The sequence below is a fragment of the Streptomyces sp. SDr-06 genome, assembly GCF_003324565.1.
Classification (GTDB): Bacteria; Actinomycetota; Actinomycetes; order Streptomycetales; family Streptomycetaceae; genus Streptomyces.
In genome coordinates, this window is the sequence record NZ_QOLA01000001.1 from 57450 (window position 1) to 172792 (window position 115343).

The 115343-nt window shown below is 72.1% G+C and carries 100 protein-coding genes, 2 pseudogenes and 1 riboswitch (1 of these 103 only partly in view); of the genes and pseudogenes, 47 read left to right on the top strand and 55 right to left on the bottom strand.

All coding sequences use genetic code 11. The features are described 5' to 3' along the window. Positions 1-51: 51 nt before the first annotated feature. The 4 genes from DT019_RS00250 (at position 52) to ispG (ending at position 3776) form a co-directional block, all read left to right on the top strand. Positions 52-753: a DUF6215 domain-containing protein gene (locus DT019_RS00250; RefSeq protein ID WP_114034494.1), complete on the top strand. Its 702-nt coding sequence runs from the start codon at positions 52-54 to the stop codon at positions 751-753. Positions 754-832: 79 nt separating this feature from the next. Then, positions 833-1072, top strand: a complete 240-nt coding sequence (locus DT019_RS00255; protein WP_114034495.1) for a hypothetical protein — start codon at positions 833-835, stop codon at positions 1070-1072. A gap of 10 nt (positions 1073-1082) precedes the next feature. Beyond that, entirely contained in the window at positions 1083-2264 is a 1182-nt protein-coding gene (locus DT019_RS00260) for an epoxide hydrolase family protein (RefSeq protein WP_114034496.1), read from the top strand. A gap of 357 nt (positions 2265-2621) precedes the next feature. Beyond that, positions 2622-3776: a flavodoxin-dependent (E)-4-hydroxy-3-methylbut-2-enyl-diphosphate synthase gene (ispG, locus tag DT019_RS00265; RefSeq protein WP_114034497.1), complete on the top strand. Its 1155-nt coding sequence runs from the start codon at positions 2622-2624 to the stop codon at positions 3774-3776. 129 nt (positions 3777-3905) lie between these two features. Here ispG and DT019_RS00270 read toward each other — a convergent pair whose 3' ends face one another. Continuing rightward, positions 3906-5432: a neocarzinostatin apoprotein domain-containing protein gene (locus tag DT019_RS00270; protein ID WP_189388981.1), complete on the bottom strand. Its 1527-nt coding sequence runs from the start codon at positions 5430-5432 to the stop codon at positions 3906-3908. A 307-nt stretch (positions 5433-5739) separates the two neighbouring features. Between DT019_RS00270 and DT019_RS00275 the strand changes: the two genes are divergently transcribed. Continuing rightward, a complete protein-coding gene (locus DT019_RS00275; RefSeq protein WP_114035241.1) occupies positions 5740-6396 on the top strand; it encodes an ANTAR domain-containing protein in 657 nt (218 codons plus the stop codon). Here DT019_RS00275 and DT019_RS00280 read toward each other — a convergent pair. From DT019_RS00280 to DT019_RS00290, 3 genes are all read right to left on the bottom strand, one after another. Then, positions 6393-6821 (bottom strand): GntR family transcriptional regulator, encoded by a 429-nt coding sequence (locus tag DT019_RS00280; RefSeq protein ID WP_114034498.1) that lies wholly within the window; start codon positions 6819-6821, stop codon positions 6393-6395. The genes DT019_RS00275 and DT019_RS00280 overlap by 4 nt on opposite strands. A 100-nt stretch (positions 6822-6921) precedes the next feature. Further along, entirely contained in the window at positions 6922-7902 is a 981-nt protein-coding gene (locus DT019_RS00285; RefSeq protein WP_114034499.1) for an ABC transporter permease, read from the bottom strand. Next, the gene (locus DT019_RS00290) at positions 7899-8843 is read right to left on the bottom strand and encodes an ABC transporter ATP-binding protein (RefSeq protein WP_114034500.1); all 945 of its coding nucleotides are present in this window, start codon (positions 8841-8843) and stop codon (positions 7899-7901) included. Before DT019_RS00290 ends, DT019_RS00285 begins: the two co-directional genes overlap by 4 nt. 290 nt (positions 8844-9133) lie before the next feature. Between DT019_RS00290 and DT019_RS00295 the strand changes: the two genes are divergently transcribed. After that, positions 9134-10984, top strand: a complete 1851-nt coding sequence (locus tag DT019_RS00295) for a M1 family aminopeptidase (RefSeq protein WP_114034501.1) — start codon at positions 9134-9136, stop codon at positions 10982-10984. Between the two features lie 97 nt (positions 10985-11081). On the opposite strand, the gene DT019_RS00300 is transcribed toward DT019_RS00295, so the two are convergent. Beyond that, positions 11082-11906, bottom strand: a complete 825-nt coding sequence (locus DT019_RS00300) for a dienelactone hydrolase family protein (protein WP_114034502.1) — start codon at positions 11904-11906, stop codon at positions 11082-11084. A gap of 96 nt (positions 11907-12002) precedes the next feature. Here DT019_RS00300 and DT019_RS00305 point away from each other — a divergent pair, with 96 nt between their 5' ends. After that, entirely contained in the window at positions 12003-12992 is a 990-nt protein-coding gene (locus DT019_RS00305; protein WP_114034503.1) for a GlxA family transcriptional regulator, read from the top strand. Positions 12993-13735: 743 nt separating this feature from the next. After that, positions 13736-14695 (top strand): XRE family transcriptional regulator, encoded by a 960-nt coding sequence (locus DT019_RS00310; protein ID WP_223279223.1) that lies wholly within the window; start codon positions 13736-13738, stop codon positions 14693-14695. Here DT019_RS00310 and DT019_RS00315 read toward each other — a convergent pair. After that, complete coding sequence (locus tag DT019_RS00315) at positions 14692-15591, bottom strand: RNA polymerase sigma-70 factor (RefSeq protein ID WP_114034505.1); 900 nt, start codon at positions 15589-15591, stop codon at positions 14692-14694. The two genes, DT019_RS00310 and DT019_RS00315, sit on opposite strands and share 4 nt — an antisense overlap. Before the next feature lie 247 nt (positions 15592-15838). Between DT019_RS00315 and DT019_RS00320 the strand changes: the two genes are divergently transcribed. The 3 genes from DT019_RS00320 (at position 15839) to DT019_RS00330 (ending at position 18925) form a co-directional block, all read left to right on the top strand. Next, a complete protein-coding gene (locus DT019_RS00320; RefSeq protein ID WP_114034506.1) occupies positions 15839-16219 on the top strand; it encodes a helix-turn-helix transcriptional regulator in 381 nt (126 codons plus the stop codon). A gap of 158 nt (positions 16220-16377) precedes the next feature. After that, positions 16378-18468: a SpoIIE family protein phosphatase gene (locus tag DT019_RS00325; protein ID WP_114034507.1), complete on the top strand. Its 2091-nt coding sequence runs from the start codon at positions 16378-16380 to the stop codon at positions 18466-18468. 139 nt (positions 18469-18607) lie between these two features. Beyond that, a complete protein-coding gene (locus DT019_RS00330) occupies positions 18608-18925 on the top strand; it encodes a hypothetical protein (protein ID WP_114034508.1) in 318 nt (105 codons plus the stop codon). Positions 18926-18932: 7 nt separating this feature from the next. On the opposite strand, the gene DT019_RS00335 is transcribed toward DT019_RS00330, so the two are convergent. Next, the gene (locus DT019_RS00335; RefSeq protein ID WP_411292676.1) at positions 18933-19637 is read right to left on the bottom strand and encodes a VanZ family protein; all 705 of its coding nucleotides are present in this window, start codon (positions 19635-19637) and stop codon (positions 18933-18935) included. 86 nt (positions 19638-19723) lie between these two features. Between DT019_RS00335 and DT019_RS00340 the strand changes: the two genes are divergently transcribed. From DT019_RS00340 to DT019_RS00350, 3 genes are all read left to right on the top strand, one after another. Continuing rightward, positions 19724-20554 carry a polysaccharide lyase family 7 protein gene (locus tag DT019_RS00340; RefSeq protein WP_114035243.1) on the top strand — a complete coding sequence of 277 codons (831 nt, stop codon included), beginning with the start codon at positions 19724-19726 and terminating at the stop codon, positions 20552-20554. A gap of 210 nt (positions 20555-20764) precedes the next feature. After that, positions 20765-21031, top strand: coding sequence for a GlsB/YeaQ/YmgE family stress response membrane protein (locus tag DT019_RS00345; RefSeq protein WP_114034509.1), 267 nt, complete (start codon positions 20765-20767; stop codon positions 21029-21031). Between the two features lie 179 nt (positions 21032-21210). Next, positions 21211-22173, top strand: a complete 963-nt coding sequence (locus DT019_RS00350; protein WP_114034510.1) for an SMP-30/gluconolactonase/LRE family protein — start codon at positions 21211-21213, stop codon at positions 22171-22173. Between the two features lie 35 nt (positions 22174-22208). Here the strand turns inward: DT019_RS00350 and DT019_RS00355 are convergent, their stop codons facing one another. Further along, the gene (locus DT019_RS00355) at positions 22209-23444 is read right to left on the bottom strand and encodes a serine hydrolase domain-containing protein (protein ID WP_114034511.1); all 1236 of its coding nucleotides are present in this window, start codon (positions 23442-23444) and stop codon (positions 22209-22211) included. A gap of 327 nt (positions 23445-23771) precedes the next feature. Between DT019_RS00355 and DT019_RS39280 the strand changes: the two genes are divergently transcribed. Beyond that, a complete protein-coding gene (locus DT019_RS39280) occupies positions 23772-23936 on the top strand; it encodes a hypothetical protein (protein WP_189388987.1) in 165 nt (54 codons plus the stop codon). Positions 23937-24041: 105 nt separating this feature from the next. On the opposite strand, the gene DT019_RS00360 is transcribed toward DT019_RS39280, so the two are convergent. Beyond that, positions 24042-26426 carry an ATP-binding cassette domain-containing protein gene (locus tag DT019_RS00360; protein ID WP_114034512.1) on the bottom strand — a complete coding sequence of 795 codons (2385 nt, stop codon included), beginning with the start codon at positions 26424-26426 and terminating at the stop codon, positions 24042-24044. 187 nt (positions 26427-26613) lie between these two features. Next, positions 26614-26973, bottom strand: a complete 360-nt coding sequence (locus tag DT019_RS00365; protein ID WP_114034513.1) for a VOC family protein — start codon at positions 26971-26973, stop codon at positions 26614-26616. A gap of 301 nt (positions 26974-27274) precedes the next feature. Here DT019_RS00365 and DT019_RS00370 point away from each other — a divergent pair, with 301 nt between their 5' ends. Next, entirely contained in the window at positions 27275-27589 is a 315-nt protein-coding gene (locus tag DT019_RS00370) for a hypothetical protein (RefSeq protein WP_114034514.1), read from the top strand. 95 nt (positions 27590-27684) lie between these two features. On the opposite strand, the gene DT019_RS00375 is transcribed toward DT019_RS00370, so the two are convergent. After that, positions 27685-29280 carry an MFS transporter gene (locus tag DT019_RS00375; RefSeq protein WP_114034515.1) on the bottom strand — a complete coding sequence of 532 codons (1596 nt, stop codon included), beginning with the start codon at positions 29278-29280 and terminating at the stop codon, positions 27685-27687. A 148-nt stretch (positions 29281-29428) separates the two neighbouring features. On the opposite strand from DT019_RS00375, the gene DT019_RS00380 reads away from it, so the two are divergent. The 3 genes from DT019_RS00380 (at position 29429) to DT019_RS00390 (ending at position 32404) form a co-directional block, all read left to right on the top strand. After that, entirely contained in the window at positions 29429-30448 is a 1020-nt protein-coding gene (locus DT019_RS00380; protein ID WP_114035244.1) for an Lrp/AsnC family transcriptional regulator, read from the top strand. 116 nt (positions 30449-30564) lie between these two features. Further along, positions 30565-30915, top strand: a complete 351-nt coding sequence (locus tag DT019_RS00385) for a PRC-barrel domain-containing protein (RefSeq protein WP_114034516.1) — start codon at positions 30565-30567, stop codon at positions 30913-30915. Between the two features lie 166 nt (positions 30916-31081). Further along, entirely contained in the window at positions 31082-32404 is a 1323-nt protein-coding gene (locus tag DT019_RS00390; RefSeq protein WP_114034517.1) for an aldehyde dehydrogenase family protein, read from the top strand. A gap of 87 nt (positions 32405-32491) precedes the next feature. Here DT019_RS00390 and DT019_RS00395 read toward each other — a convergent pair whose 3' ends face one another. Next, entirely contained in the window at positions 32492-33379 is an 888-nt protein-coding gene (locus DT019_RS00395) for an aminoglycoside phosphotransferase family protein (RefSeq protein ID WP_114034518.1), read from the bottom strand. 212 nt (positions 33380-33591) lie between these two features. Between DT019_RS00395 and DT019_RS00400 the strand changes: the two genes are divergently transcribed. Next, positions 33592-35517 (top strand): hypothetical protein, encoded by a 1926-nt coding sequence (locus DT019_RS00400; protein WP_114034519.1) that lies wholly within the window; start codon positions 33592-33594, stop codon positions 35515-35517. 61 nt (positions 35518-35578) lie between these two features. Continuing rightward, complete coding sequence (locus tag DT019_RS00405) at positions 35579-36091, top strand: macro domain-containing protein (protein WP_114034520.1); 513 nt, start codon at positions 35579-35581, stop codon at positions 36089-36091. A 72-nt stretch (positions 36092-36163) separates the two neighbouring features. Here DT019_RS00405 and DT019_RS00410 read toward each other — a convergent pair whose 3' ends face one another. Then, positions 36164-36769: a helix-turn-helix domain-containing protein gene (locus DT019_RS00410; protein ID WP_114034521.1), complete on the bottom strand. Its 606-nt coding sequence runs from the start codon at positions 36767-36769 to the stop codon at positions 36164-36166. 143 nt (positions 36770-36912) lie between these two features. On the opposite strand from DT019_RS00410, the gene DT019_RS00415 reads away from it, so the two are divergent. From DT019_RS00415 to proP, 3 genes are all read left to right on the top strand, one after another. Beyond that, positions 36913-37902: an alpha/beta fold hydrolase gene (locus tag DT019_RS00415; protein ID WP_114034522.1), complete on the top strand. Its 990-nt coding sequence runs from the start codon at positions 36913-36915 to the stop codon at positions 37900-37902. Positions 37903-38155: 253 nt separating this feature from the next. Next, complete coding sequence (locus tag DT019_RS00420) at positions 38156-38329, top strand: CsbD family protein (protein ID WP_114034523.1); 174 nt, start codon at positions 38156-38158, stop codon at positions 38327-38329. A gap of 446 nt (positions 38330-38775) precedes the next feature. Further along, a complete protein-coding gene (proP, locus tag DT019_RS00425; RefSeq protein WP_114034524.1) occupies positions 38776-40227 on the top strand; it encodes a glycine betaine/L-proline transporter ProP in 1452 nt (483 codons plus the stop codon). A gap of 173 nt (positions 40228-40400) precedes the next feature. Here the strand turns inward: proP and DT019_RS00430 are convergent, their stop codons facing one another. Beyond that, entirely contained in the window at positions 40401-41807 is a 1407-nt protein-coding gene (locus DT019_RS00430) for a cytochrome P450 (protein WP_114034525.1), read from the bottom strand. 246 nt (positions 41808-42053) lie between these two features. On the opposite strand from DT019_RS00430, the gene DT019_RS00435 reads away from it, so the two are divergent. From DT019_RS00435 to DT019_RS00455, 5 genes are all read left to right on the top strand, one after another. Beyond that, positions 42054-42977: a glutaminase gene (locus tag DT019_RS00435; protein WP_114034526.1), complete on the top strand. Its 924-nt coding sequence runs from the start codon at positions 42054-42056 to the stop codon at positions 42975-42977. A 149-nt stretch (positions 42978-43126) separates the two neighbouring features. Further along, the gene (locus tag DT019_RS00440; protein WP_114034527.1) at positions 43127-43528 is read left to right on the top strand and encodes a tautomerase family protein; all 402 of its coding nucleotides are present in this window, start codon (positions 43127-43129) and stop codon (positions 43526-43528) included. A 170-nt stretch (positions 43529-43698) separates the two neighbouring features. After that, positions 43699-44529: an alpha/beta fold hydrolase gene (locus DT019_RS00445; protein WP_114034528.1), complete on the top strand. Its 831-nt coding sequence runs from the start codon at positions 43699-43701 to the stop codon at positions 44527-44529. Between the two features lie 190 nt (positions 44530-44719). Next, a complete protein-coding gene (locus DT019_RS00450) occupies positions 44720-46120 on the top strand; it encodes an amidase (protein WP_114034529.1) in 1401 nt (466 codons plus the stop codon). Between the two features lie 135 nt (positions 46121-46255). Next, positions 46256-47662, top strand: a complete 1407-nt coding sequence (locus DT019_RS00455; protein ID WP_114034530.1) for a hypothetical protein — start codon at positions 46256-46258, stop codon at positions 47660-47662. A 60-nt stretch (positions 47663-47722) separates the two neighbouring features. Here DT019_RS00455 and DT019_RS00460 read toward each other — a convergent pair whose 3' ends face one another. Both DT019_RS00460 and DT019_RS00465 read right to left on the bottom strand, forming a co-directional pair. Continuing rightward, on the bottom strand, positions 47723-48631 hold the full coding sequence (locus tag DT019_RS00460) for a class I SAM-dependent methyltransferase (protein ID WP_114034531.1): 909 nt from the start codon (positions 48629-48631) through the stop codon (positions 47723-47725). Between the two features lie 97 nt (positions 48632-48728). Then, positions 48729-49088 carry a peptidase inhibitor family I36 protein gene (locus DT019_RS00465; protein ID WP_189388994.1) on the bottom strand — a complete coding sequence of 120 codons (360 nt, stop codon included), beginning with the start codon at positions 49086-49088 and terminating at the stop codon, positions 48729-48731. Between the two features lie 301 nt (positions 49089-49389). Here DT019_RS00465 and DT019_RS00470 point away from each other — a divergent pair, with 301 nt between their 5' ends. After that, positions 49390-50805 carry a pyridoxal-phosphate dependent enzyme gene (locus DT019_RS00470; RefSeq protein ID WP_114034532.1) on the top strand — a complete coding sequence of 472 codons (1416 nt, stop codon included), beginning with the start codon at positions 49390-49392 and terminating at the stop codon, positions 50803-50805. On the opposite strand, the gene DT019_RS00475 is transcribed toward DT019_RS00470, so the two are convergent. From DT019_RS00475 to DT019_RS00525, 11 genes are all read right to left on the bottom strand, one after another. Continuing rightward, on the bottom strand, positions 50762-51091 hold the full coding sequence (locus DT019_RS00475) for a YkvA family protein (protein WP_114034533.1): 330 nt from the start codon (positions 51089-51091) through the stop codon (positions 50762-50764). The two genes, DT019_RS00470 and DT019_RS00475, sit on opposite strands and share 44 nt — an antisense overlap. 33 nt (positions 51092-51124) lie before the next feature. Then, the gene (locus tag DT019_RS00480) at positions 51125-51610 is read right to left on the bottom strand and encodes an Asp23/Gls24 family envelope stress response protein (RefSeq protein WP_114034534.1); all 486 of its coding nucleotides are present in this window, start codon (positions 51608-51610) and stop codon (positions 51125-51127) included. Positions 51611-51723: 113 nt separating this feature from the next. Next, entirely contained in the window at positions 51724-53367 is a 1644-nt protein-coding gene (locus DT019_RS00485) for an ABC transporter substrate-binding protein (protein ID WP_114034535.1), read from the bottom strand. 54 nt (positions 53368-53421) lie between these two features. Then, entirely contained in the window at positions 53422-55503 is a 2082-nt protein-coding gene (locus tag DT019_RS00490; protein WP_189388997.1) for a hypothetical protein, read from the bottom strand. Positions 55504-55706: 203 nt separating this feature from the next. Further along, positions 55707-57311 (bottom strand): APC family permease, encoded by a 1605-nt coding sequence (locus DT019_RS00495; RefSeq protein ID WP_223279287.1) that lies wholly within the window; start codon positions 57309-57311, stop codon positions 55707-55709. Positions 57312-57430: 119 nt separating this feature from the next. Then, positions 57431-58345: a glycoside hydrolase family 25 protein gene (locus DT019_RS00500; protein ID WP_114034537.1), complete on the bottom strand. Its 915-nt coding sequence runs from the start codon at positions 58343-58345 to the stop codon at positions 57431-57433. A 178-nt stretch (positions 58346-58523) separates the two neighbouring features. Next, positions 58524-60419, bottom strand: a complete 1896-nt coding sequence (locus DT019_RS00505) for a phospholipase C (protein WP_114034538.1) — start codon at positions 60417-60419, stop codon at positions 58524-58526. Between the two features lie 187 nt (positions 60420-60606). Then, positions 60607-61839, bottom strand: a complete 1233-nt coding sequence (gene efeB / locus DT019_RS00510) for an iron uptake transporter deferrochelatase/peroxidase subunit (RefSeq protein WP_114034539.1) — start codon at positions 61837-61839, stop codon at positions 60607-60609. Beyond that, the gene (locus tag DT019_RS00515) at positions 61836-63101 is read right to left on the bottom strand and encodes an EfeM/EfeO family lipoprotein (RefSeq protein WP_114034540.1); all 1266 of its coding nucleotides are present in this window, start codon (positions 63099-63101) and stop codon (positions 61836-61838) included. Before DT019_RS00515 ends, efeB begins: the two co-directional genes overlap by 4 nt. A 148-nt stretch (positions 63102-63249) precedes the next feature. Then, complete coding sequence (locus DT019_RS00520; protein WP_114035247.1) at positions 63250-64185, bottom strand: NADP-dependent oxidoreductase; 936 nt, start codon at positions 64183-64185, stop codon at positions 63250-63252. A gap of 203 nt (positions 64186-64388) precedes the next feature. Beyond that, on the bottom strand, positions 64389-67544 hold the full coding sequence (locus DT019_RS00525) for a cytochrome P450 (protein ID WP_114034541.1): 3156 nt from the start codon (positions 67542-67544) through the stop codon (positions 64389-64391). Between the two features lie 118 nt (positions 67545-67662). Here DT019_RS00525 and DT019_RS00530 point away from each other — a divergent pair, with 118 nt between their 5' ends. Beyond that, a complete protein-coding gene (locus tag DT019_RS00530; protein WP_114035248.1) occupies positions 67663-68325 on the top strand; it encodes a helix-turn-helix transcriptional regulator in 663 nt (220 codons plus the stop codon). 9 nt (positions 68326-68334) lie between these two features. Here DT019_RS00530 and DT019_RS00535 read toward each other — a convergent pair whose 3' ends face one another. Then, entirely contained in the window at positions 68335-69219 is an 885-nt protein-coding gene (locus DT019_RS00535; protein WP_114034542.1) for a RimK family alpha-L-glutamate ligase, read from the bottom strand. Positions 69220-69412: 193 nt separating this feature from the next. On the opposite strand from DT019_RS00535, the gene DT019_RS00540 reads away from it, so the two are divergent. Further along, complete coding sequence (locus DT019_RS00540; protein WP_114034543.1) at positions 69413-71518, top strand: glycoside hydrolase; 2106 nt, start codon at positions 69413-69415, stop codon at positions 71516-71518. 156 nt (positions 71519-71674) lie between these two features. Next, positions 71675-73273, top strand: coding sequence for a molybdopterin-dependent oxidoreductase (locus tag DT019_RS00545; RefSeq protein ID WP_223279224.1), 1599 nt, complete (start codon positions 71675-71677; stop codon positions 73271-73273). An 18-nt stretch (positions 73274-73291) separates the two neighbouring features. Here DT019_RS00545 and DT019_RS00550 read toward each other — a convergent pair whose 3' ends face one another. The 4 genes from DT019_RS00550 to DT019_RS00565 all read right to left on the bottom strand — a co-directional run bounded on the left by DT019_RS00550 (position 73292) and on the right by DT019_RS00565 (position 77277). Beyond that, positions 73292-74893 (bottom strand): adenosine deaminase, encoded by a 1602-nt coding sequence (locus DT019_RS00550; RefSeq protein WP_114034544.1) that lies wholly within the window; start codon positions 74891-74893, stop codon positions 73292-73294. 123 nt (positions 74894-75016) lie between these two features. Further along, positions 75017-75595: a ScbR family autoregulator-binding transcription factor gene (locus DT019_RS00555; protein WP_114034545.1), complete on the bottom strand. Its 579-nt coding sequence runs from the start codon at positions 75593-75595 to the stop codon at positions 75017-75019. Positions 75596-75661: 66 nt separating this feature from the next. Continuing rightward, positions 75662-76321, bottom strand: coding sequence for a response regulator (locus tag DT019_RS00560; RefSeq protein ID WP_114034546.1), 660 nt, complete (start codon positions 76319-76321; stop codon positions 75662-75664). Next, positions 76318-77277 (bottom strand): HAMP domain-containing sensor histidine kinase, encoded by a 960-nt coding sequence (locus tag DT019_RS00565; RefSeq protein ID WP_114034547.1) that lies wholly within the window; start codon positions 77275-77277, stop codon positions 76318-76320. Before DT019_RS00565 ends, DT019_RS00560 begins: the two co-directional genes overlap by 4 nt. Positions 77278-77712: 435 nt before the next feature. Here DT019_RS00565 and DT019_RS00570 point away from each other — a divergent pair, with 435 nt between their 5' ends. Both DT019_RS00570 and DT019_RS00575 read left to right on the top strand, forming a co-directional pair. Next, on the top strand, positions 77713-78540 hold the full coding sequence (locus DT019_RS00570; RefSeq protein ID WP_223279225.1) for an ETX/MTX2 family pore-forming toxin: 828 nt from the start codon (positions 77713-77715) through the stop codon (positions 78538-78540). A gap of 104 nt (positions 78541-78644) precedes the next feature. Next, entirely contained in the window at positions 78645-79355 is a 711-nt protein-coding gene (locus DT019_RS00575; protein WP_114034549.1) for an HAD family hydrolase, read from the top strand. A 46-nt stretch (positions 79356-79401) separates the two neighbouring features. On the opposite strand, the gene DT019_RS00580 is transcribed toward DT019_RS00575, so the two are convergent. From DT019_RS00580 to DT019_RS00590, 3 genes are all read right to left on the bottom strand, one after another. Next, entirely contained in the window at positions 79402-79851 is a 450-nt protein-coding gene (locus DT019_RS00580; RefSeq protein ID WP_114034550.1) for a nucleoside deaminase, read from the bottom strand. A 40-nt stretch (positions 79852-79891) separates the two neighbouring features. Further along, positions 79892-80473 carry a dihydrofolate reductase family protein gene (locus DT019_RS00585; protein ID WP_114034551.1) on the bottom strand — a complete coding sequence of 194 codons (582 nt, stop codon included), beginning with the start codon at positions 80471-80473 and terminating at the stop codon, positions 79892-79894. 236 nt (positions 80474-80709) lie between these two features. Continuing rightward, positions 80710-81147, bottom strand: a complete 438-nt coding sequence (locus tag DT019_RS00590; RefSeq protein ID WP_114034552.1) for an anti-sigma factor antagonist — start codon at positions 81145-81147, stop codon at positions 80710-80712. Positions 81148-81453: 306 nt separating this feature from the next. Between DT019_RS00590 and DT019_RS00595 the strand changes: the two genes are divergently transcribed. Further along, complete coding sequence (locus tag DT019_RS00595; RefSeq protein WP_223279226.1) at positions 81454-82095, top strand: class I SAM-dependent methyltransferase; 642 nt, start codon at positions 81454-81456, stop codon at positions 82093-82095. 80 nt (positions 82096-82175) lie between these two features. On the opposite strand, the gene DT019_RS00600 is transcribed toward DT019_RS00595, so the two are convergent. Beyond that, positions 82176-82970, bottom strand: a complete 795-nt coding sequence (locus DT019_RS00600; protein ID WP_114034554.1) for a transglycosylase SLT domain-containing protein — start codon at positions 82968-82970, stop codon at positions 82176-82178. A gap of 5 nt (positions 82971-82975) precedes the next feature. Then, a riboswitch (cyclic di-AMP (ydaO/yuaA leader) is annotated at positions 82976-83157 on the bottom strand. Positions 83158-83596: 439 nt separating this feature from the next. On the opposite strand from DT019_RS00600, the gene DT019_RS00605 reads away from it, so the two are divergent. Continuing rightward, positions 83597-84511: a carbohydrate kinase family protein gene (locus DT019_RS00605; protein WP_223279227.1), complete on the top strand. Its 915-nt coding sequence runs from the start codon at positions 83597-83599 to the stop codon at positions 84509-84511. 108 nt (positions 84512-84619) lie between these two features. Beyond that, positions 84620-85243 (top strand): RraA family protein, encoded by a 624-nt coding sequence (locus tag DT019_RS00610; protein ID WP_114034555.1) that lies wholly within the window; start codon positions 84620-84622, stop codon positions 85241-85243. 85 nt (positions 85244-85328) lie between these two features. Here the strand turns inward: DT019_RS00610 and DT019_RS00615 are convergent, their stop codons facing one another. The 10 genes from DT019_RS00615 to DT019_RS00660 form a co-directional block, all read right to left on the bottom strand. Next, complete coding sequence (locus DT019_RS00615) at positions 85329-86015, bottom strand: hypothetical protein (RefSeq protein WP_147267245.1); 687 nt, start codon at positions 86013-86015, stop codon at positions 85329-85331. Positions 86016-86099: 84 nt separating this feature from the next. Next, positions 86100-86717 (bottom strand): phosphatase PAP2 family protein, encoded by a 618-nt coding sequence (locus DT019_RS00620; RefSeq protein WP_114034557.1) that lies wholly within the window; start codon positions 86715-86717, stop codon positions 86100-86102. Between the two features lie 187 nt (positions 86718-86904). Continuing rightward, positions 86905-87279: a fluoride efflux transporter CrcB gene (crcB, locus tag DT019_RS00625; RefSeq protein ID WP_114034558.1), complete on the bottom strand. Its 375-nt coding sequence runs from the start codon at positions 87277-87279 to the stop codon at positions 86905-86907. Then, complete coding sequence (locus DT019_RS00630; RefSeq protein ID WP_114034559.1) at positions 87276-87623, bottom strand: DUF190 domain-containing protein; 348 nt, start codon at positions 87621-87623, stop codon at positions 87276-87278. Before DT019_RS00630 ends, crcB (DT019_RS00625) begins: the two co-directional genes overlap by 4 nt. After that, positions 87620-88111 carry a fluoride efflux transporter CrcB gene (gene crcB / locus DT019_RS00635; RefSeq protein WP_114034560.1) on the bottom strand — a complete coding sequence of 164 codons (492 nt, stop codon included), beginning with the start codon at positions 88109-88111 and terminating at the stop codon, positions 87620-87622. The genes DT019_RS00630 and crcB (DT019_RS00635) overlap by 4 nt, the downstream gene beginning before the upstream one ends. A gap of 229 nt (positions 88112-88340) precedes the next feature. After that, positions 88341-88835: a universal stress protein gene (locus DT019_RS00640; RefSeq protein ID WP_114034561.1), complete on the bottom strand. Its 495-nt coding sequence runs from the start codon at positions 88833-88835 to the stop codon at positions 88341-88343. A 9-nt stretch (positions 88836-88844) separates the two neighbouring features. Continuing rightward, complete coding sequence (locus tag DT019_RS00645; RefSeq protein WP_114034562.1) at positions 88845-90101, bottom strand: SLC13 family permease; 1257 nt, start codon at positions 90099-90101, stop codon at positions 88845-88847. 170 nt (positions 90102-90271) lie between these two features. Continuing rightward, the gene (locus tag DT019_RS00650; RefSeq protein ID WP_411292677.1) at positions 90272-92167 is read right to left on the bottom strand and encodes a bifunctional metallophosphatase/5'-nucleotidase; all 1896 of its coding nucleotides are present in this window, start codon (positions 92165-92167) and stop codon (positions 90272-90274) included. A gap of 716 nt (positions 92168-92883) precedes the next feature. Then, positions 92884-93729: a class I SAM-dependent methyltransferase gene (locus tag DT019_RS00655; RefSeq protein ID WP_114035251.1), complete on the bottom strand. Its 846-nt coding sequence runs from the start codon at positions 93727-93729 to the stop codon at positions 92884-92886. Positions 93730-93803: 74 nt separating this feature from the next. Further along, positions 93804-95696: a bifunctional metallophosphatase/5'-nucleotidase gene (locus DT019_RS00660; RefSeq protein WP_223279228.1), complete on the bottom strand. Its 1893-nt coding sequence runs from the start codon at positions 95694-95696 to the stop codon at positions 93804-93806. A 350-nt stretch (positions 95697-96046) separates the two neighbouring features. On the opposite strand from DT019_RS00660, the gene DT019_RS00665 reads away from it, so the two are divergent. Then, positions 96047-97204, top strand: coding sequence for a serine hydrolase domain-containing protein (locus DT019_RS00665; protein ID WP_114034565.1), 1158 nt, complete (start codon positions 96047-96049; stop codon positions 97202-97204). Positions 97205-97297: 93 nt separating this feature from the next. Here the strand turns inward: DT019_RS00665 and DT019_RS00670 are convergent, their stop codons facing one another. After that, complete coding sequence (locus DT019_RS00670; protein ID WP_388974716.1) at positions 97298-98554, bottom strand: RNA polymerase sigma factor; 1257 nt, start codon at positions 98552-98554, stop codon at positions 97298-97300. Positions 98555-98628: 74 nt separating this feature from the next. Between DT019_RS00670 and DT019_RS00675 the strand changes: the two genes are divergently transcribed. From DT019_RS00675 to DT019_RS00690, 4 genes and pseudogenes are all read left to right on the top strand, one after another. Continuing rightward, positions 98629-99120, top strand: coding sequence for a GNAT family N-acetyltransferase (locus tag DT019_RS00675; protein WP_114034566.1), 492 nt, complete (start codon positions 98629-98631; stop codon positions 99118-99120). Between the two features lie 103 nt (positions 99121-99223). Then, complete coding sequence (locus tag DT019_RS00680) at positions 99224-99610, top strand: MerR family transcriptional regulator (protein WP_114034567.1); 387 nt, start codon at positions 99224-99226, stop codon at positions 99608-99610. Positions 99611-99727: 117 nt separating this feature from the next. Further along, on the top strand, positions 99728-100921 hold the full coding sequence (locus tag DT019_RS00685) for a glycoside hydrolase family 88 protein (RefSeq protein WP_114034568.1): 1194 nt from the start codon (positions 99728-99730) through the stop codon (positions 100919-100921). Positions 100922-101035: 114 nt separating this feature from the next. Further along, positions 101036-101293, top strand: a pseudogene (locus tag DT019_RS00690) (esterase); the annotation flags it as partial. Between the two features lie 130 nt (positions 101294-101423). Here DT019_RS00690 and DT019_RS00695 read toward each other — a convergent pair. Next, complete coding sequence (locus tag DT019_RS00695) at positions 101424-102293, bottom strand: class I SAM-dependent methyltransferase (RefSeq protein ID WP_114034569.1); 870 nt, start codon at positions 102291-102293, stop codon at positions 101424-101426. Between the two features lie 290 nt (positions 102294-102583). On the opposite strand from DT019_RS00695, the gene DT019_RS00700 reads away from it, so the two are divergent. Further along, positions 102584-103027, top strand: a complete 444-nt coding sequence (locus DT019_RS00700) for an SPW repeat protein (RefSeq protein WP_114034570.1) — start codon at positions 102584-102586, stop codon at positions 103025-103027. A gap of 102 nt (positions 103028-103129) precedes the next feature. Here the strand turns inward: DT019_RS00700 and DT019_RS00705 are convergent. Next, positions 103130-103312 (bottom strand): annotated as a pseudogene (locus DT019_RS00705) (N-acetyltransferase); the annotation flags it as partial. Positions 103313-103614: 302 nt separating this feature from the next. On the opposite strand from DT019_RS00705, the gene DT019_RS00710 reads away from it, so the two are divergent. Continuing rightward, complete coding sequence (locus DT019_RS00710) at positions 103615-104661, top strand: isopenicillin N synthase family dioxygenase (protein ID WP_114034571.1); 1047 nt, start codon at positions 103615-103617, stop codon at positions 104659-104661. A gap of 55 nt (positions 104662-104716) precedes the next feature. Here DT019_RS00710 and DT019_RS00715 read toward each other — a convergent pair whose 3' ends face one another. After that, entirely contained in the window at positions 104717-105961 is a 1245-nt protein-coding gene (locus DT019_RS00715) for a styrene monooxygenase/indole monooxygenase family protein (protein WP_114034572.1), read from the bottom strand. 125 nt (positions 105962-106086) lie between these two features. Continuing rightward, positions 106087-107046, bottom strand: coding sequence for a PIG-L family deacetylase (locus DT019_RS00720; protein ID WP_189389002.1), 960 nt, complete (start codon positions 107044-107046; stop codon positions 106087-106089). Between the two features lie 338 nt (positions 107047-107384). Here DT019_RS00720 and DT019_RS00725 point away from each other — a divergent pair, with 338 nt between their 5' ends. Together DT019_RS00725 and DT019_RS00735 are read left to right on the top strand one after the other, a co-directional pair. Next, on the top strand, positions 107385-108077 hold the full coding sequence (locus DT019_RS00725) for an RraA family protein (RefSeq protein ID WP_114034574.1): 693 nt from the start codon (positions 107385-107387) through the stop codon (positions 108075-108077). Between the two features lie 431 nt (positions 108078-108508). Continuing rightward, positions 108509-111046 (top strand): MDR family MFS transporter, encoded by a 2538-nt coding sequence (locus DT019_RS00735; protein ID WP_114035253.1) that lies wholly within the window; start codon positions 108509-108511, stop codon positions 111044-111046. 45 nt (positions 111047-111091) lie between these two features. Here the strand turns inward: DT019_RS00735 and DT019_RS00740 are convergent, their stop codons facing one another. From DT019_RS00740 to DT019_RS00755, 4 genes are all read right to left on the bottom strand, one after another. Continuing rightward, positions 111092-111727 carry a cysteine hydrolase family protein gene (locus DT019_RS00740; protein ID WP_114034575.1) on the bottom strand — a complete coding sequence of 212 codons (636 nt, stop codon included), beginning with the start codon at positions 111725-111727 and terminating at the stop codon, positions 111092-111094. Positions 111728-111855: 128 nt separating this feature from the next. Further along, positions 111856-112839: a GlxA family transcriptional regulator gene (locus DT019_RS00745; RefSeq protein WP_114034576.1), complete on the bottom strand. Its 984-nt coding sequence runs from the start codon at positions 112837-112839 to the stop codon at positions 111856-111858. Positions 112840-112958: 119 nt separating this feature from the next. Beyond that, positions 112959-113951, bottom strand: a complete 993-nt coding sequence (locus tag DT019_RS00750) for a zinc-binding dehydrogenase (RefSeq protein ID WP_114034577.1) — start codon at positions 113949-113951, stop codon at positions 112959-112961. 198 nt (positions 113952-114149) lie between these two features. Next, positions 114150-115343, bottom strand: the end of a protein-coding gene (locus tag DT019_RS00755) for a GH92 family glycosyl hydrolase (RefSeq protein ID WP_223279229.1). It continues 1986 nt past the right edge of the window; the window shows 1194 of its 3180 coding nt (coding positions 1987-3180); its start codon lies off the right edge, out of view — the gene reads right to left on this strand; it ends in the stop codon at positions 114150-114152.

Sequence of the window (115343 nt, forward strand, 5' to 3'; positions counted from 1 at the left end):
ACAGGTTAGGGTCCGCTGGCACGTATCGGGGGATCATCGCAGGCGGGGGACATGGCAGAAGACTTGGACGCGCCCGCGGAGGGCGGCAGCCCGTGGCTGCAGGCCCTCACGGCGGTGGTGCTCGTGGCGGCGCTCTGCGCCGGGGTGTGGGCGTCCGGGGGGACCTCGCCCTCCAGCAGTGCCGCCAAGCCCGCCACGTGCTCCCACGGGAAACCGGAGAAGACGCCGGGGAAGAGCGGACAGGACCATGTCCCCGGGGCGCGCCTGTGCGAGGCGCTGAACCGTCCCGACCTCGCCCAACTCCTGGGCACGCCAGGGCAGATCGCGAAGAGCGCCAGCGGCGGCGACGGGTCGATGAACCTCCTGGGCAAGGACATCACCACTCCCTCGGCCCGGGTCGAGTTCGAGACCTACACCGTCACGCTGACGGCCACCTACGACCGTCTTCGGGTGTCCGGGTCGGCCGCGCTGCTGGGAGACGGCGCTCAGCAGCGGACGGTGCTGGGCCGCCCCGCGGTGTTCTACGCGGACCACACCATCAGCGTCCGCTTCCGGCTCGACGGCCACGACGCCGACACCGGTCCCGGCGTCCCGGCCCGCACCGTCAGCGTCGCCCAGGACGCGAAGGACAGCGGCGGATCGTTCGAGGTGACCCTGTGGCGCGCGGACGGTGTGGTGCCGGACGACGCGGTGCTGCTCCGGGTCACCGAGCAGGTGCTCCCCACGATCCCGGGGTGGACCGCCACCGCGTGACCCCCTCGGCGTCCCGGGCCCCGTGAAACCCCGGCCACGCGCCGAGTGTCGGACGGCCGGGCCGGTCGTTGGGCAGCGCATGTCCGTGACGCGTACCGCCGCCCTCGCCCTGGTCACCTTCGCCGCCTGCACGGGTCTCGCACTCGCCGGCGCCGCCTACGCCGGGCCCAACACACCGACCGCCGACGACGACTGCGCCGGGCTCGGCGTCCACGTGGGGCTGTGCGGCGTGCTGGCCGAGCATCACGTGCTCAGTGGCAACAGCCAGCAGATCGGCAGCCGTCCCGAGCCCTCCGCCCGCGGGCCCCACGGTGGGTAAGGTGCCTCTCATGCCCCACTCGTCGCCCCGCCCCGAGTCGTTCATCCCGTACACCGCCCCCGCGGCGCTCGAAGACCTCCGTACGCGGCTGCGCGCGACGCGCTGGCCGGACGAACCCGCGGACGCGGGCTGGGAGTTCGGGACCGGACTCGGGTATCTCCGTGAGCTCGTCGCCTACTGGGCCGACGAGTTCGACTGGCCGGCACAGGAGGCGGCGCTCGCCCGACTCCCCCACTTCCGCGTCCCCCTCGGCGGGCTCGGCATCCACTTCGTGCACGCGCGGGCCGTCGCGCCGAGGGGGCCCGTGCTGCCGCTGCTCCTCAGCCACGGCTGGCCGGACTCGTTCTGGCGCTACTCCAAAATCATCCCGATGCTCACCGATCCCGGTGCCCACGGCGCCGATCCGGCCGACGCCTTCGACGTGGTCGTACCCGACATGCCGGGCTACGGGTACTCCGACCGCCCCACCGGACCGCCGCTGGACTCGATCGCCGTCGCCGGTCTGTGGGCCGAGCTGATGAGCGTCCTGGGCTACGAGCGGTTCGGCGCGTCGGGCGGGGACGTGGGCAGCCACGTCAGCCGCTATCTAGCGCTCGACCACCCCGACCGGATCGTGGCGGTCCACCGCACCGACGCCGGCCTGCCCCTCTACTTCGGCGACCCGGCCGACCTGGCGCCCGAGGAGCGCGCGTGGATGGCGGAAGTCGCAGCCTGGGGCGGCACGGAAGGGGCGTACGCCGCCATGCACAGGACGAAGCCGCAGACGGCCGCCGCCGCGCTCAACGACTCACCGGCCGGGCTCGCCGCGTGGATCGTCGAGAAGCTCCGGTCGTGGAGCGACTGCGGCGGCGACATCGAGCGGAGCTTCACCAAGGACGAGATCCTCACGAACGTCACGCTCTACTGGCTCACCGAGACGATCGGCTCGTCGATGCGCATGTACCGGGCGAACTCCGAGATCCCGCCCGCCCAGCTCGCCCGCCGGGTCGAAGTGCCGTCCGGGTTCTCGCTCTTCAAGGGCGATGTCGTCCGCCCGCCGCGGGCCTGGCTCGAACGCACGGCGAACGTCGCCTACGTGACCGAACCGGCCCGCGGTGGCCACTTCGCGGCGTTCGAGGAACCCGAGTCCTACGCGGAAGAGCTGCGCGCCTTCTTCCGCCCCTACCGCTCGGGCCTGCCGGGAGCCGACTGAGCCACCAGGGCCGCGGGCCGGGGCGCACCCGGCCCGCAGGGACGAGGAAGCGGTGGCACCTCCCCCGCACACCACGAACGGCACCCCCGCACCCCGGACCCATCGGCTCCGTCCGCCCCGCACGAGCAGTTCGCGGCGCTGTGGTGCGCACGGCCGGGGCGGCGCGCCCCGGGCCCGACGTGCCTCGCCCCGCTTCCGTACGCCCCGCGCGAAGTGTTCCCGCCCCAGGCCGGAAGCGGTTGACTGATCGTGAACCCTGGCGCGCGAACCCGCCCGGCCTGTCCGGGGCGGGCTCGACCGCCACCACTGTCCCACTCCGCTCCCGCCCCTTCGGCCGCGGCGGAGACGAGGTGCGTCATGTCCCCGACGATCCCTTCCGCGTCCTCCCCGTCACCCGCCCACCCTTCCGACCCTGCGAGCGTCCCGGTGCGCCGGCCGACCCGGCAGGTCAGGGTCGGCGAGGTCCTGGTGGGCGGCGGCGCACCGATCAGCGTGCAGACGATGACCACCACCAACACCGCCGATGTGAACGGGACGTTGCAGCAGATCGCCGCCATCACGGCGGCAGGCTGCGACATCGTACGGGTGGCGGTGCCGTCCCAGGACGACGCCGACGCCCTGCCCGCCATCGTCGCGCGCTCGCGCATACCGGTGATCGCCGACATCCACTTCCAGCCCCGGTACGTGTTCGCCGCACTGGACGCGGGGTGTGCCGGGGTCCGGGTGAACCCCGGGAACATCCGGCGGTTCGACGACCGGGTGGGTGACATCGCGCGTGCCGCGGCTGCGGCCGGGGTGCCGATCCGGATCGGCGTCAACGCCGGGAGCCTGGACGCCAGGATGCTCGCCCAGCACGGCGGCGCCACCGCCGAGGCGCTGGTGGAGTCCGCCCTGTGGGAGTGCTCGCTGTTCGAGGAGCACGGCTTCCGGGATCTCAAGATCGCGGTCAAGCACCACGACCCGCTGGTGGTGGTCGCCGCCAACCGGCTGCTCGCCGCACGCTGCGACTACCCCCTCCACCTCGGCGTCACCGAGGCGGGCCCGGCGCTCCAGGGGTCGATCAAGTCCGCCGTCGCCTTCGCGATCCTCCTCGACGAGGGGATCGGGGACACCATCCGCGTGTCCATCAGCGAGGACCCGGTGGAACAGGTGAAGGCGGGCAGCCACATCCTGGCCTGCCTCGGCCTGCGCCCGCGCAGCCTGGAGATCGTGTCCTGCCCCGGGTGCGGACGGCTCCAGGTCGATCTGCACACGCTCGCGCGGCGGGTGGCGGCGGCCTTCGAGGGCTTCCCGCACCCGCTGCGCGTCGCCGTCATGGGCTGTGTCGTCAACGGGCCCGGGGAGTCCCGGGAGGCCGACATCGGGGTCTCGTGCGGCAACGGGAAGGGACAGATCTTCGTCCGCGGTCAAGTCGTGCGCACCGTAACGGAGTCGAGGATCGTCGACGCGCTCCTGGACGAGGCCGCGCACCTCGCCGAGTCGGCCTCCGCGCCTCCCGGCGTCAGCGGGTGACGGGATCGCTCGCGGAAAGGCACGGTACGCGCGCGATCCAAGCTGCCGGACATGCGGCCGGCCCGGGTTGCACACCCGGGCCGGCGCCTGCCGCCCGCCTGCTCGGCGGCGGTGGTCACATCAGGCTGATCAGCTCCCCGGCGTGGCCGGTGCGAATCCGAGGGCATGGCGGACCGTTTCCGGGCCGCGCACCCTCGTACCGAACACCACCAGCTCGCACGCTCTCGCGGCACGGCAGTCGACCGTGTGGCCGTCGATCGCGGTGAACGTCGCCGACAGGGTGACCGTCTCGTCGACCCGCCCGCTGTCGCTGGTGGCCGGCGGCCTGGAGCGGGGGCGGCAGCCGAACGTGTCGGTGGAACCGGTGGCGCACTCCATGATCAGCACGTGGTACTGCGGTTCGTAGCCCTTGCCGGTCGCCCGCACCGCCTGGCCGTCCACGAGTCCCTGGTCCGGGTCCACGTGCAGGGTGGGCGGGGCCTCCGTGCGCCCGTGCGGGTCGAAGCGCAGCGGGACGGTGGCGAGCAGGGCCCCGCTGTTGTCGGTGAGCGCGAGCGAGCACGGATCGCTGGGCGACACCGTGCGGCAGTCGAACGTGCCCGCCGTCGTGCTCAGTTGGGCGTAGAGCTTCTTCGGCGACAGTTGGTAGGTGCCGTCCGGGTACACCCGGAACTGGCGTCCCGTGGCGTCGTCACAGGTGGTCGTGGACGCCGAGGGGCCGCACTCCTTGACCCAGACGTAGGCCTTGGGCGGGCCCCCCGCGATGGTGAACTTGACGATGTCGCCGTCCCGGAGACCGGTGGTGCGGTCCACGTTCAACTGCGGGCCGGCGGCGACGGCCGGCGCGGCCGCCGCCGGTGCCGCTCCGGCGGCCGTCAGCTGCCACGGGCCCCAGCCGCCCCCGGGAAGGGACTGGTAGATCTCCCAGGTCCGGTTCCGGTTCCACTCACGGGCCGTCAGGTGGAGCCTGCCGTCGGGGAGTTGCTCCACCGTGCTCGGCTGGCTCAGCCCCACGTTGGGATCGGGGACCTGGCCCGTGCTCTGCACCGGGCCCCAGCCGGATGCCGCGTCCTGCTGGTGGCGCACTTCCATGGTGTTGCCGGTGCTCTGCCCGGAGGCGAAGGCGTCGATGCTGCCGTCACGCTCTTTGAACAGCACGACTCCGCCGTGGTACGGGGTCGGGGCGAGTCCGAACGCGTCCGGAGAACTCCAGCCGCCCGCGGCGTCGCTCTCCACTGCGTGGCAGAACGTGCCGTACGTGGAGAACAGCAGTTCCAGGTCGCCCGCCGAGTTCTCCATCGCGGTGATGTAGTAGCTCTTCGGGCCGACGGTCGCCGCGCTCACCCGCTGCCAGGCCCCGTAGGCGCCGCCCGGCGCGTCCTGTTCGCGGTGCCAGACGAAGGGCAGGCCCCTGGTCGCCGTGGTGTCGTAGAAAAGCTGGAACTGCGCGATCCGGCCGTCCGCGCGGTCCACGGACACCAGGCTGCCGGAGACCGGCGAACTCGCCAGCCCCTGGGCGCCCGTATCCGTACCGCACGCGGCCGTGGTCGCGGCGGGTGTCGCCTGTGCCGCCGCGGGCACCCCCGCCACTCCGGCGCAGGCGATCGCCACCGCGACCACGCCCCGCAGCAGCGCGCCCGCCCCGCCGTTCCGCACGCCTCTTCGTCGTAACCTCATCCGCTCCCCGCCCTCTCGATCGCCCCACCGGGCCGGGGAGCATCCTCGCGGCGCGCGGGTTCCACGGCCAGTTCGCAATCGGCCAGCGTGACCCGCGAGAACCAGCCGTAGCACGGAGATCGGACGACGGGGCCGACTCCGAGGCACCGCCCAGGACCGACTTACAGGCCCCACAGTTCGTGTTGGAGAATACGCGAAGGTGTCTTCCGGTATCACTTGACGTGTGTTGCCCGGGAGCGCGAATCTGGGGATGGCGGAACTGCTCTGGCACGCAGGGGAGATGGCCATGCCGCACTGTGAACCGTCCGAGTCCGGACAGGTCGGCACGTGCATCAAACTGGCGGACACGCCGGGCACCCATCGGCTGTCCGGACTGACCGTCTTCAGCCGCCCCGAGGGCGACCGGACCGTCGTCAGCGTGTGCGGCGATCTCGACCTCACCGCGGACCACGCGCTGCGCCGCGCCCTCCGCCCCGGCCCCGCCGGCTCGGACGGCCGGCTCCGGCTCGACGTCAGCGGCGTCGAGTTCTGCGGCTGCTCCGCCGTCAACATCCTGCTGCACATCGGGGAGCAGGCCCTGGCCCAGGCCACCCTCGCCCCGGACCACGGCGACACCGCACCCCCGGCCACGGACCCGGACCCCGACGCGGACCTGCGCCTCGAACTCGGGCAGCTGCGCCAGGCCATGCTGAGCCGGGGCACCATCGACCTGGCCCGGGGCATCCTCATGGCCGCCTTCGCCCTCACCCCGGACGACGCCTGGAGGGTGCTGGTCGCCACCTCGCAGCACACCAACACCAAACTCCGGCGCCTCGCCGAGCAGGTGGTGGACTCCACGACGGGCACGCCCCTGCCCGAATCCGTACGCGAACACCTCGCCGCCGCCGTCACCGAGACCGCCGCCGCGTCCGGGGCGGCGAAAACCGGCGCCACGAGCGACTAGGCCGGACCCGTCACGAGCCGGGGCCGCTCGAAGGGGGCGGACGGCGCGGCGTACGTCAGCGCACGCACCGTCTCGAAGAGGTGGGTGACCTCCTGCTCCGTCAGCCCGGTGGCGACGGCCTCCCGCATCCAGTCGGCGAGCCGGGCCCTCAGCGGTGACTCGGGCTCGTCCTGCGCGGGCGCGAGGGAACGGGTGATGAAGGTGCCCGCCCCCTGGCGCACCTCGACCAGGCCCGCCCGCTCCAGCTCCCGGTAGGCCTTGAGGGTGGTGTTGGGGTTGACCTTCGTGTCGGCAGCGACCTGGGCCGCGGTGGGCAGCCGGTCCCCCTCGCTCAGCGCCCCCATACGCAGCGCCTGCTCCACCTGGTGCACGATCTGGAGGTACGCGGGCACACCGCCGCGTCGTTCGATACGGAACACCACCATCACACCCGCCCCCTTCCCGCCCTTGTCCGGGCACCCGGTCGCGCACACACCGCGCCCGGCCCGTTTCCCGCGTCCTGGATCATACGGAGCGCCGCACCGGCTAGAAGGCCTGGCGCCGGGTGCGCCAGACGACGAGGGCCACCAGGAGGGCGGTCGCGCCGAGCAGGAGGCTCGCCGCGGTCCACTGCAGAGTGGGCATCTGGTCGTAACCGAAGTAGTCCCACACCGAGTTGACGATCCCGAGCCTGGCGCGGCAGGCGTCGGGCGCGGCGTCGCTCACACACGTACCCCACCCGTACACCTTGCCGGTCGCGGTGCCGACCCACTGGTCGACCTCGACCGCGCCGCTGAGCACCGCGGGATGGGCGCCGTCGAACGGGAAGGCGACCCTGCGCGGGGTGGCGAGCCGGTTCCTGAAGTGGTCGGCCACCAGCAGGAAGGCCGCCGAGGAGAAGAACGTGAGGGTCATCGCGGACACGGCGCGTCGCACGAACGCGCCGATCGCGATGCCGAGGGAGGTGGTGAACAGCGCCAGCGCGATCAGCACCGGCAGGGTGTTGTCGAAGACCGCGCCGTTCAGCCAGTCGCTGGACACCACGGGGCGTACGCCGCGCCACCACCAGCCGAACACCGCTCCCAGGACCGCGGTGGTCACCACGGCCAGCCCTAGCGCGAAGCCCAGCTTCCAGAGCAGCCAGCGCATGCGGGACACCGACTGGGTGGAGACGAGCCGCAGCGTGCCCTGCTCGTGGTCGGAGGAGATGAGCGGGGCTCCGACGAACACACCGAACAGCACAGGCAGAAAGCCGAGGTACCGGGCGGCGCCGTGGAAGGAGTTGTCGAGGCGCTGGAGCATGTCGCCGTCGAGGGCGCTCGCGGGGTTCCCGGGCCAGCCCGCGGCGTGCAGGCTGTCCAGCATGGTGCCGCGCTCATGGATCATCCAGGCCGCGCCGATGACGGTCACTGCGGCGCAGGCGATGAGAGCGGCCCGGTGCTGACGCACCATCAGCCACGCCAGCCCGCGCAGCCGTCGACGGGTGGCGGACGAGGGTTGCTGCGGTACGCGGGTCAGGGTGCTCATGCCACGCGCTCCTCTCGGGTGTCGGGGACGGCGGTCGGGGAGAGCAGCGCGGGCGCCTCCGGGTGGCGGAGGTACCCGAGCAGCACCTCCTCCAGGCTGGGTTCGGCGAGCTGCCACGCGGGGTCGAGCGGCACCTCGTGCCGCACGAGGGCGGTGAACTGCCGTCCCGCGGTGCGGACATCGATCACAGTGTGGGACGCGAGGGCGTCGGGCAACGCGCCGTCCGTGGTGAGACCGGTGACCACGGTGTGCAGCGGCACCAGCTCGTCGGCGTCACCGGCCATGCGGATGCGTCCCTCCGCCACTACCAGGAGGTAGTCACACATGTGCTCCAGCTCGGAGAGCATGTGGGACGACATCAATACGGTGGTGCCGCGTTCGGCCACCTCCGACATGAGCAGCGAACCGATCTCGTCGCGGGCGAGCGGGTCCAGGTCGGACATCGGCTCGTCCAGGAGCAGGAGGTCGGGCCGCTTGCCGAAGGCCAGCGCGAACGCCACCCGGGTGCGCTGGCCGCCCGACAGGCTGCCGATCCTGGCCGACAGGGACAGCCGCCCCTCCCGTACGATCCGTTCGGCCGCCGCCTGGTCCCAGCCGGGGTTGAGTTCCTGCCCCATGCGCAGGCACTCGGCCACGGTGAACCTCTTGAACAGCGGCTTGTCCTGGCCGAGGTAGGCGAACCGGGGCATCGCGGAGGGGTCGCCGACCGGTCGCCCGAAGATCCGCAGCTCACCCCGCGTCGGCTCGACGAGCCGCGCCGCCATCCCCAACAGGGTGCTCTTTCCAGCCCCGTTGGGCCCGACCAGGCCGCAGACCCGGCCCGCCGGAATCCGGAAGGACTCCTCCAGCAGCGCCCACGCCCGGCCGTACTTCTTGCCGAGCCCGTACGCCTCCAGGGCCCACCTACCGCCGTTCCCACCAGAAGTGGCCGTGCCGTTCATACATCCCCTCCCGCCCGATTCCACTAGTCAACTAGTGGAATCATGGTCTTCCTGGCGGGAGCCTGTCAATTTCCCCCGACCGCATTCCTCCTTCTCTTGGCATGCCCCGGTCAGACCTGCGAAGCTTCCCCCCAACTGCCGCCCCGCTCCCAGGAGGACAGCGGCAGACGTCTCACCGCAGTGATCGTGTACGTGCCGCACACAGTCCGCGGCCGCCCTCCGGCGCACCCCAGCCGGGCCGGACGGCCACCGAGCAGGCCGCGATCCCGGCCGCTTCAAAGGAGTTCCGTGTGAGATCCACCCCCCACAAGTCCCTCGCGGTGGCCGCGTGTGCCGCCGCCGCGCTGACCGCCCTCTCCCTCCCCACCACCCCGGCGTCGGCCGCGCCCCTCGGCGCCGCCGCCTGCACCCCGACCCAGGTGATCGCCAACGGCGGGTTCGAGAACGGCACTTCACCCTGGAGCCAGTCGTCGACCAGCGTGATCACCAACCGCGCCGGTGAGAGCGCCCACGGCGGCACCCACTTCGCCTGGCTGAACGGTGTGGGCAGCACCCACACCGACACGCTCTCCCAGAGCGTCACCATCCCCTCCGGATGCAGCACCGCCACCCTCACATTCTGGCTGCACATCGACACCGACGAGACGACCACCACGACCGCGTACGACAAGCTGACGGCGAAGATCGGCAGCACGACACTGGCCACGTACTCGAACCTCGACAAGAACACCGGGTACGTACAGAAGTCGTTCGACGTCTCGGGCTTCGCGGGGCAGACCGTCACCGTGGCCTTCACCGGCAAGGAGGACTCCAGCCTCCAGACGAGCTTCGTCGTCGACGACATCGCGCTGGCCACCTCCGACGGCTCCACCCCGCCCGCCGACTCCACCCGCACTCCGTCCGCGCCGACGTACACCGTCGACCTGGCCAGCGACACGAGCGGCACCAGCTGGAGCGGACACGAGAGCACGACCTTCACCAACGCCTCGTCCACCGCGCTGAGCGAGGTGTATCTGAGGCTGTGGGACAACGCCCACGGCAGCTGCTCGGCCATGCCGATCACGGTCAGCAACGTCACCGGCGGCACTGCCGGAGACCTGTCCGTCGACTGCACCGCCCTCAGGATCGACCTGCCCACCCCGCTGGCCCAGGGGCAGAGCGCGACCATCGGCTTCGACCTCGGCATCACGGTGCCCAGCGGAGCCGACCGATTCGGCTACGACGGCGCCTTCAGCAACATCGGCAACGCCCTGCCGGTCCTGGCCATTCGCGACGCCGCGGGCTGGCACCTGGATCCCTACACCAACAACGGCGAGTCCTTCTACTCACTGGCCGCCGACTTCAAGGTGACCCTCGACCACCCCACCGGCCTGCTGGTCCCGGCCACCGGCACCTCGGTCGACACCCCCGGCTCCAGCGGACGCACCCTCACCACCGCCACCGCCTCGAAGGTCCGCGACTTCGCCTGGGCGGCCGGCCCCTTCAACAAGATCTCCGGCACCTCGGCCGCCGGCACCGCGGTCAACATCTACTCCGTCTCGGACATCAGCTCCGCCGACGCCCAGTCGATGCTGGCCACCGCCAAGTCCGCCGTGGACACGCACGCGGCTCGCTTCGGCGCCTACCCGTACGGCGAGCTGGACGCGGTGATCGACAACAACTACTGGTTCGGCGGCATGGAGTACCCGGGATTCGTCCTCGACCTGGTCTCCACCACCGCGCTCACCCACGAGATCGGGCACCAGTGGTGGTACGGCATCGTGGGCGACGACGAGTACAACAGCCCCTGGCTGGACGAGGCGTTCACCGACTACGCCACCGACCTGGCGCAGAACAAGACCGGCACGGGCTGCTGGAACAGCGTCTCGTGGGCCTCGTCGGCCGAGAAGATCACCAACTCGATGGCCTACTGGGACGCGCACTCCTCCCGGTACTCGACCGTCGTCTACGGCTACGGCAAGTGCGCCCTGCACGACCTGCGTCGCGTGCTCGGTGACAGCGTCATGGCCAAGCTGCTCAAGGACTACGCCGCGTCGCACTGGTACGGCGTGTCGACCACGGCCGAGTTCAAGGCCGCCGCCCAGGCGGTCACCAGCACGGACCTGACCTCCCTCTGGACCCAGCACCGCATCGACGGCTGACATCGTCGCGCGCCGCCGCGGAGGGCCCCACCCGTCCTCCGCGGCGGACCACAGACAGCGCCGACCGGCAGGGGGGCGGTCGCCGCTCCCCCGCGGCTCAGCCGCGCGTCCCCAGGCGTTCGGCGAGGAAGGCCAGGATCTCGTCCCTGGCCCGCACGGTGGGGTGCCCCTCCTCGTCGACGAGGTGCGCGGTGACCACGCTGTGGGGGGTCTCGACCACGTCGCGGAAGAACGGGGGCGGGCTCGTGTTCGCGGCGCCGTCGGGCAGCACACGGCCGTCGAAGGCGTCGCCGAGCAGGTCCCGGTAGGCGGCGAAGCGCTGCCCGGTGCACCAGCGGTCGCCCTCGAAGCGGTAGGCGAGGACCTTCAGGCCGTCACGCGTGACGCGGGCCCGGACCGCGCGCGCGTCCTCGTCGTCCAGTTCGAGGCCCGCCGGGTCGTCGAGGGGCAGCGAGGGGTGGCCGAGCACCGGTGCCACGACGGCGGGCTCCAGCGTCATGGTGAGGGCGAAGTTGCCGGTGAAGCACAGTCCGATCGCGCCGACGCCCACACCTCCGCAGGCGGCATGCGCCTGACGGGCGAGCCCCCGCAGCCAGGCCGTCACCGGACTCGTGCCACCCCCGGCGAACGCACGGAACTCGGCACTCACACACGCGCGGCGGACGATCGTCTGCCCTCCCTCGGCCGTGGGCCAGGCGCCGTCCACCCCGAACAGCGAGGGGACGTGCACGGTGAATCCCGCATCGCGCACCCAGCGGGCCAGACGGAGGACGTCGGGGCTGATGCCGGGCATCTCCGGCATCAGCACCACCGCCGGCCCGCGACCGGAGACGTACACCGTCTTCACCACCCCGTCCACGTCGACGCGTTGGCGGGAGAAGTCGGGGATGGGGTCGTCGAGACATCCGTTGTCAGCACTCATGACGGCAGCGTGGCCCCACGCACCCCACCGCGCGATGGGCGAGATCGCCAGAGACAGGGGTAATCTCGCCGGCGGCCCGGCGGCGAGGGGGAGAGCGTGACCGCACTGCGCGTGGGGGTGCTGGCCTATCCGGGCTGCTTCGCCTCCGAAGTCTTCGGCGTGCCCGACCTGTTGACGATGGCAGCGCGGGTCGCGGGCCCGGACCGGGCGGGATACGAGGTCTCCGTGGTCTCGCCCCGCCGTCGCGTGACCGCGTCGGGCGGCGTGGAGCTGGCCGTCTCGCCGCCGCGCGAGGTCGACGTGCTCGTCGTCCCCGGGTTCGAGCTCACCCCGGGGTCCGAGCCCGGGCCGGGTTGGGGTGTGGACGAAAGGCTCGCCCGCCTCGGCCCCGAGGTCGAGGTGATCCGCTCCCACGCGGCCTCGGGCCGGGTCGTGGTGTCGATCTGTGTCGGCGCGTTCCTGCTCGCCGAGGCCGGGCTGCTCGACTCCCGCCGCGCGACGACCGCCTGGATCCTGGCGGACGAACTGGCGCGGCGCTGCCCGGCCGCCGAGATCCGGCCGGAGCACCTCGTCGTCACCGACAGGGGCGTGACGACGACGGCCGCCTTCAGCGCCATGTACGACTTCGCCCTCGGCCTGATCCGCGAGCACAGCGGCGCCCGCGTGGCACGGACCACCGCGCGGGTGGCGCTCCTCGACGACGCCCGGTCCTCCCAGACCCCCTATGTCGACCTCCGCCTCCTGCCCCGGCCGGGGGACGAGTTCTCCCGCCGGGTCATGCGGTGGCTCGACCAGAACCTCGCCGCCCCCTACGATCTCGCCGCGCTGTCCGGAACCTTCCACGTCAGCACGCGGACCCTGCTGCGGCGCTTCGCGGGCGAGACCGGCCACAGCCCGCTGGAGTACCTCCAGACGGCACGCGTGCGCCGTGCCCGCCACCTCCTGGAGACCACGGACCGCACCGTCGCCGCGATCTCCGCGGCGGTCGGGTACCGCGACCCCGGAACCTTCGCCGCGCTCTTCGCCCGGCACACCGGACGGCGCCCGCGGGACTACCGCGCCGCCTTCCGGCGAGACGCCGGATGAGGCAGGAGTGTGGTGATCCACACACGACCCCGCCCGCCGTCGGTGGAACCACCCGGCGCAGTGCGCGCGGGGGCGTATTCCCGGAGGCGGTCACAGGGCCGGGCGCGAACGAATACCGATCGGCTCACCTGGGGCCCCGACGGATCGCGGCCGAGGAATTCCAGGGCACACCGACCGGTCGGGCGGCTGGTTTTCCGGGCACACCGGAGAAACCCAATTCCCGGACCGCGAAGAGCTTCCCCGACGTGCGCCCCGGGTGCGCGCCGACCGCTTCCGTCGGGACGAGCGCCGTGGCCAGGACGCGGCCGGATTCCCCGACCCCCCGCCTCCCAGGGCCGCCCGGCCCTCTCCCCCAAGCTTGAACGGGAGCATGAAGCCAAGCATTTGAGAAGCGTCTCCGTGGAAATTCCACACGAAGGGTGCGGTAGCCACCCATCATGTTCACCCAGCCCAATGGGAGGGAACGGCGCACACGAACCGGGGAAGTGGACCGTGTGGCGCAACGGCGTAAGCGCGTATTTTCATCGGACACGTGGTGAATTCCGGGACGGGTCACCGGCGAGCGGCGACCGCGCCCCGAGCCCGAAGTGCCCCCGCGCGGGGCGCGGCTGGCCCGGCTCACCGGGCGTCCGGAAACCGTTCAAAGGTCCGGTTACTCTGTGGTCCGCGCGACGGCCAGGGAGTTGCCGTACGCCGCGAGTGATGACGGGGGGAAGCACGTGTCGGACCAGACCGATGCACCTGTGGGAGCAGCGCAGGAACAGCTCTTCGTGGAACTGCGCCGCATCAAGCAGGCGTCCGGATTCAGCTACGGGCAACTGGCTGACAGGACCCACTACAGCCGCTCCTCCTGGGAGCGCTTCCTGAACGGGAAGCAGCTCCCTTCCCAGGTGGCCGTCGAGCAGTTCGCCGCCGCCACGGGCGCGGACCCGCGTCCGCTGCTCACCCTGCTCGACGCGGTGGGCCAGTCGCCGCTCCCTCCCGTCCCGGAACCGGCCGCGGACGAGGCGTTGACACCCGAGCCCGCGCCCCGGAGCCCGGCGACGTCCGGGGCGGCCACCGGTGTGACGGAGGGGTCAGAGGCCCCGGCCGAGCCTGCCGCACCCGCACCGGCCGCGTCCCGCGCGCGCAGGTGGCTTCCCCCGCTGTTCGCCCGGCACCGGCCCTGGCGGCGCCGGCTGGCGACCGTGGGCTACATCGCGTCCGGCGCCGTCATGGGCGCGGTCGCCACGGTGGGGGTCATGGGGACCGCGTCCGGCGCGCACGGAGGCGACACGCCCTCCGGCGCCCAGGCACCGAGCACCGGAACGGCCCAGGGAGCCCCGGTGCCCGCGGGCGGCAAGGTGGACGCACGCTGCTCCGGCGACACCTGTCTGCGCCGCGACCCCCAGGCCATGGACTGCCAGTGGGACGCGTCCACGTCCCACGACACCTGGCTGCGCGGCATGCACATCGAGTTGCGCTACAGCCCCGCCTGCCAAGCGGTGTGGGGGCGGATAGAGAACGGCGCCGTCGGCGACGTCGTCACGATCAAGGACCGGACCGGCCTGGAACTCCAGGCCACGATCCGGACCGACCGGGACACCTACACGCAGATGCTCGCGGTCACCGCCGACGCACCGGCGGAGTCCGTGACGATCTGCGGGGCCATCCCGAGCCAGAAGCAGTTGGAGTGCTCACCGAGCCGCAACGTCCAGCCCTAGAGTCCAGCGGCCCCGCGCCCTCCCCTGTCGAGCAGGCGCACCGTGTCGGCGCGGTGCAGCTTGTCCGGGTTGCGCACGGCGTAGAGGCCGGTGATCCGCCCGTCGTGGATCTCGAAGGCCACCAGCCAGTCGAGTGCGCCGTCGGTGAGGAACCGCGCCGCGGGCATGCCGTTGTACGTGGCGTGCTCGATCCGGGTCGCGGGCGTGATGCTGGTGCGGGCCACGCCCAGGATGAACCGGGCGACCTCCTCGCTGCCGATGACCGGACGGCGGGCGGCGGTCACCTTGCCGCCGCCATCGGCGATCTGGACGACGTCGGGGGCCATCAGATCCATCAACGCCTGGATCTCACCGGTGGACGTGGCGAAGAGGAAACGGTCGACGATCTCACGGGTGGCCTGGGAGTCGGGATCGAAGCGGCGGCGCCTGGCATGGACGTGCTGCCGTGCCCGGCGGGCGATTTGACGGACCGTCACCTCCGACTTGCCGATCGAGTCGGCGATCTCGCGGTGGCTGTAGCCGAACACGTCGTGCAGCACGAACACCGCGCGCTCGGTCGGGTTCAGCGTTTCGAGGACCAGCATGAGGGCCATCGACACCGACTCGGCCAGGATCGCGTCATCGCCCACCGCCGGTCCGGTGCGGATCGGCTCGGGCAGCCAGGTGCCGATGTACTCCTCGCGCCGCGCCTTGACGGTGCGCAGATGGTTGAGCGCCTGCCGGGTCACCACTCGCACCAGGTAGGCGCGCGGGTGGTCGATCTCGGCGCGGTCGACCGCACTCCACCGCAGATAGCTCTCCTGCAGCACGTCCTCGGCATCGGCGGCGCTGCCCAGCATCTCGTAGGCGATGGTGAACAGCAGCGCGCGATGCTCGCTGAAGGCGTCCTCAGTCACGCCCCTCCTCCCTCGCGCGTGCGCAGGCCCACCGAGACATCCCACTCACCCCTTCGTCCCCTTCCCTGTCCACACACACCCATCGCGACACACCGCCGGGATGGAGCGTGACCCGCACCTCTGTGATGGCCTCGCCACGGCGACAGAGGGTGACACGAGCCCCCGCACGCGGCCAATAGCGTCTGGCAATACATGAAAATCGTTTCGCCCGATTGTTTGCGTGAATGGGGCGTCCTACCCTGAGGGCATGGGTGCCGTACCTGAACCACACGCGGGTTGGACGTTTCTGACCAACCATGCCCGCGTGCTGGCCGCCATCGCCGACGATCCCTCCACCCGTATCCGCGACATCGCCGCGCACTGCAGACTCACCGAGCGCGCCGTCCAGCGGATCATCTCCGACCTGGAGGAGGCGGGCTACCTCTCCCACACCCGCCAGGGGCGCTCGAACACCTACCGCATCGAACCGAGCATCCCCCTGCGGCACCCCGCCGAGGCCGGCCTGACCGTGGCCACCCTCCTCGCGGTCCTGGCCCAGCACGACGAGCAGCGCGGCAAGGAGCCCCCCGCGCGGGAACGCCCGGCCCCGTCCCGCACGCGCGAGGCGGAAACCGGCCCATCCCGCTGAGCAGGACCCCCGGGCACCACGCGGAACCCGGGGGTCACTCACTGTGCGCCCCGCTTCTCTTCCTCCCCCCTGGTCTGCCGATCGCGCCGGACGGGGAGAAGATGGTGAAGGCGCTGGGACAGGAGTGAGGTACCGGTCAGGCTGACGAAGGGCCGACGATGAACGCATCCGAGGTATTCGAGGAGCGGCTCGGGCCCCAGCGGGTCGCCGCGACCGAGCCCGGCGGCCTGCTCGACGTGCTGGGCGTCGCCGCCATAGTCCTGGACGAGTCCGGGCGGATCGCTCTGTGGAGCCCACCGGCCCAGGAACTGTTCGGCTGGACCGCCCACGAGGCCCTCGGCCGCTCCGCCGCCAAGCTCCTGGTCTCCGAGGAGGACCGCCCGCTGGTCCTCGACCTGTTCGCCCGGGTGATGGGCGGCGGGGGAACCTGGGCGGGCGTCTTCCCGGTCCGGCACAAGGACGGGCGCACGCGGCTGGTCGAGTTCCGCAACATGCGGCTCCAGGACGAGCACGGCGGCCTGTACGCGCTGGGCATCGCGACCGACGAGCCGACGCTGCGTGCCGTGGAGCGGGACCTGGCCCTGTCGGTGCGCCTGGTGTCGCAGTCCCCCATCGGTCTCGCCGTGCTCGACACCGAGCTGCGCTACGTGCTGGTGAATCCCGCCCTGGCCCGCATCAACGGCGTTCCCGCCGCCGACCACATGGGGCGCACCGTCCGTGACGCCCTGCCGTTCCTGGACACCGCGCCCATCGAGTCCGCGATGCGCCGGGTCCTGGAGACCGGCGTGCCGCTGCTCGACCAGACGGCCATCGGCCGCACCCCGGGCGACCCGACGGAGCACGCCTGGAACGTGTCGTACTACCGCCTGGAGGACCCGGCGGGCCGCGTGCTGGGGGTCGCGACGTCCATCGTGGACGTCAGCGAGCAGTACCACGCCGCGAACGAGGCGGCCGAGGCCCGCAGGCGCCTCGACCTCATCGCCCGGGCCTCGGTGCGCATCGGCACCACGCTCGACCTGAACCGCACCGCCCACGAACTGGCCGACCTCGTGGTGACCGACCTCGCCGACATCGCCGCCGTCGACCTCCTGGACTCCGTCCTCGACGGCCGCAGCACCACGGACGAGCCCGCGACCGGGCCGGTCGCCATCCGTGCCCTCGCCGTCGCGGCGGCCTACCCCACCGACGCCCTGCGGGCGGCCGACCCCCCGGGCAACATCGCGAAGTACAACGCGGAACGCCTGGTCACGCGGTGCGTCACGAGCGCCAGACCCGTCCTCGTCAGCCGGGTCGGCCCCGCCGACCTGGCGAACATCGCCCGCGACGAGGAGGCCGAAGCCCTCCTCGCCCGCGCGGGCCTGCACTCCTACCTGGCGGTCCCCCTGATCGCGCGCGGTGAGGTCCTGGGCGCCCTGGACCTCAAGCGGGCCCGCAACCCCCAGCCCTTCACCCACGACGACGCCGTCCTGGCCCTCGAACTCGCCACCCGGGCCGCCGTCTGCATCGACAACGCCCGCTGGTTCCAGCAGCAGCGCAACGCCGCCCTCTCCCTCCAGCGCCACCTCCTGCCCCGCCAGCCGCCCCAGCCCACCGGGCTCGACGTCGCCTATCGCTACCAGCCCGCCGCCGCGATCGGGGAGGCCGGCGGCGACTGGTTCGACGCGATCCCCGTGGCCGGTGACAAGACGGCCCTCGTCGTCGGCGACGTCATGGGCCACGGCATCAACGCCGCGGCGACGATGGGCCAGTTGCGCACCGCCACGCGGACGCTGGCCGGCCTCGACCTCGACCCCGCCGATGTGCTGCGCCACCTCGACCGCATCACCTCCGAGCTCGACGAGACCACCGCCACGTGCGTCTACGCCGTGTACGACCCCCACCGCACGCACTGCCGCATCGCCCTCGCGGGCCACCTGCCGCCCATCTGGGACCGTCCGGGCCGCGCCCCCCGCTTCCTCCAACTCCCCACCGGGGCGCCGTTGGGCGTCGGCGGGGTCCCCTTCCGGGCCACCACGGTCGACTGCGCCCCCGGCGACCGGCTGGTCCTGTACACCGACGGCCTCGTCGAGACCCGCGACCAGCCCATCGACGACCGGCTGCGCGCCCTGCTCGACGCGCTGACCCACCACCGCCTGCCCCTGGAGGCGACCTGCGACCGTCTCCTGGCCGCACTCCCCCCGCCCCAGGGCCACGACGACGTCGCCCTGCTCATCGCCGAGGTCACCGCGGCGCCGCCCGCTGCGGACTGAAGGAGCCCCGCACCGACAGTCCCACACCACCGCGTGCCGGCCCGGCCGCCTCCTGCGGCGCCTCGCCGACCGGGCAACTAACCCCGTTCGCTGCACGGGTGGGTGTACGAAGGGAGCGCTTTGGGCACCCCGTAGCTCTATGACCACCTACGTCGTGACGATCCCCGGAACCCTCCTCGCCGAACGCACCGAGGAGAGGACCCAGACCCTCGAACGCGCTCTGCGCCCCGCCGACCCGCGCGGAACCCGCCTCGGCGAGGCCGAGCACTTGGAGATGCTCACCTTCTACAGCGGCTCGTCGGCCTTCAGCGTCCGCCTGGAGGTGGAGGCCGACGACACCGGCACGGCGGAGCAGGAGGCACGCCGGACGGTCGCCGCCGCTCTGCGCACCGCCGGCTATGCCGAGGACGAGGCGCCGCTGGGCGACGCGGTCATCACCGGCATCACCAAGGAGTGAACGAGCCTCAGGGGGAGGGCGGCGCCGCATCCGGCCCGCCCTCCGCCGATCCGGGCTTGCGCGCCACCCTCAGCATCGCGGGCAGCCGGGGCCCCGCCTTGACGGGAACGGGCTCCTCCGCGTCCTCGACAGGACGGCGCTGCCACCAGTGGTGGCGCCTGGGATGCAGGGCGCGGCCGAGCCTGCGGCCCAGGAGCAGGTAACCGGTGAACGCCCCGAGCGAGTTGAGGATGACGTCGTCGATGTCGAAGGCGCGGCCGGTGACGAGCAGACCCTGGGCCGTCTCCACGGTGAGCATCACGAAGGCCGTCATGAGCACCACGCGCACCAGGCCGCGCGTTCTGGGAAACAGCACCGGCAGCAGCACACCGAACGGCATGCCGAGGACGATGTTGCCGCCGACCTGCTTCACCGTGTCCCGCCAGTCGGGCTGGGCGAAGTAGGCGCGCACCGAGGCGCCCGGGTGAAGGTTGGTGTGGGTCAGCCGGACGGAGGCCGGTGAGGGGACCAGCGTGGCCCGGGCGAGGAGCACCGCGAAGGCCACCATGCAGACGAACCCCACGATCAGCACGATGGCCCGGGCCACCGCCGCCTGCCAAGTACGCCGTTGGAGCCGAGGTCCTGATGCCATGTCATCCCGAGTACCCGGCCGCTGCCCTCGCACGCCTCCCTTGACGCGCCCACGCCAGGGTCCTACGGTTTCCCCGTTCATATCACAGCACATCGTTCATCATCCTGAACGGTGTGGAGTGGTTCCGCGCCCATCCGTCGAGACTCCCCCACGAGAAGGTCCCACTGATGCGCATACGCACCGTGCTCCTCCCCCTCGCGACGACAGCCGCCACCGTCGCGAGCCTCGCCCTCGTAGCCCCCTCCCTCTCAACCGCCGCGCACGACAAGGGGGTTGACGCGCACAGCAGCGTCACCCTCGCCCCCCTCGCGGCGGCGACCACCGCACCCGGAGGCACCTTCGACCTGTCGGTGTGGGAACTCCAGGAGCCCGTGGGATCCCCCGGGTCGCCGACCACCATCCCCTCGTCCCGCCTCCAGGGGGCCAACGGGTTCCAGGACACGTACTTCTACAGCGACCCCCACGACGGCGCGATGACGTTCTGGGCCCCCGAGAAGGGCGTCACCACGCCGAACTCCAACTACGCCCGTTCCGAACTGCGCGAGATGAACCGCGACGGCAGCACCGCGAACTGGCCGCTCGCGGGCGCCCACCGGCTCGACGCGACCCTGCGCGTGGTGTCGGTGACCGACCACGTCTGCGTCGGCCAGATCCACCTCGGCACGGGCGGCTCGTCCACGAAACCGCTGGTGGAGCTCTACTACCGCGCCAACGGCGACATCGTCGTGGGCACCGAGAACTCCCCCTCGGGCGGCCAGACGAGTCACCCCGTGGGCCATGTGCCCCTCGGCACCAAGTGGAGCTACACGATCGGCGTCTCGGGCGGTCACACCCTCGACCTGACGATCAACGGAAGCACGACCCACTATCCGATTCCGTCCTCGTTCGACGGCTACCGGCAGTACTTCAAGGCGGGCTCGTACAACCAGTCGTCCTCCAGCAGCACGACCAAGGGCGCCCGCGTGGCCTTCTACAAGCTCACGGTCGCGCACGGCTGAGCGGACGCGCCTGCGGAGCGGCGAGGTCCGGCCCGCGCGACTGCTCCGCATGCGCTCCCCATGGCCCCCCAATGGCCGATGCGACTGGCATAGCCCTTCCCGACCTGGGCACTCTTCCAGACAAGGCCCCCTCGGCCACCTGGAACAACCCACCATCCGCACCGCGCCACCCACGGCGCGGGCCCACCGACCCCGGGACGGAAACACACCATGAGCATCATCGCCTGGATCCTGATCGGCCTTCTCGCCGGCGCCATCGCCAAAGCCCTCATGCCGGGCCGGGACCCGGGCGGCTGTGTCATCACCATGCTCATCGGCATCGTGGGAGGACTCCTCGGCGGATGGCTCGGGAAGGTCATCTTCCACGTCCACTCCATCCAGGGCTTCTTCCACCTCTCGACGTGGATCGCCGCGATCGTCGGCTCGGTCATCGTGCTCGCCCTGTACCGCCTGCTCATCGGCAACCGCAACCGCTGAGGACCGGGCGCGGCGGCCCGCCCCCCAGGCTTGTGGGCCGCCCCCGCCCTTCGCCCTACCGAGTCGCCATCGACTCGTTCCGGCCCCCGCTCCCGGCGCCCTGTTGACGCGTACCCGGCCGTACCGGAAGATCCGGTAGCCGACGTACTGCCCAACTGCCCGCGCCGGGAAGGGAATTGATGAGGACGACGAACACGCCCCGTGCCACGGCGCGAGGGGCCCGCGGGAGCGCCCTGCTCGCGGTCGCGCTGGCCGCGGCCACGGCCCTGATGGCACCGGCCCCCGCCCACGCGGCCGCCGCCTGCGCAGCCACCGCCACCGCGCCGCCGGTCCAGGTCGCGCGGATACCCGACTGGGCCGAGTCGATCGTCGTCGACAAGAAGGGGCGGATGTTCGTCACCGCCTACTTCACGGGGCGCGTCTACCGCATCGACGCACCGGGCAGCGCCCCGGTCGCCCTCACGGGCGACATCGGTGCCAACGGAGGCGTCGTCGTCCGCGACGACGGCCGGTTGCTCGTCGGCACCGGCAACGACCTCGCCCACTCGCTCACCGGTGACGTCCTGCCGGTCTCGAAGCTCCTCCTGGTGGACCCGGACTCCGGCGAGGTCAGCACCTACGCCTCGGGGCTCGGCGGCATCGACGGTGTCGCCCTGGCACCCGACGGCACCGTGTACACCACCACCGTGGGCGGCCGGAACATCGGCCGCGTCACACCCGACGGCCGGGTCGACCCCGCGTGGGCCCACGTCCTGATGCCGAACGGCATCGCCGTCTCACCCCAGGGCGACGAGGTGTACGTCATCCAGACCACGGTGGCCCCGGCGCTCTACCGCATCCCCGTCGGCGACCCCACCCACCCGCGACGCTGGATCCCCACCGCCCCGGCCGACACCCTCGGCCTGCCCGACGGGCTCACGCTCGACAGCCAGGGCCGCCCCCTGATCGCCACCCACGCCGCGGGTCAGATCTGGCGGGCCGAACAGGGCGCGCTGTGCTCGGTGCAGTCGGGCCTGTACCTCTCGACGCAGATCACGTACGGACATGGCGAACGCGGCTTCTCGGCGGGCAGGCTCTACCGCTCCGGCGTGGACGGCACAATCTACGAAGTCCCCGCCGGAAGCGATCCCACGGGCCGGTAGCGGCGCCAGGACCGGGAGGCGTCCGCACCCGGCGCTCAGACGCGCGGGTCCCCGACGACCGGGATCGCCGGGTGACCGCCCGGGTGGGCGACGCGTGAGCGTGCCGGAGCAGCGCCGCAGAAGGCCGGTTCCAGCGCTTCCATCAGGCCTTCCGTGATCGCCCCGTTGTTGGACGCGTTCGCGAAGACGACGACCGTGCGCTCCCCTCCCGGCGTGGAGAACGCCTGCGACTGGTATCCCTGGACGATTCCGCCGTGACCGAACACCTTCCCGCAGGAGAGGGCGATCTGCCGCACGCCAAGGCCGTAGCCGATGCTCCTCGCGCCGGTGGGGAGCGCTGCCGTCATCTGCCGCAGCGACTCGTCGGAGACCAGCCCTCCGGCACTCCCGGCCAGCAGAGCGGTCAGGAAGCGGTCGAGATCTCGGGCCGAGGAGACGATGCCTCCCGCGCTCCAGATCCAGGACGCGGTCTGCTCGGTCGCATCGAGCAGCGGCCGGTGGCGGTCGTCCGGGGTCAGATAGCCGGTGATGTGACGGCCCGCGATGCTCTGGCGAGGCACGGGGAACGAGGTGTGGCGCAGCTTGAGCGGCTCGAAGATCTGCTCGCGCAGCAGCTCGGCGTAGGGGCGCCCGGTGACGTGTTCGGCGGCCAGGGCCAGCAGCACGAAGCCCGTGTTGGAGTACGCGTAGGAGGTCCCCGGCGTGTACTGCAAGCCGTGCCGCACCGACAGGGCCACCAGATCCCGTGGGGCGTACACGCGGTTGCGGATGCGCTGCTCGAAGGCGGTGGTGGTCTCCTCCCCCTCCTGCTCCAAGAGGTCGTTGACGTGGTCGTACACGCCCGCCCGGTGTTCCAGGACCTCCCGTGCGGTGATCGGCCAGCGCTCCGGGAGCGTCCCGCCCGGCAGGTAGGCGCGCAGCGGCCGGTCCAGGTCGAGGAGGCCCTGTTCCGCGAGGCGCATCACGAGCACCGAGGTGAACATCTTGCTGTTGCTGCCGACCCTGAACCGCGCGTCGACCGTCATGGGGATGCCGCTCAGGTCGGCCTCGCCGACGGGCTGCGACCAGGTGAGTGCCGGGTCCCGGTGATCCCGGATCACGGCGAACGCGCCCGGCGCCCCGGCCCGCAGCACCCGCCCGAGCGCGGCGCGCACCCCGGCCGTGTCCGGAGCGGTCCGCGGCTGCTCGCCGGACGCGCTCACCGCGCTCCCCACCAGCAGCACCACCGTGGCGGCGACGGTGGTCACCGAATGCGCGAGCCTGGTTCTCATCGTGGAGCAGCCCTTCTCTCACCCGCTGGTCCTCGGCGACTCGGGAAGGCGGCCGACTGCCGGACATCCCGTGCGGCCGCGATCGTATAGGTATGCCGGGTTCCTCCCCCGGCTGCCTCGCCCCCCGGCGTTTCGGCCCGCGTCACGGGACCCGAGGCGATCCGCCGCGGCGCCGCAAGGTGCGCGGCCTCGTCGAGGGTCAACTACTGGACATGGAAGGCGGGTTGACGGTTCTGCCCGACTGCCCTCCTCCCTCGACGCGCATGATCCTGTGATACGAGGGCAGGCGCACGATACAGGCCACGGTTCGAAGGGGAGGTTGCTTCCATGTCGGTGCTAGGACGTTTTCCTGCCGGTGGACCGCGCGGGTCATGGCCGGCCGAGGAGTTGGCGGAACAGCTCAGGAAGCGGGGACGGGCGGCCACGGTCGTGATGGATCTCGACAGCGACGCCTTCCTCGTGATCGAGCGGCATCGCGACAAGGCGGCGTAGGCGCCCGGCCCTGCCATCGCAGTCCGGCTCCCCTGACGCCCTTCGCCCCGCACCCGACCTGCTCGTCGGCGGCGGGGCGAGGCGCGTGCGGGGAGCGGCGCGCGATCAGCGGCCCACGTACGCCGCCAGATGCTCTCCCGTGAGGGTGGATCGTGCGGCCACCAGCTCGGCCGGGGTGCCCTCGAAGACGATCCGGCCGCCGTCGTGACCGGCGCCCGGGCCCAGGTCGATGATCCAGTCGGCATGCGCCATGACCGCCTGGTGGTGCTCGACGACGATGACCGACTTTCCGGAATCGACGAGCCGGTCGAGCAGGCCGAGCAGTTGCTCGACGTCGGCGAGGTGGAGGCCCGCCGTCGGCTCGTCAAGGACGTAGACGCCGCCCTTCTCCGCCATGTGCGTGGCCAGCTTGAGCCGCTGCCGCTCGCCGCCGGACAGGGTGGTCAGGGGCTGGCCGAGGCTGAGGTAGCCGAGCCCCACGTCGGCGAGCCGGGTCAGGATGCGATGGGCGGCCGGTGTCGCCGCGTCGCCCTTGGCGAAGAACTCCTCCGCCTCGGTCACCGACATCGCGAGCACCTCGCTGATGTCGCGGCCCGCGAGGTGGTAGTCGAGTACCGACGCCTCGAACCGCTTGCCGTCGCACTCCTCGCAGGTCGTGGCGACCCCGGCCATCATCGCCAGGTCGGTGTAGACGACGCCCGCACCGTTGCATGTGGGGCAGGCGCCCTCGGAGTTGGCGCTGAACAGCGCGGGCTTCACGTCGTTGGCCTTGGCGAACGCCTTGCGGATCGGGTCGAGCAGTCCGGTGTACGTCGCCGGGTTGCTGCGCCGCGAGCCGCGGATCGCCCCCTGGTCGACCGAGATCACGCCCTCGCCCGCCGGGATCGATCCGTGGACGAGGGAGCTCTTGCCGGAGCCGGCCACGCCGGTGATGACCGTCAGCACCCCGAGCGGGATGTCGACGTCGACGTCCTTCAGGTTGTGCGCCTTCGCTCCCCGGATCTCCAGCGTGCCGGTGGGCTCGCGCACGGTGTCCTTGACGGCGGCCCGGTCGTCGAAGTGGCGGCCCGTGATGGTGCCGCTGGTGCGCAGCTGCTCGACGGTGCCCTCGAAGCAGACGGTGCCGCCGCCCGTACCGGCATTGGGGCCGAGGTCGACGACATGGTCCGCGATCGCGATCGTCTCCGGCTTGTGCTCCACGACGAGCACCGTGTTGCCCTTGTCCCGCAGCCGGAGCAGCAGGTCGTTCATCCGCTGGATGTCGTGCGGGTGCAGCCCGATGGTGGGCTCGTCGAAGACGTAGGTGACATCGGTGAGCGAGGACCCGAGGTGGCGGATCATCTTGACGCGCTGCGCCTCGCCGCCGGACAGCGTGCCCGAGGGCCGGTCGAGCGAGAGGTAGCCGAGGCCGATCTCGACGAACGAGTCGAGCGTCTCCAGGAGCGTCGTGAGCAGCGGCGCCACGGAGGGTTCCTTCAGGTCCCGGATCCACTCGGCCAGGTCCCTGATCTCCATCGCGCACAGGTCCGCGATGTTCTTCCGCTTGATCTTCGAGGAGCGCGCGCCCTCGTTCAGCCGGGTGCCCTGGCACTCCGGGCAGGTGGTGAAGGTGACCGCCCGCTCGACGAACGCCCGGACGTGCGGCTGCATCGACTCGGTGTCCTTGGACAGCATCGACTTCGTCACGCGCGGGATCAGGCCCTCGTACGTCATGTTGATGCCCGCGATCTTCATCCGGGTCGGCTCGCGGTGCAGGAGGTCTTGCAGCTCCTTCTTGGTGAACTTGGCGATCGGCTTGTCCGGGTCGAAGAAGCCGGACTCGATGTAGAGCCGTGAGTTCCAGCCGCCGCCGGTGTAGCCGGGGATGGTGAACGCGCCCTCGTTCAGCGACTTTCCGGCGTCGTAGAGCTGGGTCAGGTCGATGTCGCTGACCGCGCCGCGGCCCTCGCAGCGCGGGCACATGCCGCCGGTGATGCTGAAGCTGCGCCGCTCCTTCACCTCCTGGCCGCCGCGCCGCACGGTGACCGCGCCGGCCCCGCTGATCGAGGCGACGTTGAAGGAGAACGCCTTGGGCGAGCCGATGTGCGGCTTGCCGAGCCTGCTGAACAGGATCCGCAGCATCGCGTTGACGTCGGTGGCGGTGCCGACCGTGGAGCGCGGGTCGCCGCCCATCCGCTGCTGGTCGACGGTGATGGCGGTGGTCAGACCGTCGAGCACGTCGACCTCGGGCCGCCCGAGCGTCGGCATGAAACCCTGCACGAAGGCGCTGTACGTCTCGTTGATCAGCCGCTGCGACTCGGCGGCGATGGTGTCGAACACCAGCGAGCTCTTGCCGGAGCCGGAGACACCCGTGAACACCGTCAGGCGGCGCTTGGGGATCTCGATGCTCACGTCCTTGAGATTGTTCACGCGTGCGCCGTGCACACGGATCAGGTCGTGACGGTCGGCGGCGTGCGCTGCGGGCGGCTGCGGGCCCGTCCTCTTGGCCATGCTGATCGTTCTCCATCGTTCGGGCGGGGCCGTGATCGCGCTCCCGCCGGGGGCGCCCGGCTGGATCCGCCCGGCTGCGAGCAGTAGCTACGGTTCTACGTCGTCGGCACCGTGACGGCAACGGTTCGGCGCGTGCCGCGGGACCGGCCGGGGAGCGGTGCCCCTCCGGCCGGAGCGGAGCCGGGCCTCACCGGTCCTGGAGCAGGCCGAGCACGTTGCCGTCGGGGTCGGTGAAGGTGGCCACCAGGCGGCCGCCGCCCACGTCGTGCGCGGGCTCCTTGACCTTGGCGCCCGCGGCGGTGACCTCGGCCAGCTTCGCCTCGATGTCGGGCACGTGCCAGTAGGCCACGGGTCCGGTCATGCCCTGGTCCGCTCCGCCCGGCACCAGGCCGATCTGCTGGCCCTCCGTCGCGTAGCCGACGTAGTACGGCTCGTCCGTCTGCGGCGCGACGCCGAGCAGCGCGGTGTAGACCTCCTTGGCCGCAGCCAGGTCGGTCACGGGGTGCAGCACGGTCTTGATTCCCTGGGTGGAAGAGCCGTTGGTCATGGTCGCTCCTTGGGTCGTGGGTCGCATCGGCCCGGCGCGCTCTGCCCCGCTCGAAGCCGGGCGGAAGCCCGGGTGGCCGATGTGCTGATCACGCTAGCTTCGGCCCCGGTGCCGCGCTTCTCCGATCCTGACCGGTTGGGGGACCCCCTCGTCAGGACCTGCCCCGCCGCGCCCCGACGACGTACGAGGACCCGGGCCGGCAGGGTCGGACCGGGTCCGATGCCCGCGACGCAACGACGGCTGTCCGCGTCCGCCCGGGGTGGTGATCCGTCCCGGTCCCGCGACACGCGATGATGGCTTCATGAGCCTTCCCGACGCCATCACCGCCACCCTCGCCGCCCGCGACAAGGTCGACTTCGAGCAGGACTTCGCGCGCACCCGCCAGATCATGACCTTCGTCCACACCACGGACGGGGCGGAGGCGGTCGAACTCGCCATGTTCGAGGGCCCGTTGCCCATCCCGGCCGTTGGGCAGTCCGTCACCCTGTGGGTCACCGGCCACCCCCTGGTGGTCCGCCGCGTCGAGACCCATTACGGGCTCGGCGGTGCGGACACCCATCCCAAGCGCGAGCAGGTCGCCTCCGTCATCGTGTTCGTGGAACCCCGAACCCCCTGACAAACACGCCCCGTTGACCGCGCACGCCACGCCGCTGCGAGGTGTGCCGCAAGGCCGGGCGGGGCCACCTGCGTGCCCCGCCCGGCGAGCCCGCGTCACACCCCCGACGTCACGGAGTCCTCTCGGCGCGACTGCTCCGGCGTGGCCGTCCTCGAGCCGCCGCCATCCGCCCGCTGAGCCGGGCGACCCGGCGGGCGTACGAGCGCCAGGACGATCAGGCCGCCCAGGGCCGCGGCCGAGGCCGACAGCAGGAAGACGCGATCGAGGCCGGTGGCGAAGGTCTGGTGGACGAGGTGCTGAGCCGCGTCGTGCCGCGCCGCGGGCGCCGCTTCGACGAGATGCTGCGCCTGCCCGGCGGCCAGCCCGGCCGCGCCCTTGTCGGCGTCCGGCACCGCGCCGGAGGCGGCGAACACCTCGGCCGTCCGGCTGGTGAAGACCGCGCCGAGGACAGCGATGGCCAGCGTCATGCCGAGCTGGCGGAAGGTGTTGACCGCGCCGCCCGCCATGCCCGCCCGCTGGGGCGGCACGGTGGAGGTGGCGGCGGAGACCAGGACCGGCGTGGCCAGACCGACCCCGACACCGGTGACCACGAGGCCCCACAGCAGCGACGCCCGCCCCGCCTCGGCCGTCATCCCGACGCGCAGCAGCAGCATGCCCGCCGCCACCAGGAGCAGGCCTCCGCCGATCGGCACGCGGGGGGCCAGCCGCTGGATGTGGCGCCCGGCGAACACGGCCACGACGAAGGAGGCCGCGGCCAGCGGGGTCAGCGCCAGACCCGCGGCGACGGGGCTGAGGCCCAGCACGGACTGGAGCCACAGCGAGACCAGCACCAGGCAGCCGAAGGCGCTGCCCTGCAACAGCAGGGCGCCGCTCATCAGACCGGCGAACGAGGGGCGGCGCAGCAGCGTCAGGTCCAGCATCGGAGCGCCGCCGCGTCGCGCGGTCCGGTGCTCGATCACGACGAACGCCACCAGGGCCAGCGCGGTGACGGCGAAGGTCGCCAGGGTCTCGGCCCCGGTCCAGCCCGCCTCGCCGCCGCGGATGAGCCCATAGGTGAGGGCGCCCGCGGCGAGGGTGAAGGCGGCCGCGCCGGGGACATCTATGCGGGCCGGCGCGCCGTGACCGGGGGCGGTGCGGAGCTGGTCCGGGCGCACCACGCGCAGCGTCATCGCGATGGCGACGGCGGCGATGGGCAGATTGACCCAGAAGATCGTCGGCCAGCTGATGTGCTCGGTGAGCAGGCCGCCGAGCAGCGGACCCGCCGCGGCGGCGGCCCCGTTGGCAGCGCCCCACACACCGAAGGCCGTGCCCCGGTCCCTGCCCTGGTACGAGGTCAGCAGCAGGGCGGGGGCCGTGGCGAACATGGCGGCACCGCCGACGCCCTGCACCACGCGCGCGGCGATCAGCACACCCACGCTGGGGGCCAGCCCGCACACGAGGGAGGCCAGCGCGAACAGCGCCAGGCCGTAGACGTAACAGCGCCGGTGGCCGAACCGGTCCGCCAGGGAGCCGGAGGCCAGGAGCAGGGCGGCGAGGGCCAGGGCGTACCCGTCGATCACCCATTGCAGCGAGGTGAAAGAGGCGTCGAGGTCGTCAGCCATGCTGGGCAGTGCCACGTTCACGATGGTCACGTCCACCAGCAGGATGAAGGCGCCCAGGCAGACCGCCGTCAGGGGCCACCACTTGCGCATGTCAGATTCTCCGATCGGATCGAGCGTGGGTCAGGGGCCGGAAGGCGCGCTTGGCCGCGGCGTGGCCCCTGAAGCGAGTGTTGGACGCGGCAGGCGCTTTCCCTGAGCCAGCACCGGGATTTTGCGCGGATCCGACATCATGGGAACCATGAAGACGTATCTCGACACCTTGGCCCCGGCGGATCACCGGCTGGCGCAGGAGGACCTGGCGCTCGCGCACGCCCTGCAGATCAACGGGCGGGCATCGTTCCGGGAGATCGCCGACGTCCTCGGGGTGTCCGACCAGACGGCCGCCCGCCGCTGGTCGCGCCTGCGCTCCACGGGCAGGCTCCGGGTCCTCGGCCTGACCGATCCGCAGCGTCTGGGCGACTCCCCGTGGGTGGTGCGCGTACGGTGCACACCCGACGCGGCGGCCTCCATCGGGGAGGCGATGGCCCGCCGCACGGACACCAGCTGGGTCAACCTCAGCTCCGGGGGCACCGAGATCTCCTGCTCGGTACGGACCCGGGGCCCGGGGATCGAGGAGTCGCTGCTGCTGCGCAAGCTGCCGCGCACACCCCAGGTGGTGGACGTCTCGGCGCACTGCCTGCTGCACATCTTCTTCGGCCAGGACCTCAGCACGATCAACAAGAGCGGCCCGCTGACAGCCGCACAGGTCGCGGCGCTCACGCCTTCCGTCATCCCCGAGCGGGCCACGGCGGACACGCCTCCGGTGGCCCTGGACGACGGCGACCGGCAGCTGCTCGACCTGCTGGCCCGGGACGGCCGGGCGGCGCCGGGGGAGCTGGCGGCGGCGACCGGCCTGTCCCCCTCGACGGTGCGCCGACGCATCACGGAGCTCAGAACGGCCGGGGTCCTCTACTTCGACGTCGAGTACCACCCGGACGTACTGCGGCGGAACTTCCGGGCCGCCCTGTGGCTGGAGATCGATCCGTCCCGCCTGGCCGAGGCGGGTGAGGCGATCGCCGCGCACCCGCAGGTGTCCTTCGCCGCCGCGGTGACCGGCACGGCCAACCTCTACGCCAGCATCGACGTCCCGACCGCCCAGCTCTTCTACCGCTACCTGACGGAGTCCGTGGCCGCGCTGCCGGGCCTGCGCCACACCGCGACCGTCCCCATCCACCGCACCCTCAAGGGTCCCGGCCCCTACCTGCCGCCCAGGACATAGCCCGCGCACCCGGCCCGGGGGGTGCGCGGGAAGCCCGGTGGCGGCCCCGGCACCGCCGACGTACCGTCACGGCAACCGGCCAACGGCGCGTTCGCGAGAACCGGAGAGGTGAGACGGTGAGCCACGAGATCTGGGACTATCGGCCAACTGCCGGATACCGTGCGGGAGTCGACCTGGTCGGCTACCGGGTGGAGGCCACCGACGGCCACATCGGGAAGATCGACAAACACTCGGAAGCCGTCGGCGCCGCGTATCTCGTGGTCGACACCGGCGCCTGGATCTTCGGCAGGCACGTACTCCTGCCCGTCGGAACCATCGAGCGCGTCGACGCCGCCGAGCGGACGGTCCATGTCGACCGCACCAAGGACCAGGTCAAGGACGCCCCCGAGTACGACGCGGCCAAGCACGCGGGCGAGCCCTCCTATCTGGAGCAGTTCGCGAGGTACTACGGCCAGCCCCGCATGTAGCGCTCCAGGCTCCCCCCACACACCCGTGCCGATCCGCTTACGGAAAGTAGTTCCGGCGCCCGCGGAATTTATTGATGACCTCAATGGTTGGCATGTGCATCGAACCGTTCGGCCCGGCCTGTGAACGCCTCACGGCGATCGGGTCGGCCCTGATCAGCGAGGCATCGTGAACGACCACACCCCCGAGCAGCCCGCCGAGATCGTCGCCCGGCTGCGCGCCACGTTCCGCTCCGGCCGCACCAAGCCCGTCGAGTGGCGCGTCGACCAGCTGCGCCGACTGCGCGAGATGCTCACCGCGCACGGGGCCGACCTGGCGGAAGCCCTCCACGCCGACCTGGGCAAGAGCCCCACCGAAGCCTTCCGCACCGAGATCGACTTCACGGTCCGCGAGATCGACCACACCCTGGATCACCTCGCCGAGTGGCTGCGGCCGGAATCCGCCCCGGTGCCCGGGCACCTCGGCGCGGACGCGACGGCGTGGACGCGGTACGACCCGCTGGGCGTCGTCCTGGTCATCGCGCCCTGGAACTACCCCGTCCAGCTTCTGCTCACCCCGATGCTGGGCGCGCTCGCCTCCGGCAACGCGGTCGTCGTCAAGCCCAGCGAGCTGGCCCCCGCCGCCTCCGCGGCCCTCGCCCGCCTGCTCCCCCAGTACCTCGACACCTCCGCGGTCGCCGTGGTCGAAGGTGCCGTACCCGAGACCACCGCGCTGCTCGCCGAGCGCTTCGACCACATCTTCTACACCGGCAACGGCATGGTCGGCCGCATCGTGATGCGGGCCGCCGCCGAGCACCTCACCCCCGTCACCCTCGAACTCGGCGGCAAGTCACCGGCGTTCGTCGACCGCGGCGCCGACCTGTCCGCCGTCGCCGACCGGCTGGCCCGGGGCAAGTTCCTCAACGCCGGGCAGACCTGTGTCGCGCCCGACTACGTGCTCACCGACCCGGAGACGGCCCGCGCCCTGGAGCCGGAGTTCGCCCGCGCCGTCGAGGCGCTCTTCGGCGCGGATCCGCAGAGCTCGCGCGAGTTCGGGCGCATCGTCAACGAGCGGCACTTCGACCGGCTCAGCGCCCTGCTCGACTCAGGGCGGGCCGTCACGGGCGGCACCACCGACCGGGCCGCCAAGTACATCGCGCCGACCGTTCTGGCCGACGTCGACCCCAAGGCCCCGGTCATGCAGGAGGAGATCTTCGGGCCCATCCTGCCGATCGTCACCGTGGCGGGCCTGGACGAAGCGATCGACTTCATCAACGACCGCGACAAGCCGCTCGCCCTGTACGCCTTCACCGACGCGGACACCACCCGGGAGCGCCTGGCCGCCGAGACCTCGTCCGGCGGCCTCGGGTTCGGGCTGCCGCTCGCCCATCTGACCGTCTCCGACCTGCCGTTCGGCGGAGTCGGCGAGAGCGGCATGGGCAGCTACCACGGCCGGTACTCGATCGAGACGTTCAGCCACCGCAAGGCGGTGCTCGAGAAGCCGCTCGGCTGACGCGACCACGCCTGTGCCCTGGACATAGCCGTCCAGGGCACAGTCACGTACGCCGCCAACTCGCCCGTGCAGCACCCCCGTTGACCCTCACATCCACTCCCTCAGCACCTCGGTGATCACATGCCGGGCGTTGTGGGTCATCGCCGGATTGGTCGCGCGGTAGTAGGGCAGCGCGATCACCGCCTGGGAGAGCGTGCGGGCCCGCCCACGACGCCAGGTCGCGTCGTCCACGCCGAGTTCCTCGCGGAAGACCTCCCGCGCACCGGCCGGAAGCAGGTTCCACGCGGGGAAGAGATCACAGGCCGGGTCGCCCATCCCCAGGCACCCGAAGTCGATCACCGCGGCGAGCCTGCCGCCGTCCACCAGAAGGTTGCCCGGCATGAGATCGGCGTGCAGCCAGACCGGCGGGCCCTCCCAGTCCGGGGCACGCAGCGCCTCGTCCCACACGGCCGCCACCGCGTCGCAGTCGACGCCCTCCTCCGGGATCCGCCGCAGCCGCTCGATCGCGCCGCGGGTCTCCGCGTCGAGCGAGCCAAGTGGGCCCCCTCTATGGGCTGTTGGCGCCCCCGGCAGGGTGATGCCGCGCATCGCGGTCACGAAGGCGGCGAGGTCCTTGGCAAGCAGCAGGGGTTCATCCAGTGCCCCGGCCTCGGGATTCCGCCCGGGCAGCCACCGATACACCGACCAGGGCCAGGGATACCCCTCCCCGGGCTTCCCGACGCCGACCACCTCGGGAATGGCGGCGGGCAACAGGGGCGCGAGGCGGGGCAGCCACTCCCCCTCCAGCAATACGTCCGAGGCCCCGCCGCTCACCAACGGCAGCCGTACGGCCTTGTCGTCGCCGAGCCGGTACATGGCGTTGACCGTGCCGCCCGACGGAAACCGTTCCACCGCGAGCCCCGCCCACTGGGGAAACTGCGCGCCGATCAGCCTCCGTACGAGGTCGCCGTCCAGGGGGTGTTGGCCGTCATGCATCCGATCCGCGCTCATGGCGCGCCATCTCACCGCCGCGCACCGCCGACGTCAAACCCTTTTGCCGCTGACGCTCCCGGGCGCACGCCCGCCGACAGCACTCTCCTGACCAGCGAGGACAACGGTTCGGCGGCATGATCCGGGCGGTTCGACCCGGCCGCACCCAGGGGATAGCCTCAGCGCTCGACAACGGCTGGTTTCAGGGGGAGCAGGGAATGCGGCATCCGGAGTGCGGGGACGAACGGCTGGCAGCGGGAGGCGAGGTGTCGGTGGCTCGTCTCGCGCTCCACGACGACGACCTTCCCCACGCGGCACGGCATCTGGCCGACGCCATGCTGCACGAACCGCAGCTGCCCGAGCTGCACGAGGCCCTGGCCGAACTGTGCGCCAAGGCGGGCGGCGCGGCGGCCGCCCGGGACCTCTTCCCCGTCGAAGGGGAGGTGTATCTGGGCACGCTGGTGTGCCGGGCGCACGTCGAGGCGTCCGCCGGGGACCGCGACGCCGCCGTCGGGCTCATCGCCTCGGCCATCGCCTTCGACCGCACCAAGCCCTGGGCGGACGCCGCCTGGCTCACCGACCCCGAACTGGTGGCGCTGCTCAGTCCGGACGCGCTGGCGCAGTCGGTGACCCGGGTCGCGGGACACCTTCCGGACCCCCTGCCCGAGGAGCAGCGGCCCCCGCTGCAGCCCTTCGAGCAGCTGGTCAGGGCCGTGGCCGCGCGTCATCCGGATCACGCCCTGCTGTCGGCGATGGCCTCCGGACTGGTCCGGCGCTTCGGCGACACCGCCGAGGCCGTCCGGCTCGCCGAGCACGCCCAGCGGACCGCCCCCGGATTCATGCCCGCCGTGATGCTCGGCAACGCCCTGCGCTCGGACGGTCGGCCCGACGAGGCCCTCGCGGTCTGGGAAGCCCAGCTGGCCCACGCGTTCGACGACTACCTGGCGGTGGACCTGGCCGAGTTGTACGGGGCCACCGGGCGTGCGGCCGATGGGCTGCCGTGGCTGGAACGGGTCCTGGCCGCCGAGCCGGACCACCCCAAGGCGGCGCCCGCACTGCACGGGCTGCGCCACCGGATCGACGGCGGCACCACGCATCTGCTCGCCCTCGCCGACCACCACCGCGCCCACCCCGACCACGACTACGCGCACGAGCTGCTGGCCCAACTCTCCTGGCGCAAGCCCTGGTTGGGCATGGTGCACCCGGCCACCGAGGCAACCGTCAACGTCCTCCACCAGTTCCTGAATTCGCCCTCCAGCAACCGCGACAGCGAAATCGCCTGTACCGCCTCCCAGTTGGAGCCGCCCAGCTCGCTGCTTGCGATGCGCCTCGCCTTCCCGCGCGCCACGGTCGAATACCAGTCACTGCCGGAGCCGGACCCCCGCAGGACGCTGCGCGAGGTCGGCACCCGGATATGGGCGTACGACGGACTCGCCGCCCGCCCCGCCGTAGCGGCGCCGTCGGCCGAGGCGGCCGAGCTGATCCGGGCCACTGCCGAGATCTCGTGGCCCACCCTGCCCGCCGCCTACGACCACGCGGTCCGGCTCGCGGATCTCCCGCTCCCCGATCTCCTCGGCGCCCTCGCCCACCCGCCCGCGCCGCGCGAGGACGAGTTGGGGCGCGCGCTGCTGGCCCGCCGGCCCGAGCTCTGGGTCCGTGGCGTGCAGGCCTTCGCCTGCCTCGGCATCGCGCACCACCGCACCGATCAGCCCTGGGCCGAGTCCGACCGCCGCCGAGTGCTGCTCGATCTGCTCCTCGGCTCCGAGGACTGGGTCAACGAGGCGGCGGCCTTCGCCCTGGTCACCATCGCCTGGACACACCCCGAGACCCGGGCCGACATCGCGACCCAGTTGGGGGTCCGGCTCCTGGACGTGGCCACGAGCTCCCAGCAGCGTGATGTGACGACCCTTCAGTCGATCTGCGCGCTGATGCTGTGCTGCCCCTGGGCGGACGGCGGCGCGCTGAGCCTGGCCCGCACCATGGCCGAACTCGACCGCGAGGGCCAGGCGGAACCGAGGCCCGAGGACGAGCAGGCGCGTCGGCAGACGCACGAGCGCCTCGCCGAACTGGCGCGGCAACGACCACCCGCCTCACCCCCACCGGCCCGCGCGGGCCGCCTGAAGCGGTTCTTCGGCCGCGCCTGACCCGCGCCCGAAGCCCGCAGGTCACAGCCCTGTTGTCAGTGGGGCTCCGTACGCTTGCGGCATGACGGGGATCACGTATGTACGAGGGGACGCCACCTCACCACACGGCAAGGGCGTCAAGCTGATCGCGCATGTCTGCAACGACCTCGGGGGCTGGGGCAAGGGCTTCGTGGTCTCCGTGTCCCGGCGCTGGCCGGAACCGGAGGCGGCCTACCGGCGCTGGCACCGTGACCGTGCGGGCCATGACTTCGGCCTGGGCGCGGTGCAGTTCGTGCGGGTCGACCGCCATCTGTGGGTGGCGAACATGGTGGGACAGCGAGGCATCCGCACGGGCAGCAAGGGCGTGCCCGTGCGGTACGAGGCGATCGACACGGCTCTCGGCACACTCGCCGACAAGGCCCGTGAGCTGGGCGCCTCGGTCCACATGCCGAGGATCGGTTGCGGTCTCGCGGGCGGCACCTGGTCCAGGGTGGAACCACTGATCACGGCCCGGCTCGTCGACCGGGGCATACCCGTGACCGTGTACGACTACGACGGGCGGGGCGCCAATCCGCCTGCCGCTGAGGGCAGTTGACATCGGCTGAACGGCGCTGGGCCGGGTTCGCAGGGGCGTATCCGGGAGGTCAGGCCGTTCGTTCGCCGCTTGCTAGCGGGCCCCGGGGCCGGGGGCGGGCAGGGTGCGTGGTCGCAGGCGCTCTCCCTGCGGCCCGAACATGATCAGGTACTCGACCGGGCCGCCGAGGCCGGCGTTCGCGACCCCGTGAGGCTCGCGGGTGTCGAACTCGGCGACGTCCCCGGCGCTCAGGACGAGGTCCTGGTCGCCGAGTGCGAGCCATAGCCGCCCGTACAGGACGCACAGCCATTCCCAGCCGTCGTGGGAGACCTGCCGGGGCCGCGCGGGCGGCTCCTGGACGGCGGGCAGGACGTGTTTGTGGGCGTGCAGGCCCCCGACGTACCGGGTCAGCGGCAGCACCGCCTTGTCGTCGCCGAAACGCTGGAGGGCGGAGGTGCGGGGCCTGGCGGCGGGGGCGGTGCCGGCCAGCTCGTCCAGGGAGACGCCGTACTCCCTCGCCAAACGCAGCACCACTTCCAGGGTGGGCTTGCGTCGGCCGGTCTCGATCCGCGACAGCGTGCTCAGGGAGATGCCGGTCGCGCGGCTGACGCCGGTGAGCGTGGAGCCGCGCTGTTCGCGCGCGGCCCGCAGCCGGGGGCCCATCGCCGCCGACGTTTCGGCCACATCGTCGCCCGCCACCCGCTCTGCCCCCTTCCGGATGGGCCGCTCCCCATCCTGTCCTGCGAGTTTGCCAGATGGGCAAGGATCATCGCGGTGGACGGTCGCTGCGCCGCATGATCGACGCGTACCCGCATCCATCCGCGAGCCGAGGAGAAGTCCCCATGCAGCCCGCCGAGCCGTCCGCCGCACTCCGCCACCGCACCGTCGAGGCCCCGGCCGGGCGCCTTCACCTGGTCGAGCAGGGCAGCGGCCCGCTGGTCCTGCTCGTGCACGGCTTCCCCGAGTCCTGGTACTCCTGGCGTCGCCAGCTCCCGGCCCTCGCCGCGGCCGGCTACCGGGCGGTGGCGATCGACGTGCGCGGCTACGGCCGCTCCTCCAAGCCCGCGGAGACCGACGCCTACCGGATGCTGGACCTGGTGGAGGACAACATCGCCCTCGTCCACGCCCTCGGCGAGGAGAACGCGGTGGTCGTCGGCCACGACTGGGGCTCCACCATCGCCGCCACCTCCGCCCTGCTCCACCCCGAGGTCTTCCGGGCCGTCGCCCTGCTGAGCGTGCCGTACGCGCCACCCGGCGGCCCCCGCCCCACCGACGTCTTCGGCCGGATCGGCGGCCCCGAGCAGGAGTTCTACGTCTCCTACTTCCAGGAGCCCGGCCGCGCCGAGACGGAGATCGAGCCAGATGTGCGGGGGTGGCTCGCGGGCTTCTACGCCGCCCTGTCCGCCGACACCATGCCCGCCCACGGCGAGCCCGACCCGCACTTCGTCGCCCCCGGCGGCCGGCTGCGTGACCGCTTTCCCGTCGGCGTCCTCCCGGCCTGGCTGACCGAGGACGAACTCGACGTCTATGCCGGGGAGTTCGAGCGCACGGGTCTGACCGGCGCCCTCAACCGCTACCGCAGCATGGACCGCGACTGGGAAGACCTCGCCCCGCACCGCGGCGCCCCGATCAAGCAGCCGTCCCTGTTCATCGGCGGCACCCTGGACGCCTCCACCACCTGGATGTCCGACGCCATCGACGCCTTCCCCACCACCCTCCCCGGCCTCACCGCCTCCCACCTCGTGGAGGGCTGCGGCCACTGGATCCAGCAGGAACGCCCCGAGGAGATCAACCGCCTGCTGACCGACTGGCTCAACAGCCTCACGGGCTGAACCGCCGGGCGCGGCCGGGGCTTGCGTACACGGAACAGCGGAACACCGGCCGACATGACGCTTTCGGAACGGGACACAAAGCTCTTTCCCCTGGATGAGTTCGGCATGCAGGCTCTTCGAGCACTGGACGGGGCCACCGGCTGCCGCGTCGCGGCCACATTTTCTTGACACGGTCCACCCGTTTGAAATCCGCCGGAACGGCCAGGTGTGTCGATGTCGGGTGAAGCAATCGACCGCATGTGGAGGTCATTCCATGTCGAGCGAGAAGAAGGCCAAGGCGAAGACCGAACAGGTCAAGGGCAAGGCCAAGGAAGCGGTCGGCCGCGCGGTGGGCAACGAGCGCCTCACGGCGGAAGGCCGCGTCGACCAGGCCAAGGGCGATGCCCGCCAGGCCAAGGAGAAGGCCAAGGACGTATTCAAGCACTGAGCCATCGAGTGAGCGGAGCGAGCGCGGCGCGCAAGTGCCGCGCATGCTCGCTTTTCACGGGCCGGAAACTCGGGGAAATCCGGTGGCGGCATCGCCTTGCGCGCCCAGAATTCCGACGCATTCGACTCGGGCCGCGCCCTCAGGGACGGGGTCACCCGTGGTTCCGGGGGAATACGTAGAGCCACCCCGGCTTCCACGCCCAACCGCGTTCACCGGAATTCCGGGCGGTGCGACCGGCCCGCAAGGGCCGATGCGGACCGCCCCGCCCCCTGCGCCTGGCGCCCTCGAGCGCACGTGTCCCCCTTTGCCGCGGTTCGGGACCAAAGCCCCCGCACCGGCCCGGGGCTTTGGTCCGGCAACAAGGGACCTTCACCGCACAACCGCGGCACCCCGAGGGAGTTCCATGTAGGGCGCACCCTTCTATCGCCGACTGAGAGAGACGTTGCGTGCTGAGTACCGAGGATCATCCGCCCGAGGCAGTCGCCAGGCACCGCTCGCTGTTCCGGGCGGTCCACCGCAGGCGTAACCCCCTGCTGCGCCGCTCGGACATCACCGTCACCGACGAGGCCGCGGTCAAGCGCGCCGTCAAGGCCACCGCACTGGGCAACGCCATGGAGTGGTTCGACTTCGGCGTCTACTCCTACCTCGCCGTGATCATCGGAAAGGTCTTCTTCTCCGGCGCGGGCGACACCATGCAGGTCATCGCGTCGCTTGCGACGTTCGCCGCCGCCTTTTTGGTGCGGCCGCTCGGCGGCATGTTCTTCGGGCCGCTCGGCGACCGGGTGGGCCGGAAGAAGATCCTCGCCCTCACCATGATCATGATGGCCGCCGCGACGCTCTCCATCGGCCTGATCCCGAGCTACGCGACCATCGGCGTGTGGGCCCCCGTCCTGCTGATCCTGTGCCGCATGGTCCAGGGCTTCTCGACCGGCGGCGAGTACGGCGGCGCCGCCACCTTCATCGCGGAGTACGCGCCCGACCGGCGGCGCGGATTCTGGGGGTCCTTCCTGGAGTTCGGCACACTGATCGGCTACACGCTGGCCGCCTCGCTCGTCACCGCCCTCACCCTGCTGCTCAGTGACGACGCGATGCAGCAGTGGGGCTGGCGGGTCCCGTTCCTGGTGGCGGGTCCGCTCGGCCTCGTGGGCCTGTACCTCCGGCTGAAGCTCGACGAGTCGCCCGCCTTCAAGAAGCTGGAGGAGGCGGGCTCGCCCGAGGCCGAGCGCGAGCGGGTGCCGCTCAAGCACATCCTGTTCGGCAATGGACGGGCGATGCTGCTGTGCCTGGCCCTGGTCGCCGCGTTCAACATCACCGACTACATGCTGCTCTCCTACATGCCGACGTACCTCTCGACGCTCGGTTTCAACGAGACCGGCGGGCTGATGTCCATCGTGGTCGTGATGATCGTGCTGATGGCGCTCATCAACTCCGTGGGCCGGCTCTCCGACCGGGTAGGCCGCCGGCCGATGCTCATCGGCGGCTCGCTCGGCTTCATCGTGCTGGCGGTGCCCAGCTTCCTGCTGATCAAGACGGGTGGTCCGGCAGCGGTCTTCGCCGGGCTCCTCGCACTCGGCCTCGCCCTGGTCTGCTACCTCGGCACCATGTCCTCCGCGCTGCCCGCCCTCTTCCCGACGGCGATCCGCTACGGCTCGCTGTCCATCGGGTTCAACATCTCGGTGTCGCTGTTCGGCGGTACGACGCCGCTGGTGGTCCAGGGTCTGATCGGTGCCACCGGCAACGACCTGATGCCCGCGTTCTACACGATGCTGGCCGGTCTCGTCGGCCTGGTGGCCGCGCTCGCCATGAAGGAGACGGCCCGCCAGCCCCTGGAGGGATCCCCGCCCTCGGTGGCCACCGAGGAGGAAGCCGCGGAACTCGTCGCCGCCCAGCGCGCCTGACGCGCCACCCGCGCCCCCTCGGCCGAGCCCAGGGGGCGCGACCGCGCGCCGTGACACGCTGAGCGGATCCAGGAGTGAGCCCGCCGTTCTGTTGCGCCGGTCGAGCACGGCGCGCTTCCCGCCCCGCCTCACCCTCCCGGAGCAGCCGGGCTTCGCCGCACGTGGTCTGTTGGCTATTTGACGCGAGCCGGATCTTCCGCGCTTCTTCTGCGCAGGGTCGCGTGGAGCACGCCGGCGGGCTGCAGGAGCAGACCCGCGTGCGGCGGCACGTCGGTGTCCGGGAGGTCCAGGTGGAAGCGCTGGGCGAGGGTGGCGAGGACCAGAGCGGCCTCCACCAGGGCGAAGCGGGCACCGAGGCAGGTGCGCGGGCCGCCGCCGAAGGGAAACCAGGCGTGGTCGGGCACCACGTCCGGGGCGTCGGCACCCCAGCGTTCCGGACGGAACCGGTCGGGGCACGTGAACCAGCGGGGGTCGCGGTGCGTCGTCCACGTGCTGCACCAGACGATGGTTCCGGCAGGGATGCGGGTACCGCCCAGCGTGGCTCCATCGCGGGCCACCGCGGGAATCAGCCACACCGGCGGATAGAGCCGCGTCGCCTCCTTGACGATCTGCTGGGTCCAGGTGAGGCGCTCGTAGTCGTCGATGGTGGGCGGCCGGCCGCCCAGCACGTCCCGGAGCTCGGCTTCGAGCCGGGCACGTGCCTCGGGCGCGCGGGCGAGCAGATGGACGGCCCACGTCAGAGCGGTCGAGGTGGTCTCGTGGCCCGCGGCCCAGAGGGTGACGGCCTCGTTGCGCACCTCCTGCGTCGAGAGCGGGCGGCCCTGCTCGTCCCGGGCGGCGAGGAGCCGGGTGAGCAGGTCGTCGCGCTCGTCGTCGGGCCTGGGCGCGTCCGGTCGTGCGGCGCGGGCCGTCTCCTGCCGTTCCTTGATGAGCCGGTGCACCTCGGCGTCGATGGTGGCCACCGCCGCGAGCAGCCGCCGCCGGGACGGGGTCCGCACCCACTCGGGCAGGAACAGGCCGATGCCCCGCACCTCGTCCCCCACCGTGGTCCCCGCGACGTCCATCGCTTCGCCCAGGGCCTCGGTCTGCTGCCCGAGGTCGTTACCGAACAGAGTGCGCAGGACGACCCGCTGGGTGATGAGGGCCATCTCCCTGCGGACGTCGATCCGCGCGCCGTCACGCCAGCCGTCGGCCGCGGCCCCGGCACAGTCGACCATCGTCCGGGCATACGAGCGGACCTGGCGCGGCCGCACGGTCGGCTGCACCAGGGAGCGCTTGCGCCGCCAGTCGCTGCCCTTGCTCAGAATGACGCTCCGCCCTGTGATCTGCTTGAACGCCCACCCGATTTCGAGGATCTCGTACGTGTCCTCACGCGCCGCGAGCAGCTCCGCGATGTGGCGGGGCTGGGAGATGAAGAGGCTGCGCCGCGGACCCAGGGACCAGGTCACGGCGTCGCCGAAGTCGTCGCGCAAGCGCGTGAGGAAGGCCAGCGGATCCTTCCCGAAGGCCGGCAGGTTGCCCAGGAGCGGCAGGCCGCGCGGGCCGGGGACGACATGGAGCGGCAAGGTGGATGCGGGCAACGGAACTCCCCGGATGTGCCTGGTGGGGCCCAACGTAACTGCTCCCTACCCACCCCGCGGGCCCGACAGGCGACCCGCTCGGACTCGGTCCCTTTCGGACGATCCCGGTCGCACCGCTCCCCCGGCCTCCGGACGGGTGCGGCAGGCCGCTCCGGCGGCTCAGGCCGCCCCGACACCTGCGCACACGTGTGTGACTCCTGTCGTAGGGTGTTGCAGTCGTGCAGTGCCGCAGGAAGCCGGAGCAAGTTGAGCGTGTCCTCGTCCTTTCAGTCGGTCCTGGACCGCATCGCCACCGAGATCGCGGCAACCCCGGGCCGCGGCCGCCCGGCCGACTACATCCCCGTGCTGGCCTCGGCCGATCCGCAGCGCTTCGGGATGGCCGTCGCCGAACTCGACGGCACGGTGTACGGGGTCGGCGAGTGGCAGCACCCCTTCTCCACCCAGTCGATCACCAAGGTCTTCACGCTCGCGCTCTGCCTGTCCCGCGAAGGCGAGGAGCTCTGGGAGCACGTCGGCCGTGAGCCCTCCGGCAACCCCTTCAACTCCCTGGTGCAGCTGGAGTACGAGGACGGCATTCCGCGCAACCCGTTCATCAACGCGGGCGCCCTGGTCGTCACCGACCGCCTCCAGACCCTGACCGGCGCCGCGGCCGACACGCTGCGCACGTTCCTGCGCGCCGAGTCCGGCAACGCCCAGCTGTCCTTCAACGAGCAGGTCGCCACGTCCGAGGCCGCGCACAGCGACCGCAACGCCGCGCTCGCGCACTTCATGGCGTCGTACGGCAACATCACCAACCCGGTGCCACACCTGCTCGACCAGTACATCCGCCAGTGCTCGATCGACGCGTCCTGCGCCGATCTGGCGCGTGCGTCGGGCTTCCTGGCCCGGCACGGCATACGGGCCGACGGTTCGTCCCTGCTCACCCGCAGCCAGGCCAAGCAGATCAACGCGGTCATGCTGACGTGCGGCACCTACGACGCGGCCGGCGACTTCGCGCACCGCGTGGGGCTGCCCGGCAAGAGCGGTGTCGGCGGCGGCATCATCGCCGTCGTCCCCGGCCGCTGCACCCTGTGCGTCTGGAGCCCGGGCCTCGACGAACGCGGCAACTCGGTGGCAGGGGTCGCCGCACTCGACCGCTTCACCACCCTGACGGGCCTCTCCGTCTTCTGACCCTCCGTCAAGTCGCCTGATCCGCCTTCCGGTTGACCCGCCTTCGCTGGCGGGCGCAGTCGGGTGCCTTACCTTCTCCCTCTTGTACCTACTAGTATGTACAGTCGTCGGCTCGACGGGGCCGACGACCACCGGGAAGGGGACCTGACATGCCGTTCGTCCGCATCGACGCACTGGGGGCCGACAGCGACCGGCTCGACGCGCTGGGCCGGGCCGTGCACGACGCCCTGGTCGAAACCATCGGCGTACCGCCCGACGACCGGTTCCAGGTCCTGGTCGGTCACGACGGCATACGCGGCACGCTGCGCTACGACAACTACCTCGGCGTGCCCCGCGACCACGGCATCGTGTATGTCTCGATCACGCTACGGGCCGGACGGACCCCCGCCCGGAAGCGGGCGCTCTACCGGCGCATCGCCGAACTCGCCCACGCCTACGCGGACACCGAGCCGCGCAACGTGTTCGTCACCCTCACCGAGAACGAGTCGATCGACTGGTCGCTCGGTCACGGGCTCGCCCAGTACGACCCCGAGCCGGACGAGACCGACTGACCTCCGCCCCCGCCCGGAGTCCTACCAAGGCCACCTCGCACCGCGTGGACCCGCACCACGTCAGCCGAACCATTACCTCGGCGGTAATCGCGGGCGCCTCCTGCCGCGGGCCACAGTGGGTGCACGCCGCGCGACGGCGACCGGTCACACCACTCGACGGGGAGAGTCCCATGCCGTACTTCACCACCGCCACCGACGGAACCACGCTCCACTTCATCGACTACGGACCGGCCGACGGACCCACCCTCGTCTTCGTCAACAGCGCGTATTTCAGCACCCAGATGTGGGAGTTCCAGATGCTTCCGCTCGCCGAGGAGGGATTCCGCTGCGTCGGCTTCGACCGCCGGGGCCACGGCAGGTCGCAGGACGTCTGGGGCGGTTTCGACCTCGACACGCTCGCCGACGACCTGGGCTCTTTCCTGGACCACCTCGACCTGCGGGACGTCACCCTGATCGGGCACTCGCTCGGCACGGCCGAGGCGGTGCGCTACCTGACCCGGCACGGCAGCGAGCGTGTGGCCCGGCTCGTGCTGGTGGGAGCCATGGCGCCGGGCATCGTGCACAGTGAGGACAATCCGGCCGGACTTCCCGCCGAGGCGATCAAGGCGGCCAACGAGACGTTCCGCAAGGACCGGGCCGAGTTCTTCTCGAGCGGCGCCGCGGACTACTTCGCGCTCGGCCACCCCGGCAACAACCTCTCGGCCGCCTACGTCCAGAAGGTGGTCCAGGACTGCCACGGCGCCACCCCCCGGGCCGCGACCGCCGCCGTGGCCAACTTCGAGACCCTGGAGATGGCCCCCGAGGCACGCAAGATCGACGTCCCCACCCTCGTGATCCACGGCGACCAGGACGCCTCCGCCCCCATCGACCTCACCGGCCGCCGCTGCGCGGAACTCATCCCCGACAACATGTTCAAGCTGTACGAGAACGGCGGCCACGGCCTGTACGTGACGCACGCCGAGCAACTCAACGCCGATCTACGGGAGTTCGCGAGCCGGTGAGGTAGGGGCGGAGGAGGGCGAGGCCCGCCGCCCCGACCGGCACGCCCCGGCCCGGAGACGAGCGGCACCTCCGCGGTGCCCGGCGACCGGATCCGCCACCACGGAAGATCGCGCCATCGACAGAACGCGTACGGGCATACGACAGTGGCCTCCTCAGCCCGAGAGACCGCACCAGCACCGAGGAGCCACCGTGACCCAGTGGGCAGGCCGGACGGCCGTCGAGATCGCCGACGCGGTGCGCCGCGAGGAGGCCACGCCCCGCGAGGTGGTCGCCGACCATCTGGCCAGGATCGCCGCGGTGGACGGCCGCGTGGGCGCGTTCCGGGTGGTACGCGCCGCCGCCGCGCTGGAGGAGGCCGACGCGGTCGGCGCACGCACGGACCTCGCCCGGCTGCCGCTCGCGGGCGTGCCCGTGGCCGTGAAGGACAACCTGCCGGTCTCCGGCGAGAGCTGCCGCAACGGCTCGGCCGCGACCCCGGCGACACCGGCCGCCGAGGACCATGTCACGGTGGCCCGGCTGCGGGCGGCGGGCGCGGTGGTGGTGGGGCTCACCCACGTACCGGAGTTGTGTGTCTTCGGGACCACGGACGGGGTGCACGGCATCGCGCGCAACCCCTGGGACCCCACCCGTACGGCGGGCGGCTCGTCAGGGGGCAGCGCGGCGGCGGTGGCGGCGGGCCTGGTGCCGGTCGCGCTCGGCAACGACGGCATGGGCTCGTTGCGCATACCCGCGGCGCACTGCGGTCTCGTCGGCCTCAAGCCGGGCACCGGGCGGGTGCCGGTCGAGCTCGGCGGCGGCTGGTTCGGCATGTCGCAGAACGGGCCGCTCGCGACGACGGCGGCGGACGCGCGGCTGATGTTCTCGGTGCTGGCGGGCGAGGTGGCCACGGGCGCCGGGGCCCGGATGGACGGCGACGCGTCAGCCCCCGAGCCCAACCCTCCGCGCGGTCTCGCCCTCGCCTTCTCAACGCGCAGCCCGATCGCGGGAGTTCGTGTCGGCCCGGCGTACGCGGCGCTCGCCCGCCGGGCCGCTCGGGCTCTCGCCGGGGCCGGGCACCAGGTGACGACCGCCCATCCGCCCTATCCGCTGTCCTTCGGCGCGGTCTCCCTCGCCCGGTGGACCGGCGGCACGGCGCAGGACGCCCAGGGGCTGGACCCACGGCTGCTCGCGCCGCGCACCCGGCGGCACGCGCAGATCGGGCGGCTGGCGGGGCGGCTCGGCATGCTGCGCACGGACCACCGGGCGGCGCTCAACGAGCGCCTCGCGCCGTTCTTCGAGAAGTACGACGTGCTGGTCACCCCTTCCCTGGCCCGCCCGGGGCCACCCGCCGACGCCTGGCACGAGCGGGGCTGGCTGGCCAACATGCTGGTGAACACCGCCTGCTCGCCGATGACACCGGCCTGGAACCTCTCGGGGCGGCCCGCTCTCGTAGTGCCGTTCGGCACGCTTCCTTCAGGGCTGCCCGGTTCCGTCCAGCTCGTCGGGCGCGCCGGCTGTGAGCATCAACTGCTGGATCTGGCCGCGCAGTTGGAAGGGCTTCATCCCTGGCGTCGGACGGCCCCCTTGGAGGCATCCCGGCCCCAGTCGTAGATGAAGCTTCAACCGACCTTCTCCGAGGGCGAGTTGAGGGGCGCCGAGATGACCACGGCCGCACACCCATGGCATGATCATCTTCACGTTACCCGTCGGTAACGGCCACCCCCCGAACCTGAAGGTCACATCTACGTGCGCACCCTCACCAGACGCCTCCTGCTCCCCGGCCTGACCGCGCTCGCACTGGCCGGCACGGGCTGCTCCTCGCCCGGCCACCCGGCGGCGGCCGGGCCGGAAGGCGCCTCCTCCCCCGCGGCGACCGTCGACGGCGCCCAGCAGCTCGAAGTGAACGCCGCGCCGCAGGGCTCAGCCGCGCCGACGCCTCTTGCCCGCACCCGTAGCGGCAAGGGGCAGCCGGAGAAGTCATCCCTCAAGGTCGCTTCCTACGACGCGGCGAGCCGGCGCGCCGTCATATCCACCGCCCCGCCCTCCCCCACGGCGAAGCCGAGCCACTCGCCCACGCCCGGCAAGCCCTCCGACAAGCCCGTCGCCGCGGGCGACATCATCGCCAGCGCACCGGCGCCCGGCGCCCCCAACGGGCTGCTCGCCAAGGTCACCGAGGTCGTGGGCACGACCGACCGCGGCACCGAGGTGAAGACCGCCGCCACGACGCTGGCCTCCGTCCTCAAGGACGACAAGGCCGACGGCAAGGTCCCGGTCGACCCGTCATCCGTCACCGTCGTGCCCCTCATGAAGGGCGTCACCTTCTCCTGGGCCAGGAGCCAGGGCGTGCGGTTCGGCCCCCAGGGCGCCAAGCTCCCCCTCGGCAACCTGCGGCTCGACGTGAACGCCGGGGTGGAGACCGCGAAGGACGCCCCCGCCTCCGCGGCCGCGTCGGTCTCGGGCTTCGTCCAGCTCGCCCCGCAGGTGGAGTTCTCCTACGACGGCAGCAAGGACAGCGGGCTCAAGGTGAGTTCCGCGTTCCTCGGCATGAGCGGCGACTGGTCCTCGCAGTGGGCGCTCAAGGGCCGCGCCGCGGCGAGCGCCGGCGCGCCCAAGCGGATCCCGTTCGCCAAGCTGCACAGCGCCCCGGTCATCCAGGTGGGTCCGGTGCCGGTCGTCGTCAACCTCGACCTGACCTGCTATGTGCAGGTGGAGGCCGACGGGCACGTCACGCTCGACGTCCAGCAGGACGTCAAGGGCGACTTCCGGGTGGGCGGCAGCTACGCCGCGGGCAAGGGCTGGGCCCCGGTCAGCACGTCGGCCGTGCACAGCACCCCGGTGAACGCGAGCGTCACCGCCGCGGGCAGCGTCAAGGGAGCCCTCGGCGCCGAGGCCTCCGTCGGGCTGTACGGAGCGGTCGGTGTCACCGCGGACTTCGCCCCGTACCTGCGCGGCGAGGCCGACGCCAAGGCGACCGCGTCCAGCGACGGCAAGACGTCGGCGTCCGCCTCCTGGGCGGCGTACGGCGGCTTCGACCTGAACGGCCGGCTCGACTTCCATCTGTCCCTGTTCGGCACGCCCGTCATCGAGCACCGCATTCCGCTGGGCAGCCTCCACCGCGAGTGGCCGCTCGCGAACGGTCACGTCGGGCGATAGCTTCCCCATCACCGGGATGCGACGGCCCGTTGCGCGCGGACGCCGCATCCCGGGAGCGGGTCATCGCGCCGCGCGTACGCCCGTGTGGACCGTCGTGGCGGACAGGAGGAAGGCGTCCGGCCGGCGCAGAATGCCCTCGGGCGCGCCGGGATCGAGGAGCAGGTCGAGGGTCTTGAGGTCCGCCCCGTCCAGCGACTCGCTCATGGTCTCCCGAAGCCGCGTCAGATGGGCGTGCAGGAACGTACGGGCCGGCTCGCCCAGCGGCGCCGGCAGATCGAGCAGCAGCGTGAAACTGCCGGTGTCGCTGAGCGCGGCCCGGCGGAACATCGCGGGCCAGTCCTCGACGACCGGGGTGCTGCCGGGGAGATCCGCGCGCATGGCCTCGAACCAGTACTCCTGGGCGGCGTCGAGCCGCGCCTGGAGACCCGGCCTTCCCGCGCCGATGTCACGCGGCAGGAAGCGCGGGGGCAGACCTCCCTCCGCCACGGCGAGCATTCCGCCCGGGCTGAGCGTGTCGGCCAGTGCGTCCAACGCGCCCTGCTGATCGCCGAGGTGGTGCACGGCCTTGCTGCTCCACACCAGATCCGCCGCGCCGAGCCCTCCGCCCTCCAGGCCCCCGGGCAACTCGGCGTGCCTCACGGTCACGTTCCCGGCCACGCCGAGCCGCTCGGCCCGGGCGAGGGTGTGGTCGAGCAGCGCGGGCGCGCCGTCCACGGCCACCACCTCGGCCTCCGTGAAGGTCTCGGCGAGTACGCAGGTCATCACGCCCGGCCCGCTGCCGATGTCGAGGACGCGCCGGACCTCCTGCTCGGGGACGAGCAGCTCCGCCAGGCGGGCCGCCGTCCCGCGCAGGACGGGGAGCTGGACTTCACCGCCGTTCTCCAGATGGGCGGCCATGGCCTCCCAGTCGATGTCACTGTGGTCGTGGCCGTGGCCGTGCGTGTGGCCCGATGCGTTGTGTGCGCTCATGCGGAGGAGCGTGCGCCCATCCGGCCGCCCCGGCAACTTGCGTTGCCGTTTCCGGGACAGCGCGGTGCCGTACGGCGATCGCGGCGCGGCGGATCCGTCAGCAGGTCGGGCCCACGCCGTCGATCCGCCCGCCGAAGTCGGAGCCGTAGTCGATCCGGTTGTCGCCGCTGCGCACCACCCGGGTCTCCTTCGGGTCCCAGTTGATGAAGCAGCCGTCGACGCTGGCCACGAAGGACCCGACGTTGTCGTGGAACGCGGCGGGCATGTCGTGGTAGCCGTCCTTGGCGACCCACTCCCAGCTGCGGCCGCCGAAGCGGGAGCCGGTGTAGAAGCAGATCGACCCGTGGGTACAGGAGGGCGCGGCCGGGGCGGCCGGGGCCGCCACCGCGTTCGTGACGGGCATGAGCAGGGCGGTCAGGGACAGAGCCGAGGCCAGGGACCAGGAACGCAGCTTCATGGGGATGCTCCTCGACGGACGGTGCGACCGGTGGCGGCCGTCGCTTCCTCGTGGGCCCGTGCCCCGAGGGCGTCCCGGGTCCGACGTCCGTCCGGCCCGGTGCCCAGGAGTCTTGTCGCCGCGCCGCGGTCTGGTCGACGGGTTTCCCGTCGACCCCGGCAACGGGAAACAGGGACACGCCCGGCCCGCCGCGCGCGCCGGGAGGCAGGGGTGAAAACCACCGCCCGCGCTCCGGGAAGAGACCCAACTCGCCACCCCGGCAAGGCGTTTGTGCCGCAGGGGCATTGGCTAAGGTGCGGTGATGGACGTATATGAGTCTGCGCTCGACCTCGTCGGCGGCACCCCGCTGGTCCGGCTGCGCACGAGGGGCCCCGCCGCCGTCTACGCGAAGCTGGAGTACCTGAGCGTCGGGGGCAGCGCCAAGGACCGGATCGCCCTGCGCATGATCGAGCGGGCGGAGAAGGACGGGCTGCTGCTGCCCGGCGGGACGGTCGTCGAGGCCACCTCCGGCAACACCGGCATCGGCCTCGCCCTCGTGGCGGCCGAGAAGGGCTACCGCACGGTGCTGGTCGTGTCGGACCGCGTCAGCGAGGAGAAGGTCGCCACCCTGCGGGCGTTCGGCGCCGAGGTGGTGATCAGGCCGGGCGCGCTGCCGCGCCAGCATCCCGACCACCCCATGAACCACGCGGCCCACCTCGCCGCGACCACACCGGGAGCGTGGCTGGCCAACCAGTACGACAACCCGGCCAACCCCGAGGCCCACTACCTCACCACCGGGCCGGAGATCTGGCGCCAGACCCGGGGGCGCGTCACCCACCTGGTGTCCTGCATCGGAACCGGCGGCACGATCAGCGGCGCCGGGCGCTACCTCAAGGAAGTCAGCGACCACACCATCCAGGTGATCGGGGCGGACCCGGCCTCCTCCGTGTACGCGGGTGGCGACGGGCGCCCCTACTTCATCGAGGCGGCCGGGCACTTCCTCCACCCGGACACCGCCCACGACGTGTGGCCCACCTCCTACCACCCCGGCGTGGTCGACCGGATCGTACCCGTGGCCGACCGGCACGCCCTGCACACCCTGCGCCAACTCGCCCGGGAGCAAGGCCTGTTGGTGGGCGGGTCCGCCGGGACCGCGCTGGCCGCGGCCCACCAGGTGGCCGCCGAGGCCGGGCCGGACGCCCTCGTGGTGGTGATCCTGCCGGACTCCGGACGGCAGTACCTGTCCAAGTACTTCAACGACACCTGGATGCTGCGGCTCGGCTTCCTCGACGGGGACGCGAGCGCCGCCAGGGTCGACGACGCGGTCTCCGAGGACCGCGACGCCCCCACGTGCCCCTACCTCAACACCCACACCCCGGTCGGTGAGGCGCTGGAGGTGCTCCGCGCGGCCAAGGGGCGCGGCGCGGAGCCCGTCGTGCCGGCCGGCCCCTGCCCGGCGGGCCCCGGCCGCCGCCCCACCGCGCCCGAACTCACCGGATCGGCGACCCTGGCATCGCTGGAGTCAGCCCTCCGCGACGGCCGGGCGACGCCGGCCGACCCGCTGTCCGGGCATCTCGAACCACCCCTCCCCCAGCTCGGCTACGGCGAGTCCGCCCGCGACGCCCTCGACACGCTGGCGGCGCGCGCCCAGGACACCGCGGTCGTCCTTCGGGACGGCTGTGCCCAGGCCCTCGTCACCTCCGCCGAACTCCGCGCCGTCCTGTCTCGACCCCGGTGAGCTCCTGCGGACCGCGCGGCGCGGCGGCCGCCATGTGCAGGGTGCGCAGGGCCAGCAGGAGCACTCCGATGTCGTCGAGGTAGATCGGGTCCGGGAGGAGATCGACGGGGCTGATCACGTAGAGCACGGCGCCCCAGAAGGCGGCCTTGTGCGTCAACGGGACCCCGGCGTCCTTGAGGATCTTGCGGGCGCGGATCAGACGTACCGTCAGGACCACCGTCACCACGGCGCCCGCGAGCAGCGCGAGGGCCGCCAGGACCAGGGCCACTTTCACTTCGGTGCTCATCGGGCCGCCTTCCTTCCCACGGGGACGGCGATGTTACTGAAGCCGGCTTTCGGGGGCCTCGGGCTCGCTCTCGTCGGGCAGGTGGACGTCGCTCACCGCGATGTTCACCTCGACCACCTCCAGCTCCGTCATGCGCTCCACCGCCCCGATGACGTTCAGCCGGATCTCGGCGGCCACGTCGGCGATGCTCACCCCGTACTCCACGACGATCTCCAGGTCGATCGCGGTCTGCCGCTCACCGACCTCGACCTTCACGCCCCGGGTGGCCGAGGCGCGCCCGGGCCGCATCGCTCCCAGCGTACGAGCGAGCCCGCTGCCCAGGGAGTTGACGCCCGGCACCTCGCGGGCCGCCATCCCGGCGATCTTCTCCACGACGCCGCCCGCGATGGTGGTCCTGCCCCGGGTCGCGGGCGGCTCGCCCGCGCCGACCTTCGCGGGCTCCAGCGTCGTGCTGTCGGCGGCCGGGCGGAACGCGTCCGACTCGGGTTTGCGCGGGGTCTGGCTCATCGGCTCCGTCATGCGAAGCCACCTCCTCGGAAAGTGCCCGGGCGGCCCGGCCGGCCGCCTCGTCACTCCCCCAGTACCGTGCCCTGGACGGTTCATGCGGCCGGGGAGCCGTGCGCGTGCGGGTTTCAGCAGCCCGGCGCCCCCTTGCCGCCGCGCTGCGGAAGGCTGAGGTTGGGGGCGCCGTCGGGCCAGGTCAGGGCGACCGTCCTGGCCGAACCGTCGGAACCGAGCTGGACCACCGGGCTGGGCTTGCCCGCCGGAGTGCCGTCGGTGCGGAACGAGAGCCATCCACTGGCCCCGGGAAGCATCTGCGCGCAGTAGAACTGGTGCAGGATGCCGGTCTCCAGGCCCGGGTTCTTGAGCCCCACCGCGTCGTGCCGGCCCGCGCTGATCGCGGCCACCGCCGCGTCGTGCGTGAGCATGGCCTGGCCGCTGGCCAGGTCGGCGGGGTCGAAGGAGAGCGTCGCCACGTCCTTGTCGGCGGTCAGCGGCTGGCCGGTGCAGGGATCGGGCCGCCCGGTGAAGGCAGACCAGAACTGGTCGTAGTTGTGCTTGGCGTCGGAGCCGGGGCAGTCCTTGCCCCACTCGTCGGGGCTCGCCAGCGCCGTGTACGCGACGGTGACCCGGCCCGAGGCGATGCCGTTGAGCACCCCCTTGTCGTGGATGCTCTCCGAGGCGTCGTCACCCACGAGGATGTGCAACTGGGCGATCCCGCACGGCGCGCCCTGCACCCAGTTCTCCACGAACGCCCCGAGGTCGCGGCCCCGGCCCGCGAAGTAGACCACGGAGGGCGCCGCCTGGCACAGGTTGGCGTGCATGAGGTTGAACTGCTGCACCAGGTAGTCCTGGCGGCCCGACCCGGCGGGCAGGTCGCTGGGCGAGGTGTACGGGAGCACCGTCACCGTACGGCCGGCCGCCTTGAACCGGGTCTTGGCCGCCTCGGCCAGGGTCTGCGTGTAGTCGTCACCCGTGACGCTGTCCGCGACGACGGCGAGGGAGGTGACGGCGGGGCGCAGGGTGGACACGTACTGGTTCGCGGCGATCACCGAGTCCGTGTTGGTCGGGGAGACCCGGAACATGTCGGGGATCTGCTTCTTGCCGGTGGGGTCGGCCGGGTCGATGTTCATCGAGTCGCCCGTCACCGTGGACCCGATCACGGGGATGTGCAGCTGCGAGGAGATCGCCGCGGCCGCGCGCCGGGTCTGGTCGGTGGACTGGCCGAGCCCGACGACCGCGGAGACGTGCTCGGCGCTCAGCCGGTCCTTCAGCTGGGCCACGGCCTCGGACCAGGAGCCGTACTGGCTGCCCATGTTGGCGAGGTACAGCTTGATGGCGGGCGTACTGCCGTAGGCGGCGGTGTTGTTGGCCCGCCACACGGCGGTGAGGGCCCCTTCGATGTTGGGGTAGAGCGAATCGTAGGTGAGCGTGTCCACATCGGACACGGGCGAAAGGTCCAGCATCAGCACCACGCTGGTGTACGGGCCCTTCACCCCGTCGTTGGCCGTCTTGACCATGTTCTCCAACTCCCGCATCCGGGCGGGCTCGTGGCCGGTGAACGGCACGCTGTCGATGTTCACCCCCGCGCAGGCGAGCGGTGTTCCCGTCGCTGTCAGTCCGGTGCCGCAGGTCAGCGAGGGCGGGAAGAGCCGGCCGGAGGCCCAGCGGCCGCCGAACACCAGACCGGTGAGGACGACGAGCGCCGCGAGGAGCGAGAGCACGGGGTGGCGGCGCAGCCGGCCGAAGCGGGGGTTGCCTACAGCGGGTGGCATGGACACTCCTTGCGGTGCGGTCGACGGACGCGGGGTGCCGCGGCGGTCGCGGGGCTAGGCGAAGGCGGCCGCCGCCTGCTGGAGCGGACTGACGTCCAGCAGACGGGAGTTGTGCGCGAGGCGGGTGAAGCACTCCTGTATCTCGCCGTCCCAGCGCCGGGTGTGCTCGGTCAGCGGGTCGTCGTACAGCCACAGCAGGGCGAGCAGTTTCGCGGTGGCCACCGCGAGGACCGTCTGGCCGCCGTCCTCGATCCCGCCGAGCAGCGTGGCGTACGCATCCTGGGGCGCGTGCTCGTACAGCAGGCGGCAGGGTGCCGAGGAGAGGTAGTCGAGCAGGCGGATCCACGCGCGGTGGTCCTCGTCGAACCGGTCGGCCAGGGCCGCTGCGACCGGCGTGAAGCGGCCGAGCGCCAGGTCGTGGAAGAGCCGTCGTTCGACGGCCGCGGTGTCCCCGCCGGGGACCGGCAGCGCCGCCAGGGCCAGGGACTGCGCGGCGAACACCTCGTCCCAGGGCGTCGGCTGGTCGGGTCGCGCCCGGCGCGCGGCGTTCAGCGCGGCGAGCGCGGAGCGGGCGAGCCACGGGTGCAGTGTGGCGGGACCGTCGGCGTCGCCCCAGCCGATCTGCCGGATGCGGGAGGGCCGGTGGGTGAAGGTGCTCACCCACAGGTTCCGGCGCAGCAGTTCCAGGGCGCGCGGGAGTTCCGTCGAGGCGGCGGGCAGCCGCGGGTCGTGCGCGGTGCGGACGTCGGCGAGGTAGGCCGCCGCGAGGACCACCGCGGGGGCCGTGCTCCAGGCGGTGCCGGGGACGGGCAGCCCTTCGGGCAGGCTGGTCTCCAGGGCGAGGGACCACAGCGGTGTGCCGTCCTCGTCGGCCGGGGCGAGCAGCGGGACGGCGGGTCCGTGCGGGCCGGGGTGCGCGTCGAAGGGTTCGTCGAGAACGGCGGAGACGGCGCCGCGGTGGCCGCCGGTGAGCCGGTGCACCACGGAGGCGGGCAGCGGGCGGGCGGGGGTCGGATCGGAGTGGTCCATCGCGTATCCGACCTGCTCCTCGGTCATCGGGTCGAGCCACACGGGGTACCACCAGGCGGCCGCGGGCGCGCGCTCGACGGCGACGGCCGCGTCGTTCTCCCCCGCCCACAGGGACCGGGTCGCGCGGGACAGCAGGGGGACCCGGCGCTGGGGGGTGGCTGCCAGCGGCGTGGAGCGCCAGGGCTCGCACCACCACGACGTCCACTCGGACTGCCACTGCGCGCACGCGGCCAGCACGAGGAGCGGGTCCGCGGCTCCCGAACCGTCCAGGTCGGCCGCCTGGTTGCGGGAGCGGGCTCCCGCGAGTTCGGTGAGGAAGCGGCGCCCGGCCGGTGTCTGCGCGCCGTCCGCCAGGAGCACCCAGGCGTGGTCGTGCCGGTCCCGGCGGCCGCTGGGGGCGGGCAGGACGCAGGAGCAGGCGGACCGCAGCGGCGGATGACGTTCGGCCTGGGCCTTGACGTCGGCGAGGAACGCCGCCATCAGCGGGCCGACGGCCGCGGACCGGGACGAGGAACTCAGCCTGATCAGCGCGTCGATGGAGCGGGCCGACTCGGCCTCGGGAACGCTGATGTGCCAGCGCAGCGCGTCCCGTACGCCCCAGCGCGCGGCACTCTGCAAGAGGGATCCGATGACGGGCTTGGCCCGGTCGCGGACGGCCGAGACCACTTCCCGCGCGGGCCCCGACACGAGGGGGCTCAACGCGCCCTCGGCGACGATGTCCATCGTCGTCGACGCGGCGTGCTCAAGCCCGGTGGCGAAACGCCCCGGCCGGGTGTTGCGCGTGTACTTCTGGATGAGCTCACGTATCTGGTCGGCGGCGCGTCCCCGGTCCGCGTCCAGGTTCTCGTTCAGGGCCAGCAGGCCAAGACCGAAGCGGTGGAACACGGGGCCGTGGCGCAGGTTGTCCCAGCCGCGCATCATCTGGAACGCGGCGAGAGCGGCCGCCGACACCGGGTCGACCGGGTTCTCCTCGAAGTCGAGCGAGGCGTGGACCACCGTGCCGCCGCACGCCCGTGACACCGCCCGCACCATGTCGGTCTTGCCCGACCCCCGGGGCCCCAGCAGCGCCACGATCGGCTGCCGTTGACCCGGGTACCGCCACAACATGTGCCGCAGAAACGCATCGGCGCCCCCGGCCACATCAAGATCCCCCACAGCACTCACCGTCCCCCGGAACCGACACACACAAGGCGTACCTTCCGCATCGATTGACACGGAAGGTAACACCACAAGGACAGGCCGCGACGGGTGTTCGCACACATCCGCCCGATGGATCGGGCGCTGTGCGGCACTTGCGGGGATTCGGCGGTCTAGGTGGTCGGCAGCGCCGTGACCGGGGCCGTCCTGAGGTGGGCCGTTCCCGAGCGGACGGCCCAGGCGAAGACGGCCAAGGAGAGGGCGCCCACCACCACGGAGTCGTACGGCGCCGGGAGGTGGCCCGAGCCGCCGAACGTGCCGAGCCAGGACAGCAGGGTGAGGGCGGCCAGGTGGAAGACGAGCCAGGCGCCGTGGCGCAGTTCGTCACGTGAGGAGCGGCCGTCGGTGTCGGGGCGCAGCATCAGGAACAGGGGTACGCCCGCCAGGACCAGCGGCAGGGCGAGCCGCAGGTGGTGCCAGCCCGACCAGAACACGAACTCGCTGGCGACGACGAAACTGATGGGCGCGATCCAGTGCACCCCGGCCACCTGGCCCTCGGCGGGCAGCAGCCCCCGGTCCCGGTCGTGCGCCCTGAACGCGGCGGCGGCCACGGCCGAGGCCGCGTACACCAGGAGGTACATGTCGCCCATCACGCTCACGATGTCCTGCCAGCCGCCGAACGGCAGCATGAACACGATGATGACGACGAGGTTGAGCAGCAGCGCCCGGCGGGCCGTGCCGGAGCGGGGGTCGATCCGCATGAAGAAGCGGGGCAGCAGCCCGTTCTTGGCCAGGGCGTAGGTGTGCCGGGCGTCGATGGCGACGCCGACGTAGGCCGAACCGCCCGGCGAGACCACCGCGTCCGCGTAGAGCAGGGTGGCCAGCCAGTGCAGGTTCAGGACGAGGGCGAGCTGGCCGAAGGGCGAGTCGAAGTTGACGCCGTGCCAGCCGTGGCCGAGCAGGGAGTCGGGCACGGTGAACAGGAAGGCCAGCTGGAGGCCGAGGTAGACGAGCACCGCGAGCCCGATCCCGGTGAGCACGGCGAGCGGCACGGTGCGGCGCGGGTTGCGGGCCTCGCCCGAGAAGTCCAGGGGCGCCTGGAACCCGTTGACGGAGTACACGATCCCGCCGCCGGCGAGCGCGGTCAGACAGGCCGCGTAGCCGTACGGGGCGAAGCCGCCGTGGTCGGTGAGGCGGCCGGAGTGTGTGCCGGACAGGAACAGGGCGACCACGGTGAGGACCGGGATGAGGACCTTGAAGAGGGACACCAGGTTGTTGAGCCGCGCGAAGGTCCGTACGGCGAACCAGTTGAGCGCCGTCAGGAGCACGCTGAGCCCGGTGGCCACCGCGAGGCCGGAGCCGGTGAGGCGGCCGTGGTCGTAGAGGCCGGGCAGGTAGTGCGCGGCGTACTGCATGATCGCGCTGATCTCCGCCGCGGTGCCGCCGACCGACAGGAGGACCGACCAGCCGACGATCGTGCCGACGAGGCGGCCGCTGGCGTACAGCGGCCACCGCACGGTGCCGCCGCCTTCCGGGCGGGTGGCCCCGAGCTCCACCATGACCAGGGCCACCAGCGCGCACAGCACGCCCGCCCCGACCCAGGACAGCAGCGCGGCGGGCCCCGCGGTCTGCGCGGCGAACATCGCGGCGAACAGCCAGCCCGAGCCGAGGATGTTGGAGAACCCGATCGCGGTCAGGCTCCAGAAGCCGAGCTCCTTGCGGAGCCTGCGCTCCTCGCCCAGTACGGTCAGGACCGAAGGGGTCTCCCCCGGCTGGATCGGCCGCACGCGCACCCGCCTCCTTGCATGACTGAGGACACAAGAGTGCCCAGCGTGTCACGCTCCGCGCCGCGCGTCGCCGAACAGGACGGCCGAGTCCTGCCGTTCTCGGACCGCTCCTACCAGGTTTCGATGGCGAAACAGACGCCCGCCGTGTCCGTCTGCAGGCTCAGCTTCACGTCGGCGCTGGTGATGTTCACGTCGACCGCGCCCGCGTCGGCAGCCACCTGCACGGCCTGGACGCCGTGCCACGCGGTGCCGTCGTGGAACGCGACGCGGACCGAGCCGGCCGCAGGGGTGGCGGTGATCTGGTCCATGCCGAGGTGCAGTCTGCGGTTGTAGGCGTCCCACGCGCTGCCGTGCGGCAGCAGGACGACGGTGGGCTGGGCGCCCGGGTCGACGCGGCCGGTGATCCATTGGGGCATGTCGGTCTCCTGAGGCGGTGAGTACTGGAACGAGAGCGCCCAGTCGCGTAGTTGGCCCCTGCTGGCGAGGCGGCAGTAGTCGAGGTCGAGGCCGTTGGACTCGCCGTATTGATGGAACAGCCAGTCGGCCTGGATCCCGGGGCTCCCCGCGGCGCGGCCGGCCGTGGCGATCCACAGGAAGTCGGCGTAGTAGCCGTCCTGGTCGACGTTCCACCAGTAGTCGAGATTGGCGTACATGCCGACCGGGTTGTGCGGCAGACGGCCCTTCACGTACCTCAACCAGGCGTCCTTGTAGGCACGTTGGGTCGACTTGGCGACGCGGGAGTTGGCGTCGTCGTAGCCCTCCCAGTCCAGGACCACCAGGTCGCCGGGGCGCCAGTTGACCTGGTCGATGAAGTAGTCGGCCTCGGCCCGGACGCTGTTGCCCATGTGGGGGTAGTGGTACCCGCCCCACACGAGCCCGTTGGCCTTGGCGTGGTCGCGCTGGCTGACCCAGCGCGGGTTGACGTACGAGAGTCCTTCGGTGACCTTGACGAAGGCGAAGGACAGGCCGCTCGTGCTCGGTGTCGAGGACTGGTAGGAGGCCCAGTCCTGCCCGTAGATCCCCATCAGCAACCTTCCGCGAGCCGCCGGAACCGGCTCTTCCCACAGGTTGCTTGCCCGCGATCCGGTGGCCCGACGCACGCCGCGCCCTGTCGTGCACATCGCGTGGGCCCACGACGCGAAGGACCGCCGACCCGGGGTCGGCGGTCCTTGGTGCGGCGGGTGCTGACGCGCCCGGCGGGTGCTACTGAGCGGCGTGGTTCCTGCGGCGGTGCAGACCGAAGGCGATGCCCGCGCCGGCGACGGCGAGCGCGCCCGCGGCGAGGCCGGCCGGCAGGAGCGCCGAGGAGGAGCCGGTCTCGGCGAGGGTCTCGCCGGCCGTCTGGGTGGTCGGGCCGTTGCCGGAGCCACCGGTGCCCGAGGTGCTGCCGGTCCCGGCCGGGGCGCTGGGCCCGGTCGGGTGCTGGGGGATGTCCGTGACCGACTTGACCGACCCGTCGGCGTTCAGCAGGACCTGCTTGCCGTTGGGGTGCTTGAAGTCGAAGGCCGACTCCAGCGAGTTGGCGCGGGCGTCGAAGGAGGCGTCGCCGATGCGCCCGGTGTGCCAGTTGTCCTCGATGAAGCGGGTGATGGACGCCTGCTCGGTACGGGTGTGGTCGACCGAGTTGACCTTGCTGTAGGGCGAGATGACGAGCAGCGGCTGGCGCGTGCCGGGGCCGCAGCGGTCGGAGTAGCCGCCGGCCGCGGCCGGTCCGGCCTGGCAGGCCGGGCTGTCCGGGGCCTTGCCGTCGGAGCCGGGCTTGGTGTCCTTGGAGCCGTTCTGCGGCTTGGCGTACGCGTGGTCGTACCAGCCGTCCGAGTCGTCGTAGGCGATGACGACGGCGGTGTCCTTCCACTCCGGCGACTGCTGGAGCTTGTTGATCTGCTCGACGAGGAAGTGCTGCTCGTCGATCGGGTCGGAGTAGGCGGCGTGGCCGTCCTGGAACTCCGCGGCCTTCAGGAAGCTCACCGCGGGCAGGTTGCCGGCCTTGAGCGCCGCGTCGAAGTCGCTGAGGTCGTAGTTGTGGTTGGCCTGGCCGCCGTGGCCGATCTCGGCGGTGTTCTTCGGCGGCAGGTGGTGCGGGTTGGCCGTGGACTTGTAGTACTGGAACGGCGAGTGGTGCGGGCTGTAGTCGACGGCCGCGGCGCCGCCCACGTTGGTGTGCGTGCTGCCCGAGCACTTCGCGTAGTCGCCCTGCTTGCCGTCCCACGCGGTGCTGGGCCGGAAGCCGCCCTGGAACCAGCCCCAGGACACCTTCTGCTGGTTGAGCAGGTCGCCGATGTTGCGGCCCTGCATCGCGGCCAGCGCGTTCTTGCTCGTGTGGTCCTTGCCCGAGCAGTCGTCGTACGCCGGGTCCGGGTCGTTGACGAGCGTGCCGACACCCTGGGCGTTGGGGGAGACGACCGTGTACGGGTCGGGCTTCGCGGTCTGCTTCGGGTGCTCGGTGCCCGAGGCGGGGTCGGTGGAGATGACCCCGTGGGTCTGCGCCGAGACGAGGTTCAGCGCGCCGGGCGTGGAGGGCCCGTAGGTGGTGCTGAAGGAGTTGTCGCCGAGCGAGTAGTGCTGGGCGTAGTTCCACATCGCGGTGACGGTGTTGCCGTCGTAGTAGTCCATGACCAGGCCGGGCTCGCCGAACAGGTTGCCGGAGCACTTGCCGGAGTCCGTGTTCTGCACGTACAGGTCGGCCTTGCCGCCGTTGGCGGCGTACTGCTCGGGCCCGTAGCCGTGGTTCTGGTCGCAGGTCATGGCCTGCTCGGGGGTGAGGCGCTTGGGCAGGTACTGGTTCGGGTTCTTCGTCAGGAGCCCGGCGTTGCGCAGGGTGTTGATGTCCTTCGGGGTTCGCTTGTCCGCGGTGAACTTCGTGCCGTCGGTGTTCGCCGCCACCGGGTAGGCCCCGAAGTAGTGGTCGAAGGACACGTTCTCCTGGAAGAGGACCACCAGGTGCTTGACCGGGGTGGCCGTCTCGCCGCCGTGGTGGTCCGCCGAGTCCGCCGCGGCCGGGACCGTACCGCTCAGCAGGCCGAGCGCCGCCGCCCCGGCGAACGCCCCCCACCGCCTGGCCCAGCGCCCCGGACCCGCCGCGCTACCTTTGCTGCCCATGCTCCGCGTGCCTCCACTGGCGTCCGGCGACCGGCCGCCTTCGTGATGTCGTTGACGAAACGCGATGTTTCGCGCGGACCACTACACCGCGACGGCGACACTGTGTCCTGCTGGTGAACAGCCAGTCAGGAATATCAGGCCAAAACTTGACCCTCTGTTGGTGAAGGGGTTGGTGAAGCGGGGCCGGTCAGGCGAGCAGGGACCGGCCGAACCAGTCCGTGCGGTCCCGCACTCCCGGCAGCGCGAAGAAGTAGCCGCCGCCGAACGGCTTGATGTAGTCCACCAGCGGCTCGCCCTTCAGCCGCTTCTGCACCGTCTCGAACTGACGGGCCAGGTCCTGCTGGTAGCAGCAGAAGACGAGCCCCATGTCGAGGTCGCCGTTGCTGTCCATGCCCCGGTCGTAGTTGTAGCCGCGGCGCAGGATCCGCTCGCTCTCACTCGGCTGCCCCGAACGCGGGTTGGCGAGGCGGATGTGGCTGTTCAACGGGATCACGTCGCCCTTCGGATCCTCCGCGTACTTCGGGACGTCGAACTCGGCGGAGCCGTCCAGCGGGGCGCCCGTGTCCCGGCTGCGCCCGAACATCCGCTCCTGCTCCCCGATCGAGACCCGGTCCCAGAATTCCACCAGCATGCGGATCAGCCGCACGACCTGGTAGCTGCCGCCGGCCGCCCACGCGGGCTCGCCGCCGCCGGCGCCCACCCACACCAGCCGGTCCATCGCGGCCGCGTCCTTGGGGTCGGGGTTGGCGGTGCCGTCCTTGAAGCCCATGTGGTTGCGGGGAGTTCCGCTGGGTCTCGGCGGGCTGGTGAAACCGTCCATGCGCCAGCGCACCTGCATCGCCCCGCGGGTGTGCCGGGCGATGTCGCGCAGGGCGTGCAGGACCACGTCCGGGCTGTCGGCGCACAGCTGCACGCTCAGGTCGCCATGGCACCAGGCCGGGTCGAGGTCGTCGTCGGGGAAGGCGGGCATCGCGCCGAGCCGGGCGGGCTTGCGGCTCGCAAGCCCGAACCGGTCGTCGAAGAGGGAGGCTCCCACCCCCGTCGTGACCGTCACCCCGCCCGTGGGCACCTGCGGGCCGAGCACTCCGGAGTCGCTGGGCGGCGCGGTGATGCCGACCGGGGCGGGCGAGCCACCGGTGGCCAGGAAGCGGGCCCGCTCCGTGAGCGTCCGCAGCAGCTCCGTGAGCTCCCTGCGGTCCACGGCCGTCACGTCGAAGGACACGAACGCCGTGGCCCGCTGCGGGGGTTGGAGGATGGCGGCCTGGTGCGCCCCGTGGAAGTCCACGCGCGCGCCGGGCGCGCCGGTGCCGTCGGCCCGGGCCGGGCGGGGGATCGCGCCGGACAGAGCGGCTCCGGTGACCGCGGTCCCGACCCCCGCGGCCGCGCCCCGCAGGAAGCGACGCCGTCGTACCTCACTCATGCCGTCCTCCGTGCGTCGCAGATCGTCGCCACCGGGGCCAGGAGTTCCACGGCCTGGCCGATGTCGCTGTTGATCCGTTGCCGGTCCTGGTGGCCGAGCCGGTCCAACGGCGTCCAGTGCCCGCCCGCGCCGAAACCGTCCAGGGTGTGCTGGGTGCGGTCCAGCCACGCGTCGAGGCGCGGCAGGTCCGGGTAGCGGGTGGTGAGCAGCGGGCGCAGCAGGGTGAGCAGCTCGCGGGTGCCGTCGAGGTTGGCGCGGGCGGTGGCCAGGCCGGTGCCGCTGCCGTAGTCGGTGCGCCCGGTGAGCTCCGCGTGGGCGGTGGCCTCCAGGATCTCGTGGGCGCGCAGCCCCAGTTGGGCCGGGTCGAGGCGCTGCTGCGGCCAGCTGTCACGCAGGGCGTGCACGGCTTGCGCGAGCCGGTCGGCGGGGCCGCGCAGCGAGGCGGCCGACTCGCCGTGCCACAGGCCGTACTCGACGCGGTGGAAGCCCTCGAAGCCCTGGGCCGATCCGGCGGCGGACGGGGCGGGGCCGGAGCCGTTGATGGCTCCGTCCGCCTCGCCGAACTGGTCGTAGGCGGCGCCCATGCGCTCGTACACGAGGTACGCGGGCAGCCAGGCGTCCCGCGCCGCGGCGAGGTCCCCGTCGTCGACGGCGCGCTTCAACTCGTCGGTGCGGTCGGACAGTTCGACGGTCCTGGCCGTGATCCACTGCTGGTAGGCGAGCGCCACCGGGATGAGGTCGTGCTGGGTGACGGGGACCGCGGCCGGTCCCCCGCCGCCCGGGCTGCCCGCGATCGTCACGGTGGGTCCGACGACCGCGTCCGCGTCGTCCGGCAGGCACTTGAAGGCGTAGGAGCCGCCGCCCAGGACCACGCGCAGCTCGCGGGTCGTGCCGGGGGCCAGGCCCTCGACCTCCCCGTAGACGGCTCCGGTCGCCGGATCGGTGAGATCGACTTCGGCCGGTGTCGAGGACGTGTTGTGCAGCGCGAACACCTGGGGCCCGGGTGTCGCGCCGCTCCAGCCGTTGCCGCACGCGCCCTGCGCCACCTCGACGACGGTCGGCCCCTTCGCCGCCGGGCGCTTCGCGTCGGCCGACGTGCCAGGAGAGGCGAGGGCGTATGCCGCCGCGCCCGCCGCGACAGCGGCCACGACCACGATCGCGGCGGTGCGGCGACCGATGAGCCGCCTCCCGCGCACCGGCATGCCGGGCCCCTCGTCGGGTTCGGCCGGTTCGTGACCCGAGCCCGGTTCGGGGTCGCTCATCACGGCACTCCGTTCGTGTCAGCGGCGAGGGGACGCCGCCGCTCATGCTAGGCAACCGGGCGGGCCCGAACGCTCATCCGGGTGACCGCACACCCAGATTTACCCCCGAGTTCACCGAGCCGACACCGGCACCCGCCCCGAACGGCGCCTAGGACGCCCTGTCCTCACCGACCCGGATCACGATCTTGCCATGGGCGTGGCCCGTCCGGCTGAGCTCGAACGCGTCCGCCAGCCGCTCCAGGGGGAACGTCTCGGCCACCGGCACCTTGAGCTGCCCCGCGTCCGCGAGCCCGGCCAGGGTCTCCAGACCGGGGCCGTCGGGGCGTACCCACATCCACTGGCCGCCCGCCTCCATGACGGAGGGGTCGGCGATCGAGGCGTGGCGGCCCCCCTCGCGCAGGACGGCCCGGGTGGTGTCGAGCACACCGCCCACGTAGTCGACGACGACGTCCACGCCGTCGGGGGCCAGGGCCCGGATGCGCTCGGTGACCCCGTCTCCGTACGCCACGGGCTCGGCCCCCAGCTCGCGCAGCCGGTCGTGGTTGCGCTCGGAGGCCGTGCCGATGACACGGGCGCCCAGGGCCTTCGCGATCTGTACGCCGAACGTGCCCACGCCGCCCGCCGCGCCGTGCACGAGCACCGTGTCACCCTTCCCGGTGCCGAGCCGGGTCAGGGTCTGCTGGGCGGTGAGGCCCGCCAGGGGCACACCCGCGGACTCCTCCCAGCTCAGGGACTTCGGCCTGCGGGCGAGAGCGCGTACCGGGACGGTCACGAACTCGGCGAAGGTGCCGCCGTGCACATAGTCCTTGCGGGCGTACGCGTAGACCTCGTCGCCCGCCTTCCACTCGGGGGTGTCGATGCCCGTGCTCTCCACGACACCGGCGACGTCCCAGCCCGGAACCACCGGGAAGACCGTGTCCATCATGCCGTCCAGGCCCCCGGACATGATCTTCCAGTCGACCGGGTTGACGGACGCGCAGCGCACCCGGACGACGACCTCGCCCGGGCCCACCTTGGGCCGGGGCTGCTCGGTCAGGCTCAGGACCGAGTTGTCGCCGTACGAGGCGTACGTCATGGCCTTCATGGTGCTCTTCTCGGTGTTCGCGGAGCTCGTGGGCATCGTGGGCTCTCTCCCGGTGTCGAGGTGGGCGGGGAGGGCCGGACCCACGGGCTGCCGGGCCCCCGCGGTCACCGGTCTCCCCGGTTACTCCGATTCTGGTGCGCCGGGCGCGGGCCCGCCCCCCGGACGGGCCCGGCCGCCCGGCGGGACGCGGGTCCCCGCGCGTCTCAGCCGGCGTAGACGTCCTCCACGTAGCGGCCCTCGGCGGTCAGCCGGTTCAGCCACTCCTCGGCCTCGGCGGCCGAGGCGCCGGTACGCCCGGCGTACAGGTCGCGGAAGGCGCCGCGCACCCCCGGCGCCATGCGGCTGCCGTCACCGCAGACGTATACGCGCGCGCCCGCCTCCAGGAGCGGCCAGAGTTCGTCCGCGTCGGCGGCGATGCGGTGCTGCACGAAGCGGCCGCCGCCGTCGGCGGGCGCGCTGAAGGCGGGGCGCAGCGAGAGGGCTCCGGCGCGTTCGGCGGCGTGCAGTTCGTCGGCGTGCAGGAAGTCCGACTCCGGCGCGTCGCAGCCGAAGTAGAGCAGGGCCGGAGCGGGTTGACGGACCGTCAGGCGGTCCGCGACGGCGCCCCGGAAGGGCGCGAGGCCCGTCCCGGCGGCGATCATGATGACCGGTTCCGGTGCCTCGGGTGCGATACGGAAGGCCTCGCGACAGGGCTGGACGCGGGCGAGGACGGTGTCGCCGGACCGCAGGGAGTGCAGATGGCCGGATCCGGTGCCGCCCGGGTTGAGCGAGACCATCAGGTCGGCGTGGCGCGGGTCGCGGGCGGGCGAGGACGACACCGAATACGGGCGGGGCCGGAGCGGGGGCAGCAGTTCCAGGAGGGTGGGCCAGTCGAGCGCGCCCCGCAGCGCGGGGTGGTCCTCGATCAGCGCCAGAAGCGGGCGCGGATCGTCCGCCGCCAGCCGCTCCAGCGCGGCGCGCTCGGGCGGGCACGGGTTGTTGGCGGCGAGCAGCGCCGTCTGCTCACGGGTGGGGCGGCCGCCCAGCTCGACGTGATGCGCGAGGAGTTCACGCACCGAGAGCGGGCGGTCGACCGGCAGGGCCGTGGGTGTGGCGTGCGGAGCGCGGATGTTCAGGACGGTGTCGGGTTCCACACCGAGGGCCGCCGCCGCCCGCGCGACGACCGCCGGGGCGTTCACGGGCAGCACGGTGAGGTGGTCGGCCGTGCGGTAGGTGACGCCCTCGGGCAGGGCCACCCGCACGAAGCGCTTGGGCCGGGGGTGGCCCGGCGAGGTGAGGTCGCGGGCCTCGGTGACGGTCATCTCCACCAGGCCGTGGCGCTCCGCGAGGGCCGCGCGCGGCCCGCCGGTCACCTCCGTGACCGCGTAGGCCGCCTCGGTGGACGGCTGTGCGGCGCCGACGCTCTCCGGGTCTCCGTACCGTCCGAGGAGCACCACCCGCAGGGCGGCCGCGAACTCCCGTACCGTGCCGGCCAGTTCACCTGACGCGTCGGCTTCGGCGCGGGGCAGCAGGCGCTCGCCGCCGATGGCCGTGAGGCGTTCGTCGAGGAGGGTGGGCACGCGCTGGTAGGTCGCGGCCCAGTTGCGGTCGCCCACGCCGAGCACCGCGTACGGTACGCCGTCGGCCGCGCCGGGTTCCGCGTCCTCGATCCAGCGGACGAACCGGGCCGCGTCGTCGGTGGGCTGCCCGTTGTAGGAAGCGGCGACGATGACGACCGGACGGTCCTTGGGCAGCGCGTCCGTGTACGCGTCGAGCGGGGCGACGTCGGCGGCGAGGCCGAGCCCGGCGGCCTCGGCGGCCAGTCGCTCGGCGAACTCACGGCAGGTGCCGTAGTTCGTGCCGTGCAGGAGCAGCAGGCCGGTCCCCTGGCGCACCCGCGAGGGCAGTGCGGGTACGGGCTCGGCGGCGCCGGCGGCCGTGCGCGAGCCCGGGCCGGGGTGGGCGGCCCGGTTCAGGGACCGGTCGGCGGGGGTGCGCGGGATCAGGGAGAGGGTGAAGCCGTCGGGCTTGAGGGTGAGGGTCTCCTTGACGCGCAGCCGGTAGTCCGCCGAGTCCACGAAGCGGTAGCGGTGCGCGAGCAGCGCGAGCAGCATGGTCGCCTCGTGCAGCGCGAACTGCCGCCCGATGCAGGCCCGCTCGCCCGTACCGAAGGGCTTGTAGGCGTGCGGTGAGCGGGTCGCCTCCGCCTCGGGCGTGAACCGGGCCGGGTCGAACAGCTCGGGATTGTCGCCCCAGACCGGGTCCCGGTGCAGCATCGGCGTGAGCACCGTGACCAGGTCGCCGGCGCGCAGCCGGACCCGGCCGCCGAGCACGGTGTCCTCGCGGGCCTGGCGGGTGAAGGCGGCCGCCGTGGGCCACAGCCGCAGCGCCTCACTCAGCACCTGGCGGGTGAAGCGCAGCTTCCCGATGTCCTCGAAGGCGGGGTCGGGATCGGCGGTGTCGCCCCACAGCTCGTCGGCCTCGCGCTGGACCAGGTGCAGCGCGGTGGGGTCCTTGAGCAGGTGGTAGAGCGCGAAGGACAGCGTGCCCGAGGTGGTCTCGTGCCCGGCGATGAGGAAGGTGATGACCTGGTTGCGGATGTTGGCCGCGTCCAGGGTGGTGCCGTCCTTGGGGTGTTCGGCTCCCAGCATCAGACCGAGCAGGTCGTCGACGGAGGTGTCCCCGCTGCGGGTGCGGGCGGCGATGACCTCGTCGACGACCGAGGCGAGATAGGCCGAGTCCCGCTCGAAGGCGCGGTCCTGCTCGCTGTGGTCGCCGTCCGGGCTGCGGCCGAGCCGCTTCATGCTCCACTCCAGGCAGCGCACCATCGCCTCGACGAAGGGGTGCGCGGTGGCGCGTCCGAAGGAGTCGAAGTCGAAGCCGAACCCGGCCAGGCCGATGGTGTCCAGGGTCATCCGCGTCATGTCGTCGGCGACGTCCACCGGCTCGCCCAGCGCCGCCCGGCGGTCCCAGCTGTCCATCACGCGGCGCGCGACGCGCAGCATCGCGGGATGGTAGGTCCGCATCGAGCCGAGCGCGAAGGCGGGCATGAGGATGTCGTGCGCCTTGGCCCAGTTCGGTTCGTCGTTGTAGGCCGTGAACAGCCCGTCGCCCGCGAACTCGCGCACGTGGTCGAGGACCTTGGAGATGCCCTTGGAGAAGCGGGTCTCGTCGGCGAGCTCGGTGACCAGGTCGAGCGAGCTCACGAAGAGGTGCTGGTGCTCGTTGAGGCGGCGCCGGAACACCGGCCCGTGCACCCGGGCCAGCTCCATGGACTGCTGGATGGGCGTCTCGGTGAGACCAGCGGCCGAGATGTCCACCAGGGGGACGCTCTCGTCGTCGGGGCGTGCGTCTGCGGGGATCAGGATCGTGTCCGTCATGCGTCCAGCCTCACCCGGCCGGTGTGCCCCGCCGCTTCGGGCGACTGCATGATTGTGCAGTGGTTTCTCGCGTACCGCTCTTGCGGACGGGCCAGGAAAAGGGGCGGTGACCCGCGGCATGACCGACGAGCAGGCGGTGGAGGAGGACATCGGCACGTGGCGCAACCACTTCCTGACCCTCCTCGACCGCATCCCCGTGCCGATCGCCGTCTGCCGCATCGACGGCGCGGTGCACGTCGCCAATCCCGCCATGGCCGCCGAGTGGAGAACCACTCCCGGGCGCCTGCGCGGGCGTTCGCTGCGCGAGCTGTTCACCCCGCGCTCCGAGGAGCAGATCGATCGCCTCGTCACGGCGCTGCGCGCGGGGCGTACCTCCCGCTATCCCATTGGGGTGACCTGGCGGGCGGGCCAGGACGGGGCCGAGCGCGAGGGCGAGTTCACCATCGACCCGATCATGGCCCTCCCCAACCCCGAGCCCGTTCTGCTCGCCATGCTGTACGTCCGCGACGAACGCCCCGGACCACCGCCCGCTCGGCAGGGCACGGTGAGCGAGGCGCAGGCCCGCATCCTGGCGCTGGCCGCCTCCGGCGCGACCACGGCGGCCATCGGCAAGGCCCTGGGTCTGACCGTCGACGGCGTCAACTACCACCTGACCCGGCTCTCCCAGCGCTGGCGCGTCCGGGGGCGTACGGCACTGGTGGCCAAGGCGTACGCGCTGGGGGTGCTCGCCCCCGGCCACTGGCCGCCGGTGCCGGCCGAGGGGATCACGGAGCGCTCCTGATCGCGCGGGTCAGCGCGCGGTGTTCAGCTCCGCCGTCACCGCCGCCACGAGGTGCTTGAGCCCGCGCGGGTTGGAGCCGAGGAACAGGTTGGGCTCGATGAGCTCCAGTTCCATCACCACCGGCTCCCGGTCGTCGCCCAGGGCCAGGTCGACCCGCGCGAACAGTGGAGCGGCCGCCGAGGGTAGGGCCGCCAACGCGGCCGACGCGGTGCGCAGTTCGGCGTCGGTCGGCAGGTGGGGGGCGATATCGGGGTGCGGGTTGCGGGAGTTGTCCATGACCCCGGGCTCGGTCAGCACGGGCCCCTTGCGCAGGGCGTAGCTGAAGGCACCCCGGATGTGGACCAGGGCGCGTTCGCCCTCGGCCACCAGGGGCAGATACGGCTGTACCAGCACGGCGCGGCCCTGGGCGTGCAGCATCCGCGCATGGCGTACGGCGTCGGCGCTCCGGCCTGGCTCGTAGCGCGCGGTGTCGCGGGCACCCGCCGAGACGCTGGGTTTGACCACCACGCCCCCGGGGTGCGCGAAGTCGGCCTCCCCGCACGGCTCTTGGGGGTCGAGGATCCGCGTGGGCACCACCGGCACGCCGCGGGCGGCCAGTTCCAGCAGATAGCGCTTGTCGCTGTTCCAGCGCACCAGGGGGGCCGGGTTGAGGAGCCTGGTCAGGTGGGCCGCGCGGTCCGCCCAGGCGAGGAACTCCTCCAGCCTGTCCGAGTAGTCCCAGGTCGACCGTATGACCGCCAGGTCGAAGCCGTCCCACGCCACGGGCTCCGCGTCCCAGGGCACCGCTTCGGCCGCCAGCCCCTCGGCGCACAGCCCCGCCACGATGAGCGGGAGGTCGCTGTCGTGCTCCAGACCGGCACCACTCGTCACGACCGCGATCCTGGTGGTCCCCATGCACCCCTCCGGTGTCCGAGTCGGGCGCACCCGCACTCCGCCGGCGCGGGCCCCCGGCTGGCACCCTCGCACACCGGGGTGCGGGGCGGCGCCCCTTTTCCGACCGCACACCGGGGCGGCACGACGTCCGGTGCCTCTGCCCCCAAGGGCGTTCTCTTAGAGTCCTCTTACAACTCTTCACTATCACTGCGCCATGGACATCAGCACGGGGAAGTCATCCATCGCGCGCCCGGCCCGGCGAACCGGCCGGCGCTCCCTTCTCGTTCTCGCCGTCGCCACCGCCCTGGCGGCCGGTCTGACCCCGGCCGCCACCGCCGGGCCCGCACCGTCCGCGGGAGCACGCCTCCACGACGGCCGCGTGGAGCTGCCCGTCGGGGGCGGCACCGCCACGATCGATCCCGCGACGCTGCGCGTCGACGCCCGTACCGACGACGGGCGGACCCTGCGCGTGTCGGACCCGGCGGCCGACGCCCCCGGCAGGCCCGGGCATGTGACCGTCTCGGGCCAGGGCGCCCGGTGGTCCTACCCCGGCCGGGGCCTGAACGCCGAGGCGCACGTCGAGCACGGCAGGCTGCTCGTCACGATCACCGCCGACCGGGACGCCCGGCTCGCCTGGCCCGTCACCGGCTCCGACCCGGCCGCCTCCGCCCTCCAACTGCCGCGCGGCGAGGGCCTGTCCCTGCCGGTCGCCGACCCCTTCTGGAACTCCTCGCGCGCCCAGCTCGTGGGCTCCGAGGAGGACATGGCCTCCCAGCTGACCCTGCCGGTCTGGGGTTACACGCTCGGCGGCGGGCGGGGCGTCAGCTACCTCAGCCCCACCGACATCGGCACGTCACTGGCGTACGCCTCCCAGGGCGGACGCCTGCGCACGACGGCACGGCACACCTTCTCGGCCGGCGACGCGACCCACGCCTACACCGTCGCCTTCGCGCTCACCGACGGATCCCCCGTCGCACCCGCCGTCGACTACCGGCACTGGCTCGCCGAACACGGCCGGCTCGGCAGCCTCGGCGATAAGATCCGCGCGAATCCTGAGACGGGCCGGCTGCTCGGCGCGTTCCACGCCTACGCCTGGGGCGGCGCCCGCAGGGCGGCGGGCGTCGACCGGCTCATGTCCCTCGGTGTGAGCCGGCTGTGGCTCGGCTACGACGCGGACGACGCGCCCATGACGGCCGCGGACGTCGCCGCCGCCCAGCGGGCCGGATATCTGGTGGGCCCCTACGACTCCTTCGCCAACGGGCGTGCCAAGGGCCCCGACACTCCCCCGAATTCGGTCTGGCCCGACGGCGTGTACCCGGCGTTCTGTGTACGGCGGGCCGACGGCACGCCCCAGCCCGGCTTCCATAAACAGGGCTGCTACCTCAGCTCGCAGGCCTTCGAGCAGGCCGAGCCGCAGCGGCACTACCTCGCCGACCGCACCCGCTCGCTGGTGGGCAACGGAGCGGCGAGCTACTTCCTGGACGTGGACGCGGCGGGCGAGCTCTTCCGCGACCACGACACCGCGCACCCGATGACGATGGCCCAGGACCGCGCCAACCGCCTCGCCCGGATGCGGCGGATCGCCGACGGGACGTACGACACCGCACGGCGCGCGCCGCTCGTGCTCGGTTCGGAGGCCGCCGGTTCCTGGGCCAACCAGGTCCTCGCCTTCGACCACGGCTCGGGCACCCCGGTCGACGGCCGCCTGTGGCCGATGGAGACCGGCCACTTCGACACCGCGCCGGACCAGCCCAAGGACGACCCGGCCTGGGGCGGCTACACCCCGGCGGGGGCTCCTGACACCTTCTTCAGGCCGGTGCGGGTGGGCGACTTCAAACCGGAGCACCGGGCCGCGGTGGCCGACGCCCTCCGGGCGATGTACGACCCGGCCTACCGCGTACCGCTGTACGAGACGGCGCTGCACGGCTCGCTGGTCAACGCGGAGCGCTGGGAGCTGCCCTTCGGCAAGCTTCCCGAGCAGAAGACCACGCGGGCGCTGCTTGCGATGCTCTACAACACCCCGCTGAACTTCGTCCTGAGTGACCAGGACCGGCGGAACGACCAGAACCTGCGCGAACTCGCCGCGCTCCAGCGGTACTTCGCACCGCTCCACCAGGCCGCGGGGACACAGGAGTTGAGCTCCTTCGCATGGCTGACGGCCGACCGCTCCGTGCAGCGGACCGTCTTCGGTGACGGCACGCTCACCGTCACGGCCAACTTCGGCACCGCCGCCCACGACGGGCTCCCCGGCGGGTGCGTCGACGCGACCCTCAAGGGTGGTGAGCCGCGGCGGCTGTGCCCGGCGAAGGTGGTCTCCTGACGCACGGGGGCCGGTGATCCTCGCCCCGTTCGCGCCCGCCCCGGCGGCCCGCGCCGAGTGCGCCCGCCGGGGACGCGTACCGCCGGCCGTGTGACGCACGGGGCCGGGTCCGCAGAGTGTGGACGATCCGGGACGGTCGCGGTATCGAATGCCGCTGTGACAACACATCGGAATGGGAACGGGAACGGGCGCGGCCGCATCCCCCTCGGGGCGCTGTGCGGTCTCCTCGCGGGCGGCGCCGCGCTGGCGGTGGCCGAGCTGGTGTCGGCCGCCGTCCGGCCGGAGGCGGGGCCGGTGACGGCGGTCGGCGGAACGGCCATCGACCGGACGCCCGCCACGCTCAAGGAGTGGGCGATCCGCCACTTCGGGACCCACGACAAGCTCGTCCTGCAGATCGGCATCCTGGCGGTGCTGGCGGTGCTGGCCCTGGTCCTCGGTGTGGTCGCGGCGGCCTTCCGGCGGACCGGAGCCGCCGGGATCCTGGTGTTCGGGGTCGTGGGGGCACTGGCCGCCACGGGACGCCCCGACTCGCGCAGCGCGGTCGACGCGCTGCCGTCGGTGTGCGGCGCGCTGGCCGGTGCGGCCCTGCTTCACTGGCTCGCCGGACGGCTGCCCGGCCCGCCGGTGGGCGCCGGGGCGGACACCGCCACCGGCACCTGGGACCGGCGCGGCTTCGTGACCGCCGCCGCGGCGACGGCCGCCGCGTCCGCCGCCGCGGGGCTGCTGGGGCGCGCGTTCAACACCTCCGGCGGCCGCCAGGCGGTGGCTTCGCGCGGCAGGCTCGTCCTGCCCCGACCGACGTCACCGGCCGCTCCTGTGCCGCGGGCCGCCTTCCTCCAACTGCCGGGCCTGAGCCCCCTGTTCACGCCGAACGCCGACTTCTACCGCGTCGACACGGCGCTCGTGGTGCCGAAGGTGGACGCCTCCACCTGGCGGCTGAGGATCCACGGCCAGGGTGTCACCTCCCCGCGCACCCTCACCTTCGACGACCTCGTCCGGGGCCGGGCGGGCGAGCTGATCGAGCGGGACATCACGCTCGCCTGCGTGTCCAACGAGGTCGGCGGCCCCTATGTCGGCAACGCCCGCTGGATCGGCGTACGGCTGGCCGGCCTCCTGAGGGACTGCGGCGTGCGCCCGCCCTCGCGGGGCGGCCCGGCGGACCAGTTGGTGGCCCGGTCCGTGGACGGCATGACGATCGGCAGCCCTGTCGAAGCCGTCCTCGACGGCCGCGACGCCATGCTCGCCCTCGGCATGAACGGCCGGCCCCTTCCGTTCGACCACGGCTTCCCGGTACGCATGGTGGTGCCGGGCCTGTACGGGTACGTGTCGGCCTGCAAGTGGATCGAGGACATCGAGCTGACGACGTTCGCCGCGTACGACGCCTACTGGGTCCAGCGGTCCTGGTCTCAGCAGGCTCCGGTCAAGACCCAGTCCCGCATCGACACACCCAAGGCGGAGGCCCGGCTCCGGCAGGGCACCGTCATGGTCGCGGGGGTGGCCTGGGCCCAGCACCGGGGCATCGAGCGGGTCGAGGTGCGCGTCGACGACGGGCCCTGGCAGCAGGCGCGCCTCGCGGACCAGGACACCGTCGACACCTGGCGCCTGTGGTCCTTCCCCTGGCAGGCCGCCCCTGGCGCCCACGCCCTGACCGTGCGCGCCACCGACGGCACGGGAGCGCCCCAGACCGAGGAGCGCACCCCGACCGTCCCCGACGGGGCGACGGGTCTGCACTCGATCGCGGTCACCGTCACCTGAGCCCGAGGGCCGATCGGGTCAGCGACCGGCGTACCGGCGGTCGAAGTCCCGCCAGTCCGCCTCCAGTTTCCACTGGAGCGCCGCCTTGGGGCTGTCGGCCAGGAAGGAGCGGCACCCGGCGCTCGGCGGCCGGTGCGTGGCGGGGGTGTCGTTGCGGCACGGCTCGGCGTAGGCGCCGTACCTGTCCTGTTCCTTCCACAGGTTGCGGCCCTCGACGAAGGCGTGGTCCAGGGAGGCGCGGGCCATGGTGCGCAGGTGCGCGACGGTCACCTTCTGGTCGGTGACGGCCTGCTGGAAGACGGCGGTCAGGTCGCTGCGGCTGACGCCCGGGTCGTCGGTGGCCAGGGCCACCGGGACGCCCGCGTCGAGGTAGGTGCGCAGCGGGTGCCGGTCGCCGCTGACCCGGAGAATCTGGGCGTTGCTGATCAGGGGTGCCTCCACGAGGACATGGCGCTCGCGCATCCGCGCGGCCAGCGCCCCGGGGTCCTTCTCGTGGGCGAGGTCGACGCCGTGCCCGATCCGGTCGGCTCCGGCCAGGCCGACGGCCTCGTTGATGTGGAAGGTCAGGTCACGGCCGCCGACTCCGTTGAGTCCCTCGACGAGTTCCCCGGAATGCAGGCTGATCCGCACCTCGGGGGCGCGCGACTTGAGGAAGCGGACCATCCTCATGTGCAGGGTGTAGTCGCGCAGCGCGACGGGCGCGTCCTCCGGCTGCACCATGTTCACGCCGACGAACCGGCCGAGCCGCTGGTGGACGAGCTCGAAGCCGAGGATCTGCTGGGCGAAGACGTGGCGCGGTGCCTGTGCGCGCAGTACCTGGTAGTCGAAGCGGACGGCGACCCGGCAGGCCTCCGGGGCCGTGCGGGTGTCACAGCCGAGGAGCGTGCGGTAGTCGCGCACGGCGCGGTCGGTGTCGGCGGCCGCCTGCCGGACCAGGACCCGAAACCGCGGGTCCGCCGTCAGCACGGAGTGGAACCGCGCGAAGTCGTCGGGGCCGGGGTCCTTCGGCAGGACGCGGTCGACGAGCTGGTTCAGGGCGCCCGCCTGCACAGTGGTGAGCGTCTCCAGATAGCTGCTGTGTTCCTTCGCGGCGGCCCGGGTCACTTCGGCGAGCATGTCGGCGTCGTGGCCGCGCTCGGCCTCGTCGAACTTGCCGAACGTGTCGAAGAAGTGGTCGTGGCCGGGCTGGGGATCACCGTCGGGTGGCAGGACGAACCCCTGCATGGACCAGGCCCGGACCACCTGCCGCCGGAACGGACCCGGCGCCACCGCGTCCTCCGCCGGGCGCTGTCCGGCCGGGCAGGTCCGGGGCCCGGGCGTGACGACGTACGTCGTGGTGTCGATGCACTTGCCGTCGCGGGCCGCGTAGCCGATCAGCGATTCGGCGCGCACCGCGCCGGCCAGGTGGTGGTGCAGATCGGCGCCCTTGGGCAGCTCGGCCAGGAAACGGCCGAGCTCGCTCGGAGAGCCGGCGATGCGCTCCAAGTACGCCTGGACCCGGGCCTGTTGAGAGCCGTCCGGGTCCGGCGTGGCGGCGGCCGCGGGCAGCACGCCCAGGGTCACGCCCAGCGCCGTCGCACCGGCCAGCACCGCCCATCGGGCGCCGTGCCTCTTGCGCATGTGTCTGTCCTCTCCTCGCGGGGGCGCACCTCGGCGTGCGCCGGAGTCCCTCCGCGCCCAAGAGTCGCAGCACGTCCCGGGGCCACCCGCGGGAACCGGTCAACCTGGGGCGGACCCTCGGGGTCAGGACCGGGGCGCCGTGGGCAGGATCAGGCTCCAGAAGGTGTTGAGCAGGGGCGGCGCGCCCCAGGCGGGGTCGCGGCGCGACAGCAGCTCGAAGCCCGTCGTGGCCGCGACGATCAGGTCCGCCATGTCGGTCCGCTCGACGGGCGCGTCGAGAAGGTCCTGGTGGGACGTCTCCGCGAGTTCGCGCCGTACGAAGGCCTGCCATTCGCGGCGCAGGTCCAGGCTGCTCTCGCGGACCCCTTCCGTGCTCAATCTCAGCCCGGCGCGGGACACCACGTCGCTGCGCAACTGGTCGGCGAGGGCGAAGGAGGTGCCGGTGAGGCGCTGAAGGGCGTTCATGCCCGGCCGTTGAGCGCTCTCCGCGGCCCTGCGCAACCGGGTCGCCGCCGCCGTCTCCACGCTCGTCGCCACCGCGGCCTTGCTCTCGAAGTGGAAGTGCAGCGCCCCCACGCTCACCCCGGCGCCGGCGCTGATGTCCGCCAGTTTCGCCAGTGCGTATCCGTGCCGCTCGAAGGCTTCGGCCGCGGAGTGGATGAGGGCGTCGCGGGTGCGTAAGGCGCGTTCTTGTCTGGCCACCGGTGGCTCCTGGTGCAAGGTGCGGGGGTCGTTCAACTGCGGATCGCGGGTCCGGTACGTCGTCGGCTACGGCTCGATGAGGCCGGCTCTGATGGCATACCGGGTCAGTTCGAGGCGGTCGCGCAGGCCGAGCTTGTGCAGCAGGTTGGCGCGGTGGCGCTCCACGGTCTTGCTGCTGATGACGAGGAGCTCCCCGATGTCCTTCGACGAGTACCCCTCGGCCACGAGTTTGAGGATCTCCTCCTCGCGCTCCGTGATCGCCCGGTCCGGCAGCGGCCGCCCCTGACGCAGGCGCTCCAGATACTCGCGGATCAGCGTGTTCTCGGCGCCGGGGTACAGGAACGGCTCGTCGCGCATGGCGGCTCGGCAGGCCAGGACGAGGTCGCGGTCGGCGACGGTCTTGAGGACGTAGCCGCAGGCTCCGGCCTTGAGCGCCTCGAAGAAGTACTGCTCGTTGTGATACATCGTCAGAATCAGGATGCGCAGGCCGGGTTGGGCCCGGGAGAGTTCCCGGGCCGCCTGGAGGCCGGTGCGGCGCGGCATCGCTATGTCGAGGACGGCCAGGTCCACCGGTGTGTCCCGCGCGCGCGAGACGGCTTCGGCCCCGTTGTCGGCCTCGGCGACGACGGTGAGACCGGGCTCGCTGTCGAGGATGAGCCGGATGCCCCTGCGCACCAGCGCGTGGTCGTCGGCGAGCAGGATGCGGGTCTGGTCCGGTGTCGTCATGCGGGGCTCCCTGCCATGGTGGCGATGACGAGGCGGACTTCGGTGCCGCCGTAGGGTCCCGAGCCGAAGGACAGCTCCGCGCCGGACAGCAGCGCGCGCTCGCGCATGCCGCGCAGGCCGTTTCCCTCCGGGGCCTGGCCGAGGCCCTTGCCGTTGTCGCTGATCAACAGCTCGACCAGCCCCTCGGGGCCGGGGCGCAGCCTCAGTTCGGCCTGGGTGGCGCCCGAGTGGCGGGCCAGGTTGGTGAGGGCTTCCTGGGCGATCCGGTACAGGACGAGCTCGCTCTCGGGGTCCAGCGGCGGCAGGCCCCGGTCGATGCGGTGGCGGACGGTCAGCCCCGGCAGGGTGAACTCGGCCGCCAGTGCTCGCAGGGCACTGGCGAGGCCGAGCTCTTCGAGCAGGCCCGGGCGCAGGGCTCTGGCTATGCGCCGGATCTCGTCCAGGCTGCCGCGCGTCGTCTCCTGTGCGAGGCGGAGCTCGTCGCTCAGGGCGGCGGGCGCGCGGTCGGCCGCGTGCTTCAGCTGGAGCAGTACGGCGGTGAGGGTCTGCCCCACCTCGTCGTGCAACTCTCTCGCTATTCGCTGGCGTTCGGCCTCCTGCGCGCCCAGGATGCGGGCGCTGCTGGCGGCGCGCTCGGATTCGAGGCGGTCGAGCATGGAGTGGAACGTCCGGGTCAGGTCGGCGACCTCCCCCGTTCCGACCACCGCCGCACGGGCCTCGCGGCGGGTCAGATCCGCCGTCGTCATGGCCTGCGAGAGGCGGTTGAGAGGAGCGAGCCCCAGGAACCGGACGAGCAGGGCGTTGATCACCAGCATCGCGGCGGCCCCGGAGACCACCACCTCCGCCTCACCGAGCCGTACGTGCTTGGACACCGTCACATACGGCCCCAGCAGGAGCGCCATGGCCACCACGACCACCGCCGCGTTCAGCAGAAAGATGCGCCAGAACAGCGACATCGCCGGTCCTCTCATTGCTCCGTGATCTGCCTGCCCTCCATGGGTGCCGGGGCACAGAGCCGCCTGCCTGAGGTGAACACGCTGGTCCCGGAAGTCTCCGCAATCGGTAGGGGTCACGTCCATACATGCTGGCACCCATTTCGGGGCCGGGTTCGACGCGGGGTCGGGACCAAAGCCCCTATGCGGCGGCGGGCATCGGTGGATTGCATGGCGTACCACGGAAGTTGGCCAGTTTCATACCCCACCGACCGAAGGGCTTCCCCGCTGATGAGTCATGTCTCCAGACGGCGTCTGCTTACTCTGGCCCCCGCTGTGGGAGTGGTCTCGGCCATTCCCCTGTCCCTCACGACGGCGCAGGCCGCCGCACCGCGCCGGGCGGGCACCAAAACAACGGCGCGGCCCCTTCAGGAGATTACCGACGCCTGGGGACAGTGGATGGCGCGCGAGCGGTTCCCCGCGTCGAACGGCTGCCGCTTCACCGCCTCCACGGATTACGGCAAGCAGAACTTCCTCGCCGACTACCACCGCCATCAGGTCGGCGCGAAGTACCAGGACATCATTTACGATGCCAACGCCCCTTCTCCCGTTCCCGGACAGGTCAGTTCAGTGGCCACGAACTACCGCAACGGAACAGAGGTCGAGCAGACCGTCACCTATAAGCAGAGCAAGACGACCGAGCAGGATCTGCGGATATCCGTCACCCAATCCCTGAAGATCGGCGTCACCGTCGAGGTGTCGGCCGAGATTCCGGCCGTCGCCAAGGTCAGCGAGACCACGTCGATCGAGGCGAGCCTGTCCTCGACGCAGGAGTTCACGCACAAGGAGACGCAGACGTGGAGCGTCGATCTCCCGCTGCGGATTCCGCCCAAGTCGCAGGTCGAGGCGACCCTGGTGGTCGGCACGCAGAAGTACGACATCGACTGGACGGCGACGGTCACGCTGCGGGGAAACGTCGCCATCTGGTTCAACGAGAAGGTCGACCTCAACCAGGACGGAAACCGCCACTGGCTGTGGTTCGTCCCCGTGGAGCAGGTGTTCCGGGACTGCCGGCAGCACCAGATCATCGACACTCCCGGATACGAGATCGTGGCCGACGGGGTGAACGCCTTCGCGAGCGGTACGTTCAGCGGGGGCCAGGGCGTCTCGCTGAATGTGAACGCCGATCAGAAGCCCCTGGGCGGCGGCCGGGGCGCCGTCGAATCCCGCACGATTCCCATCCCGCTCGCCGCGAACGGAAACCGGGTCGCGGTCCCCGGCCGCTGAGCGAACCGGCCCCACACGCGGCACAACGCGCCCGGGTGCGCGCGGCGCATATCCCGGAAACCGATCAGTAGGGTGACGGGGAGCCCGGGAAAGGGGGCGCTTCCATGGCGCAGGTGCGCGTACTGGCGGTGGATTTCGTCGGCACCCTGGCGGGCCACGGACCGGCTCCGGACGGCCGGTTGGTCGGAGAGGTCCTGCGGAGCCTGCCGGGGGCGGTGGTCCCGGAGGGCTTCCCCGCCCGGTTCGACACCGTCACGCGCCGAGCGCGCCGTACCGACGCCGCACGGGGCGTGCCCAGCACCTTCACCACCCGGCTGCACCGCGCAGCGCAGGACTGCGGCGCGCACATCCCGGATCTGCGGCGCGCTGTCGCGGCGGTGTTCACGGCGACGCCGGACGCGACGGTCGATCCCACGGCCGCCGCGGCCCTGCGGGAGCTGCACGCCGACGGCCTGACCTGCGTCCTGGCCTCCAACACGGACCGGCCGGTGCCGGTACGCCGCCGGACCCTGCGGGCCGCCGGACTCGGGGACTGCTTCGCCGCGCTGGTGCTGTCCGGCACCCTGGGCGTCCGCAAGCCGGATCCGCGCTTCTACGCCGCGGTGGCCCGTGCGGCGGACTGCCCGCCCGAGGACATCCTGTTCGTGGGCGACAACCCGCGGGCGGATGCCCTCGGCCCCCACGCGTACGGCATGTCCGCGGCCCTCATCACGTCAGGGCCCCGCGCCGCGGACCTGCCCCGGGCCATCACCACAATCGGCCATCTCCGCGAGCTGGCCGCTCACCTCGACGACCGGACTAGTACACCGGGTTGACAGCCCGACAAGCGGCCCGCGTGTTCTCGCCCCTTCAAGACGACGGTCATTCCCCGATGTCCTCGTTCCACAATGCGCGATTCTCCGCGATGAATTCCCGCATCATCGCAACGCATCGCGGGTCGTCCAGCACCACGACCTCCACCCCGTGCCGGGCCAGCCATTCCTGCCCGCCACAGAACGTCCTGTCCTCGCCCACGACCACGCGGGAGATGCCGAACTGCCGCACCAGGCCGCTGCAATACCAGCACGGCGACAGCGTGGTCACCATCGTCGTGCCCCGATAGGAGCGCTGTCGTCCCGCGGCACGGAATGCCGCCGTCTCGGCGTGCAGGGACGGATCTCCCTCCTGCACTCGCAGATTGCGGCCCCGGCCGAGCACGGCGCCGTCCGCGGCATAGAGCGCCGCACCGATCGGGATACCGCCCTCGGCGAGACCCGCGCGGGCTTCCTCGACGGCCGTCGCCAGCCATTGCCGGGCCAGATCCTGTTCCATGCTCCTCGTCCCTCCGCTCCGAATCGACCGGCGTTACCGGTTACTCCGCCGTCCGGTCGCGTGCGTAGCGCAACAGGACGACTCCGTTGCCGAAAGTGCGGGTTTCTACGAGGCGTACCGTGTGCGTGCCGGTGGCGACCGCGAAAAGACGCCTGCCCCTGCCGAGAAGGACGGGGTGGACATAGAGGCGGTACTCGTCGATGAGGTCGTGCCGCCTGGGTGTGGCGGCGAGATCGGCGCTGCCGAGCACGAGGTCCCCGCCGCGCTGCGCCTTGAGCGCCTCGATCTCGGCGACATCGACCTCATGCCTGACCGTGGCGTTCCATTCGGCTTTCTCAAGGGTCCGGGAGAACACGACCTTCGGCATCTCCCGCCAGATGTGGGCGAATTCGGCCACCGCGGCGGGGGCCGCGGGATCCGCGTCGGCGGTCGGCCAGTACTCGGCCATGAGTTCGTGGGTCACGCGCCCCTCCAGGAAGGCGCCCATGGTGGCGAGCTGTTCGTTGAAGTGCCGATGCAGCTCGTCGTCGACCAGGTGCCAGTCGATTTGCCCTTCGGGCCCCGCGAAGAAGCCGTCGAGAGAGACCGACACGGAGTGGATGATCTTTCTCGTCGTGGTCACCCGAGCGACGATACGCTCGCCCCGCCCGGAATTCCGCGCATGCGGTCAGCTCCTTTCGGGGCCGGGAGGCTCTCTCTTTCCTCGTGCCGCCGAACGGCCCGAAGGGTTGGCAGGACGCGGGAATCCGTACCCGCCAGGTGCGCCCTCTCGCCTCAACCCGCTCATTTCCAGCCAGAGTTCGCCGGCCGCACCGAGGGGGCGACCACCGTTGCCGCCGAGCGCCAACTCGCCTTCCCTCAGGGCCGGTTGTCTCCGGCCACGCCTCCGGCCAGCGCCGCGAAGGCCGCCTCCTCCACCGTGGCGGCCGACCGGAACAGGGCGTCGAGACCGCCCGCCCTGAGGATCCTCAGATGCCACGGCCGGGCGCAGACCACGCCGAGGTGCCCCTTGCGGTCCCGGACCCTGCGGTAGGCCCGGCTCAGCAATGTCAGGACGGCGCAGTCGAAGAACTCCACGGGCCGCAGGTCCACGATCACCCTCGCGCCGACGGGCTGGGTGGCGGCGTCCAGGTGCACCTGTACACCGGGCGCGGTGGCCAGATCGACCGTGCCGTGGACCTCGACCACGGTGAACCCCTGCATCAGGTACGTACGGGCGTTGCAGCACCGGTCCGGCAACAGCCCCGGCGGAAGCGGCACGGGGGCCGAGACGGATGGCCGAGCGGTGGTTCCCATGACAGCTCCCGGTCCAGAACTGACCCCCACGGGCGCGGAGGTACTCGGTAATGGGCAGTCACCGTGGTCCCGGGGTGACGCACTACCACCCTAGAAACAGCCCCGTATGCAGAAACGTGCAGCCTGCGATTTGTTCACCCTGGGGGGTGAACGGAATTTGCGCCACTCCCCGTTTGAGCACCGCACACGGGGTGTGAGGCCCGGATTCCGGGGGTTCGGACCCGACACGGCGTCAGCCCGGCCCGAAGTGCCCCACGCGCTCGCCCCGCGGGCTCACCCCGTCCGGCAGATGTCATGCTCTCGTCCATGGGAGATCACGGAAGGCACGACCTGGTACGCCGGAGCTATGACACCGTGGCCGAGACCTATGCGGCACGGCTGCTCGACGAGCTCGCGGGCAAGCCGCTCGACCGTGCGCTGCTCGCGAGCCTGGTCGAGCAGACGGAGGCGGGGGCACCGGTCGCGGACCTCGGCTGCGGGCCGGGGCATGTGGCGGGCCTGCTCGCCGACCGGGGGGTGAAGACGGTGGGCATCGATGTGTCCGGCGCCATGGTCGCCCTCGGGCGCCGCACCTTCCCCGCGGTGGACTTCCGCCAGGGGGATCTGCTGGAACTGCCCGCCGCCGACGGGGAGTTCGCCGCGTCCGTCGCGCTGTACTCCGTCATCCACCTGGCGCCGTCCGAGCTGCATGGCGCCTTCCGGGAGGCGCACCGGGTGCTGCGGCCCGGCGGCCTGCTCCTCGTCGCGTTCCATCTCGGCTCGGAGGTGCGGCACCTGGACGAGTGGTGGGGCCACGAGGTGGACATCGAGTTCCACTTCCTCGAAACCGGGCGCGTCGCGAAGGCGCTGGAGGACGCGGGATTCGCCGTGGAGATGCGGATGGAGCGCGCCCCGTACGCCGAGGAGGCCGAGACCCGGCGCGCCTATCTGCTGGCCCGCCGGAGCTGACGGCTGCGCGCCGGGCGGCGACAAGGATTGCTCGCGCGGCGGGGCCGGGCGCCCCGAGCGCGCCCGGCCCCGCGGGCGGATCAGTACGCGCCGAAGACGTTGTCGATCGAGCCGTACGTCTTGGCGGCGTAGTTGCAGGCGGCGGTGATGTTGGCCACCGGGTCGTAGCTGTCCAGGGACGTACCCGGCACGTGGAAGGCGAGGAACGTGGGCTGGATGACCTGGAGCAGACCCTTGGACGGCGTTCCGGCCACCGCGTTGGAGTCCCAGTTGTTGATGGCGAGCGGGTTGCCCGAGGACTCGCGCATGACGTTGCGGTAGATGCCGTCGTAGCTGCCGGGGATGCCGTGCTGGGCCATGATGTCCAGCGACTGCCGGATCCAGCCGTCCAGGTTGTTCGCGTACGCGGGCGCGCTGGTCGCGGTGGTCGTGCTGGCAGCGGTGAGGGTGGCCGGGCGGGCAGAGCGGTCGGCCCGCTGGGCCGAGGCGTCCCGGGCGGCCGGGGCGCCGACGGTGAGCTTCAGGCCGGGGTGGATCATCGCGGGGTTGCCGCCGATGACGCTCTGGTTGTCCTGGTACAGCTGCTTCCAGCCGCCGCTCACGTTGAGGGCGTCGGCGATCTTGGCGAGCGAGTCCCCGGCGACGACGGCGTAGCTCGTGGACGCCCCCTTCACCGCCGTGATCGGCTTGGCGGCCGCGAGGGCGGGCGCGGCGACCTTCGCCGTGGTGGCGGAGTGGACCGACGCCGGAGCGGCGGTGGCCGTGGTCGCGCCGATCACCGGGATGGCCAGGACGGCGCCGCCCGTGCCTGCGGCGGCGAGGCCACGGGAGAGCGGGCTGGACTTGGGGCGGCGGTGCTTGCCCTTTGCAGGCATGGTGTTCTTCCTCTCCGTCGCCTACGAGGTGAGCTGTCGGGTTCGGACGGGAGATGTCCGGTCGCGGCACACGCGACTTCACCCCAGCCGGTCCGGAATCCGGACCGGCGGCTTACCTGGGTCCCCCGCTCCTGCCGTACGTGTCTGGGAGGCTCCGGACGGCGGCAGGATTCGGCGTTCCTTCCGGATTGACGGTGAACGTAAACGAATATGCCGAGTGGAAACAAGGCCAGAATTCAGGGGGACCCATCCGGGATATAGATCCACTTAAATCCACCCGCCCGACCCGTCCCCGCGAAGGCCCTCAACTCGCTTTCCGTTGTGCCGAAATGACGAATCGAAGCCCGCACGGCCACCCCACCCCCACGTGACCCACTTCACTCGCGCGCCGGGTGCCCGGACAGGCTGATCACAAAAAGGGGAGCGTCATCCATTAACCCCCAATTGGGACATTTCAAAACCAGAGGCAGCGAATCCGATAACCCCGCAATTGGGACACTCGGGACTTCCTTCACCCCTCAGACCTCCCCCGGCGGGCCGGCACCCGTGACCCCGCACACCCGTGCCGGGGATCATGGTCACGGCCCGCCCTCCACGGTGGGACACGGCGGCAGAGAGGTGGCACGGTGATCCGGGAGAGCGCGGAGTACGACGTCCTGGTGGTCGGAGGTACGGGGGTGGACACGGTCGTGCGCGTCGACTCCCTGCCGGTCCCGCTCGCCGACTCGGTGCAGGTCGGGCCCATCGAGGAGTGGCCCGGCCACACGGGCGCGAACGTGGCCCTCGGGGTCCGGGCGCTCGGCCTGGAGGTCGGCCTGATCGACTGCGTCGGTGACGACTGGACCGGTTCCCAGGTGCGCCGACTGCTGGCCGAGGGGGACGTGGACTTCGCCCCGCTGATCTCGCCCGCGGGCACCCGCCGGGCGGTGAACCTGGTGGACGCCGAGGGGCGGCGGATGTCGTTCTACGACGCCCGCGACCCGGCCGACCTGCGGATGCCCCGGGAGTTCTACCTGCCCCGGCTCCGCAGGGCCCGGCACGTCCACCTCTCGATCACCAACTTCGCGCGCTTCCTCTACGACGACATCCAGGAGCTCGGCGTGCCGGTCTCCACCGATCTGCACGACTGGGACGGACTGGCCGAACACCACCGGGAATTCGCCCTCCGCTCCGACCTCGTGTTCCTCAGCGCGGCGGGCGCGGGCGCCCGCACGACCGCGCTGATGCGGGAGATCCTGCGCGAAGGCCGCGCGGACACCGTGGTCGCGACGGCGGGAGCCGACGGCTCCCACGTCCTCACCCGGGACGGCCACTCCACCCCGCACCACGTCCCGGCGGTCGCACCGCGCGCCCCCGTCGTGGACACCAACGGGGCGGGGGACGCATACGTCAGCGGCTTTCTGTACGGCAGGCTCACCGGCCGGGACACACGGGAATGCGGCCGCCTCGGCGCCGTGGCCGGCGCCCACGCCTGCACCGCCCCGGCCGCCACCGACCCCATCTGCCTCAAAGACCTGCTGGCGGCCGATCAGATCGCCTGAAATCATTTCGGCGTTCGCCGCCGGGCAGTCCGTGACAACCACCCCCGGCACGCAACCAACGCCCTGAGCACCTTTTCTTACGCCCCATCAAGTCCCGTCAGGAAGAACATGAACGACAACAGCGAATTCAAGAACTATTCCCCGACCACTCTCGCCGACGTTCTGGGCCGCGCCCAGGTCATGGACATCGGTATTCGCCCTTTGTGGTCTCCGATGCCGCGGGTCGCCGGTCCCGCGTTCACCGTGCGCTGCCCCGCGGGTGACAACCTCATGCTGCACGCGGCCATCCATCGCGCCGAGCCCGGCTCGGTCATCGTCGTCGAATCGGGCGACCTGGACTACGCGCTGGCGGGCGGAAACGTGTGCGCCGTCGCCCAACGCCGGGGGATCGCGGCATTCGTGGCCGACGGTGTCATTCGCGACCTCGCCGAGGTCCGCGAGTTGGGCTTTCCCGTGTTCGCCCGGGGCGTCATCCCCATCCCCGGGACCAAGACGGCGGTGGCTCCCCTCAACGAGCCGGTGCGCTGCGGCGGGGTGCGCGTGGCGGCCGGCGATGTCGTGGTGGCCGACGAGGAAGGAGTCGTGGTCACTCCCCACGCGCGCCGCGAGCAGGTGCTCCTCGACTCCCGGCGGAAGGTGGCCAAGGAGGCCGCCGAGTCCCTCGACTCTTGGCAGGAGGCGCACCGGGCGCGCATCGACAAGGCTCTGAGCGAGGGCGGTTTCCAGGGCTGATCCCCCGGTCCGCGACGGCCTTTTCCTGGGGCTGCGTTGACGGCTCAAGGCCGGTGGACGCGCGTTCGCCCACCGGCCACGCGACTCACACCGTCCCTACCTCACGGACGAGTTCGAGGCCCAGGACCCGGTCCAGGTAGGCGAAGGTCTCGAACTTCGCGCCCTGGGGCACATCGGTGTCCCTCTCCAGATCGCCCAGCAGGCGCAGGGCGGCCGAGGTGTCCAGCCGGTTGTCCAGGGCGGTACGGGCGGCGCCCTTGAGTTCGGCCGGGACCGGCTTCGAGGGCTGCTCGGCCCACACGGCCACGGCGCGCCGCCAACGGGCCAGGGTGCGGCCCGCTTCGCCGACCTCGTCGGCCGTCAGCGAGACCGGTTCCTCGTAGCCGTGGCCGAGCAGCAGCAGCCGGACGGCGAGCAGATCGGCGGATTCCAGCGACGGCGACCGGGCTTCGCCGATGTGGAGGCAGGCCGCGCCCGCCCCCTCGTACGTGCCGCCGGCGAGGTGGACGCCGGGCGGGCCGCCGAGCGCCTCGGCCAGCTCGGCCGGATCGCCCTCGGCGTCGGCCGGCCGGATCCCGGCGGCCGGGGCGGACGGGTTGCCCGGACCGGCCCGGCCGATGAGCACCGCCCTGCCCCGCATTTCGACGACGCGCGCCAGCACGTCCGCGACCAGCAGCACCCGCAGTCCGGTCCCCTGGGCGCCGTCGTCCGGCACATGGGCCCAGATGCGCAGCGGTCCCGGTCCGGCGAGTTCATCGACGATTCGCAGCACGTCGCCGAGCCTAGGCGCTGACGCCCGGCCGTGACACCGGTCCGCGCCCGCCCGCACGAAGAACATCGCGCCCCGCGCCGCGCCTCAGGCGAGCAGCGGCCTCAGCGCGCCGGCCCGCAGCCGTGTGACGAGCGGCGCCGCGTACCGGCGCGCGGACCAGGTGACCGCCAGCGAGACCAGGCCGCCGACCACGAACGCGACCAGGACGTCATGCGGATAGTGCGCGCCGACGTACACGCGCGAGGCACCCATCAGAAGGGCGACCAGCGCCGCGACCGCGCCGAGGCGCCGGTCGACGAGGAACAGGGCGACGGCCGCGGCCGCGGCCACCGTCGTGTGGTTGCTGGGGAACGCGTAGTCGTCCAGGGGCGGGCACTTCTCGATGAGGAAGTCGTGGGGCAGCGCCCGGCAGGGGCGCGGCTCGGTGAACACCGACTTGATCGCGTCATTGACCACGTACGCGAGCACCACCGCGAACGGCGCGGCCAGCGCGGCCGCCATCACCGGGGCGTCCTTGCGCCGGGCCGCCCACCAGCCGACCAGCATGAACACCGCGAACAGCGCGATGCCGTAACTCGTGAAGGCGGACACCGGCCCGTTCAGCCAGTGCGTGTGCCGGGCGAAGTCGGTGATGTCGCCGTACAGGCCGCCGTCGATGGACGCGCCGTCCAGGGCCTGCGTCGTAGCGGTGGAACTGGTCATGGGATGCGGTTCTCCGGTGGTTCGGGCGGCAGTGCGCGCCCCGCGGGCAACGGGACGGGATGACGGGCGGGACTCCAGGTGACTGCCGGGTGAGCGGAACATGAACGTCTACAAGCACGTAGACGTTAAACCACCTGGATCGGTTGCGCGGTACAGCGGTCCGGCCGGGCCGGCTTCGCGGCGGGCCTCAGGCCCAGAGCGCCTCGGCGACCGCCACACCCATGAAGACCGCGCAGAGCCCCGCCACCACGCTGACCACCACGTTGGCGGCGGCGTAGAACTTCGCCCCGTCCTCGGCGAGCCGCAGCGTCTCGTAGGAGAAGGTCGAGTACGTGGTCAGCGCGCCGCAGAGACCGGTGCCGACGAACAGTTGCACCTGCGAGGACGCGGCGCCCGCCGTGACCGCGCCGGTCAGCACGCCCAGGATCAGGCAGCCGACGACGTTGACGGCGAACGTGCCCCAGGGGAAGACGCTGTCGTGCCTCTTCTGCACGGTCAGGTCGGTCAGGAACCGCAGCGGCGCGCCGATGGCCGCCCCCAACACCACGAGCAGCCAGTTCACTTGCCGTGCTCCCGTCCCGCGTACCGGATGACCTCGCAGTCGTCGAGCATCACCAGGCCCTCGCCGACCAGCTCGTCGAGCCGCGGCAGGAAATCCCTCACGCGCTGCTCGTCATCCACGATGACGATCGCCACCGGCAGGTCCTCGCTGAGCGAGAGCAGCCGCTGGGTGTGGATGAGGGAGGAGGCGCCGAAGCCCTCGATGCCCCGGAACACACTGGCTCCGGCGAGCCCGGCCGCGTGCGCGCGGTGCACGATCTCGGTGTACACGGGCTTGTGGTGCCACAGATCGCTCTCACCGATGAGGATCGTGAGGCGCAGCGCCCGTCCGGTCGGTCCGGTCATCGCCGCCTCCGCACCAGGGCGCGGCGGGTCACCCACACCGCGCTCCACACCATCGTGAGCGCCGTCACGAGCGTCAGCGCCAGATAGGCCAGACCCGCGCGCGGCTGCCCCGCGGCCAGGAGCTTCTGGATGTCGACGGCGTACGTGGAGAAGGTGGTGAAACCTCCCAGCACCCCGGTTCCGAAGAACGGCCGCACGAGCCGGTGCGCCGCCCACACCTCGGTGATCACCACCATGAACACCCCGATCACGGCACAGCCCACGCCGTTGACCAGCAGCGTCGTCCAGGGGAACGAGCCGGGGTGGGTGACCCACAGGAGGGAGGCCCCGTAGCGGGCGCAGGCGCCGACCACACCGCCGAGCGCCACCACGGCGACGACCGGACCCAGGCCGTGCGCCACCTCGCGGCGCTGCGCGGGCACGGCCAGATCGACATCCGGGTCGGTGGGCCGGGCGACCGCCCTGGGCTGCTGGACTCCCTTGGACATACCTCTCCTACCTGGAGGGCGCCCTTCCCCAAGCTCTCGGCTCGTTCGAGCAGGGGGAGACCCCGTGCCGGGCGCACATGCTCGCAAGCAGGGACCGTTGGCGGCGCGGATGCCGCGGTTCGGGTACGGCGGGCCCCACCGCCGCGCGGCGAACACCAGGGATCACCGCTTCCCCAAGGCTAGCTCCCGGCCTCACCCGCCCGCCAACGGGCCCGGGCCGGGCGTTCGGTCAAGGCCTCGGGTGATGTGGCGGTGGCGGTGGCAGCGAGTCGAGGCCGGGGGCCGCGTCCGGCCAGACCAGCAGGACCGGGCACGGCGCGTGGTCGACGACGAACCGGGTGGCGGGGCCGAGGCTGCGCGGCCCCAGACGCGTACGGTCGCCGTCGCGGGCGCAGACCAGGAGGTCGGGGCCCGCAACGGCGCGGACGACCTGCTGTTCGGGGCGTCCGTGCAGTGCGAGTCGGCGGGCCGGTCGTCCCAGGCGGCGCTCGGCCTCGGCGAGGAGGTCGTCCGCGGCAGCCCAGGAGAGGCCTTCCAGACGGTTCCCGGGATCGCGTTCGGCACGGCCGCGCCCGAGGAGCCCGGCGAACGCGCCGTGCGCGGCCTCGGGGACCGCGTCGTCGGTGACGTGCAGGAGTACGCAGTCCCCGTCGGCGGCCCGCTCACGCGCGGCGTCCACGCAGGCGGGCCAGGTGCTCTCGGTGATCCAGACGATGACGCTCATGGAATGCGGTCAGCCTCCGATCGTGTGCAGCGCCGCCCACAGCGCGGCGGTCGACGCGACCAGTGTGGCGGGAACCGTCAGCAACCCGAGGCGGGTGAAGTCGCCGAGCGCGGGCGCGTCGTCGTGTTCGTGCAGGATGCGCCGCCACAGCAGGGTGGCGAGCGACCCGACGTAGGTGAGGTTGGGGCCGAGGTTGACGCCGATGAGGACGGCCAGCACCGGGCCGGGGCCGCCCGCCGCGGCCACCGGGAGCAGGGCGAGCACGGCGGGCAGGTTGTTGATGAGGTTGGAGAGGACCGCCGCGACGGCGACCACGGCGAGCAGGGCGGGCAGCGAGTCGCCTTCGGGGAGCAGCCGTCCGATGGCGGAGCCGAGCCCGTTGTCCACGACGGCTTTCACGACGATGCCCAGACCGAGCACGAAGAGACAGAACGGGATGCCGGCCGAAGCCACCAGGGAACGTGCGGTGGTGCGCCGCCGGCGCAGCGCGCGGACGGCGAGGACGAGAGCGCCCGCGAGGGCGGCCCAGGCCGGGCTGAGGCCGGCGAACGACGTGACGACGAACCCGCCGAGCGTCAGCCCGAGGACCACCAGGGTGAACACCGGCACGTCCGTGCCGCCCGGCGCCCGTGCCCCGCGCGGGGTCGCCGCCAGGTCGGTGCGGAAGAAGCCGCGGAAGACCGCGTACTCGACGGCGATGGCGGCCAGCCAGGGCAGCGCCATCAGCGCCGCGAACCGGGTGAACGAGAGCCCGCTGGCGGCAAGGGCCAGCAGGTTGGTGAGGTTGGAGACGGGCAGCAGCAGGGAGGCGGAGTTCGCCAGGTGCGCGGTGGCGTAGACGTGCGGGCGGGCCCGGACGCCGGAGCGGGCCGCCGTCGCGAACACCACGGGGGTGAGCAGCACCACGGTCGCGTCCAGGCTGAGCACCGCGGTGACGACCGCGGCGACGGCGAACACCCCGCCGAGCAGGCGCCGGGCACTGGCACCGCACAGCCGGGCGACGGCGTCCCCGGCTGCCGCGAACAGGCCCTCGTCGTCACAGAGTTGGGCCAGTACCAGCACTGCGGCGAGGAAGCCGACCACGGGCAGCAGATCGCGGGTCTGCTGCCACGCCGCGGTGGGCGAGACCGCGCCGAGCGCGACGACGAGCCCGGCCGCGGGCAGCGCCGCCACCGCTTCCGGCCAGTTGCGGGGGCGTACGACGGCGAAGGCGAGCACGCCGAGGAGGAGGACGGCCGAGACGATCTCGGCGGTGACGGTACTCAGGGTCGGCCTCCGGGCAACGGACGATCACAGCGGCGGGTCCAGCGCCGACCCACCGCAGAAGACCCTACGTGCTGCTCGTCACCGCGTCCGCCGACGGGGCCGCCGCCCGTCCTTCCTGCTCCCAGGGTGGGGGGCGGCGCCTCCGCGCTCCGGCGCGCAGGCCGGCTCGGTCAGCAGCGCCCCCGGCCGCGGGTCGTGCCCGCGGCCGCGACCCTGGGCCCCGTCTCGGCGCTGCGGGTGCGCGGCAGCGGCAGCAGCTCCCCCATCTCCCCGCGCAGGGCGGTCGCGTTGCGCGCGGTGACCCGGCCGAGGGGGGCGGGGGTGAGCACGGACTGGCTCTGCACGTAGGCGACGAAGCTCTCGAAGTCCCGGGTGTGCCGCACCGGCTCGGTGTGGTCGAGCAGGGCCGGGTAGTCGTCCGCGCCGATCAGCGTGTAGGCCGTGGTGGCCAGCCGGTAGGTGGCGTGCAGGTCGAGCGGGGTGCCGTCGATGAGGACGTCGGCGGGGTTGACGCGGTTGCCCACCGGTCCGGCGGCGTCGAACGTGTACCGCACGTTGTGCGACACGGCGAAGGGCGCGTAGGTGAGGGCGGTCCCCTTCATCCTCCACTGCTGTTCCAGCGTGTCGTGGATGCACTGGCCCGTGACGGTCGCGGTCAGGATGGGGTTTCCGTAGCCCACCGCGTTGAACGCCTTGCGGTAGGAGACCGCCCCCTGGGTGGTCGCGTCGAGGGTGAGGTCGGTGTTGATGACGCTGGGCCCGACGCGGGGCGCCAGCGAGATCAGTGCCAGGTCCGCGGGGACGTTGGCGTAGATGTTCCCGGTGTCGAAGGGGTCCAGGTTCTGGGCCCCCGCCCACAGCGCCCAGTCGGCGGCGAGGTTGCCCATCGTGCTCTCGCCCATGCTGTTCAGGGTGCGCGTGAACGACGCCGTCTGGCGCCCGATGCGGGTCGCGCCCCGGTTGTTGGCGTAGCCGGTCCAGTAGTCGGCGGTGTCCTTGAGGTCCTGATGGGGCGTCACGTCGTGGGTGTTGGGGTGGTTGGTCGAGGTGGTCAGCTCGCGCACGACCTTCCCCGTCACCGGGTCGAGCCGCAGGTTGATCTCATTGATGAGCTGAGCGTGGCAGCCCGCCTCGACGAACGGGCGCGGCCGGCCGGCGGGGTCGGGCACCATCATGTTGAACGCGCAGTGCCAGTGCCCGGTGACGATCGCGTCGATGTCGGGCGACGCGGCGAGGGCCAGATCATAGGCGGGCCCCGACGGTGCGCTCCCGCTGTTGAAATCGCTTCCGGCCACCGCGCCGTCGTGCATGCTGAGCACGATCGCGTTGACTCCCTGCGATTTGAGCAGCGCCGCATAGCGGTTCGCGGTCTTCAACTCGTCCAGCATGCGCAGCGCCGTCTGGAATCCCGTCGAAGAGGTTTCGGTTCCGGTGACCGTGAGGTGGATGAATCCGATCGGCAGGCGCCTGCCGCCCGGCCCCTGCACCCATTCCACATTCACCGGGGGAAGGACGGTCCTGCCGGAATTCCCCCACAGCATGTTGGCGCAGTAGTAACGGAAGTTCGCGCCGGGAAAGGTCCGCCCCGCCGAGTCGGGGAAACTGTTCGTCCAGCCCTCGCCCGCGTACGGTCTGCCGTGCTCCATGTGGTCGATCATGAATCCCGGCGTCCGGTCGAACTCGTGGTTTCCGGCCGTCGCGAAGTCGAGCCCCAGCCGGTTCAGCGCCTCGATGGTCGGCTCGTCGGCCAGCGACTCGGCCGGGAACTCCCAGCCGGAGAACAGGTCCCCTGGGGCGAAGAAGATCGAGTTGGCGTGTCCGGCCCGCAGGTTCTCCAGATGCGTGGCCAGATACGCGACGCCGCCCACGGTGAACTGTTCTCCACCCGCGCCGGTAATGACCGCGTCACCCGGCGGCGGGGCCTGCAGATAGCCGTGCAGGTCCGTGATGTTGAGCAGTTGTACGTCCACGTACTCCGAGGCGCTCGCGGCGTCACGGGCGTGGCCGCTGGCCAGGGCCGGCGTGCCCGTCGCCGCCATCGTCACGAGTGATCCCGCCACAGTCATGAAGCTGCGTCGACCCACGCCCCACATATCGACTCCCTCATTCGAAAACTACGCGGCCACGCCGGGAGTGATGTTCCGGCTCCCCACCTGGCGGCCCGAAGAACTACGCGACACGAATCCACTGATTGCGGGCACAAGAAATACAACACAACAGGATGGCCGAACCCGAGACACGCCGCCGGACAAGGCGCGCCGGATCCCCGCCACCGACGCTCACCACTCCAGCGCACGAACCGCACGGGCAGAAAACGACGCGCGAAACGCGGAGGAGGCGTCACATGACGAGCGGCTGAACTGAAACGGCCGTCCTCCAACCCCGCTTGCGCGCTCCCGTCATGAATACGTGTCAAGTCCCCGGAGAATGCGGCACCCCTCCGGAGCCCCTTCCCAGGACAGGGCACGGCGGTGTCGAAGGCTAATCGGCTCCGCCCTCTCCTCATCGAAGGCCGCCCTTCTCCGATCCACGCCGCACGTCCCCGCGCCGGGGCCGTACTTCCTCGTCGAGTTCCCGCGCACCCGGCACACGGCTCAACCGCCCGCATCGCGGCGGCCGATGGACACCCGGAACCGGATCGTGCCCCGGGTCGCCCGTCTTCTTCGGCACGAAACCCGGCCGCCCCGCCGAGATGCACCCGCTGGAATTGTCCCCCGCGGCCGTGCCCCCAAATCAGGCTTGCGTCAAGGGAGTTGAAAGACCGGAAGGCGGGCCGCCAGGGTCAGCGCTCTGCCTGCAGGGCGTACAGGAGCGGGATGCGCGGGGCGGTGTCGGGCAGCCGCCACCAGCCTTGCGGAGTGGGCACCATGTGGGGCCAGCGGGGCCAGGGAAGCTCGGGGCTCTCGCGCAGTGCGGTGATCCTCAGCCCGGCGCCGAGGAGGGCGTTGACCACCTCGCCGAGACCGTGCGCCCACTCGAAGCACTCGGTCGCGTCCCGCACGGGCGGGCCGTCGGTGTAGGTGTACGTGGCATCGCGGCGCACGGGCCCGCGGCCCGCCACATAGTCGTGCCGCAGCAGCAGCTCGTCACCCTCCCCCCGGCCCGGCGAAGGTCCCAGGGAGGTGAGCAGCGGGTGGAACTCGGCGAGGTAGAGACGGCCGCCGGGGCGCAGCAGAGCGGCGATCGCCGAGGCCCAGCGGGCGAGGTCCGGCAGGTAGCACAGCGCGCCCTTGCCCGTGTAGACGACGTCGAACCGTCGGCCGTCCAGCGCCTGGGCCGCGTCGTAGACGTTGGCCTGGACGTATTCGACGTCCAGGCCCGCCTCGGCGGCCAGGTTCCGCGCCGCCGAGACCGAGGCGCCGGAGAGGTCCAGCCCGACCGTACGGGCCCCTCGCGCCGCGAACGCCATCGTCTCGGTGCCCAGATGGCACTGGAGGTGCAGGACGTCCCGTCCGGCCAGGTCCCCGAGGTCCTGCCACTCGTACGCCGCGAACCACCGGGCGGGATCGGCGCTCTTGTCCGCCACCGCGTAGAAGCGGCTGGCCAGGTGGACCGGGGTGCGGGCATCCCAGTTCGCTTCGTTGGACGCCATCATCCGCCGTACCGCCGGATCGAAGTCGTCGGTCATGTCGGTCAACCGGCCTCCCCTCACGGACACCACTTGTCCCGACCCTACCCAGCCCGCCCGGAGGTAAGTGCCCCCTACAGGTCGGGCAGCGGCCCCTCGCAGGCGAGGTGGGCCGGCGGGGGCACGGGCAGGGCTCGGGGGCGGGGACGCGACGGCAGGGTGCCGAGACGCGCGCCGGGTCGTGCCGCGTTGATCGCCCGCACCCGCCCCAACGGTCCGGGCGTGAGGCGGGAGTTGGCGCGCACGAACGCGTTGAAGCTCTCGAAGTCGCGGGTGTGACGGACCGCCGCGGTGTGCTGGAGCAGCGCGGGATAGCCGTCGGAGCCGAGGAAGGTGTACGCCATGGAGGCGAGCCGGTACGAGGCACGGAGGTCGAGCGGGGCGTTGTCGATGAGGACATGGTCCGGGCTGACGCGTGCTCCGGGCGGCCCGGCGGCATCGAAGACGTAGCGCACGTTGGAGGAGACGGCGAGCGGCGCGTAGACCAGATCCGCCCCCTCCTCGGTCCACTGCTGTTCCAGCGCGTCATGAATGCACTGGCCGGTGACGGTGGCGGTGAGGACGGGACAGCCGTACCCGACCGCCCTCCAGGCCTGGTCGAAGGTGATCACCCCGCCCGAGGACGGGACGTGCGGCAGCCCGTGGACGATGACGCTGCGCCCCGTGCGGGGAGCCACGGCGATCAGGGCCAGATCGGCGGGCGCGTTCGGGTTGACGTTCCCGTTGTCGAAGGAATCCGGCTTCTGGCGCCCGGCCCACAGCGCCCAGTCGGCCACCAGGTTCCCCATCCGGCTCTCCCCCGTGGCGCTGAGCCGGTCCGAGAAGGAGGCGGTCACCCGCCCGACGGGCCGGGAGCTGCGCCGGTTCGCGTACCCGGTCCAGTAGTCGGCGACTTCTTTGAGGGCCGGGTCGGGCGGTACGTCCCGGGTGTTGGGGTGGTTGGTGGAGGTGGTCAGCGCGCGGACCACCGACCCGGTGCGCGGATCGAGCCGGAGGTTGATCTCGTTGATCAACTGACCGTGGCAGCCCGCCTCCACGAAGGGGCGGGGCCGGCCCTGGGGATCGGGCAGCATCATGTTGAAGGCGCAGTGCCAGTGGCCGGTGACGATCACGTCGATGTCGGCCGTCACGGCCAGGGCCAGGTCGTAGGCGGGACCGGAAGGGAGCGTCGCGCTGTTGAAGTCCTCCCCGGCCACGGCCCCGTCGTGCATGCTCAGGACGATGGCGTTGACCCCACGCCCCTTCAGCTCCGCGGCGTACCGGTTCACGGTGGCGACCTCGTCGAGCGTCGCGAGCGCCGGCTGATAGGACGTGGAGAAGCGCTCCGTGCCGACCGTGGTGAGGTGGATGAAGCCGATCGGCAGCCTGCGCCCGCCCGGCGCGTCGACCCATTCGATGTTGTACGGCGGCAGCACCGTACGGCCGCTGTCCCGCCAGACCGCGTTGGCGCAGTAGTAGCGGAAGTCCGCCCCGGTGAACGCTCTGCCCTGGGAGTCCTGGAACGAATTGGTGCGGCCCATGCCCGGGTACGGGATGCCGAGTTGCATATGGCCGTTCAGGAACCCCGGTGTGCGGTCGAACTCGTGGTTCCCGGCCGTCGCGAAGTCGAGCCCCAGCCGGTTCAGCGCCTCGATGGTCGGCTCGTCCGCCAGGGTCTCCGCCGCGAACGTCCAGCCCGAGAAGAGGTCGCCCGGGGCGAAGAAGATCGAGTTGGCGTGACCGGCCCGCAGCCGCTCCAGATGGGTGGCCATACAGGCCACCCCGCCCACCTCGTACGCCCGGCCGCCCGCGCCGGTGATCACCGCGTCCGCGCCCGGCGCGCCCTGGAGGAAGCCGTGCAGATCGGTGATGCTGAGCAGCTGGACATCGACGTACTCGTGCGCGCTCGCCGCGTCCCGCGCGTGCGGGGTGGCGAAGGCGGGGACCCCGGTCGCCAGCAGGGCTCCCAGCGAACCTGCCGCGGTCATGAAACTGCGCCGGCCGAGCTCGCGCACATCCGCCCCCTGTCCAGGGTCGAGGCTTCCCCGCGTCCGCGGACAGGCGCCGGTCCTGCGTCACCCGGCGCCATCCCTCGCCCCCGTGGCGAAGGGATCGGGCGCGCCCAACCTAGATCGTCGACTCGCGGCAGACACGCTTGCGCGCGAAACGCGGCCGTCGTGTCGCGACGCTCCGCGGCTGTCCTTCCGTTTCCATGAGGACGGAACCGGAAATCGGCTGGATCCCGCTCAACCGCGCCAAGCCCGCTCAACTCCTCTCCTCAGCCGCGGGTCCTCCCGGCCGACCGGTTCACACACGAGAACCAGCGGGAGCAGAGGCCATGGCAGTTCGTACGGTACGGAGAGTCAGAACCGCGATCTTCGCGGCGGCCGTCGCCGCGGCGGTGACCGCCACCGCGTTCGTCGAGCCCGCCTCGGCGGAGCAAGCACGCCCCACCAGCCACCGGGCCGCCCAGCGAGCCATGGACGCCGCGGTCGCCGCGGGCGTGCCCGGCGTGATCGGGGTGGCCGAGGACGGCCACGGCCGCTGGACCGGCGAGGCGGGCGTCGCCGACACGCGCACCGGACGCGAACGCCGGGCCCAGGACACCTTCCGCGTCGGCTCCCTCACCAAGACGTTCATCTCGACCGTGCTGCTCCAACTGGAGGCGGAAGGCAGGCTGAGCCTCGACGACACGGTCGACCACTGGCTGCCGGGCGTGGTGCGCGGCCACGGCAACGACGGGCGCTCCATCACCCTGCGCCAACTCCTCAATCACACCAGCGGGATCTTCGACTACACGCGGGACCCGGGCTTTCGGAACCTCCTCTTCGGCCCCGGCTTCCTCCAGCACCGCTTCGACACCTGGAGCCCGGACCGGCTCGTACAAACCGCCCTGGCCCACGAGCCCTATTTCGCGCCCGGCACGAGCTGGACGTACTCCAACACCAACTACATCCTCGCCGGGATGGTGATCCACAGGGTCACCGGCCACACATACGCGCAGGAGGCGGAGCGGCGCATCCTGCGCCCCCTGAACCTGCGCTCCACCTCGTTCCCCGGCACCGAGGCCCGGATGCCGGCCCCCAGCGGCCGGGCGTACTCCACGCTCGGCGGCACACCGGACCGGGTGTACGACGTCACCGAACTCAACCCGTCCGTCGCCGGGTCGGCCGGCGAGGTGGTCTCCGACTCCCCCGACCTGAACCGCTTTCTCCGCGCCCTGCTGGGCGGGAAGCTGCTGCCTGCCCGCCAGCTCGCGGAGATGACGACGACCGTCCGGATCGGCACAAGCCCGAACGCTTCGTACGGGCTCGGCCTGATGAAGGTGACGCTGTCCTGCGGCACCGAGGTGTGGGGCCACGACGGCGGCATCTTCGGCTCCAGCTCCGAGGCCCTGGTGACCAAGGACGCCCGCCATGCGCTGGCCCTCAACTTCAACGCCGACTGGACCGGCGACGTGATGGCGGTCGCGGAAGGGGAGTTCTGCGGTAAGTGACCTGTGCGTGCGGCCGGTTGAGGCGACAGCACGGCCCCATTGCCGTCCACCGGGGTGGGCTGCAACTCGCGTCGCCTGCATCCGGACCGCCCGCTAGGGGCCTTCGGGGTCGACCCGGGCGGCACGGCTGAGGAGGAGCTCCCTTTCCTGGGCGTTGTGCGTCAGCGAGGCGGCGCGCTCGAACTCCGCCCGCGCCTCGGCGGCCCGGCCCAGGCGCTCCAGGAGGTCGCCGCGGACGCTCGGCAGCAAGTGGTAGCCCTTCAGGGCCGGTTCGTCGCGCAGGGCGTCGACGAGTTCCAGGCCGGCCGCGGGTCCCTCGGCCATCGCGACGGCGACGGCCCGGTTCAGCTCGATCACGGGGGACGGGGTCAGCTCCATCAGGCGGCCGTACAGGAGGGCGATCGACGTCCAGTCGGTGTCCTCGTAGCGGATGGTGCGCGCATGGCACGCGGCGATGGCCGCCTGCACGGAGTAGGGGCCGTCACCCGCCCGGTGCAGGGCCTCGATGCCCCGGCGGATGAGGAGGCGGTTCCACTTGGCCCGGTTCTGGTCGGCGAGCAGCACCGGCGCGCCGCCGGGCCCGGTGCGGGCCGGGATGCGGGAGGCCTGGAACTCCAACAGGGCCGCCAGGCCGTGGACTTCGGGCTCCTTGGGCATCAGGCCCGCCAGGACGCGGATCAGGCGCAGCGCGTCCTCGCACAGGGCGGGGCGCACCAGATCGTCGCCCGCCGTCGCGGAGTACCCCTCGTTGAAGACGAGGTAGATCACTTCGAGGACGGAGGAGACGCGGGCGTCCCGGTCGGCGCCGTACGGCACCTCGAAGGGGACCCCGGCCTTGGCGAGGGTCCGCTTGGCGCGCACGATGCGCTGGGCCACCGTCGGTTCGGGGGCCAGGAAGGCGCGGGCGATCTCCTGGGTGGTCAGCCCGCCGAGCAGGCGCAGCGTGAGCGCGATCCTGGCCTGTGTCGACAGCACGGGGTGGCAGGCGGTGAAGATGAGCCGGAGCAGGTCGTCGTCGATGGCGTCGGGGTCGTCGAAGTCCGCCGGGTCGGGCGGCGGCACGTCCTCCAGCGCCCGCCCCACCTCCGCGAGTTTGCGTGCGTAGGTCTCCTTGCGGCGTACGAGGTCGATGGCGCGGTGTTTGGCGGTGGCCATGAGCCAGGCACCCGGCTTGTCGGGGACGCCCGCCTCGGGCCACTGCTCCAGGGCGGCGACCAGGGCGTCCTGCGCGAGTTCCTCCGCGATGCCTACGTCCCGCACGATGCGGGCCACGCCCGCGATGATCCGTGCGGACTCGATCCTGAATACCGCTTCGACCGTCCCGGTCGCACTCACTGCCGTCACGGCCACCCATCAGAGCAGTCCCGCGCGGGGGCGGCAAGCTCGACCCGGCGCACGGGACCGGCACCCCGTAGCCTGGGCGCATGCCCCGACTCCAGCGACTCCGCCCCGACCACATTCCGGCGCTGCTGGAGTTCGAGCAGGAGAACCGGGAGTACTTCGCCGCGTCGATCCCGGACCGGGGCGACGACTACTTCGCGCAGTTCGAGGCGCGCCTGACCGCGCTCCTCGCCGAGCAGGACGCGGGCATCTGCTTCTTCCACGTCGTAATGGACGACGACGGCGGCGTGCTGGGGCGGGTCAACCTGGTCGACGCCGACGGCGGTTCGGCCGAACTCGGGTACCGCATCGCCGAGCGGGCCGCGGGGCAGGGCCTGGCCACGGCCTCCGTACACGAGGTCTGCGCGCTGGCCGTCGCGGAGTACGGCCTGACCGAGCTGAAGGCCGTCACGACCCTGGACAACACCGCTTCGCGGACCGTGCTGGCCCGCACCGGCTTCACCCCCACCGGTGGCCTGCGGCTGGACGGACGGCCGGGCCTTCGCTTCGTACGGGATCTGCGACGTGGCCGGTAGTCGACGACGGTCGAGTAGTCGAGCGCGCCGCGGGCCCGGCTCCTAGACTCGCTCCAGGCCTCACATACGTGTGAGGCCTGGAGCGTCGACCGAGGGGGAGCACATGCGCATCGGGGAGCTTTCGGAGCGCACCGGCACGTCGCGCCGGCTGCTGCGCTATTACGACGAGCAGGGGCTCATCGTCTCCAGCCGCTCCCCCAACGGCTACCGCCACTACGACGAGGACCTCGTGGACCGCGTGCTGCAGATCCGGGGGCTGCTGGACGCCGGGCTGCCGACCCGGATCATCAAGCAGATCCTGCCCTGCCTCAACAAGCCCCGCGTCATCCACTTCCCCGACGCCACCCCGGAGATGCTCTCCACGCTCACCCTCGAACGCGATCGCATGACGCAGCGCATCGAATGCCTGACCCGCAACCGCGACGCGGTCTCCGCGTATCTCGACGCGGTGAGCTCCTGCCGCGCCCCCGAGGTTCCGGCGGGACGCTGACGCGCCGACCCCTCACGCGTTCACGTATGCGGTCAACCGCCGTGTCGCGCCCACCCGTGGACACATGCTGGATTCACGTGCAGGATACGGAACCACGCGACCCGAGAGGTGTCCCTCATGAAGCGGCGTCAACTCCTCGTCGGCGGCGCGGCGTTGGCCGCCGCGCTTTCGTTCACCTCCGCGGCGTCCGCCACCGGCGGCCGACCTCCGCGCCGCGACGAGATCGTGTCGGTGCTGCGCAGAGTCGCCGACCACTGGATCGCCGCGCACACCGCGCCGGGCGACAACGGCTGGGCGCGGGCCACGTTCTTCAGCGGGCTGATGGCCCTGCACCGCCTGACCGGCGAGCCGCGCTACCTGGCGTACGCGCGAGGCTGGGCCGAAAGCCACGCGTACGGCCTCATCGGGGGTGTGAGCACCCGGCACGCGGACAACCAGTGCGCGGGGCAGACGTATCTCGACCTCTACGCCGTCGAGCCCGAGCCTGCGAAGATCTCGGCGATCGAGGAGTGCCTGCACCGCATGGTCTCCGTCGACCGGCCCGGCAAGGACGACGACTGGTGGTGGGCGGACGCCCTGCACATGGCCATGCCCGCGTTCGCGCGCCTGGGGACGCTGCGCGGCGACGACGCCTACGGGGAGAAGCTCTACCGGCTCTACCGCCACACCAAGAGCGCCGAGGGCGGGCCGGGCCTCTACGACCCGGGGATCGGCCTGTGGTTCCGCGACAAGAGATTCGTCCCCGGTCTGCCGGGCTCCGTCGTGTCGCCGTCCGGGAAGCCCGTGATCTGGTCACGGGGCGACGGCTGGGTCGCGGCGGCGCATGTGAAGACGCTCAAGGCACTGCCGCCGGGCGCCCCGCACGTCGCGGAGTACGGTCAGACGCTGGTCCGTCTTCTCGACGCGGCGCGCCGGGTCCAGCGGGTCGACGGGTTCTGGAACGTCAACCTCGCCGACCCGGCCCACTTCCCCGGCCCCGAGACGAGCGGCACGGCGTTCCTCGCCTATGGCGCCGCCCACGCGGTCCGGACCGGTCTGGTCGCGCGGGCCGCGTTCCTGCCCGTCGCCGTCCGGGCCTGGCAGGGCCTGGTCTCCACGGCCGTCCATCCCGACGGATTCCTCGGCTACGTCCAGGGCGTCGGCGACCGCCCGGATTCGAGCCAGCCCGTCACCTACGACACGACGGCGGACTTCGGCGTGGGCGGCTTCCTGCTGGCGGGCACGGAGCTCGCGGCCTTGTGCTGGCCGGGTCGCGTCCGGGCCGATCCGGTCGCCGGGCCGCATGGGCCGGCCGGAGGGGAAAGATCCTGAGGGCCCCGCACTGGAACGGATCCGCCCGCATCCCTGTCTAGTCTCCTGAGCACCCCCGAGCGGTGCCACTCGGGCCTGCCCGGGTGAACTTCTGGCAGAGAGTTTTATCGACCCATGGGTCTCACGAGTAACAAGGTGCTGGCACTGACCGTGCTGTGCGCGGTGGTGATGTTCACGGTCACCATCTGGTTGTGGCCGCGCCTGGCACGTCAAAACTGGAAAACCGTCCTGGGCCGGCTGGGACTGCTGGTTGCGACTCAGCTGCTGGTGTTCGCCGCGGTGGGGCTCGCGACGAACAACAGCTTCCTGTTCTTCGGCTCGTGGACGGACCTGTTCGGGCAGGAGCAGGGTGTGGGCGTGGTCGTCGACCACTGAGCCCGACGGGGCGCCGGGGCCCGCGCGTTCGCGCCCCGGACGAACGTGAGCGGGGAGCCGACCGGTCCGGCCGGTGGCGACGGCCCCGGCTCCCGCGCGTCGCGGCGAGCCGGGGCCGTCGCGCTTCTCAGCGCCGGCGCCGGCCGCCGAGCGCCCGGGCGAGCAGCCCCCGGGAAGCGGCCGCGTGGGCCGGGACGGCCGCCGCGGCCGGAGCCGCCTCCTGCGCAGGGGCTCCACGCAGCGGCCGGGGCGGAGTCGGCGCCTGGGCCTTCTTGCCGCTGATCCTGATGAGCGGCGCGCCCGCCACCTCTTCCACCCCGTGCCAGAGGTCGGTGCGCGTCTTCAGCCAGGTGAGCAGTTCGGTCCGCACCGGCTCGGCATCACCCCACGTGCCGTACGCCTTAGTGCCGGTGATGCAGATGAGCTTGAGCTCCTTCGTGGCGACCGCGCCCCACACCGCCGCTGCGACACCGGGGCAGTGTTCCGCCCGGAAGTCGTCGAAGGCCACGATCGCGTCCGGGGCGGCCAGTTCCCGCGCGGCCTCGATGTCGCCGTGCACGTGCTCGTACAGGTGCGAGGCGTCGACGTGGATGAAGCGACAGCTGTCCGCCTTCAGGCGGGAGGCGATGACCGAGGTCGGCGCCTGCACGATGGTGGGCAACTCCTCGTGGAAGGCGAGGTAGTTGGCTTCGAAGGCGCGGCGGGTCAGCGTCGAGTACGACCGGTCCATCTCGGCGCTGTTGGGGTCGTCGGGCGCCGGTGAGTCGAAGAGGTCGCAGACGGTGAACTCCTCGCCGGGTCGCAGGTAGCCGCCGATGAAGATCGCGCTCTTGCCCAGGTAGGCACCGAGTTCGAGCAGGTCACCGGCCTGTCGCGGGGTCTTGTCCTGACGCTTCAGGAACCAGTCGAACAGCAGTTGGTCGGCCGGCCAGAACCAGCCTTTGACATCGGAGAAGCCGGCCGGGGACGCCACCGGTGCGCTCGTGGTTTGTGACATGGCCCGGTCCTACTCCCGCCAGATGACCGGCAGATGACCGGCGGACGTGGCCCGGCCACCCCCCGGCTGAAACTCCCCCGCAGGGTGGAAGAGCCGCCTGCCCCGATCGCCACGAGCCCTCGAATCGCACGTTCCGTATCCCGGACGTCACCACGTGCGACGCCCCGCGAGGGCCCTGCGCATTGCCGACCTCACGGACTACACATAAAGGACATATAAGAGCACAATGGATGCGCGACATACTGTCGCAGCGCGGCCAGTCGTGCTGACTTCAGAAGGAGGCGAGTCGGATGGCCGACGTCTCACACCGCCCCGGTGATATTTCGGGGCACCCCGATGTCTCGGAGATGCGGGACCGCTACGCCAGGGTGATGGAGACCCGCGGCGTCGCTGCGGTCGAGGAACTCGTGATCCTCGCCGGCATATACGCGGCGATCTCCGGCTGGACGGTCCACTTCTCGGCCGCCAAGCCGACCCTGGCCCTCAGCAACCTCGTCGTCGGCATAGCCCTCGCGGTCCTGGGCCTGTGCATGTCCATGGCCCCGGAGAGGTCCCAGGACCTGAACTTCGTGGTCCTGCTCCTCGGAGCCTGGCTGATCGTCTCCCCCTGGGTCGCCGCACGCAGCGCCGGCACCGGAGCCATCCTCAGCAATGTCATCACAGGCGCCTGCGTGTGCCTGTTCGCACTGGTCGCGGGCGGCATCCTGATGAGCAGGGGCCGCAGGTCCACCTGACACCCGAAGCCCCGCCCCGGCCCCGGTGAAGCCTCGTCCGCCGGACGGCCCGCAGAGTCGCCGGGGCCCGGCGGAACCTCCACCAGCCACGGCGCCCGTTCCTCACCTCCCGCACTGCGGTCGGGAGATGACGCGGGCGCCGTCGGCATCCCCGGCCATCAGGCGCAGCCAACGGCGCTCGCCGTCCTGCCACACCTCGGTGGGCGCGAGCCCCGCGGCGGCGGCGACGGCCGCCGAGGCGCCGTGCTCGGGGTGGACGTGGGCGACGACCGAGCGCACCGCCCGCACCGCCGCGAGGCCAGTCCCGCCCCCGGAAAGGGCGCCGAAGTCGTGATCACAGGGCTCCGCTCATGTGATCGCCGTCACAGCACCATCAGGTCACCCAGGAGTAACCTGTGCGCCATGCCTCCGCTCGTACGACGCCGCCACGTGGACTACGTCCGCGTTACGAGCATGGCCTGTCGCACCTACCGCTGACCCAGGCCCCCCTTCACCCTCCCCGTGTCCTCGTGGCGCCCGCCTCACCCCGGCGGCGCCGCGTCCGCGCCCACCCGCGCCGGCCGGGGCATACCCAGCGGATGGCTCCCATGTCGTACGTGTCCTCCTCGCAGCTCCCGATCATCGACCTCTCCGCCGCCGACCGCGGCCCCGAGGCCCGCCGCCTGCTGCACGCCCAGCTCCACAGCGCCGCTCACGACGTCGGCTTCTTCCAGCTCGTCGGGCACGGCGTCACCGAGGCCGAGACAGCGGCGCTCAACGACACGATGCGGGCGTTCTTCCGTCTCCCGGAGGCGGACCGGCTGGCCATCGACAACGTCAACTCACCGCACTTCCGTGGCTATACGCGCATCGGCGACGAGCGCACCGGCGGCTCCCGGGACTGGCGCGACCAGCTCGACATCGGTGCCGAGCGTGCCGCCCGCGTACCCGGCCCGGGCGAACCCGCGTACTGGTGGCTCGAAGGGCCCAACCAGTGGCCCGCCGCACTTCCGGAGCTGCGTACCGCCGCGCTCACCTGGATCGACCGGCTCAGCGCCGTCGCCGAGAAGCTGCTGCACGAGCTGCTCGCCGCGATCGGGGCGCCCGAGGACTTCTACGACGACGTCTTTGGCGACCGTGCCCATCTGCACCTCAAGCTGGTGCGCTACCCGGGCAGTTCCGGGGACGGCAGCGGCCAGGGCGTCGGCGCCCACAAGGACTACGGCTTCCTCACCCTGCTCCACCAGGACACGGTCGGCGGGCTCCAGGTGCAGCGCGAGGACGGCCGGTTCCACGACGTGCCGCCGCTCCCCGGCGCCTTCGTGGTGAACCTCGGCGAGCTGCTCGAAGTGGCCACCAACGGCTACCTCCTCGCCACCAACCACCGCGTGGTCAGCCCGCCCGGAGCCACTGAGCGCTTCTCGGTGCCGTTCTTCTACAACCCGCGCCTGGACGCCCACATCGAGCCGCTGCCCTTCCCGCACGCGGCCCACGCACCCGGCGCCACCGCCGACCCGGACAACCCGCTGTTCGCCGAGTACGGCCGCAACGAGCTCAAGGGCAAGCTGCGGGCCCACCCGCTGGTCGCGGCCCGCCACCACGCGGACCTGCTGCTCACGGACCGCCCGCTCGCCGGATCCGCCCTGCCGTCGTAGCCATGAGGGTCGATCCGGCGAGCGGACGCAGCCGCCGCGGCCGAGGGCGCGGCCCTCAGCCGGACGCCGCGATCGCGGCGAGGCAGGCGTCGGCCCGCTGTGGATCCATCAGCCAGTCGCGGTAGCCGAGCGGGTCCGCGTAGCCGTTGGCGAAGCGGTGGGCGAGCCCGGGGTATTCGAAGGCGGCCCGCAGCAGACGGGAGACGTGCTCGGCCGGGGGCTGACGCAGCATCAGGTCGGTGAAGGCGTGGACGTGGCGGGCCTGCTCCCAGTACTCCTCGAAGGTCCGCCGCATCCACGGCCCGTCGTAGGGCAGCCCGCCGCGTCGCACAATCGCGTCGAGGTAGTGGGCCGCGGCCCGGGCGGCGTTGTTGGCCCCCTGCCCGGTGAGCGGGTCGTTGACGACGACCGCGTCCGCCATGCCCAGGACGTGGTGGCCGTTGCCCAGCGCGGCCACGGCGTGCCGGACCGTCGGGGTGATCGCGCCGTACAACGCGGCGCCCCGGTCGGTGGGCTCGGCGTGGCTGAAGCGCTCGTACTCCCACGGGGCGTGCACCCGCAGCAGCTCCACCGCGCGCCGCAGCCCCTCACGCGGACCGGGCCGGTCCTGCCAACAGTCATACGGGCCACCGGGCTTGGCCTCCAGGAGCAGGATCTCGCACGGGCCGCCCACGGTCAGCGCCTGCAGGGCGATCGCGTCCCCGGCCGCGGGCGCCCCCGTGACCCGCAGATACGCGTCGGTCTCGTCCCCCTTCGCCGTGACACCGGACGCGTAGAAGGCTGCGAGGGCGCGCTGGGGCCGGTCGTACACCGAACGCGCCGCGTCGCGGCCGAAGAGGGACGAGAGGGCCCCGCGGCCGGTGGCGACGACGGTGAGTTCATGGCGCGCTGCGATCCCCGCGAGATCCTCGGCTGAGGCCGCCCGGTGTTCCACCCGCCCGCCGCGTGCCGCGAACAGCTCCAGCCAGGCGGAGAGTTTGACGCGCTGGTCGACGGAGCGGGCCTCGTGGTCGTAGGAGGTGGTGAACCGCGCAGGCCCGGGCTCACCGGCCGTCGGGTCCCACTGGTTCATCTCCAGGCCGCCCATCACGGTCGCCTGCTCGTCCCAGAGGTTCAGCCCGGCCGCCCGCTCCAGGGCCAGCGCCGGTCCGAACATCAACTGCGTCGAGGTGACCCGGCCGTCGCGGATCTGCTCGGCGGACCGCTCCGACACCAACGTCACGTCGTAGCCTGCGGCTTGGAGCCCCAGCGCCAGATGGAGCCCGGCCTGCCCCGCCCCGACGATCGCGATCCTGCGCACACATGCCTCCCGGTGGTCACCGCCCGCTCCCCCGTTGTACTGGGTACCTGCCGGATTTCCCAGACGGCCCCCGGACGTGAGGGCGCTCGTGCGGCTACGACGCCCGGTGGGCGGGCGCTCCTCCGCTAGGCGCGGTACTGGCGCACCATCCAGTGCTGGTACGACGACCACAGCGGCCCGGTGTAGTCGGCGCAGGCCATGGTGCACAGCGTCGTGGACAGATACCGCCGGAACACCCCTTCCTTTCGCCGGGACGCCGGAAGGGAGATGTTCGGCGGCAGTGCGCTGATGGAATATCCCCGGTATCCGACGACGACGGGTTTTGGTCCCGGAATCGAGGCGGCCGCAGATTTCACGAAGCGGGCCGCGACTTCGTGATCGCTGTGGTCGCTTCGGGGGCCACTGCCATGGTCGATGTTCCGATAGTCCAGGGTGCGCACGGTTTTGGCACGGGAATCCGCGATGAGCCAGGACAGCATTTCGGTGAGTTCCTTCACGTCGTAACTCGCGCTGCGGTCCATGGTCGTGATGCGGCGGATTCTTCCCTGTTCCAGTTTGAGGAGGCTCTGCCCCGCTTGCAGGCGGGTGCCCGAGCCGTCGTGGAGACCGTCCGGGAGGCGGACGAACGTGACCCGCACGGCGGGGCGGCCCGCCGGGACCCGCAGCGCGAACGAGCGGACCGTGCGCGCGGCGTGCCGGCGATCCTGCCGGCCCCAGTCGTTGGGCACGCCCGCCATCAGCGCGTATGCCCGGCCGACGCCCTGCTCCCGCTGCTCGGTGTACCCGGTGCCGGTGCTTCCGGCATCGCCGGCCGTGAGGTAGACGATGTCGAGGCAGGCCCCCCTTCCCCAGTCGTTCAGCAAGTCGGGGCTCATGAAGAGGAGATCGTCGTCCTCGTGCGCCACCCCGGCGAACACAGTGCTCCGGCAGGCGGCGGGGGCCGCCGCCGAGGAGGCCGCCGGCACCGCGATCTGACCCCACACCAGAATCGCCATGCCGCACACTGCTGAAGCGGCTCGCCAACCGAGTTTTCTCAGCCCTACCGCTGTCGCGTTCACGGGACGGATTATCAGCACAGATTTCACGTGGATCCTGGATTTCCCTCCGGGCGTGCCGCGAGCGCCAGTTGACCGCGGAAGTTCTGGAGTACGGGAGTGAAACGGCAGGCATGGGAGCGATCGGGGTCGAGACATACGGGCCGTTGCCGGATCCTCGGATCACGCTCAAACAGGTGCGGGCTCACCAGGAAGCTCTGCCCCACCTCCCACTGAGCCATGCCGAGCTTCACCGAGGTGTGCGCGGCGCGCCAGGAGCACGGGCCGCGCGGCCCGCCCCCGGGGGCTGCGGCCCTCGGCCGACGGTGGCGCCGCCGGTAGGATCGCACCGCCGCGCGGGGCGGCGCTGCCACGTCAGGGGGAGCTCCATGCTCAAGGCCTTCGCCGATCTGTCCACGCCGCTGGTGGCCGACGCCTGCGTCCGCCATGACGTGCCGCTGCGCGTCGCGCCGCCCGGCATCGGCGCCGTCGTCCACGGCCACCGCATCGCGGGACGCGTGCTGCCGGCGCGGCACTACGGCAGCGTGGACGTGTTCCTGGAGGCGTTCGGCCGGGCGGAACCCGGCGATGTTCTCGTCATCGACAACGGCGGTCGGACCGACGAGGCCTGTGTCGGAGACCTGGCCGCGCTGGAGGCCTCGACCGCGGGGGTGGCGGGACTGGTGGTGTGGGGGCTGCACCGTGACACCCCGGAACTGACGGACATCGGGCTGCCCGTGTTCAGCTACGGCAGCTACCCGCCCGGCCCCGTGCGTCTCGATCCCCGGGAGCCCGAGGCACTGAGCACGGCGCACTTCGGTCCCCACGTCGTGAGCAGCCACGACGTCGTGTTCGGCGACGAGGACGGCGTCCTGTTCGTCGGCGCCGAGCACGTCGAGGACATGCTGGCGACGGCGCTGCGGATTCGCGGGACCGAACGCGAACAGGCCGACCGGATCCGGGCCGGCCACACCCTGCGCCGCCAGACCTCCTTCGACGCGTATCTGGCCCGGCGCGCCGCCGACCCGGAGTACACCTTCCGCAGGCATCTGCGGCACATCGGCGGAGCCATCGAGGAGTAACCGCGCCGCGTCCGTGGCCGGGGACCACCGGCCGCCCTACCCCGAGGCCCGGGACTCTCCTCACCGCCGCCGTCGTCCAGGCGGGCTCACCCCTGTTCGACACCTCGGCAAGCACCGCAAGCTGATGCCGACCGCCGCCGAGCGGCTCATCCGGGGGGGCGGCGACGGCTCTCGACAATGCCGGTGATCGACAGCGGACACGGCAGGCTGGGGTGGTCCCCTCAGGGGCGGCGAGGGCATCCTCCTCGCCGACCTCGACCTGGGGGACATCGCCCGCGGCCGCTTCGACTTCGACGCGACCGGGCATTACGCGCGCCCGGACATCTTCACCCTGCACGTGGACGAAACCCCCAGGCCTCCGACGAGGCCCGCCTGAAGGGTCTTGAGCGGATCCGGTGCCAGGCGCCCGCACCGTGCAATACGGTTCCCCCGTGGACAAGTTGATCTCATCCGATCCGGCGTACATAGGCCCGTACCGCCTGATCGCCCGCCTGGGTGCCGGCGGCATGGGCCTGGTGTACCTGGGCCGCTCCGAGGCCGGGCGGACCGTGGCCGTGAAGGTCGTCCAGGCCGAACACGCACAGCACCCGGAGTTCCGCAGGCGCTTCGCCCGCGAGGTCGCGGCCGCCCGGCGGGTGGGTGGCGCCTGGACGGCCACGGTGCTCGACGCCGACACGGAGGCCGCGGTGCCCTGGGTGGCGACCCAGTACATACCCGGGCCCGACCTGACCACGGTGGTGGGCAAGGACTTCGGGCCGCTGCCCGAGAACTCCGTCCGCGTGCTGGCCAACCGGCTCGCCCTGGCCCTGCAGGCGGTGCACGGAGCGGGCCTGATCCACCGGGACCTCAAGCCGTCCAACGTGCTGGTGACGGTGGACGGGCCGCGCGTGATCGACTTCGGGATCGCGCGGGCCATGGACAGCCTCGCCGGCGACAGCCTGCACACCCGCACCGGCATGCTGATCGGCTCCCCGGGCTTCATGTCGCCCGAGCAGGTGCGCGGCCTCGAACTCACCCCGGCCAGCGACGTGTTCTGTCTGGGCGCGGTCCTTGTCCACGCCGCGACCGGGCGTCTGCTCTTCGGCGCCACCGAGACCGGCCTGAACGCCCACCTCTTCCGGGTCGCCGAGGAGGAGGCGGACCTGACCGGCGTACCGGCGTCCCTGCTCGACCTCGTACGGCAGTGCCTCGACAAAGAACCCGCCAAGCGGCCCACCCCCCAACAGGTCGCGGACCGCACGGCGGCCGCCACGGGCGGCGAGTGGCTCCCGGGTGCGGTACTGGCACAACTGGGTCGCCACGCAGCCCAGTTGCTCGACTACGCGCCGGAAACCCCGGTCATGGCGCCCGCCGACGCGTCACCCGCCGATCCCCGCGTGGCCTCCCAAGCGCCGCACCCGTCGGCGCCCCCGCCGCCCGCGTACGCGCCCACGACCCCGGCGTACCCCGTGCCCCCACCAAGGCCGGCGCCACATTCTCCCGCCCAGGACGTGCCGCTCCCCCACCCCAGACGCTGGTGGGGTCTCGCCGTGGTCGCCCTGGTGCAGTTGTCCATGCTGCTCGACGCGGCGTCCTTCAACATGGCGCTGCCGTCCGTCATGGCCGATCTGCGCATGCCCGCCTCCGCGGCGAGCTGGCTCTTCACGGCGTACGCCCTCGCCTTCGGCACGCTGCTGCTGCTCGGCGGGCACCTCGCGGACCTGGTGGGCCGCAAACGGATGCTGATCGTCGGTCTCGTGGGCTTCGCCGTGGCCGGGGCGATGGGCGGCGCGGCGCAGAGCGCGGGCACGCTCGTGGCCTCCCGCGCTGTGCAGGGCGCCTTCGCCGCCCTCCTCACACCCGCCTCACTGGCCCTGGTCACGGCGAACTTCCCCGAAGCGAAGGCACGCGGCCGGGCCTTCGGGGTGTATGCCTCGGTCACCGCGGGCGGCTCCTGCCTGGGCTTCTTCACCGGCGGGTTGCTGGTCGAGGGCCTGGACTGGCGCCTGTCCCTCTACCTCGACGTGCCTCTCGCGGTCATCGCCGTGATCGGCGCCGCCACCCTGGTGCACGACCGTCCGCTGCACACCCCGCGCCGCCTCGACCTGCCGGGCCTGCTGCTCGGCTCCGCCGGAATCGCCGCCCTGATCTACGGCTTGCACGAGACGGACCCGCGCGGCTGGGCCGATCTGCGGGTACTCGTCCTGTTCGCGGTCGGCCTCGCCCTCCTCACGGCCTTCGTGTTCTGGCAGTTCCACACGTCCCGTCCGCCGCTCGCCGCGTACGTCCCCAGGGACCGCGACCGTCTCGGCTCCCTCGTCACGCTGCTCCTGGCCGCGGCCGGCGGCGCGGTGCTCCTGCCCGCCCTGAGCTCGCACCTCCAGAGCGACCTCGGCTACGGCCCGGCCCGGAGTTCCCAACTCCTGCTGCCCACCGCCGTCGCGGTCGTGCTGGGCGCCACCCAGGTCTCCGCCCGTCTGCTGCACCGCGTGGCGCCCCGCGCCCTGATCGTGCCGGGCCTGCTGACCTCCGCTCTCGGGCTCGCGCTCCTGACCTCCCTCAAGGCCACCAGCGCCTACGCGACCCTGCCGTTGCCGGGCATGCTCCTCACCGGCTTCGGTCTCGGCATGGCGCTGATGCCGCTGTACGCCATCGCCACGGGCGGCGTCGCCGTCCAGGACTGCGGTAAAGGCGCCGCGACGACCAACGCCGCGGCCCAGGTGGGCGGGGTGTTCGGCACCGCGCTGTGCGGCAGCGTCCTCGCCGCCACCATCACCAGCGCCCTGAGGTCGACGTCTGGGCTTCCCCCTGCCCTCGCCAACGCTGCCCGCGGCGGAAACCTCAACAATCGGGGGCTTCCGAGCACGTTCGCCCATCTGCTCAGGCAGGCGACCCTGAACGGCTACACCGACGCGCTGTGGTGGTCGGCCGGCCTCACGCTGCTCGCCGCCCTGGCCGCCGCCGTGCTGATCAGGTCCACGCCGCGCTGAGGAGTGCGCCGGGTGCCGTGCGGCACCCGGCGTACTCTCCCCCGGTCAGGTGGGGAGACTGGCGACGGTGGGCGCGACCGTGCCGAACAGGTCGGTGATCGTCGTCAGGCTCGCGTTCTTCAGCACGGGAGCCGGGATCGGCTTCCCGTCGGGGCCCGGCAGGGTGCGGGTGGCGGTGGCCTCGGCGACGACCGTGGGACGGTAGCCGAGGTTGAAGGCGCCCTGGGCGGTGAAGGTGACGCACATGTGGGTCATGAACCCGGCGAGCACCAGGTCCCCTCCGACACCGAGTTCGCGCAGTATCTCCTGTAGCTCGGTGTCGTGGAAGGAGTTCGGGAACCGCTTGACCACGACCGGCTCGCCCTGGAGAGGGGTGACCTGCGGGCAGATGGCCCCGATCTCGGCCCGGATGTCGTACGGCGTCCCCTCGCCCCCGTCGTTGACCACGTGGATCACGGAAATGTCCGCGGCGCGGGCGGCGGACAGCAGCCGGGAACCGGCGTCCAGCGCCTGCGCGGAGCCTTCGAGGGCCATGACACCCGTGGTGTAGGTGTTCTGAAAGTCGATCATGATGAGGGCGCTGTCGGACAGGCGCGGCAACTGGTTGTTCAGGCCGATCACATCGCGCAGGGTGGTGGCCGCGCTGCCCGTGTGCGCGACGCCTATGGGTTGCTCGGCCATGTGGGCCGGCTCCGTGGGGAGTTGGCCCATGTGTGGCCCGTCGGCGTGTGGGCTGCCCATATCCGGGCTCCCTTCGATTCTGCGGTGGGAGGGGGTGGCAGGGCCATTCGACGGGGCCCTGTTACGCGTCAGGTCAGGGTGCGGAAGCGGCGCCGGTAGGCCGCCGGGGTGGCGCGCAGCTGTCTGCGGAAGGCGCGGTGCAGCGATTCGAGGGAGCCGAGGCCCGAGGCCGCCGCGATCTGCTCCAGGGACTGGTCCGTGCTCTCCAGCAGCCGCCGGGCCGACTCCACCCGGGCCGCCTCCACATAGGCGGCGGGACTGGTCCCGGTCTCCTTGCGGAACACCCGGGTGAAGTGCCGCTCGCTCAGACACATCCGCCGGGCCAGGACGGCCGCCGACAGGTCGCCCTCCAGATGGTCGGCGATGAACCTGCGCAGTTCGGCGCTGTCACGGCGGGTGGAGGCGGGACGGGAGAGCGGCACGCTGAACTGGCTCTGCCCGCCCTGTCGCTTGAGGTACATGACCAGGAGCCGGGCAACGGACAGGGCGGCCTCCTCGCCGTGGTCCTCGGCGACCAGAGCGAGTGAGAGGTCGAGGCAGGCGCTGATGCCGGCGCCGGTCCACACCCGCCCGGAGCGTACGAAGATGGGGTCGGGGTCGACCGTCACGCCCGGGTGCTCGCAGGCGAGCTGAGCCGCGGTCGACCAGTGGGTGGTCGCGGTGCGCCCCTCCAGGAGCCCGGCGGCCGCCAGCACATGCGCGCCCACACACACCGAAGCCACCCTCCGCGCGTGTGGCGCGGTCGTGCGCACCCACTCCACGACCTCGTCGTCGATGCGCGCGACGGGGCCCTCGGGCGTCATGTCCACCGCGCCCGGCACGATCAACGTGTCCACCGCGCCACCCACGTCGGCGAAGGCGAGGTCGGCGAGCAGTCGCACCCCGGCCGAGGTGGCCACCGCGCCGCCGACGGGTGCGGCGAGGCGGACCCGGTACTCCGGCCGGCCGCCGATCACCCGGTTGGCCAGTGCGAAGACCTCGGCGGGGCCGGTCACATCCAGTACGTCGACGTCCGCGAAAACCGCGATGACCACGCGATGGGGAGTGGACATGCACCCATCATCGAGGCGCGCCCGGATGTCGGCAATGACGGTTTTCTGTCACATCCGGCCATGCTGCGGGGCGCGGGCCGACGGCCGCCCGCCTCCGGCCACGCCCCGTGGGTGATCCTTCAGGCGGCCTCCGCCGCCACGGACAGGGTGGCGCGCGGCCGCGTGTAGAGACGGCCTCGGACCTCGCCCCGCGCCAACCGCTCCATCGCCGCCGGGAGTTCGGTGAAGGGCACCTCGTGCACTCTGGGCTTCAGCGCACCGCTCGCGATGAGGTCGTACACTTCGCGCAGTTCGTCCTTGCTCGCGCCGAGGGAGCCGACGAGCTGGACGTTGCGCATCACCAGAGAGGCGATCGATATCGGGGCGACGGCGCCGCCGAGCCCCACGAGCACCACGCAGCCGCCCGGTCGCACGCTCTCCACGGCGGCGGCGGCCGTGGAGGGGACGCCCGCGAAGTCGACGATGACATCGGGATGGCGGGTCGTGAGCTGCCGGACGTCCTCGAAGCACGCCACGGCGCCGGCCTCCGTGGCCGCGGCGTAGGTGGCCGGATTGACGTCGACCCCGTACACCGTCGCACCGAGCAGATGGGCGATGCGGACGCCGTTGAGGCCGAGCCCGCCGAGCCCTATGACGCCGACCGTCCGGCCGCGCCGTACCGCACCGGCGGTCCGCACCGCGTGGTAGGCGGTGGCCACGGAGTCGGTGGCGACCGCCGCCTCGGCGAACGACACGTTGTCGGGTATGTGCACCAGCGTGGAGACGTGCGCCAGCTCCTGCTCGGCGAACGCGCCGTCGTGCCCCACGCCGGGCGCGAACCGGGCCGCTTCGATCGGGTGCGAGACGATGGCGATGCCCACCCGGTCCCCCACCGCGAAGCCCCGCACGTCGTCGCCCACCGCGGAGATCACTCCCGCGCCCTCGTGCCCGAGGGTGACCGGGGACTTGACGGTGAGGTCTCCCAGGTCCATGCCGCTCATGATGTGGAGATCCGAGTGGCACAGCCCGGCCGCCTCGATGTCGACCACCACCCATTCCGGCCCCGGCACCGGGTCCGGCACGGTTTCCAGGTTGAGCGGCCGTCCCGCGCCGGCGAACCGTATGGCCTTCATCTGCGCATCCCCACCTTCACCCCTGTGTCGCACAGGTGTTCCCTGTTCTGGTGGTTGAATTCCCAAGGTTCGGGCGTTTTATGCGCGTGAATCGTTTCAGCAGCCAAGATCGCCGACACGGATGGGAAGAATGAGGTCAACGGCGGCCCGCCCTGGGGGAGTTGAGGCGGGCCGCCGTCGTTCTGGGGCCGTTCCGCGTCAGGTGCCGTTGACCTCCAACTCGTAGATGCGGGCGGCCGGGTCGCTGTTCTGGGTCGGGGTGAGGACCGACAGGCGCACATGGCGGACCGAGGCCGTCACCGGACTGGTCGTGGAGTCGTCCGTGTTGCCCCGGACCTGGGCCACGGTCGTCCAGGTGCCGCCGTCGGCGGAGACGCTCAGATCGAAGTCCCTGGTGTTCCAGTCCGCGCTCTCGCCCCCGGCGCCCGCATGGCGCACGGTGATCGAGGTCAGCGGGTGGGACGCGCCCAGATCGACCTGGAGGGTCTTGGTGCCGGGGGCCTTCGAGCACCACTTGTCGCCGGTGCCCCCGGTGAAGCTGCCGTTGACCGCCTTGTCCGGGGTCTCGGTCGCGTTGCAGGACGCGGAGCCCGTGGCCGGCTGACCGATCGCGAGGTCACGGCTGCCACCGCTCGGCCCGTAGACCTCCAGCTCGTAGATGCGCGCCGCGTCGCTGCCGCCACCGCCGGTGTTGGAGGGGCTGGAGACGACGAGCCGTACGTAGCGGGCGGATCTGGCCGCCACGGGATGGTACGTACGGCTGGAGCGTGAGCCGGTGACCGTGGCGGCGGTGGTCCAGGAGGAGCCGTCGGTGCTGGTCTGGATCTGGAAGGCGCCGGTGTTCCAGCCCGTGTTCTCACCGCCCAGACCGGCATGCTTGATCACGAAGGAGGACACGCTCCGGGCGGACCCGAGATCGACCTGGAGCGTGGGGGTCGCCGCGGCCGAGCACCACTTGCTGTTGTTGGCCAGGGAACCGTCCACGGCCTTGTCGGCCGACTCCGCCGTCGCGCACGTGGCCGATCCGGTCACGGGCTTCCCGAGGGCGAGGTTCGTCCCGAGCTCGGGCGCGGCAGGCACCGGGGTGGCACCGTCCTGGAAGGACGGCGGCACGTCCTGGGAGCCGGTCCCCCACGTCGCGCCGGGTGTGGCGCCCATGGTGTAGGTGAGGGTCGCACCGCTCGCGACGTCGGGGTAGCGCAGGTAACTGTGGCTGGTGGCCGTCCCGTTGACGTCCAGAGCCTGGACATAGGGCCCGGTGCCGGAACTGTTGATGGTGATGTTCCCGGCCGCCCGCTGGATCACGATGGAGGAGAACTGCGGGCCGTGCAGGGCGAGGGTGTCCGCGCCGGGCGTGGCCGGATACATCCCGAGCGCGGCCCACACGTACCA

Excerpts from the sequence above, each read along its gene's own strand:
- DT019_RS00260 (WP_114034496.1), top strand. The coding sequence starts at position 1,083 with ATGCCCCACTCGTCGCCCCGCCCCGAGTCGTTCATCCCGTACACCGCC.
- DT019_RS00550 (WP_114034544.1), bottom strand. The coding sequence starts at position 74,893 with ATGCGCAAGAGGCACGGCGCCCGATGGGCGGTGCTGGCCGGTGCGACG.
- DT019_RS00490 (WP_189388997.1), bottom strand. The coding sequence starts at position 55,503 with ATGTTGTGGCGGTACCCGGGTCAACGGCAGCCGATCGTGGCGCTGCTG.
- DT019_RS00665 (WP_114034565.1), top strand. The coding sequence starts at position 96,047 with ATGGCAGTTCGTACGGTACGGAGAGTCAGAACCGCGATCTTCGCGGCG.
- DT019_RS00525 (WP_114034541.1), bottom strand. The coding sequence starts at position 67,544 with ATGACGGACACGATCCTGATCCCCGCAGACGCACGCCCCGACGACGAG.
- DT019_RS00395 (WP_114034518.1), bottom strand. The coding sequence starts at position 33,379 with ATGCATGACGGCCAACACCCCCTGGACGGCGACCTCGTACGGAGGCTG.
- DT019_RS00280 (WP_114034498.1), bottom strand. The coding sequence starts at position 6,821 with ATGGTGGTGTTCCGTATCGAACGACGCGGCGGTGTGCCCGCGTACCTC.
- ispG (WP_114034497.1), top strand. The coding sequence starts at position 2,622 with ATGTCCCCGACGATCCCTTCCGCGTCCTCCCCGTCACCCGCCCACCCT.
- DT019_RS00520 (WP_114035247.1), bottom strand. The coding sequence starts at position 64,185 with ATGAAGGCCATGACGTACGCCTCGTACGGCGACAACTCGGTCCTGAGC.
- DT019_RS00285 (WP_114034499.1), bottom strand. The coding sequence starts at position 7,902 with ATGAGCACCCTGACCCGCGTACCGCAGCAACCCTCGTCCGCCACCCGT.
- DT019_RS00415 (WP_114034522.1), top strand. The coding sequence starts at position 36,913 with ATGCAGCCCGCCGAGCCGTCCGCCGCACTCCGCCACCGCACCGTCGAG.
- DT019_RS00500 (WP_114034537.1), bottom strand. The coding sequence starts at position 58,345 with ATGGGGATCTACGGGCAGGACTGGGCCTCCTACCAGTCCTCGACACCG.
- DT019_RS00475 (WP_114034533.1), bottom strand. The coding sequence starts at position 51,091 with ATGAGCACCGAAGTGAAAGTGGCCCTGGTCCTGGCGGCCCTCGCGCTG.
- DT019_RS00365 (WP_114034513.1), bottom strand. The coding sequence starts at position 26,973 with ATGACCAACGGCTCTTCCACCCAGGGAATCAAGACCGTGCTGCACCCC.
- DT019_RS00530 (WP_114035248.1), top strand. The coding sequence starts at position 67,663 with ATGACCGACGAGCAGGCGGTGGAGGAGGACATCGGCACGTGGCGCAAC.
- DT019_RS00505 (WP_114034538.1), bottom strand. The coding sequence starts at position 60,419 with ATGGGCAGCAAAGGTAGCGCGGCGGGTCCGGGGCGCTGGGCCAGGCGG.
- DT019_RS00355 (WP_114034511.1), bottom strand. The coding sequence starts at position 23,444 with ATGAGAACCAGGCTCGCGCATTCGGTGACCACCGTCGCCGCCACGGTG.
- DT019_RS00320 (WP_114034506.1), top strand. The coding sequence starts at position 15,839 with ATGGGTGCCGTACCTGAACCACACGCGGGTTGGACGTTTCTGACCAAC.
- DT019_RS00465 (WP_189388994.1), bottom strand. The coding sequence starts at position 49,088 with ATGAAGCTGCGTTCCTGGTCCCTGGCCTCGGCTCTGTCCCTGACCGCC.
- DT019_RS00345 (WP_114034509.1), top strand. The coding sequence starts at position 20,765 with ATGAGCATCATCGCCTGGATCCTGATCGGCCTTCTCGCCGGCGCCATC.
- DT019_RS00570 (WP_223279225.1), top strand. The coding sequence starts at position 77,713 with ATGGCGCGCGAGCGGTTCCCCGCGTCGAACGGCTGCCGCTTCACCGCC.
- DT019_RS00710 (WP_114034571.1), top strand. The coding sequence starts at position 103,615 with ATGTCGTACGTGTCCTCCTCGCAGCTCCCGATCATCGACCTCTCCGCC.
- DT019_RS00515 (WP_114034540.1), bottom strand. The coding sequence starts at position 63,101 with ATGAGCGACCCCGAACCGGGCTCGGGTCACGAACCGGCCGAACCCGAC.
- DT019_RS00445 (WP_114034528.1), top strand. The coding sequence starts at position 43,699 with ATGCCGTACTTCACCACCGCCACCGACGGAACCACGCTCCACTTCATC.
- DT019_RS00350 (WP_114034510.1), top strand. The coding sequence starts at position 21,211 with ATGAGGACGACGAACACGCCCCGTGCCACGGCGCGAGGGGCCCGCGGG.
- DT019_RS00600 (WP_114034554.1), bottom strand. The coding sequence starts at position 82,970 with ATGCCTGCAAAGGGCAAGCACCGCCGCCCCAAGTCCAGCCCGCTCTCC.
- DT019_RS00630 (WP_114034559.1), bottom strand. The coding sequence starts at position 87,623 with ATGACCGGACCGACCGGACGGGCGCTGCGCCTCACGATCCTCATCGGT.
- crcB (WP_114034560.1), bottom strand. The coding sequence starts at position 88,111 with ATGTCCAAGGGAGTCCAGCAGCCCAGGGCGGTCGCCCGGCCCACCGAC.
- DT019_RS00575 (WP_114034549.1), top strand. The coding sequence starts at position 78,645 with ATGGCGCAGGTGCGCGTACTGGCGGTGGATTTCGTCGGCACCCTGGCG.
- DT019_RS00610 (WP_114034555.1), top strand. The coding sequence starts at position 84,620 with ATGAACGACAACAGCGAATTCAAGAACTATTCCCCGACCACTCTCGCC.
- DT019_RS00290 (WP_114034500.1), bottom strand. The coding sequence starts at position 8,843 with ATGAACGGCACGGCCACTTCTGGTGGGAACGGCGGTAGGTGGGCCCTG.
- DT019_RS00325 (WP_114034507.1), top strand. The coding sequence starts at position 16,378 with ATGAACGCATCCGAGGTATTCGAGGAGCGGCTCGGGCCCCAGCGGGTC.
- DT019_RS00485 (WP_114034535.1), bottom strand. The coding sequence starts at position 53,367 with ATGCCACCCGCTGTAGGCAACCCCCGCTTCGGCCGGCTGCGCCGCCAC.
- DT019_RS00745 (WP_114034576.1), bottom strand. The coding sequence starts at position 112,839 with ATGTCCACTCCCCATCGCGTGGTCATCGCGGTTTTCGCGGACGTCGAC.
- DT019_RS00300 (WP_114034502.1), bottom strand. The coding sequence starts at position 11,906 with ATGAGTGCTGACAACGGATGTCTCGACGACCCCATCCCCGACTTCTCC.
- DT019_RS00250 (WP_114034494.1), top strand. The coding sequence starts at position 52 with ATGGCAGAAGACTTGGACGCGCCCGCGGAGGGCGGCAGCCCGTGGCTG.
- DT019_RS00400 (WP_114034519.1), top strand. The coding sequence starts at position 33,592 with ATGCGGCATCCGGAGTGCGGGGACGAACGGCTGGCAGCGGGAGGCGAG.
- DT019_RS00700 (WP_114034570.1), top strand. The coding sequence starts at position 102,584 with ATGGCCGACGTCTCACACCGCCCCGGTGATATTTCGGGGCACCCCGAT.
- DT019_RS00685 (WP_114034568.1), top strand. The coding sequence starts at position 99,728 with ATGAAGCGGCGTCAACTCCTCGTCGGCGGCGCGGCGTTGGCCGCCGCG.
- DT019_RS00540 (WP_114034543.1), top strand. The coding sequence starts at position 69,413 with ATGGACATCAGCACGGGGAAGTCATCCATCGCGCGCCCGGCCCGGCGA.
- DT019_RS00695 (WP_114034569.1), bottom strand. The coding sequence starts at position 102,293 with ATGTCACAAACCACGAGCGCACCGGTGGCGTCCCCGGCCGGCTTCTCC.
- DT019_RS00480 (WP_114034534.1), bottom strand. The coding sequence starts at position 51,610 with ATGACGGAGCCGATGAGCCAGACCCCGCGCAAACCCGAGTCGGACGCG.
- DT019_RS00535 (WP_114034542.1), bottom strand. The coding sequence starts at position 69,219 with ATGGGGACCACCAGGATCGCGGTCGTGACGAGTGGTGCCGGTCTGGAG.
- DT019_RS00380 (WP_114035244.1), top strand. The coding sequence starts at position 29,429 with ATGAAGACGTATCTCGACACCTTGGCCCCGGCGGATCACCGGCTGGCG.
- DT019_RS00680 (WP_114034567.1), top strand. The coding sequence starts at position 99,224 with ATGCGCATCGGGGAGCTTTCGGAGCGCACCGGCACGTCGCGCCGGCTG.
- DT019_RS00275 (WP_114035241.1), top strand. The coding sequence starts at position 5,740 with ATGCCGCACTGTGAACCGTCCGAGTCCGGACAGGTCGGCACGTGCATC.
- DT019_RS00330 (WP_114034508.1), top strand. The coding sequence starts at position 18,608 with ATGACCACCTACGTCGTGACGATCCCCGGAACCCTCCTCGCCGAACGC.
- efeB (WP_114034539.1), bottom strand. The coding sequence starts at position 61,839 with ATGAGTGAGGTACGACGGCGTCGCTTCCTGCGGGGCGCGGCCGCGGGG.
- DT019_RS00740 (WP_114034575.1), bottom strand. The coding sequence starts at position 111,727 with ATGGCCGAGCAACCCATAGGCGTCGCGCACACGGGCAGCGCGGCCACC.
- DT019_RS00655 (WP_114035251.1), bottom strand. The coding sequence starts at position 93,729 with ATGACCGACGACTTCGATCCGGCGGTACGGCGGATGATGGCGTCCAAC.
- DT019_RS00725 (WP_114034574.1), top strand. The coding sequence starts at position 107,385 with ATGCTCAAGGCCTTCGCCGATCTGTCCACGCCGCTGGTGGCCGACGCC.
- DT019_RS00750 (WP_114034577.1), bottom strand. The coding sequence starts at position 113,951 with ATGAAGGCCATACGGTTCGCCGGCGCGGGACGGCCGCTCAACCTGGAA.
- DT019_RS00335 (WP_411292676.1), bottom strand. The coding sequence starts at position 19,637 with ATGAACGGGGAAACCGTAGGACCCTGGCGTGGGCGCGTCAAGGGAGGC.
- DT019_RS00565 (WP_114034547.1), bottom strand. The coding sequence starts at position 77,277 with ATGTCGCTGTTCTGGCGCATCTTTCTGCTGAACGCGGCGGTGGTCGTG.
- DT019_RS00360 (WP_114034512.1), bottom strand. The coding sequence starts at position 26,426 with ATGGCCAAGAGGACGGGCCCGCAGCCGCCCGCAGCGCACGCCGCCGAC.
- DT019_RS00440 (WP_114034527.1), top strand. The coding sequence starts at position 43,127 with ATGCCGTTCGTCCGCATCGACGCACTGGGGGCCGACAGCGACCGGCTC.
- DT019_RS00405 (WP_114034520.1), top strand. The coding sequence starts at position 35,579 with ATGACGGGGATCACGTATGTACGAGGGGACGCCACCTCACCACACGGC.
- DT019_RS00595 (WP_223279226.1), top strand. The coding sequence starts at position 81,454 with ATGGGAGATCACGGAAGGCACGACCTGGTACGCCGGAGCTATGACACC.
- DT019_RS00650 (WP_411292677.1), bottom strand. The coding sequence starts at position 92,167 with ATGACTGTGGCGGGATCACTCGTGACGATGGCGGCGACGGGCACGCCG.
- DT019_RS00580 (WP_114034550.1), bottom strand. The coding sequence starts at position 79,851 with ATGGAACAGGATCTGGCCCGGCAATGGCTGGCGACGGCCGTCGAGGAA.
- DT019_RS00255 (WP_114034495.1), top strand. The coding sequence starts at position 833 with ATGTCCGTGACGCGTACCGCCGCCCTCGCCCTGGTCACCTTCGCCGCC.
- DT019_RS00675 (WP_114034566.1), top strand. The coding sequence starts at position 98,629 with ATGCCCCGACTCCAGCGACTCCGCCCCGACCACATTCCGGCGCTGCTG.
- DT019_RS00375 (WP_114034515.1), bottom strand. The coding sequence starts at position 29,280 with ATGCGCAAGTGGTGGCCCCTGACGGCGGTCTGCCTGGGCGCCTTCATC.
- DT019_RS00420 (WP_114034523.1), top strand. The coding sequence starts at position 38,156 with ATGTCGAGCGAGAAGAAGGCCAAGGCGAAGACCGAACAGGTCAAGGGC.
- DT019_RS00340 (WP_114035243.1), top strand. The coding sequence starts at position 19,724 with ATGCGCATACGCACCGTGCTCCTCCCCCTCGCGACGACAGCCGCCACC.
- DT019_RS00460 (WP_114034531.1), bottom strand. The coding sequence starts at position 48,631 with ATGAGCGCACACAACGCATCGGGCCACACGCACGGCCACGGCCACGAC.
- DT019_RS00470 (WP_114034532.1), top strand. The coding sequence starts at position 49,390 with ATGGACGTATATGAGTCTGCGCTCGACCTCGTCGGCGGCACCCCGCTG.
- DT019_RS00660 (WP_223279228.1), bottom strand. The coding sequence starts at position 95,696 with ATGACCGCGGCAGGTTCGCTGGGAGCCCTGCTGGCGACCGGGGTCCCC.
- DT019_RS00590 (WP_114034552.1), bottom strand. The coding sequence starts at position 81,147 with ATGGGAACCACCGCTCGGCCATCCGTCTCGGCCCCCGTGCCGCTTCCG.
- DT019_RS00640 (WP_114034561.1), bottom strand. The coding sequence starts at position 88,835 with ATGAGCGTCATCGTCTGGATCACCGAGAGCACCTGGCCCGCCTGCGTG.
- DT019_RS00370 (WP_114034514.1), top strand. The coding sequence starts at position 27,275 with ATGAGCCTTCCCGACGCCATCACCGCCACCCTCGCCGCCCGCGACAAG.
- DT019_RS00560 (WP_114034546.1), bottom strand. The coding sequence starts at position 76,321 with ATGACGACACCGGACCAGACCCGCATCCTGCTCGCCGACGACCACGCG.
- DT019_RS00620 (WP_114034557.1), bottom strand. The coding sequence starts at position 86,717 with ATGACCAGTTCCACCGCTACGACGCAGGCCCTGGACGGCGCGTCCATC.
- DT019_RS39280 (WP_189388987.1), top strand. The coding sequence starts at position 23,772 with ATGTCGGTGCTAGGACGTTTTCCTGCCGGTGGACCGCGCGGGTCATGG.